Source organism: Photobacterium sp. (genome assembly GCF_057456235.1).
In genome coordinates this window covers 1-115,343 of sequence record NZ_JBVCPH010000014.1, presented here as the reverse complement: position 1 = coordinate 115,343, position 115,343 = coordinate 1, and the positions used below count along the sequence as shown (strand labels likewise).

At 44.8% G+C, this 115,343-nt stretch carries 99 protein-coding genes and 1 tRNA gene (1 of these 100 running past the window's edge); 42 read left to right on the top strand and 58 right to left on the bottom strand.

Annotation, left to right across the window (positions count from 1 at the left end):
• The 3 genes from sppA to AC2204_RS15635 form a co-directional block, all read left to right on the top strand.
• Positions 1-1,337 carry the 3' portion of a signal peptide peptidase SppA gene (gene sppA, locus AC2204_RS15645; RefSeq protein WP_318926609.1) on the top strand. The gene continues 517 nt to the left of window position 1, outside the view, so only the last 1,337 of its 1,854 coding nucleotides appear in the window; the start codon falls outside the window, past its left edge; its stop codon occupies positions 1,335-1,337.
• A gap of 83 nt (positions 1,338-1,420) precedes the next feature.
• Positions 1,421-2,431: an asparaginase gene (gene ansA / locus AC2204_RS15640; RefSeq protein WP_318926608.1), complete on the top strand. Its 1,011-nt coding sequence runs from the start codon at positions 1,421-1,423 to the stop codon at positions 2,429-2,431.
• A gap of 190 nt (positions 2,432-2,621) precedes the next feature.
• Complete coding sequence (locus AC2204_RS15635) at positions 2,622-3,296, top strand: glutathione S-transferase family protein (protein ID WP_318926607.1); 675 nt, start codon at positions 2,622-2,624, stop codon at positions 3,294-3,296.
• A gap of 48 nt (positions 3,297-3,344) precedes the next feature.
• Here AC2204_RS15635 and AC2204_RS15630 read toward each other — a convergent pair whose 3' ends face one another.
• Complete coding sequence (locus AC2204_RS15630) at positions 3,345-3,638, bottom strand: YeaC family protein (protein WP_318926606.1); 294 nt, start codon at positions 3,636-3,638, stop codon at positions 3,345-3,347.
• Between the two features lie 247 nt (positions 3,639-3,885).
• Between AC2204_RS15630 and AC2204_RS15625 the strand changes: the two genes are divergently transcribed.
• On the top strand, positions 3,886-4,728 hold the full coding sequence (locus tag AC2204_RS15625) for a DUF2989 domain-containing protein (protein ID WP_318926605.1): 843 nt from the start codon (positions 3,886-3,888) through the stop codon (positions 4,726-4,728).
• 125 nt (positions 4,729-4,853) lie between these two features.
• On the opposite strand, the gene msrB is transcribed toward AC2204_RS15625, so the two are convergent.
• Positions 4,854-5,243: a peptide-methionine (R)-S-oxide reductase MsrB gene (gene msrB / locus AC2204_RS15620; RefSeq protein WP_318926604.1), complete on the bottom strand. Its 390-nt coding sequence runs from the start codon at positions 5,241-5,243 to the stop codon at positions 4,854-4,856.
• Positions 5,244-5,581: 338 nt separating this feature from the next.
• On the opposite strand from msrB, the gene gap reads away from it, so the two are divergent.
• Positions 5,582-6,577, top strand: coding sequence for a type I glyceraldehyde-3-phosphate dehydrogenase (gap, locus tag AC2204_RS15615; RefSeq protein ID WP_318926603.1), 996 nt, complete (start codon positions 5,582-5,584; stop codon positions 6,575-6,577).
• A gap of 244 nt (positions 6,578-6,821) precedes the next feature.
• Positions 6,822-7,700, top strand: coding sequence for a D-hexose-6-phosphate mutarotase (locus tag AC2204_RS15610; protein WP_318926602.1), 879 nt, complete (start codon positions 6,822-6,824; stop codon positions 7,698-7,700).
• A 110-nt stretch (positions 7,701-7,810) separates the two neighbouring features.
• Here the strand turns inward: AC2204_RS15610 and AC2204_RS15605 are convergent, their stop codons facing one another.
• Positions 7,811-8,191, bottom strand: coding sequence for a VOC family protein (locus AC2204_RS15605; RefSeq protein WP_318926601.1), 381 nt, complete (start codon positions 8,189-8,191; stop codon positions 7,811-7,813).
• Positions 8,192-8,784: 593 nt separating this feature from the next.
• Between AC2204_RS15605 and AC2204_RS15600 the strand changes: the two genes are divergently transcribed.
• The 3 genes from AC2204_RS15600 (at position 8,785) to AC2204_RS15590 (ending at position 13,628) form a co-directional block, all read left to right on the top strand.
• The gene (locus tag AC2204_RS15600) at positions 8,785-10,719 is read left to right on the top strand and encodes a PrkA family serine protein kinase (protein WP_318926600.1); all 1,935 of its coding nucleotides are present in this window, start codon (positions 8,785-8,787) and stop codon (positions 10,717-10,719) included.
• A 48-nt stretch (positions 10,720-10,767) separates the two neighbouring features.
• Positions 10,768-12,039: a YeaH/YhbH family protein gene (locus AC2204_RS15595; RefSeq protein WP_318926599.1), complete on the top strand. Its 1,272-nt coding sequence runs from the start codon at positions 10,768-10,770 to the stop codon at positions 12,037-12,039.
• A 65-nt stretch (positions 12,040-12,104) separates the two neighbouring features.
• On the top strand, positions 12,105-13,628 hold the full coding sequence (locus AC2204_RS15590) for a SpoVR family protein (RefSeq protein WP_318926598.1): 1,524 nt from the start codon (positions 12,105-12,107) through the stop codon (positions 13,626-13,628).
• Positions 13,629-13,773: 145 nt separating this feature from the next.
• On the opposite strand, the gene fadR is transcribed toward AC2204_RS15590, so the two are convergent.
• Complete coding sequence (fadR, locus tag AC2204_RS15585) at positions 13,774-14,625, bottom strand: fatty acid metabolism transcriptional regulator FadR (RefSeq protein WP_318926597.1); 852 nt, start codon at positions 14,623-14,625, stop codon at positions 13,774-13,776.
• A 496-nt stretch (positions 14,626-15,121) separates the two neighbouring features.
• Between fadR and nhaB the strand changes: the two genes are divergently transcribed.
• Together nhaB and dsbB are read left to right on the top strand one after the other, a co-directional pair.
• Positions 15,122-16,714, top strand: coding sequence for a Na(+)/H(+) antiporter NhaB (gene nhaB / locus AC2204_RS15580; RefSeq protein ID WP_318926596.1), 1,593 nt, complete (start codon positions 15,122-15,124; stop codon positions 16,712-16,714).
• A 95-nt stretch (positions 16,715-16,809) separates the two neighbouring features.
• Complete coding sequence (dsbB, locus tag AC2204_RS15575; RefSeq protein WP_318926595.1) at positions 16,810-17,322, top strand: disulfide bond formation protein DsbB; 513 nt, start codon at positions 16,810-16,812, stop codon at positions 17,320-17,322.
• A 52-nt stretch (positions 17,323-17,374) separates the two neighbouring features.
• On the opposite strand, the gene AC2204_RS15570 is transcribed toward dsbB, so the two are convergent.
• Positions 17,375-17,815, bottom strand: coding sequence for a (deoxy)nucleoside triphosphate pyrophosphohydrolase (locus AC2204_RS15570; RefSeq protein WP_318926594.1), 441 nt, complete (start codon positions 17,813-17,815; stop codon positions 17,375-17,377).
• On the bottom strand, positions 17,815-18,462 hold the full coding sequence (locus AC2204_RS15565) for a YecA/YgfB family protein (RefSeq protein WP_318926593.1): 648 nt from the start codon (positions 18,460-18,462) through the stop codon (positions 17,815-17,817). The genes AC2204_RS15570 and AC2204_RS15565 overlap by 1 nt, the downstream gene beginning before the upstream one ends.
• Before the next feature lie 231 nt (positions 18,463-18,693).
• Between AC2204_RS15565 and AC2204_RS15560 the strand changes: the two genes are divergently transcribed.
• The 3 genes from AC2204_RS15560 (at position 18,694) to AC2204_RS15550 (ending at position 21,699) form a co-directional block, all read left to right on the top strand.
• A complete protein-coding gene (locus AC2204_RS15560; RefSeq protein ID WP_318926592.1) occupies positions 18,694-19,386 on the top strand; it encodes an NAD-dependent epimerase/dehydratase family protein in 693 nt (230 codons plus the stop codon).
• 126 nt (positions 19,387-19,512) lie between these two features.
• Positions 19,513-20,463: a tRNA dihydrouridine(16) synthase DusC gene (gene dusC, locus AC2204_RS15555; RefSeq protein ID WP_318926591.1), complete on the top strand. Its 951-nt coding sequence runs from the start codon at positions 19,513-19,515 to the stop codon at positions 20,461-20,463.
• A gap of 63 nt (positions 20,464-20,526) precedes the next feature.
• On the top strand, positions 20,527-21,699 hold the full coding sequence (locus AC2204_RS15550) for an MFS transporter (RefSeq protein ID WP_318926590.1): 1,173 nt from the start codon (positions 20,527-20,529) through the stop codon (positions 21,697-21,699).
• 168 nt (positions 21,700-21,867) lie between these two features.
• On the opposite strand, the gene AC2204_RS15545 is transcribed toward AC2204_RS15550, so the two are convergent.
• A complete protein-coding gene (locus AC2204_RS15545; protein ID WP_318926589.1) occupies positions 21,868-22,311 on the bottom strand; it encodes a YcgN family cysteine cluster protein in 444 nt (147 codons plus the stop codon).
• A gap of 224 nt (positions 22,312-22,535) precedes the next feature.
• Here AC2204_RS15545 and AC2204_RS15540 point away from each other — a divergent pair, with 224 nt between their 5' ends.
• A complete protein-coding gene (locus AC2204_RS15540; RefSeq protein WP_318926588.1) occupies positions 22,536-22,784 on the top strand; it encodes a YkgJ family cysteine cluster protein in 249 nt (82 codons plus the stop codon).
• 61 nt (positions 22,785-22,845) lie between these two features.
• On the opposite strand, the gene AC2204_RS15535 is transcribed toward AC2204_RS15540, so the two are convergent.
• Together AC2204_RS15535 and AC2204_RS15530 are read right to left on the bottom strand one after the other, a co-directional pair.
• Positions 22,846-23,091 carry a TIGR02647 family protein gene (locus AC2204_RS15535; RefSeq protein WP_318926587.1) on the bottom strand — a complete coding sequence of 82 codons (246 nt, stop codon included), beginning with the start codon at positions 23,089-23,091 and terminating at the stop codon, positions 22,846-22,848.
• A gap of 336 nt (positions 23,092-23,427) precedes the next feature.
• Entirely contained in the window at positions 23,428-24,303 is an 876-nt protein-coding gene (locus AC2204_RS15530) for a Tim44 domain-containing protein (RefSeq protein ID WP_318926586.1), read from the bottom strand.
• Positions 24,304-24,528: 225 nt separating this feature from the next.
• On the opposite strand from AC2204_RS15530, the gene AC2204_RS15525 reads away from it, so the two are divergent.
• The 3 genes from AC2204_RS15525 to AC2204_RS15515 all read left to right on the top strand — a co-directional run bounded on the left by AC2204_RS15525 (position 24,529) and on the right by AC2204_RS15515 (position 27,647).
• Positions 24,529-24,927 carry a TM2 domain-containing protein gene (locus AC2204_RS15525; protein ID WP_318926585.1) on the top strand — a complete coding sequence of 133 codons (399 nt, stop codon included), beginning with the start codon at positions 24,529-24,531 and terminating at the stop codon, positions 24,925-24,927.
• Positions 24,928-25,163: 236 nt separating this feature from the next.
• Positions 25,164-25,760 carry a TetR/AcrR family transcriptional regulator gene (locus tag AC2204_RS15520; protein WP_318926584.1) on the top strand — a complete coding sequence of 199 codons (597 nt, stop codon included), beginning with the start codon at positions 25,164-25,166 and terminating at the stop codon, positions 25,758-25,760.
• 12 nt (positions 25,761-25,772) lie between these two features.
• The gene (locus tag AC2204_RS15515; RefSeq protein ID WP_318926583.1) at positions 25,773-27,647 is read left to right on the top strand and encodes an MFS transporter; all 1,875 of its coding nucleotides are present in this window, start codon (positions 25,773-25,775) and stop codon (positions 27,645-27,647) included.
• Positions 27,648-27,824: 177 nt separating this feature from the next.
• Here the strand turns inward: AC2204_RS15515 and menE are convergent, their stop codons facing one another.
• The 5 genes from menE to AC2204_RS15490 form a co-directional block, all read right to left on the bottom strand.
• The gene (gene menE / locus AC2204_RS15510) at positions 27,825-29,231 is read right to left on the bottom strand and encodes an o-succinylbenzoate--CoA ligase (protein ID WP_318926582.1); all 1,407 of its coding nucleotides are present in this window, start codon (positions 29,229-29,231) and stop codon (positions 27,825-27,827) included.
• A complete protein-coding gene (gene menC / locus AC2204_RS15505; protein WP_318926645.1) occupies positions 29,219-30,193 on the bottom strand; it encodes an o-succinylbenzoate synthase in 975 nt (324 codons plus the stop codon). The genes menE and menC overlap by 13 nt, the downstream gene beginning before the upstream one ends.
• 4 nt (positions 30,194-30,197) lie before the next feature.
• Complete coding sequence (gene menH, locus AC2204_RS15500) at positions 30,198-31,016, bottom strand: 2-succinyl-6-hydroxy-2,4-cyclohexadiene-1-carboxylate synthase (protein WP_318926581.1); 819 nt, start codon at positions 31,014-31,016, stop codon at positions 30,198-30,200.
• Positions 31,000-32,706, bottom strand: coding sequence for a 2-succinyl-5-enolpyruvyl-6-hydroxy-3-cyclohexene-1-carboxylic-acid synthase (gene menD, locus AC2204_RS15495; protein ID WP_318926644.1), 1,707 nt, complete (start codon positions 32,704-32,706; stop codon positions 31,000-31,002). The genes menH and menD overlap by 17 nt, the downstream gene beginning before the upstream one ends.
• Positions 32,707-32,789: 83 nt before the next feature.
• Positions 32,790-34,142 (bottom strand): isochorismate synthase, encoded by a 1,353-nt coding sequence (locus tag AC2204_RS15490; RefSeq protein WP_318926643.1) that lies wholly within the window; start codon positions 34,140-34,142, stop codon positions 32,790-32,792.
• A 265-nt stretch (positions 34,143-34,407) separates the two neighbouring features.
• Here AC2204_RS15490 and AC2204_RS15485 point away from each other — a divergent pair, with 265 nt between their 5' ends.
• The 3 genes from AC2204_RS15485 to AC2204_RS15475 all read left to right on the top strand — a co-directional run bounded on the left by AC2204_RS15485 (position 34,408) and on the right by AC2204_RS15475 (position 37,700).
• Positions 34,408-35,622, top strand: a complete 1,215-nt coding sequence (locus AC2204_RS15485) for a pyridoxal phosphate-dependent aminotransferase (protein WP_318926580.1) — start codon at positions 34,408-34,410, stop codon at positions 35,620-35,622.
• Positions 35,623-35,748: 126 nt separating this feature from the next.
• Entirely contained in the window at positions 35,749-36,333 is a 585-nt protein-coding gene (gene yfbR / locus AC2204_RS15480; RefSeq protein ID WP_318926579.1) for a 5'-deoxynucleotidase, read from the top strand.
• Complete coding sequence (locus tag AC2204_RS15475) at positions 36,333-37,700, top strand: anti-phage deoxyguanosine triphosphatase (RefSeq protein ID WP_318926578.1); 1,368 nt, start codon at positions 36,333-36,335, stop codon at positions 37,698-37,700. The genes yfbR and AC2204_RS15475 overlap by 1 nt, the downstream gene beginning before the upstream one ends.
• Before the next feature lie 54 nt (positions 37,701-37,754).
• On the opposite strand, the gene AC2204_RS15470 is transcribed toward AC2204_RS15475, so the two are convergent.
• Entirely contained in the window at positions 37,755-38,372 is a 618-nt protein-coding gene (locus tag AC2204_RS15470; protein WP_318926577.1) for a tRNA-uridine aminocarboxypropyltransferase, read from the bottom strand.
• Between the two features lie 9 nt (positions 38,373-38,381).
• Here AC2204_RS15470 and rrtA point away from each other — a divergent pair, with 9 nt between their 5' ends.
• Positions 38,382-38,921, top strand: coding sequence for a rhombosortase (gene rrtA, locus AC2204_RS15465; protein WP_318926576.1), 540 nt, complete (start codon positions 38,382-38,384; stop codon positions 38,919-38,921).
• Positions 38,922-38,993: 72 nt separating this feature from the next.
• Here the strand turns inward: rrtA and AC2204_RS15460 are convergent, their stop codons facing one another.
• From AC2204_RS15460 to AC2204_RS15425, 8 genes are all read right to left on the bottom strand, one after another.
• The gene (locus tag AC2204_RS15460; RefSeq protein ID WP_318926575.1) at positions 38,994-39,281 is read right to left on the bottom strand and encodes a ComEA family DNA-binding protein; all 288 of its coding nucleotides are present in this window, start codon (positions 39,279-39,281) and stop codon (positions 38,994-38,996) included.
• Between the two features lie 139 nt (positions 39,282-39,420).
• The gene (ppiD, locus tag AC2204_RS15455) at positions 39,421-41,313 is read right to left on the bottom strand and encodes a peptidylprolyl isomerase (protein ID WP_318926574.1); all 1,893 of its coding nucleotides are present in this window, start codon (positions 41,311-41,313) and stop codon (positions 39,421-39,423) included.
• A 228-nt stretch (positions 41,314-41,541) separates the two neighbouring features.
• Positions 41,542-41,814, bottom strand: coding sequence for a nucleoid-associated protein HU-beta (hupB, locus tag AC2204_RS15450; protein ID WP_107284345.1), 273 nt, complete (start codon positions 41,812-41,814; stop codon positions 41,542-41,544).
• A 240-nt stretch (positions 41,815-42,054) separates the two neighbouring features.
• Positions 42,055-44,427 (bottom strand): endopeptidase La, encoded by a 2,373-nt coding sequence (gene lon, locus AC2204_RS15445; RefSeq protein ID WP_318926573.1) that lies wholly within the window; start codon positions 44,425-44,427, stop codon positions 42,055-42,057.
• Positions 44,428-44,564: 137 nt separating this feature from the next.
• Complete coding sequence (clpX, locus tag AC2204_RS15440) at positions 44,565-45,845, bottom strand: ATP-dependent protease ATP-binding subunit ClpX (protein ID WP_107284343.1); 1,281 nt, start codon at positions 45,843-45,845, stop codon at positions 44,565-44,567.
• 116 nt (positions 45,846-45,961) lie between these two features.
• Positions 45,962-46,585, bottom strand: a complete 624-nt coding sequence (gene clpP, locus AC2204_RS15435; protein WP_318926572.1) for an ATP-dependent Clp endopeptidase proteolytic subunit ClpP — start codon at positions 46,583-46,585, stop codon at positions 45,962-45,964.
• 105 nt (positions 46,586-46,690) lie between these two features.
• Entirely contained in the window at positions 46,691-47,992 is a 1,302-nt protein-coding gene (gene tig, locus AC2204_RS15430) for a trigger factor (protein WP_318926571.1), read from the bottom strand.
• Positions 47,993-48,568: 576 nt separating this feature from the next.
• Positions 48,569-48,645, bottom strand: a tRNA-Arg gene (locus AC2204_RS15425).
• Positions 48,646-49,034: 389 nt separating this feature from the next.
• Here AC2204_RS15425 and folD point away from each other — a divergent pair.
• Positions 49,035-49,892, top strand: coding sequence for a bifunctional methylenetetrahydrofolate dehydrogenase/methenyltetrahydrofolate cyclohydrolase FolD (gene folD / locus AC2204_RS15420; protein ID WP_318926570.1), 858 nt, complete (start codon positions 49,035-49,037; stop codon positions 49,890-49,892).
• A 52-nt stretch (positions 49,893-49,944) separates the two neighbouring features.
• Here folD and galU read toward each other — a convergent pair whose 3' ends face one another.
• Together galU and rfaH are read right to left on the bottom strand one after the other, a co-directional pair.
• Positions 49,945-50,853: a UTP--glucose-1-phosphate uridylyltransferase GalU gene (gene galU / locus AC2204_RS15415; protein ID WP_318926569.1), complete on the bottom strand. Its 909-nt coding sequence runs from the start codon at positions 50,851-50,853 to the stop codon at positions 49,945-49,947.
• 368 nt (positions 50,854-51,221) lie between these two features.
• A complete protein-coding gene (gene rfaH, locus AC2204_RS15410; protein WP_318926568.1) occupies positions 51,222-51,719 on the bottom strand; it encodes a transcription/translation regulatory transformer protein RfaH in 498 nt (165 codons plus the stop codon).
• A gap of 423 nt (positions 51,720-52,142) precedes the next feature.
• On the opposite strand from rfaH, the gene AC2204_RS15405 reads away from it, so the two are divergent.
• Positions 52,143-53,534, top strand: coding sequence for a peptide MFS transporter (locus AC2204_RS15405; RefSeq protein WP_318926567.1), 1,392 nt, complete (start codon positions 52,143-52,145; stop codon positions 53,532-53,534).
• Between the two features lie 92 nt (positions 53,535-53,626).
• On the opposite strand, the gene AC2204_RS15400 is transcribed toward AC2204_RS15405, so the two are convergent.
• Positions 53,627-54,679: a response regulator gene (locus tag AC2204_RS15400; RefSeq protein WP_318926642.1), complete on the bottom strand. Its 1,053-nt coding sequence runs from the start codon at positions 54,677-54,679 to the stop codon at positions 53,627-53,629.
• Between the two features lie 349 nt (positions 54,680-55,028).
• Between AC2204_RS15400 and AC2204_RS15395 the strand changes: the two genes are divergently transcribed.
• Complete coding sequence (locus AC2204_RS15395) at positions 55,029-55,907, top strand: LysR family transcriptional regulator (RefSeq protein WP_318926566.1); 879 nt, start codon at positions 55,029-55,031, stop codon at positions 55,905-55,907.
• 328 nt (positions 55,908-56,235) lie between these two features.
• A complete protein-coding gene (locus AC2204_RS15390) occupies positions 56,236-56,835 on the top strand; it encodes a Yip1 family protein (RefSeq protein ID WP_318926565.1) in 600 nt (199 codons plus the stop codon).
• 93 nt (positions 56,836-56,928) lie between these two features.
• Here the strand turns inward: AC2204_RS15390 and purF are convergent, their stop codons facing one another.
• The 10 genes from purF to fabB form a co-directional block, all read right to left on the bottom strand.
• Positions 56,929-58,443 carry an amidophosphoribosyltransferase gene (gene purF / locus AC2204_RS15385; RefSeq protein WP_318926564.1) on the bottom strand — a complete coding sequence of 505 codons (1,515 nt, stop codon included), beginning with the start codon at positions 58,441-58,443 and terminating at the stop codon, positions 56,929-56,931.
• 86 nt (positions 58,444-58,529) lie between these two features.
• Positions 58,530-59,021 (bottom strand): CvpA family protein, encoded by a 492-nt coding sequence (locus AC2204_RS15380; protein WP_318926641.1) that lies wholly within the window; start codon positions 59,019-59,021, stop codon positions 58,530-58,532.
• 63 nt (positions 59,022-59,084) lie between these two features.
• Positions 59,085-59,663 (bottom strand): SPOR domain-containing protein, encoded by a 579-nt coding sequence (locus tag AC2204_RS15375; RefSeq protein WP_318926563.1) that lies wholly within the window; start codon positions 59,661-59,663, stop codon positions 59,085-59,087.
• A gap of 2 nt (positions 59,664-59,665) precedes the next feature.
• Positions 59,666-60,937, bottom strand: coding sequence for a bifunctional tetrahydrofolate synthase/dihydrofolate synthase (gene folC / locus AC2204_RS15370; protein ID WP_318926562.1), 1,272 nt, complete (start codon positions 60,935-60,937; stop codon positions 59,666-59,668).
• A gap of 159 nt (positions 60,938-61,096) precedes the next feature.
• A complete protein-coding gene (accD, locus tag AC2204_RS15365) occupies positions 61,097-62,023 on the bottom strand; it encodes an acetyl-CoA carboxylase, carboxyltransferase subunit beta (RefSeq protein WP_318926561.1) in 927 nt (308 codons plus the stop codon).
• Between the two features lie 141 nt (positions 62,024-62,164).
• Positions 62,165-62,950 (bottom strand): tRNA pseudouridine(38-40) synthase TruA, encoded by a 786-nt coding sequence (truA, locus tag AC2204_RS15360; RefSeq protein WP_318926560.1) that lies wholly within the window; start codon positions 62,948-62,950, stop codon positions 62,165-62,167.
• 120 nt (positions 62,951-63,070) lie between these two features.
• Positions 63,071-67,102: a FimV/HubP family polar landmark protein gene (locus tag AC2204_RS15355; RefSeq protein WP_318926559.1), complete on the bottom strand. Its 4,032-nt coding sequence runs from the start codon at positions 67,100-67,102 to the stop codon at positions 63,071-63,073.
• 330 nt (positions 67,103-67,432) lie between these two features.
• A complete protein-coding gene (locus tag AC2204_RS15350) occupies positions 67,433-68,446 on the bottom strand; it encodes an aspartate-semialdehyde dehydrogenase (RefSeq protein ID WP_318926558.1) in 1,014 nt (337 codons plus the stop codon).
• Positions 68,443-69,618, bottom strand: a complete 1,176-nt coding sequence (locus AC2204_RS15345) for a 4-phosphoerythronate dehydrogenase (RefSeq protein WP_318926557.1) — start codon at positions 69,616-69,618, stop codon at positions 68,443-68,445. Before AC2204_RS15345 ends, AC2204_RS15350 begins: the two co-directional genes overlap by 4 nt.
• Before the next feature lie 493 nt (positions 69,619-70,111).
• Positions 70,112-71,326 carry a beta-ketoacyl-ACP synthase I gene (gene fabB / locus AC2204_RS15340; RefSeq protein ID WP_318926556.1) on the bottom strand — a complete coding sequence of 405 codons (1,215 nt, stop codon included), beginning with the start codon at positions 71,324-71,326 and terminating at the stop codon, positions 70,112-70,114.
• 228 nt (positions 71,327-71,554) lie between these two features.
• On the opposite strand from fabB, the gene mnmC reads away from it, so the two are divergent.
• Positions 71,555-73,576, top strand: coding sequence for a bifunctional tRNA (5-methylaminomethyl-2-thiouridine)(34)-methyltransferase MnmC2/FAD-dependent 5-carboxymethylaminomethyl-2-thiouridine(34) oxidoreductase MnmC1 (gene mnmC, locus AC2204_RS15335; protein WP_318926555.1), 2,022 nt, complete (start codon positions 71,555-71,557; stop codon positions 73,574-73,576).
• Positions 73,577-73,598: 22 nt separating this feature from the next.
• On the opposite strand, the gene AC2204_RS15330 is transcribed toward mnmC, so the two are convergent.
• On the bottom strand, positions 73,599-73,922 hold the full coding sequence (locus AC2204_RS15330; RefSeq protein WP_318926554.1) for a hypothetical protein: 324 nt from the start codon (positions 73,920-73,922) through the stop codon (positions 73,599-73,601).
• A gap of 170 nt (positions 73,923-74,092) precedes the next feature.
• A complete protein-coding gene (locus AC2204_RS15325; RefSeq protein ID WP_318926553.1) occupies positions 74,093-75,454 on the bottom strand; it encodes an MBL fold metallo-hydrolase in 1,362 nt (453 codons plus the stop codon).
• Positions 75,455-75,882: 428 nt separating this feature from the next.
• Between AC2204_RS15325 and wecA the strand changes: the two genes are divergently transcribed.
• From wecA to AC2204_RS15275, 10 genes are all read left to right on the top strand, one after another.
• Positions 75,883-76,941: a UDP-N-acetylglucosamine--undecaprenyl-phosphate N-acetylglucosaminephosphotransferase gene (wecA, locus tag AC2204_RS15320; protein WP_318926552.1), complete on the top strand. Its 1,059-nt coding sequence runs from the start codon at positions 75,883-75,885 to the stop codon at positions 76,939-76,941.
• A gap of 102 nt (positions 76,942-77,043) precedes the next feature.
• Complete coding sequence (locus AC2204_RS15315) at positions 77,044-78,153, top strand: Wzz/FepE/Etk N-terminal domain-containing protein (protein ID WP_318926551.1); 1,110 nt, start codon at positions 77,044-77,046, stop codon at positions 78,151-78,153.
• A gap of 71 nt (positions 78,154-78,224) precedes the next feature.
• Positions 78,225-79,160: a glycosyltransferase gene (locus AC2204_RS15310; RefSeq protein ID WP_318926550.1), complete on the top strand. Its 936-nt coding sequence runs from the start codon at positions 78,225-78,227 to the stop codon at positions 79,158-79,160.
• Complete coding sequence (locus tag AC2204_RS15305) at positions 79,138-80,289, top strand: glycosyltransferase family protein (protein ID WP_318926549.1); 1,152 nt, start codon at positions 79,138-79,140, stop codon at positions 80,287-80,289. Before AC2204_RS15310 ends, AC2204_RS15305 begins: the two co-directional genes overlap by 23 nt.
• 3 nt (positions 80,290-80,292) lie before the next feature.
• The gene (locus tag AC2204_RS15300; protein ID WP_318926548.1) at positions 80,293-81,387 is read left to right on the top strand and encodes an EpsG family protein; all 1,095 of its coding nucleotides are present in this window, start codon (positions 80,293-80,295) and stop codon (positions 81,385-81,387) included.
• 19 nt (positions 81,388-81,406) lie between these two features.
• On the top strand, positions 81,407-82,471 hold the full coding sequence (rfbB, locus tag AC2204_RS15295) for a dTDP-glucose 4,6-dehydratase (RefSeq protein WP_318926547.1): 1,065 nt from the start codon (positions 81,407-81,409) through the stop codon (positions 82,469-82,471).
• A gap of 3 nt (positions 82,472-82,474) precedes the next feature.
• Positions 82,475-83,386 carry a glucose-1-phosphate thymidylyltransferase RfbA gene (gene rfbA / locus AC2204_RS15290; RefSeq protein ID WP_318926546.1) on the top strand — a complete coding sequence of 304 codons (912 nt, stop codon included), beginning with the start codon at positions 82,475-82,477 and terminating at the stop codon, positions 83,384-83,386.
• Positions 83,383-84,255, top strand: a complete 873-nt coding sequence (gene rfbD, locus AC2204_RS15285) for a dTDP-4-dehydrorhamnose reductase (protein ID WP_318926545.1) — start codon at positions 83,383-83,385, stop codon at positions 84,253-84,255. The genes rfbA and rfbD overlap by 4 nt, the downstream gene beginning before the upstream one ends.
• Positions 84,256-84,276: 21 nt before the next feature.
• The gene (rfbC, locus tag AC2204_RS15280) at positions 84,277-84,816 is read left to right on the top strand and encodes a dTDP-4-dehydrorhamnose 3,5-epimerase (RefSeq protein ID WP_318926544.1); all 540 of its coding nucleotides are present in this window, start codon (positions 84,277-84,279) and stop codon (positions 84,814-84,816) included.
• Complete coding sequence (locus AC2204_RS15275) at positions 84,813-85,868, top strand: DUF1972 domain-containing protein (RefSeq protein ID WP_318926543.1); 1,056 nt, start codon at positions 84,813-84,815, stop codon at positions 85,866-85,868. The genes rfbC and AC2204_RS15275 overlap by 4 nt, the downstream gene beginning before the upstream one ends.
• Positions 85,869-85,946: 78 nt before the next feature.
• Here the strand turns inward: AC2204_RS15275 and AC2204_RS15270 are convergent, their stop codons facing one another.
• Both AC2204_RS15270 and AC2204_RS15265 read right to left on the bottom strand, forming a co-directional pair.
• Positions 85,947-87,026 (bottom strand): glycosyltransferase family 4 protein, encoded by a 1,080-nt coding sequence (locus tag AC2204_RS15270; RefSeq protein WP_318926542.1) that lies wholly within the window; start codon positions 87,024-87,026, stop codon positions 85,947-85,949.
• Positions 87,007-88,248, bottom strand: coding sequence for an oligosaccharide flippase family protein (locus AC2204_RS15265; RefSeq protein ID WP_318926541.1), 1,242 nt, complete (start codon positions 88,246-88,248; stop codon positions 87,007-87,009). The genes AC2204_RS15270 and AC2204_RS15265 overlap by 20 nt, the downstream gene beginning before the upstream one ends.
• A 389-nt stretch (positions 88,249-88,637) precedes the next feature.
• On the opposite strand from AC2204_RS15265, the gene AC2204_RS15260 reads away from it, so the two are divergent.
• Positions 88,638-88,793 carry a hypothetical protein gene (locus AC2204_RS15260; protein WP_318926540.1) on the top strand — a complete coding sequence of 52 codons (156 nt, stop codon included), beginning with the start codon at positions 88,638-88,640 and terminating at the stop codon, positions 88,791-88,793.
• Between the two features lie 88 nt (positions 88,794-88,881).
• Here AC2204_RS15260 and galE read toward each other — a convergent pair whose 3' ends face one another.
• From galE to AC2204_RS15170, 18 genes are all read right to left on the bottom strand, one after another.
• The gene (gene galE, locus AC2204_RS15255) at positions 88,882-89,898 is read right to left on the bottom strand and encodes a UDP-glucose 4-epimerase GalE (RefSeq protein ID WP_318926539.1); all 1,017 of its coding nucleotides are present in this window, start codon (positions 89,896-89,898) and stop codon (positions 88,882-88,884) included.
• A 125-nt stretch (positions 89,899-90,023) separates the two neighbouring features.
• On the bottom strand, positions 90,024-91,973 hold the full coding sequence (locus AC2204_RS15250) for a nucleoside-diphosphate sugar epimerase/dehydratase (protein WP_318926538.1): 1,950 nt from the start codon (positions 91,971-91,973) through the stop codon (positions 90,024-90,026).
• Between the two features lie 166 nt (positions 91,974-92,139).
• Positions 92,140-94,119 (bottom strand): nucleoside-diphosphate sugar epimerase/dehydratase, encoded by a 1,980-nt coding sequence (locus AC2204_RS15245; RefSeq protein WP_318926537.1) that lies wholly within the window; start codon positions 94,117-94,119, stop codon positions 92,140-92,142.
• A 192-nt stretch (positions 94,120-94,311) separates the two neighbouring features.
• On the bottom strand, positions 94,312-95,487 hold the full coding sequence (locus AC2204_RS15240; RefSeq protein WP_318926536.1) for a DegT/DnrJ/EryC1/StrS family aminotransferase: 1,176 nt from the start codon (positions 95,485-95,487) through the stop codon (positions 94,312-94,314).
• A 1-nt stretch (position 95,488) separates the two neighbouring features.
• Positions 95,489-96,334, bottom strand: coding sequence for a 3-hydroxyacyl-CoA dehydrogenase family protein (locus AC2204_RS15235; RefSeq protein ID WP_318926535.1), 846 nt, complete (start codon positions 96,332-96,334; stop codon positions 95,489-95,491).
• Complete coding sequence (locus AC2204_RS15230; RefSeq protein WP_318926534.1) at positions 96,331-96,966, bottom strand: acetyltransferase; 636 nt, start codon at positions 96,964-96,966, stop codon at positions 96,331-96,333. Before AC2204_RS15230 ends, AC2204_RS15235 begins: the two co-directional genes overlap by 4 nt.
• Positions 96,966-97,556: a sugar transferase gene (locus AC2204_RS15225; protein WP_318926533.1), complete on the bottom strand. Its 591-nt coding sequence runs from the start codon at positions 97,554-97,556 to the stop codon at positions 96,966-96,968. Before AC2204_RS15225 ends, AC2204_RS15230 begins: the two co-directional genes overlap by 1 nt.
• Entirely contained in the window at positions 97,556-98,713 is a 1,158-nt protein-coding gene (locus AC2204_RS15220) for a glycosyltransferase family 4 protein (RefSeq protein ID WP_318926532.1), read from the bottom strand. Before AC2204_RS15220 ends, AC2204_RS15225 begins: the two co-directional genes overlap by 1 nt.
• Before the next feature lie 3 nt (positions 98,714-98,716).
• Complete coding sequence (locus AC2204_RS15215) at positions 98,717-99,850, bottom strand: glycosyltransferase family 4 protein (protein ID WP_318926531.1); 1,134 nt, start codon at positions 99,848-99,850, stop codon at positions 98,717-98,719.
• Between the two features lie 55 nt (positions 99,851-99,905).
• Positions 99,906-101,057 (bottom strand): hypothetical protein, encoded by a 1,152-nt coding sequence (locus AC2204_RS15210; protein ID WP_318926530.1) that lies wholly within the window; start codon positions 101,055-101,057, stop codon positions 99,906-99,908.
• Positions 101,058-101,142: 85 nt separating this feature from the next.
• Positions 101,143-102,153, bottom strand: coding sequence for an ATP-grasp domain-containing protein (locus AC2204_RS15205; RefSeq protein ID WP_318926529.1), 1,011 nt, complete (start codon positions 102,151-102,153; stop codon positions 101,143-101,145).
• Positions 102,147-103,382 carry an oligosaccharide flippase family protein gene (locus AC2204_RS15200; RefSeq protein ID WP_318926528.1) on the bottom strand — a complete coding sequence of 412 codons (1,236 nt, stop codon included), beginning with the start codon at positions 103,380-103,382 and terminating at the stop codon, positions 102,147-102,149. The genes AC2204_RS15205 and AC2204_RS15200 overlap by 7 nt, the downstream gene beginning before the upstream one ends.
• On the bottom strand, positions 103,372-104,400 hold the full coding sequence (locus AC2204_RS15195) for an NAD-dependent epimerase/dehydratase family protein (protein ID WP_318926640.1): 1,029 nt from the start codon (positions 104,398-104,400) through the stop codon (positions 103,372-103,374). The genes AC2204_RS15200 and AC2204_RS15195 overlap by 11 nt, the downstream gene beginning before the upstream one ends.
• Before the next feature lie 122 nt (positions 104,401-104,522).
• Positions 104,523-105,803, bottom strand: a complete 1,281-nt coding sequence (tviB, locus tag AC2204_RS15190) for a Vi polysaccharide biosynthesis UDP-N-acetylglucosamine C-6 dehydrogenase TviB (protein ID WP_318926527.1) — start codon at positions 105,801-105,803, stop codon at positions 104,523-104,525.
• A gap of 173 nt (positions 105,804-105,976) precedes the next feature.
• Positions 105,977-108,145 (bottom strand): polysaccharide biosynthesis tyrosine autokinase, encoded by a 2,169-nt coding sequence (locus tag AC2204_RS15185; RefSeq protein ID WP_318926526.1) that lies wholly within the window; start codon positions 108,143-108,145, stop codon positions 105,977-105,979.
• Between the two features lie 141 nt (positions 108,146-108,286).
• Positions 108,287-108,715, bottom strand: a complete 429-nt coding sequence (locus AC2204_RS15180; RefSeq protein WP_318926525.1) for an arsenate reductase/protein-tyrosine-phosphatase family protein — start codon at positions 108,713-108,715, stop codon at positions 108,287-108,289.
• 56 nt (positions 108,716-108,771) lie between these two features.
• On the bottom strand, positions 108,772-109,179 hold the full coding sequence (locus AC2204_RS15175; RefSeq protein ID WP_318926524.1) for a four helix bundle protein: 408 nt from the start codon (positions 109,177-109,179) through the stop codon (positions 108,772-108,774).
• A gap of 95 nt (positions 109,180-109,274) precedes the next feature.
• Positions 109,275-110,453: a polysaccharide export protein gene (locus AC2204_RS15170; protein ID WP_318926523.1), complete on the bottom strand. Its 1,179-nt coding sequence runs from the start codon at positions 110,451-110,453 to the stop codon at positions 109,275-109,277.
• 577 nt (positions 110,454-111,030) lie between these two features.
• On the opposite strand from AC2204_RS15170, the gene AC2204_RS15165 reads away from it, so the two are divergent.
• The 4 genes from AC2204_RS15165 to AC2204_RS15150 all read left to right on the top strand — a co-directional run bounded on the left by AC2204_RS15165 (position 111,031) and on the right by AC2204_RS15150 (position 115,190).
• Positions 111,031-111,333, top strand: coding sequence for a hypothetical protein (locus AC2204_RS15165; RefSeq protein WP_318926522.1), 303 nt, complete (start codon positions 111,031-111,033; stop codon positions 111,331-111,333).
• 103 nt (positions 111,334-111,436) lie between these two features.
• Positions 111,437-112,147 (top strand): YjbF family lipoprotein, encoded by a 711-nt coding sequence (locus AC2204_RS15160; protein ID WP_318926521.1) that lies wholly within the window; start codon positions 111,437-111,439, stop codon positions 112,145-112,147.
• A gap of 11 nt (positions 112,148-112,158) precedes the next feature.
• Positions 112,159-112,971, top strand: coding sequence for a capsule biosynthesis GfcC family protein (locus AC2204_RS15155; RefSeq protein WP_318926520.1), 813 nt, complete (start codon positions 112,159-112,161; stop codon positions 112,969-112,971).
• The gene (locus AC2204_RS15150; protein ID WP_318926519.1) at positions 112,971-115,190 is read left to right on the top strand and encodes a YjbH domain-containing protein; all 2,220 of its coding nucleotides are present in this window, start codon (positions 112,971-112,973) and stop codon (positions 115,188-115,190) included. The genes AC2204_RS15155 and AC2204_RS15150 overlap by 1 nt, the downstream gene beginning before the upstream one ends.
• Positions 115,191-115,343: the final 153 nt, after the last annotated feature.

Here is a 115,343-nt window from a genome sequence, read left to right as displayed (position 1 = left end):
TGATGCTAACGGGCTATGGCAGCTACACCCTTTACTACAAAAGCCTGTTAGACAAACTCAATGTTAATACCCATGTATTTCGCGTGGGAACTTACAAGTCTTTTGTTGAACCTTATACCCGTGATGACATGTCATCCGCGGCTCGTGAAGCCAATACCGTCTGGTTAAATCAATTATGGTCAGCTTATACGGCAGATGTGGCACTCAACCGCAATATTGAAGCCGCTTCGTTAACCCCGGACCTCGATAGTTTTGTCGAGCAACTCACAGCCGTTAAAGGTGATTTTGCTCAGCTAACGCTTAATATGGGTTTAGTGGATGAACTCATCTCTCGCCCTCAGCTTCGTCAGAAAATGATTGATAAATTTGGCAGCGACGGTGACAGCAGCTTTAATCAAATCAGCTACTATGACTACCAGCCAACAATCGTCAAAATGGACTTGCCAAGTCCAAACCAGATCGCCGTTGTTGTTGCCAGTGGTGCCATCATTGACGGTACACAGCGCCAAGGTACCGTGGGTGGCGATTCAACCGCACACCTGCTGCGCGAGGCGCGTTTAAATGATGATGTCAAAGCGGTAATTCTACGTGTCGACAGCCCTGGCGGCAGTGCTTTTGCGTCCGAAGTGATCCGCAATGAAGTCGATGCGCTAAAGCTGGCAGGTAAACCTGTCGTCGTTTCCATGTCGAGCCTGGCTGCATCAGGCGGCTACTGGATTTCATCAAGTGCCGATAAGATCATCGCTCAGCCAACAACCATCACCGGTTCTATCGGTATTTTTGCTATCTTGACCACCTTTGAAAAAGGGCTGGAGAAAATGGGGATCTACAGTGACGGAGTTGGGACCACACCATTCTCTGGGGTGGGCGTTACTCGCGAATTACCCGAAGGTGTCGCCCAAGTCTTCCAGCTTGGTATCGAGCATGGCTATCAGCGCTTTATCAGCTTAGTCAGCCAATATCGGAATATGTCGCTTGAGCAAGCAGATGAAATCGCTCAGGGCCGGGTATGGACCGGTCACGATGCACTTAAATTAGGCCTGGTCGATCAGCTGGGGGATTTTGACGATGCCATTATCGCCGCAGCAGAGCTGGCGAAACTTGAGAGTTATGAAATGAACTGGATGGCAGAGCCCCTTAGCCCGGCAGAGCAATTTATCCAGGAATTCGTTGGTGAAGTGAGCGCCGACGTCGCCACTATGGTCGTGGGGCAGCTGCCTGGTGCGTTACAACCTGTCACCCAGCAAGTTGTAACCGATTTGTTCACATTGAATAACTTTAATGATCCAAAAGGGCAGTATGCCTTTTGCCTGAACTGCATCAATAATGAAAAGTGAGATCAGCCCGGCAATGCCGGGCTTTTTTTAACGAGCGTTAACCGTATAATGCGCCCACCAAACCAATAAGTCTGTGCCTAAATATGGAAAGAAAACACATTTACATTGCTTACACCGGCGGAACCATTGGTATGCAGAAATCAGACCATGGTTATGTTCCTGTTGCTGGTTTCATGGAAAACCAGCTGGAAAGCATGCCGGAATTCCATCGTGCAGAAATGCCCAAATTCACTATCCATGAGTACGAACCTCTTATCGACTCTTCGGATATGACGCCAGCGGATTGGCAACGCATTGCTGATGATATTAAAGCAAACTACGACAAGTATGACGGTTTCGTCATTTTACATGGTACGGACACCATGGCTTACACTGCTTCTGCTTTGTCGTTTATGTTTGAAAACCTTGATAAACCAGTGATTGTGACCGGCTCACAAATTCCACTGGCAGAACTGCGTTCAGACGGTCAAAGCAACCTGTTGAACTCACTTCACATTGCGGCAAATTACCCGATAAATGAAGTGACACTATTCTTCAACAACCAGTTGATCCGTGGAAACCGAAGCACTAAAGCTCATGCTGACGGCTTTGGCGCCTTCATTTCACCCAACCTGCCACCGCTGCTGGAAGCAGGTATCAACATCAAGCTGAACAATGTTGAATTAGACAAAAAGCCGGAAGGTAAATTTAAGGTACACACAATCACACCACAACCCATTGGGGTGATTACAATGTACCCGGGAATTTCACCAGAAGTGATCCGGAACACGTTAAAACAACCAGTTAATGCAATGATTTTATTGACTTTTGGCGTGGGTAACGCACCGCAAAATCCAGAGCTGCTTAAACAGCTAAAAGAAGCGACTGATCGCGGGGTTATCGTGATGAACCTGACGCAATGCCTGTCAGGCAGGGTGAATATGGGCGGTTACGCAACGGGCTGTGCACTGGCTGATGCGGGCGTTCTCAGTGGATATGATATGACACCTGAAGCCGCGTTGGCAAAATTACACTTCCTGTTAAGCCAGAATCTGCCACTGGAAACGCTTCGTAGTAAAATGCAGCAAGATCTGCGTGGTGAATTGACCCTCTGATCACACCGTCAGATAATATCTCCACATCATCATAAAAGAGCTGAATTTAATTCGGCTCTTTTTTTACGGCTACACTTATACCAATCATATAAATACCAATCACACTTCTATCTGTCACATCAAGAGCAAACGAATTAGTGTATTGGAATAAATACAGTTTTATCGGTCTGAACCAACCAGAGACACGCTTATGATTTTACACGGTGCACCTATCTCTCCATTTGTCAGAAAGATCATGCTGGCACTTGCCTATAAAGGGATGTCATATGATTTGCAGCCGCTTAACCCCTATTTAGAGAAAGAGTTGGCGCAAAAACGCCATCCTATGGGAAAAGTGCCGGTGTTGGAACACAATGGCCACAGCATTATGGACTCAACGGTCATCGCTCATTATCTGGATGATATCTGTCCGGTTCCCCCTCTTTACCCTGGCACGGCGGAGCATCGGGCCCAAATCCGCTGGTTGGAAGTATATGCGGATACCAGGCTAACGTCGCTGGTCAGCGGGGTGTTGTTTTATCAGAAGATCATGCGGGGTAAAATGCTGAATAAAAGCGTTGATGAGGATGCCATTGCTGAGTGCATGCACCATCACCTGCCTAAAGTACTGCAATACCTGGAAGAACAAATTCCAGAAAAAGGGTATGTTACCGACCATTTTTCCATGGCGGAAATCAGCCTGTGGAGCATTCTTCGAAATGGCTGGATGGCAGGGCTAAGGCTGGCTCCTCATTACCCCAAACTGCATGCCTATATCACAGCAATAGAGCAAGAACCGTGGATCGCTAATTTAATCAGCGAAGAAGATCATGAACTCAGCAGTTTTTATTGCGAACCCATGATCTTTAATAGCTATCATCTTTAATCGCTATCCGCTTTTATCATTATGGTTTTTACTAACAACTAGACGTAACTACATGTCACCATGACCAAAACGGGCGATATCATCCTGAGTGGCGCTTTCGCCCCCAAATTCACGCTTTAGATCCGCTTTAGACTTAAATTTAATTTCACCACCGACCTCGACGGACATATGTTCAGCATTCGTGTTATGACGAGATTGGTATAGCATCACCGCTTGAAGCGCCGAATCTCTTTGCTCTGCCGTTAAAGGGGTACCATCAGGCCACCGACCGATTTCCACTGCCGTTAAGATTCGCTGGTAAACATCAGGCGTCATTGCGGCTAATAATTGTTTTACATCCATTCACAAGCTCCATTGCACACTAAAAAGGCACTGAACTCCGCACCCTGAGGGAGTTTGGGCATACAGTCAAGTGAGAGCAGCAATTTTGCTTTCGGGATCACAGAGCCGTCAGTGATACCCTGGCAGATTACTGAGACCTCTATTCACAAAAAGTTAAAATTATCGCTGTCTTACGTTTTTTTTATTGAGTTCGTATAATATAAAAACCGAACTTTTCCCTACTAACCCGATGAGTTGTCAATATTATATGCGTATTACTAACCGAAACCTTGGTTACTTAAAGCCTGGTCACCTAAAGCTTGGCCTGGTTGCGCTTTGTATTTCCCTGCTCAGCGGCTGTTATGAACGCCACCGCACCACAGACAGTCTGTGTGAAGCTTACCCCTCACTCTGTGCTGAACTGAATGTCAATGATGGCCAGTGCCGGATCCAGCGTTCCAACCTGATATGGCAACGTTATGATGTTTTGAAAAGTCCCACTGACGCAGAAAAATTCAAAGAATTAAAACTCACCTATAACTATCAGGTCTGTCTGGAGTATGCCGCACGCATAGAGCCGACAGAATTGAAAGAACGCAAATCGCGTCGCATGAGTGCACTGCTCCATAGCTACGATTCTATTCGGCGTCTGAATCAGGAGTTGGCCAGTTCTGAAGATCCAAATATCATCTACTATCGCTGGAGCCAGGGCGATAAAAAAGCACTTCGTCAGTTTTTGCTGCTCGAAGGCAGCGCTAAGCTCGAAACCCCGGAACTTCAACTCGCGCTGGCCACCTACTACACTGACAAAGATAAAGAGAAGACATTAGAAATACTGTCTCATGCACTTGAGCTATACGAAGAGGACCAGCCGATAAAGCCGGAAATTATTCTGAGCCTTGCGACAATATCGCATCAGCAGGGTCTGGCACACCATGCTTATATATGGGCAATAGTAGGTGGCGACTTCGATATGCCCGTCGTCAGGCCTGACAGGCTTGCTGGGTTCTATCCTATGGAAGATGCCGAACGCGAAGCGTTGAATGCACAAGCTAAGAAAATCACAAAAGCACTCAAGAACGGTGATTTTACGGCTGATATGGTGAAATAAAACCACAAAAATAAATCACTCTTATTATCTGTATTACCAGATCAATATTTTATGACTGCATATTATTCTGGCGACGGTATGAGACTGAAAAGGTCACTTTCTCCTTTTTAGTCTCAGCCAGAAAATTATTCGTCAGCCTTAAACATAAGAGAAACTGAATTTATACAATATCTTTCGCCGGTTGTTTTTGGCCCGTCCGGAAAAACATGCCCCAGGTGACTATCACAATTTGCACAGCGAATTTCAATGCGATGCATGCCATGGCTATTATCGTCAATATACCTGATAGCCTTATCGTTCAATGGCGCATCAAAACTGGGCCAGCCACAGCCTGAGTCATACTTGTTGTCGGAAAGAAATAAGGGCTGTTCACAACAAGTACAGCGATAAATCCCAGTATCTCGGTTATGAAGTAAGGTGCCAGAGAACGGCGCTTCTGTCCCCTGTTCACGACAAATTTTATACTGTTCTTCTGTTAATTTTTTTCGCCAATAAGCATCTGTTTTGTCTGTCATTTTAGATCCTGCTTTCATTCCTTTCTGTTCAACTTGGCATTTAAGGTTGCCAATTATCACAACTGTAGCACATACTTTCTGCTTTAAAGATTTGTTTACTTACCTAATTCAGTTTTTCTGTTTTGGGTATCCATATTAAAAGTTAACAACTACTTTTGCGGGGAATTGAACAAATCACGTTCAAATTACCGTCGTTGTAGAAGGAATGTAAAAAAAATCCGAACATTTTTTTGACCTTAAGCAATTTAAGTTCGTTTTTTGCTTGCAGGGTCACTAAGTATTCTGTAATTTTACTACCAGTTATCTTTCATTAGAAATTAAGTTGTGGAGCAACTGTAATGACTATCAAAGTAGGTATTAACGGTTTTGGCCGTATTGGACGTTTTGTTTTCCGTGCATCTGTAGAGCGTAACGACATCGAAGTTGTTGGTATCAACGACCTTATCGACGTTGAATACATGGCTTACATGCTAAAATACGATTCAACTCACGGTCGTTTCAACGGTACTGTTGAAGTTGAAGGCGGTAACCTGATCGTTAACGGTAAAACAGTTCGCGTAACTGCAGAACGCAACCCAGAAGACCTTAAGTGGGACGAAATTGGTGTTGACGTTGTTGCTGAAGCAACTGGTATCTTCCTAACAGACGAGACTGCACGTAAGCACATCACTGCTGGTGCTAAGAAAGTTGTTCTTACTGGTCCATCTAAAGACGCAACTCCAATGTTCGTTATGGGTGTTAACCACGAGACTTACGCAGGTCAAGACATCGTTTCTAACGCTTCTTGTACTACTAACTGCCTAGCGCCAATCGCTAAAGTTCTTAACGACAAGTGGGGCATCGAATCTGGTCTTATGACTACTGTTCACGCTACTACTGCAACTCAGAAGACTGTAGATGGTCCTTCTGCTAAAGACTGGCGTGGTGGTCGTGGTGCTTCTCAGAACATCATCCCATCATCAACTGGTGCTGCTAAAGCAGTAGGCGTTGTTCTTCCTGAACTAAACGGCAAACTAACTGGTATGGCTTTCCGCGTACCAACTGCTAACGTTTCTGTTGTTGACCTAACAGTTAACCTTAAAGAAGCTGCTTCATACGCAGAAATCTGTGCTGCTATGAAAGCTGCATCAGAAGGCGAAATGGCTGGCGTTCTTGGTTACACTGAAGATGCAGTTGTTTCTCAAGACTTCATCGGTGAAGTTCAGACTTCAGTATTCGATGCAACAGCTGGTGTAGCGCTGACTGACAAATTCGTTAAAGTTGTATCTTGGTACGACAACGAAATCGGTTACTCAAACAAGGTTCTTGACCTTGTAGCTCACATCTCTAAGTAATTGCTACTTAGTTGAGTGATAAAAGGCGGCTGATAGCCGCCTTTTTTGTGTCTGATTTTCAAGAAACTAAAATAACGTCGATCTCAACGACCAAAGCCACCTTCTATACTCTTCACAAATTTAACAAATTTACTTTCATAAACCTTAATACTTTTAAACACAAAATAAGTTTCTATCCCACTGCTTATCACTGCCGCTTTCTGAGATAATTACTGGAATAGATATTAAAATTAAGGAAGAATTGATGGATTTTAGTAAGCTTCATACGATTAATGTACTTTCAGATGCCGTAACTATCTGTCAATTTCAAGACGTGAAAATAGTTCGCATTATCCACCAAGCAGCAGAGGCTGGCATCTCTCTGCACGGCGGCCACCTCGTATGGTATAAACCTGCGGGCGAACAAGACGTGATCTGGCTCAGTGAAAAAGCCGAATTTGACACACAAAAGGCTATTCGTGGTGGCATTCCGATCTGCTGGCCATGGTTTGGCAAAGCAGGTAGTCCATCTCATGGATTTGCCCGTAACAGCCAATGGACACTCCACGAGCATCGTGAAAGTGAAAAAGGAGTCATTGTCGCTCTCACTCTGGAAGACAGTGAAGAAACACGTGACATCTGGCCGCACAAATTTCATAACCAGATTACGTTTGAGTTTGGCCACGAGCTAAAAGTTCACCTGACGTCGACCAACACTGACAGCCATGAATGGGCTTATAGCGGTGCCCTGCACTCTTACTTTAATATTAGCGATATCAACACTGTGTCTATCACAGGCATGGGTGATAAATATCTCGATAGCGTTCAGGGTAATATTGCGTGCGAAGGGGGTGAAAGACTGGCCATCAGCCAGGAAGTTGATCGCGTTTACACTGAACCGAAAAATCCGATTACGATCGCAGACCCACATAATCAGCGTCAGATCCATATCGCCAATCAGGGCCACAACGCCGCGGTGATCTGGAACCCGTGGCAGGCACTTTCCGTCAGCATGGCTGATATGGCCGATAACAGCTATGAAACCATGGTTTGCGTTGAATCAACCATACATGGTGAGGGAGTTACACTGGCTCCCGGCGAGTCTCATACCCTGAGTACTATCGTGTCTGTCAGCACGTTATAACATTGTTAATGTCTGCAAAAGTGCCGCAGGGTCCTGCGGCACTTCCTCATACCCATCCCCAAATAAAGGCAGGTGGTATGGACACGCCATCTTGACGCCATTTGGGTATACTATGCCAGCATGTGCGAATTCGCTTCAATGAGTACCCAGCCATTGCCATCGGGATCGGCAAACGTTGCAAATCGCCCCCCCATTAAGGTGACTATTTCTGATAATGTCACCCCCCGATCCGTTAATTCGCTATGGGTAGAATAAATATCATCGGTTTGTACCACCAGCCCCTGAACAGATCCCGCGGTCATACCCGCAAAAGGGATAACTAAACTAATCGTCGTTTCCGCCCCTTTCGGTGCCAGCTGAATCCACCGTCTTTGGTTGGCTACACAATGATCACGAATGAGTTCAAAGCCCAATGCATCACGGTAAAACAACAATGCCTGACTCTGATCGGACACAGGGATCGAGACAGTATCAACGCGTGAAATACCCATAAACCAAGCTCCCTCCTCGACTGCTTTTCCCGCGATTACTGATCAAGCTTAAATCAGAGCGATTGATTTCGCTTACAAATAACACCTATTGCTTGGCCTTTTCGCCTCGATTCTCTGAATTAATAAACCCCCCTCACTTCCGGTTCAAGCCGGAAGTGAATAACTAAACGAATCATGGTGGCAAAACTCAAGGCGGTCAAAAAAAGACCAATCCCTCTATGAATTCGGACTGCTTCATGGCAATAATCAGGTTAGTGCTGATCAATTTCAGTTATCAATGCTGCTGGTGAAAGATTATTCGGTCATAACGACTTATTCTAATTTCAACGATCAAACTCGCATCTTTTCCAAAACAATTACCAACATTTTTTTAACTAACTCCCTTGCACAGCCCATTTTTTAGGAGGATAGTAAGACTGTGTTTAAAAAAACACCACATTCATAAGACCAGCGCAAAAAGGAAATTTATTTATAAACCAACAACTCAGTGAACCAAATTGATCAGTTACGTCTAGTCTTAATATGTGAGGGATGTGAAAGTAATTCTTATTCATCCTTTCTAATTGATCAAAGAATGATTCAGGGGGCATACCATGAGTATTTTTGACCACTATCGTCAACGCTATGAAGAAGCCAAGGATGAAGAGCTTTCGTTGCAAGAATTCCTTGAAATTTGTCGTAATGACCGCAGTGCTTACGTCAATGCAGCAGAACGTTTGCTAATGGCAATCGGCGAACCCGAAATGATCGACACCGCTCAGGATCCGCGTTTGAGCCGGCTTTTTTCTAACCGTGTCATCTCTCGTTATAAAACGTTCGAAGATTTCTACGGCATGGAAGATGCTATTGAGCAAATCGTATCTTATCTGAAACATGCAGCACAGGGGCTCGAAGAACGTAAGCAAATCCTGTACTTGCTTGGCCCTGTCGGCGGCGGTAAATCTTCCCTGGCTGAGAAACTAAAAAGCCTGATGCAGAAAGTGCCCATTTATATCCTGACGGCCAATGGTGAACGCAGCCCAGTTAACGATCACCCATTCTGCCTGTTTGATAAAAATGAAGATGGTGAAATCCTCAATAAAGAATATGGCATCCCTGATCGCTACCTGAATTCCATCGTCTCACCCTGGGCCGCTAAACGCTTGCACGAGTTTGGCGGTGATATTAGCAAGTTCAGGGTCGTCAAAGTGCGCCCCTCTATCCTTGACCAAGTCGGTATCGCCAAAACAGAACCCGGAGATGAAAATAACCAGGATATTTCATCACTGGTGGGTAAAGTTGATATTCGTCAGCTGGAACATTTTGCCCAGGATGATCCGGACGCATACAGCTATTCCGGCGCGCTATGTAAAGCCAACCAGGGTATGATGGAATTTGTCGAGATGTTTAAAGCACCATTAAAAGTGCTTCATCCTCTGTTAACGGCAACTCAGGAAGGTAACTACAACGGTACTGAAGGTCTGTCTGCCCTGCCGTTTGAAGGTATTATTCTGGCTCACTCCAACGAATCTGAATGGCTCACCTTCCGCAATAACAAGAACAATGAGGCATTCCTGGATCGGGTGTACATCGTCAAGGTACCTTATTGCTTACGTGTCTCGGAAGAAATTAAAATATACGAAAAACTGTTGCAGAACAGTGAACTGTCAGCGGCACCATGCTCACCAAGCACCTTGGAAATTCTGGCCCGCTTCACCACGCTTTCGCGCCTGAAAGAGCCTGAAAACTCAAGCTTGTACTCGAAAATGCGTGTTTATGATGGTGAAACGCTGAAAGATACCGATCCGAAAGCGAAATCGTACCAGGAATACCGTGACTATGCCGGTGTTGATGAAGGCATGAACGGTCTGTCGACGCGCTTTGCCTTTAAGATCCTTTCCCGTGTATTCAATTTCGATCACTCTGAAGTTGCAGCAAACCCTGTGCACCTGTTCTATGTACTTGAACAGCAAATTGAACGAGAGCAGTTCCCGCAAGATCAGGCTGAGAAATACCTCGAATTCCTGAAAGGTTACCTCATTCCTAAATACGTCGAATTCATTGGTAAAGAGATCCAGACAGCATATCTCGAGTCTTACTCTGAATACGGCCAGAATATCTTCGACCGTTATGTCAGCTATGCGGACTTCTGGATTCAGGATCAGGAATTCCGTGACCCTGAAACCGGTCAGCTGTTTGACCGTTCAGCATTGAATAACGAGCTGGAAAAAATCGAGAAGCCTGCCGGTATCAGTAATCCGAAGGATTTCCGAAACGAGATTGTTAACTTCGTGCTACGTGCCCGAGCAAACAATGCCGGAAAGAATCCGAACTGGACCAGTTATGAAAAACTGCGCACTGTTATCGAAAAGAAAATGTTCTCGAATACCGAAGAGCTGCTTCCTGTCATTTCATTCAATGCCAAAACATCGACTGATGAGCAGAAGAAACATGATGATTTCGTCTCTCGCATGATGGAAAAAGGCTACACCCGCAAGCAAGTGCGTCTGTTATCTGAATGGTACCTGCGCGTACGTAAGTCTTCATAACATTAAGTATGAAGGCGCGGTGGAATAAATATACAGGGGGGAGAGCTTATGGCGAATTTTATAGACCGCAGGCTCAATGGTAAAAATAAAAGCACGGTGAACCGTCAGCGCTTTTTGCGCCGCCACAAACAGCAAATTAAAGAATCCATTGCTGATGCGGTCAACAAGCGCTCCATCACCGATGTTGAGAGCGGGGAAGATATTACCATCCCTTCTCGTGATATCAGAGAGCCCAGCTTTCACCAAGGCCAAGGTGGACAACGTGAAGTTGTCCATCCCGGCAACGACCAATTCAGTCCCGGAGATCGCATTGAACGCCCACCAGGAGGAGCAGGTTCAGGCGGTGCCGGTGAAGGTCAAGCCAGCCAAGATGGTGAAGGTCAGGACGATTTTGTATTTCAGATTTCCAAAGATGAATATCTTGATTTGTTATTTGAAGATCTCGAATTACCAAACCTTGAGAAGAACCAACTAAATAAAATAGTGGAATGGAAAACCTTCCGCTCCGGGTACAAGTCATCTGGCGTACCGTCCAATATTGCAATTATAAAATCGCTGCAAAATTCATTGGCACGCCGGACGGCTATGACGGCTGCAAAACGGCGCCAGCTTCGGGAGTTTGAGCAAGCTTTAGAGTTGCTGCAAAACACCGAACCCGCACAACCGTTCGAGGAAGAAAAAGTTAAGCTGAATATCCAGGACCTGCGGCAAAAAATCAGCAGTGTGCCGTTTATCGATACGTTTGACTTGCGCTACAAAAATTATGAACGTCGACCTCAACCCACCAGCCAGGCGGTGATGTTCTGCCTGATGGATGTATCAGGCTCGATGGATCAGGCGACTAAAGATATAGCCAAACGCTTTTACATTCTGCTGTATCTGTTCTTAAACCGAACGTACAAAAATGTCGATGTGGTGTTTATTCGCCACCATACTCAGGCAAAAGAAGTGGATGAACATGAGTTTTTCTATTCACAGGAAACGGGGGGAACCATAGTGTCAAGTGCGCTTCGACTGATGGATGAGATCATCAAGAAACGCTACTCTCCTGCAGAATGGAACATTTATGCTGCACAAGCATCAGATGGCGATAACTGGGCTGACGATTCCCCGGGATGTCGCGAACTGCTAAACAAGCATATTCTGCCGGTTACCCGCTACTACTCGTACATTGAAATTACACGGCGGGCACACCAGACACTGTGGCGAGAATATGAAGCACTGCAGACAAGCCATGCCAACTTTGCCATGCAGAACATAAGGACTGTGGATGACATCTTCCCTGTGTTCCGGGATCTATTCAAGAAGCAAGTCAGCTAGCGGCAGCTTAGCTTTGCCTGACGCGTAGTCTTAGATGTCAATAAGCCTTAGGGGGAGTGTGTTATATGGTTACAAAGACAAAAACACTCAGTGATGGTCCTGATTGGACATTTGACCTGCTTGAGCAATATCACCGGGAAATTATCCGCGTTGCCAAGCACTATAGGCTGGATGCCTATCCAAATCAGATTGAGATCATCACCGCAGAGCAAATGATGGATGCGTACTCAAGCATCGGTATGCCAATCAATTACCATCACTGGTCATTTGGTAAACGCTTTATTGAAACAGAACGTGGCTACAAGCATGGTCAGATGGGGCTCGCTTATGAAATAGTCATTAACTCCAACCCATGTATCGCTTATTTAATGGAAGAAAATACCATTACAATGCAGGCGCTGGTCATGGCGCATGCTTGCTATGGTCACAACTCCTTCTTTAAAGGCAATTATTTATTCAAAACGTGGACTGATGCCAGCTCAATCATTGACTACTTATTATTTGCCCGGAAGTACATCACCGAATGTGAGGAAAAGCACGGCGTGGAAAACGTCGAAAGACTGCTCGACTCTTGTCATGCCTTGATGAACTACGGCGTCGACCGCTATAAACGTCCACAAAAAATCTCATTAGTGGAAGAAACTGCACGCCAAAAAGCACGTGAAGACTATCTGCAAACTCAGGTTAATGCGCTGTGGCGTACCATTCCCAGCCAGGAAGAGAAACAAAGTCAGTCAGAGGAAATACGTTTCCCCTCAGAGCCACAAGAAAATATTCTCTATTTCTTCGAAAAGCATGCACCTTTGCTGGAGCCCTGGCAGCGCGAGATCATACGTATTGTACGTAAAATCAGCCAATACTTTTACCCACAGAAGCAAACCCAGGTAATGAATGAAGGCTGGGCTACCTTCTGGCACTACACCATTCTCAACCACCTGTATGACGAAGGCTTAGTGACCGATCGTTTCATTATGGAATTTCTTCACAGTCATACCAATGTGGTGGCACAGCCTGAATACAACAGTCCTCATTACAGTGGTATTAACCCGTATGCTCTCGGGTTTGCCATGTTCCAGGATATTCGTCGGATCTGTGAAACCCCCACCGAAGAGGACAAACAGTGGTTTCCTAATATTGCCGGAAAGGATTGGTTAGAAACGGTTCACTTTGCGATGGAAAACTTCAAAGATGAAAGTTTTATCAGTCAGTTTTTATCACCTAAAGTGATACGGGACTTCAAGCTCTTTGCGGTGAATGATGATGATCGGCATAACTACGTCGAAGTAGATGCTATTCATAACGATGAAGGGTATCAGGCCATTCGCGAGAAGCTCTCTTCCCAATATAACCTCAGTAATCACGAACCGAATATTCAGGTCTGGAATGTGGCTTTGAAAGGTGACCGCTCGCTGACCCTGAGGTACATACCACATAATCGCGTGCCACTGGCTGACAGCTACCATGAGGTGATCAAACACTTGCATCGGATATGGGGGTTTGACGTCACGCTAGAAGAAGAGATGCCTGATGGCAGAACCCAAATTCTAGCAACCTGCCCGAAACGTAACCAATACAATACGGAAATATAAGGTTGAGAATTGAGAATTATGACAACAAAATGGAGAGGCAATGCCTCTCCATTTCTATCTGTTTATTAGGGCTTCAATTCTATGAATCGCTTTGACTCGACTCTAGTATCTAGAAATTCGTATCGAGATACTCGCCCCTAATACATCATTGTTCTTCTTCGTACAAATAACGCGCAATATCAACGCGATTACTGTACCAAATCGCACCACTGTCGCGGCCATACTTCTTAATACGATCAGCGACAAGTTCCGGCTGATTATTATCACAGTATGATTTTATATCGCGGTAGAAATCCAGTGCTAACTGGCAAGCTTCTGAACTCATGAAGTAGTAACCACCAACACGGGTATAGATCTTACGCAGACCATTAATGGTTAGCACATATAAGGTATTACCCGACTTTCCGGCCATGCCCTGGAACATCTGGTAGTCAAAGTAATTAAAAGCACGCGCCCTGCAAATTGCTTCACACAATTCAGGTTGATCTTTCGCGTACTTATCATTGATTTTTTTTACTTCTTGCATCAGCTCGATTTTTTCATTTCGGCTTTCGATAAAGTCGATGAAGCTATCAGCCTCGAGAAGTTTTTCACAAGAATCAATAACATAATCAAGTAGCTTACTGGATTCCTCGCTATTACCTTTGATCGCATAGCGCATGTAAACACTACTGATATCGGTACGAGCAGACAGCAGATCTTCAAGAACGCTCTGAACATCCTGACCGTCCAGGGTGATCAAAGTATCAAGAATACTCAGACCTGAGGTCTCCATGTAATTATTTACCCGGGTAGGCTTACCATGCTGAATGGTCAGCCAGCCATCACGTGCCAAGCGCTGCAACACCTCTCGCAATGTGGTACGAGTTACGCCAATCAGTTCTGATAATTCACGTTCAGCAGGAAGAATAGAGCCCTGAGGGAAGTGACCATTCCAGATACTTTCAATGATGTACTTCTCAGCAAATGTTGCTGGGCTATCAGCCTTTATAACCATCTAATTACTTTTCCAATTTGCTTCTTGCTTATATTTTATGAACTCATCATACCACCAGTTCTGCAATAGACGAAACCGCGGTGAAAAATGATCCATATATTGAATTCAAGTTAGGCTGCTAAGTTTGATATTGCGCAACATTTGCTTACAATTTTAACGGTAAATTGCACTACTGGTATTCTGGCACATCATAACTCCCGTTTTGAGATGAAATGTTACTAAAACTAACATTTCATATCTCACGACTTGACTGAGCCAGATCTAACTGTACAGTTAGCACCAAATAAATACTGGGAGCTAAACGGAAGCTGCTACCTGCTTTAAGTTAAACACCATCCTGCCCGTATCTGTTACCCGGTTATGGTTTTTAGCTTAAACGTTCATGAAGGACTCGTTAACCAATACCGCAATTATATGGTTACCCCGATCTCAGACTGTAAAGGCATGACAGCACACAGCTCATACATTAATTTACGCATTACAAGAGATCCAAAGCATGGCTATTTCGTTAGGGAACGCCTTTATAAAGAACTTTTTAGGTAAGGCACCTGATTGGTACAAAATTGCAATCATTGCATTTCTAATTATCAACCCTGTTGTTTTTTTCCTCATCGACCCTTTTGTTGCGGGTTGGTTATTAGTGATAGAATTTATCTTCACTCTGGCCATGGCATTAAAGTGCTACCCATTACAACCCGGTGGTCTGCTGGCGATTGAAGCTGTCGCTATCGGTATGACCAGCCCAGCTCAGGTTAAACATGAGCTGGTTGCAAACATCGAAGTAATACTACTGCTGATCTTTATGGTCGCGGGTATTTACTTTATGAAGCAGTTGCTGCTTTTTATCTTTACCAAAATTCTTATTGGTATTCACTCAAAAACCCTGTTGTCGCTTTCCTTTGTGGTAATGGCTGCTTTTTTGTCGGCTTTTCTTGATGCGCTGACGGTTATTGCTGTTGTAATTAGTGTGACCATTGGTTTCTATAGCATCTACCACAAGGTCGCATCGGGGCAAGAGCCTCATTCAGCCCACGACCACACAACCGATTTACATATTCGCGAAGTGAGCCGTAACGACCTTGAGAACTACCGCTCATTCCTGCGCAGCCTGCTGATGCATGCGGGTATTGGTACTGCGTTGGGTGGGGTTATGACCATGGTCGGTGAACCTCAGAACCTGATCATTGCCGATCAGGCGGGCTGGATGTTTGGTGAATTCATTATCCGCATGGCCCCCGTCACTGTCCCTGTTTTCATCTGCGGTCTACTTACTTGCGTGCTTGTCGAAAAATTCCAGATTTGCGGCTACGGTACTCGCCTGCCGGAAAATGTCCGTAAGATCCTGGTTGACTTTGACAACGAAGAGCGCAGAAACCGTACCAACATTGACTACGCTAAGCTGACTGTTCAGGCGTTAATTGCGGTATGGCTCATCATAGGATTAGCATTGCACTTAGCCGCGGTCGGCCTGATCGGTCTGACGGTCATTATTTTCGCCACCTCTTTTACCGGTATCACCGAAGAGCATGCATTAGGCAAAGCGTTTGAAGAAGCGCTGCCATTCACCGCATTACTCGCGGTCTTCTTCTCGATTGTCGCGGTTATTATCGACCAACACCTATTTGCGCCGATTATCAATATGGTGCTGAGTCTGGAAGGCAGCGCTCAGATGACGATGTTCTATATTGCCAACGGCCTGCTGTCGATGGTGTCAGATAACGTCTTCGTCGGTACGGTTTATATCAACGAAGTGAAAACCGCGCTGGTTAACGGTGTGATCACCCGTGACCAGTTCGATATGCTGGCCGTCGCGATTAACACCGGTACCAACCTGCCGTCAGTGGCGACCCCGAACGGTCAGGCGGCCTTCCTCTTCGCGTTGACCTCCGCTTTGGCTCCGTTAATCCGTCTGTCGTATGGCCGCATGGTGTATATGGCACTGCCTTATACCATTGTTCTGGCACTGGTTGGTCTCGCGGGTATCGAGTTTATGCTGGCACCTATGACCGCATGGTTCTACGACATGGGCTGGCTAGCTCATCATACAGCAGAAGCCGTGTCGGCTATCGCACCTGCTGCTGGACATTAATTGAATCTTTCGCGAAGATAAGAGTCATATATAATACTTCAAAGCCCTGATAAGTCAGGGCTTTGCTTTATTCCAGTTAGCTTAGAGATCATCCTATGCAATTTCTGAATACATTTTCAAAAAATCGGACATCATGGCTGTTACTGCTGCTGTTCATTATCTTCTTTGAAGCTTGTGCCCTGTTCTTCCAGCACGCAATGAAACTTGGACCTTGTGTGATGTGTATTTATGAACGCGTTGCGATGATGGGCATGGGTTTTGCGGCTATTGTCGGTCTTATTGCACCACAGAATGCGATATTTCGCTGGGCAGGGCTGGCTGGCTGGGGCTACAGCGCATTCATCGGATTACAACTAGCCCGTCAGCATGTCGATTATCAGTTCAACCCGTCCCCTTTCGCGACGTGTGATCTGTTTGTTCAGTTTCCGAGCTGGGCACCGCTCAACCAATGGGCTCCATGGATGTTCGAAGCCTATGGCGATTGCAGTGAAGTGGTGTGGAGTTTCCTCGGCCAGTCGATGCCACAGTGGTTAGTGGTGATTTTTGCCGCGAATCTAATCGCACTTGCGTTGATTGTTATTGCGCAGTTTTTTGATAAAAAAGATTAAACTTACTAGTGGCGAGAAAAGAGATCTCGCCTCTATCTCTCGCGCCTTTTACCTAGTCACTCCCCCCTTGAGTGAGCGCCTCGACAATCGGGTAATCCGCCGGACACAGCTCGTACTGCGCTATCGACACTTTATCAACCCAGATTGCATCCTGATGGCTATGAAGCTGCAGCTCGCCAGATTGCCAATGACTGATATAGCCTTTAAGGTGAATGATCTTATCACCATAATCAAAAAGACTATCAGCCAACCACTTTCCGGTGGTTGTCTGTATCGCCAGCTCTTCTGACAGCTCACGCTCTAATGCTTGTTCCGGTGTTTCGCCCGCTTCCACTTTGCCACCGGGAAACTCCCACAGACCGCCTTGGCTTGCATGCTCAAAGCGTTGGGCAAGCAGATAATGGTCCTCTTTTTCAATCACACCCGCGACGACAATAATGACGGGTTTGTCCTGGTGGCGAACGGTACGTACTGTCGCAGAATGCTCAGACATTACTTGCCACAGCAGTGTTTGAATTTTTTGCCGCTGTCACACAGGCAAGGATCATTACGGCTCATCTCTTTATAAGGATTTACCGCCTGCGCTGCTGCGCCTTGCTGAAATTCATCTGCCGCCATCACGACTTCAGTGAGCATCAACGGTAATTGAGAATACAAATCGGACAGTGCCGGCATGCCTGTCACACCAGCCTCTTTCATTTGAGCCCGCGTTTCTTCTTCATCCAGCAACAACATCAACGTCGTAATTAATGCTGACAGCATACGCATGGTACCGTCAGACATCGTCTGCTCAGCCCAATTAGGCTCAATGGTCGGCCAGACAGCCATAAACCCTTCGGCAAAATGACTCAATGCCTCCGTCACGCCTTGTTCCGCATCCCATTCCAGCGCTGTTGGCAGTTCGAACTCACCGGCTTTGATGTAGCAGTACTGCTGTTCAAAATGACCTAATACAGCCTTTTTCTGCTCTGCCGTCACCGCTCTTTGCTCATCTTCAACCACACCACCGTTGATTAACGCCGGCAACCATGTCTCTGGCTCCAGAGGTTTAGGATTCGCATTGGCTGCCAGTAAAGCGCCTTCAATAAACGCTGCAGGCATTCCTTCCCAGTCCGCTGGTAGTGTCATTAAATCTGTCATTTTCTTTTCCGGTTTTCGAACAATTCTGAAGATGGAACGATTATATACCAACTCACCTGACAATATACGTTGCAAAAAATATCGACGGGATCATGTTGTCTTCAACTCAACAACACTCTTCAATGTTTTTTGTTGAAGTTTGATAGCGATACAGGCCAAACTGATGATTGCCACCAAATAGAACGATTAAACTAAACGCATTTATATATGCCGCTATGAGGAATAACGTTGATGAGTCAGGTAAAAGCAAGTGCGATTATTGCCGGAGCCAGCGGTTTAGTCGGAGATGAGCTGCTTCATCTGCTGCTCGCACATGACCACTTTCAGAGAGTCTATTCCCTTTCTCGCCGCGAGCTTCCTTTTCACAGCAAAAAGTTAGTACAAATTATTCATCCTGAGCTGCGGATTACTGCTTGGGATGAAAGCGATATTACCCCGACCTATGGCTTTATCTGCCTGGGAACAACAAAGAAACAGGCCGGGAGTAACGCCGCCCTTGAAGCCGTTGATTTTCAGCTGGTCAAAGACGTTGCCACGACCATGCAATTACTTGGAGTGACCAACTTGGTGGTGATCTCCAGCTTGTTTGCGCACCCATGGTCACCCTCTCATTATTTACGCAGCAAAGGGAAAATGGAAAAAGCGCTCAGCAAACTGGGGTTTTCCCGCTGTACCTTTGTTCGTCCCGGGCCATTGAAAGGAGAGCGATCGAAACCAAGGCACGGTGAGATCATCAGCCAGCGTATTTTTGCGCTAATTAAACCGCTGCTAGTCGGTCCGCTGGCCCACCTCAATCCCATCCCGGCAGAAGATGTTGCTCGCAGCATGCTGGCACTGAGCCTTGAGCACAAGCGCGTTGATAATCACAGCGTGAGAATTGTTGCAGGTAAATCGATACAGCCACACACCCACCACTCATCTTAAATGCCTGCCCTTCTCATGATCAGGTGACAAAACCTCGATTCCGAACTAAAATCTTGCACCCTTTATCCATTCGCTTAACGATGGCCAAATGGTAATGTGAATGGATATTAAACGTTGAGAGGTGTTATGCGAGTCATATTGGGTCCGATGGAAGGCGTGTTGGACCATTTAATGCGAGAGATGCTAACCGATATTAATGACTATGATCTGTGCGTGACTGAATTCATCCGCATCATAGATCGTCTGTTACCGAATAGTGTTTTCTATCGCTTGTGCCCAGAACTGCACAATGGCGGCAAAACAGCTGCCGGCACCCCCGTTCGCGTCCAGCTATTGGGACAAGAACCTCAATGGATGGCTGAAAATGCCTATCGTGCGATTACCTTAGGCTCTGCTGGCATTGATATTAACTTTGGCTGCCCGGCAAAATCGGTTAACAAAAGTCGTGGCGGGGCCGTATTGCTCAAAGATCCAGAGTCGATCTATCAGATAGTCAAAGCAGTGCGCGGTGCTGTTCATCCGACAAAACCGCTCACCGCCAAGGTACGCTTAGGCTGGGATGATCCCAACCATTGTTTTGAGATAGCCGATGCCGTCGCGCAGGCAGGGGCCGACGAAATCGTTATTCATGCCCGTACCAAGGTTGATGGCTATAAAGCCGATGCCATTAAGTGGGATTACATTCGCCAGACCAAAGAAAAAATCACCATTCCGATCATCGCTAATGGTGAAGTCTGGAATTACCAAAATGGTCAAGCCTGCCTGCAAGCCACCAATACAGACTCCCTGATGGTCTGTCGTGGTGCCCTCAATCTGCCTAATCTGTGTAACGTGGTGAAACGCAACGAAGACCATATGACATGGAGTGAAGTGCTCGAGTTACTACTTCGCTACTCTCAATTTGAAATTAAAGGCGATAAGGGGCTTTACTACCCGAATCGGGTGAAACAGTGGTTTGCTTATCTTCGCCATCAATACCCTGAAGCCAAAGTGCTATTTGCCGATATTCGCAGTCTGAACAAAGCCGCGCCAATTATTTCGCTTCTGCAACAGGCTCACCACCATCAAGCGGCTTAATTTTGTTGAATTAACATCTTCAGGTAGGTACCTTCATCCTTTACAATTTTTTATCGGATGTTTATGAAATCCCTACCCTGGAATGCCTGGCTACTGGCTTTAGTCCAACCTTTTGTCTTATCGGTCGGCGCCCTTAATGTGTTTCTCGGTGGGATTATTGGTGCTCAGTTACAACCAAACCCGGAGCTGTCAACTCTGCCGGTAACGGCTCTGATCGTTGGGGTGTCATTAAACATATTTCCATCGGCTAAAATTCAGCACAAGTTCGGACGGAAAAATGCCTTCATTAGCGCCGCCATTATCAGTGGTTTTGTCGCTTTTGCTGCCGCTTTAGCTATTGAAAAAGAGTCGTTCTGGGGCTTTGCCTTATGCTGTTTCCTTCTCGGTACCCAGTTAGCTTATGTCGGTCAGTACCGCTTTGCTGCCATTGAATGCTGTAAAACACCCAGCCAACACCCCAGTGTGATCAGCTTGGTGCTGGTCGGAGGGATTGCGGCCGCCATGATGGGCCCGGAACTACTCAATATCGGTCAATTCATTCCGATTTATTTGTCTCAATACGCCAATGCTTACAACGCACTGGGGATCATCGAATTAATTGGTGCAACCATCTTGCTGATTGCAATGAAGCCCATCAGCATCAGGGACGACCTCAAAACCAACGGCACCGACCGCCCCTTCTCCCAGGTGTTAAAACAACCCCTGTTATGGCTTGCTACCGGCGCCAGTCTGACTGCCTATGCCGTAATGGCCTTTTTAATGACAGCCACCCCACTGGCAATGCAACACCATGGTCATGATATCCAAAGTGCTAAGTGGGTGATCCAGAGCCACGTTATGGCTATGTATTTACCCTCACTCATTACGCCTATTCTCATCAGGCATATCGGTACCTACCGCCTGATCTATGTCGGTTGTCTGATCATGATCAGCTGCATCATCATAGGCCTTCTCGGGAACAGTGTTCATAGCTACTGGTGGGCATTAGTTTTGCTGGGCATTGGCTGGAATTTCTTGTTTATCAGCGGCACCACCTTGCTACCCAGTACCTACCGTGCCAATGAACGCTTTAAGGTCCAGGCGCTCAATGATTTCTCTATCACCGCCTTTCAGGCCACAGGATCCCTAGGAGCCGGCATGGTGCTCTTTACCCAAGGCTGGAACTGGATGCTGATCGCATCAATTTTTCCGGTAGTGACCTTATTGTTGCTCAATATGGTAGTGAAAAAGCGATAACCACTTTGAAGATGCGTTAACTAAAAGCCTCTGAACGCCCGATATAACAATGCCGCCACTGTCGCCATGATAGTGGCGACAAAATGGCGGCATTCGTCGTTTAATACGGTTTCGAACAGTCTTTCTCGTGACAAGAAAGCTGGTTACCCGCAGTTATACGGATTGGTATTAGCCCGGTATTCTATTGGGGTGATTCAAGATGTGGTCTTCCCAATCGATCACCTCGATTTCGTAGACCACTTTATCGCGAACTGACTCGCCAGCTTGGTGCATCGCTTCTTTTGAACCGGAGATCAAAGGATGCCACTCGGGTAGCGCTTTCCCTTCGGCAAGTAAGCGGTAAGCGCAAGTGTCAGGTAACCAGACAAACTCATCAATGCGTTCACGAGTCAATTTCAGACACTCTTCGCCGGATTCAAAACGATTTGGGTAGTCTTTGCATGAGCACGTGTTGTTATCCAGCAAGCTACAGGCTACGTTGGTGAAATAAATCTCGTCAGTATCATCATCTATTAACTTGTGCAGACAACACTTACCACAACCATCACAGAGTGATTCCCACTCCGGATCAGTCATTGCCGTTAAGCCTTTCTCTTCCCAAAAACGTGCCATGATACCAACCTTATCTTTGACCACCCTCAACCTGTATGGCAGAAGGAGGCGGTTTTATAGCTGCCTCGCAGGTAAAGTGCAAGCAATTAATACCGTTCGAAGGTCAGGAGTCACTGTGGGGGATTAATATTTAGGCCGTATTAATCCACGATTTTTTGACCCTGAAGTGTTTGAATGGTAACTTTCGCACCCGTTTCGAGTGGTTAATAAAGTATAGGTGGGTTATGGAATGTCGTTTAGGCTGTGGAGCGTGCTGTATTGCACCTAGTATCTCTTCTGCGATCCCGGGAATGCCAGAGGGAAAGCCCGCGGGGATTCGCTGTATCCAGTTAAATGAAAATAACCTGTGTAAGCTTTTCGGTAAACCAGAACGTCCGCCGGTATGCCATCATTTCAAACCTTGCCCGGATGTCTGCGGATCATCGAACGAGGAGGCACTACAGGTTATCTCAGAACTTGAAAGCATGACCTGAGGCCATGCTTCCTATCGGTTAGAACAGAATTTTGAAATACGTTTAAATCTCTGTTCACATATTAAACAGTGACAGTTCCCGTCAGAATACGCAGGGTAGCTTTGGCACTTTCAACTGCCTGATGGCCAGAAAATGTCAGATAACCTCCGTCCTCTTGAGTGACCAGCCCTTTCTCAAATAAACGTTTTGCTGCTGCTACCATTTCAGGCGCTGCGTCACCGCGGACTTTGATCCCTTCTAAATCGCTGTGCATTGGAAATTTCACGAGAAGGTTCATTTCATCAACAAGTTCTGCAGTATACGGCATAGTTACCTCTTTTATAAATTACGACCAATTAAATCTTGGTTTGTTTCCGATGTTTTAATACTAGCGGCTGATAAGAATAAAAGTAGGTGATGAGATCAATCTCTTCCAATCTTTGCGGCCAAGAAAGCGACCCAGTTCAAATATTCGGATATTTATACCTGCTGTATGCAACAACAGAGTATTCAACTGATATTCCAAGTGCTTAGCCATGCCGAACTTTAGTCAGAGCACATGACTTCTCGAAGTCTTTTTCAATAAGAGTCGTCACGACAGATCATAAAAAACCGCTCATTTCGAGCGGTTTTAAAGCTATATCGACATAGGTACTTTGATTTCTTACGCCTGAATACCGACGATTAACCAAGGCGCATCAGGTGCCCGTAGATCTCGTTCCAGATGCCAGATATCAGTGATATCTTCCTCGACACCTTCAGCGCGATCTTTATAACGGCCAGAGAACTTGATACTTAGCTGCGCCAGGCTTGCATCGTAATCTGCTCGAACAAGCTCTGCGTCGACATACATCACTTCAGTCTGTTGCTCGCCATCAAGCTTGGCACGTTCAGCGCAAAGATCTGCAAACAGGGCTGGTGATACGTATTCGCGAACTTTCTCAAGCTCGTTATGATTCCATGCGCCTTGCAGAACACGGTAATGATCACGCGAGCCATTTAAAAATGCATTCATATTGAAGTTTGGCGGCAGATTAAACGGCACATCGCTATCTGTCGAACCATAGTCGGCCGCAGTATCTGCTTGCTGTGATGCCGCACTCACTTCAGGTGCCTGGCGATACTGCTGCTGGCTTCGTTGTGATGAATTACCCGCATAAGCTTCGCGGTGCCCCATAGGGGTACTTTTCGCGCCACGCATAGTCTGGAACAGTTTGAAGATAACAAATGCAATCAATCCAAAGATCAACATATCCATAAATTGAATGCCTTCAAAAGCTCCACCGAAGAAAGCGGCAAGCAAACCACCGGCAAGAAGCCCACCCAGCAGCCCTCCCATCAGGCCTTTTTTGCTCGATTGAGCAGCTGTTGGGCTTTGTTTGCCAACCGTATCAGTTTGCTGTGGCTGTTTTTTTTGTACTGGAGCCGTTTTGAAACTTTTACCAAACGACTTACCGCCACCGAATTTTTTTGCCTCAGCATGCGGAGTCATAAACGACACTGCAATAATCAGAGTAAATAGAGTAAAAAAACGTTTCATTAGTTTATATACCTTTGCCATATTCTCCGAGCATCCTATCGGGCTACCTTAGAAAGTCAATCAAACAGACGTCTCAAATTGTTACGAAAATTAATGAAGATCGACAAAACTGGAAAATACTAGGCCCTTGGCGCTCGGGCACTTTACAGAGATTTGATTGTCCAATCGTCTAGTCTTTGATAAAAAGCGACTTAGACAAACTAATACAGACTCACAGGTGGAAACATGCAAGATACACATAGCAAACTGATCGGCTATTTACTGTGGATTTTTGGCTTTACCGGTGCGCATCGCTTCTACTATGGAAAACCGGTCACGGGAACAATCTGGTTTCTGACTTTAGGCCTTTGCGGTATTGGCTGGCTGATTGACCTGTTCCTAATTCCGTCAATGGATCGCGAAGCGGATTTACGCTTTCAGGCTGGCGAAGTGGATTATAACGTTTCCTGGCTGCTTCTGACTTTTCTCGGTGTATTCGGTGTGCATCGTATGTACATGGGAAAATGGCTAACGGGTATCCTCTACCTCTGCACTTTCGGTTTTTTCCTGATTGGTATTCTGGTTGATTTCTGGACCCTAAATGAACAGATATCTATTAGAAATTCAGAGAAAAACGCCAGATAATTGAATAAATTAAAACTTTTCACTTGGCATATTCCAACTATGATTAACAAGTGAGAGAATTATCACAAGTAAGCCTGTAATTTAGCACACCGCAGGCTTTTCCCTTGACCATCTTGGTTGTGAACAACTACAGTATCGAACGTTTTTCTATAACAATTTATAAAAATCTGAGCCAGTATCCCTTGGTTTGGCATCGGATTAGCAACAAGAATATAACCCATTAAGAGTATTTTTCGATGGCAAGACGAAATGACCATACTCGTGAAGAGTTGGTAAGTATGACACTGGAGCAGGTGAAAAATTTTCTAAGTGAGCATCCGCACCACGAGCTCAGCCTGCGTAAAGTCGCAGCAATGATTGGCTATGTACCTAGCACCCTGGTAAACGTTTTTGGTAACTACAATCTGCTATTACTTCATGCTGTCGCTCAGACATTAGATGAATTGTTTGCTGAAGCCGCAAACGAAATGAAAAACGCAACATCACCTGAAGACGCACTGCGCAGACTGGCGTATTGTTATCAGGAATTTGCGGCATCTCATCCCTACCGTTGGCAGCTAATTTTTCAACATACCATGAGCGGCGATGATCTGCCTGAGTGGCAATCTGAACGTATCGATAAAATGACCGGAATGCTGGAAGCACTGATCCGTCAAATCACACCGGAAAAATCTGAAAAAGAGATCATGGAAGCGAGCCGCGTACTTTGGGCTGGCGTTCACGGTATCACACTGCTTAGCGTTGACGATAAACTCTTCACCTCAACCCCTGTTGACGGCAAAGTACTCATCGATAACTTATTGGATACCTATCTCAACTCCTGGCGCGTATAAACGGAGCTTTCAATGCGCACACAGCCCCAATCCCGACTGTTAACTAAACAGCGTTTTTTACCGTATTTTCTCACTCAGGCGCTTGGGGCTTTTAATGACAATGTCTATAAGAATGTGTTACTCATTCTTATCGCTTTTGCCGCTCCCGGCACCCTGCCCCTCGATTCAGATTTAATCATTAATCTGGCGGCGGGGGTATTTATACTGCCTTTCTTCCTTTTTTCAGCTTCTGCCGGAGTACTGGCGGATAAATACGATAAAGCGCTGATCATGCGTATCGTTAAGATGGCCGAAATCATCATTATGGCGCTGGCCGCTGTCGCTTTTCTCGCTGAAAGCTACATGATGCTGCTGGTTTTGCTATTTCTTATGGGAAGCCAGTCTGCCTTTTTCGGGCCGGCTAAATATGCCCTGCTGCCCCAGCATCTGAAAAAAGAAGAATTAGTCTCAGGGAACGCGCTGGTTGAAACCGGAACGTTTCTGGCGATTTTACTCGGCACCCTGCTGGCAGGCGTTATCGCGAATCAGAAGGATGCTCCCATCATCGCTGCGATCAGTGTGGTCAGTTTTGCGGTCTTAGGCTATCTGACATCGCGCTGGATACCAGAAGCGAAGCCAAGCAACCCGAATCTTGTTTTTAAATGGCAACCTGCCCGCCAGACCCGTCATACTTTAGCCATTGCCAGAAACGATAAGACCATCTTCCTGTGCGTGTTAGGCATCAGCTGGTTTTGGTTCCTCGGAGCCTGTTACCTGACCCAGTTTCCAAATTTCGCGAAAATGCATTTAGGGGGGGGCGCCGCTTCTGTTTCTTTCCTGTTGGCCCTGTTTTCAATCGGTATTGCGGTCGGATCTCTGCTCTGTGATCGCCTCTCTAGTCACCGCATTGAGCCCGGAATTGTTCCTTTGGGCAGTTTGGGCATTACATTGTTTGGCGCCGATCTGCTGTTTGCTGCACCTGAAATTATTCCTGTTTCCCGAAGTATTGCTGAATTTATCTCTCAGCCAGAATTATTCCGGGTCTTCATTTCTTTAACTATGCTTGGCGTGTCTGGCGGTATTTTCATCGTCCCGCTTTACGCTATGATGCAACACCGTGCTAAAGCAGGTGAGCGTGCGCAAATCATTGCAGCCAACAATATCTTAAATGCGTTGTTTATGGTTGCCAGTGCAATTATTTCGATCCTCTTTTTGTCGGTCCTTGACCTCAGTATTCCGCAGTTTTTCTTTGTCCTCTCGGTAATGAACCTGTGTGTTGTTCTCTATCTCTACATACAGGTTCCTGACTTCTTCTGGCGCTTTCTGGTATGGATGGTGACCCATACTATGTATCGAGTCACCCATACCAACCTGGCAAGTATCCCTAAACAAGGCGGCGCATTGCTTGTCTGCAATCATGTCAGTTATATGGATGCCTTGTTGCTGGCTGGTGCCTGCCCCCGTCCAATCCGTTTCCTGATGGATCAGGATATTTATAACCTTCCACTGATCCGTGCTTTCTGCCGTGCCTGTAAGGTGATTCCGGTCAATGCCTCTGATGGCAAGTCAATCCGCACCGCCTTCAGTCAGGTTTCAGAGTATTTAGACAATGGCGATCTTGTTTGCGTCTTTCCGGAAGGTCAATTGACCCATGACGGTGAAATCGGCCCTTTCCTACGCGGTATCGATATCATTATCAAGCACTCAGCGGTGCCGGTTATTCCTGTCGCCCTGCAAGGCCTGTGGGGGAGTTTATTCAGCCGTGAAGGCGGCCGTGCTCTGCTGAAAAAGCCCAAGCGTTTCTGGTCCAGAGTCAATATTGTTGCCGGATCCGCTCTCACGTCAAGTGAAGCGAACAGTACGACACTGCGGGAGCGAGTAATGGCACTTAGAGGAAAGAATCGGTAAAGAAGTGACGAGTATCGAGTATCGAGTATCGAGTATCGAGTATCGAGTATCGAGTATCGAGTATCGAGTATCGAGTATCGAGTATCGAGTATCGAGTATCGAGTATCGAGTATCGAGTATCTAGAGCCTAGTCTCTCGCCACTCGATACTCCAATACTCGCTTGTATCTCTTAAATCTCAAAGCTGGCAAATCAACCAGTGTTTCAGTTTTTCCCGTGATACTTTTATGCCTGATTTGGCAAAACCTTCGGGTAACGGGTAATAACAAATTGGCCGCTTGAACGTCACAACCTGCTCTGCCATATAAGCTTGCAGGTTATTGACCAGCTCATCGGTTAATACCGATCCGGGCTCGACAATGGCCACCGGGCGCTGGCCAAATTCCGAGTCTTCAACCGGCAACACAAATGCCTGCCTGATATCAGGGTGAGCCAGTAAAACCCGTTCCACGTCTTCAGGCTGAATATTCTCGCCTCCGGAGATAAACATATTGTCGGCACGCCCGATAATATGCAGTTCTTCATTTCGCCATTCGCCTAAATCACGGGTTGCAAACCATTCACCTTCGCAGGCCGGAAATATTGTTTTATTCCGGTAATAGCCCAAGCCCAAGGTTGCACCGCGCACGAAAATCTCGCCATTTTTCAACGTCAGTTCACGGTTGGGTATGACCGCACCGACTCCGCCGCTGGCATCAGCCCTTTTCGCGGTCACAGTCGATCCCATCTCCGTCATACCGTAGCCACACCAGCAATTGATGCCGGAAAGCTCGGCCTGTTCAGTCAGGCTTATCGGGATAACAGTACCACCTAGCAGTACCTTTTTTAACCTAAAAGTTACCGAGGGGTCGCGTTCCTGATATGCCAGAAAACGCTGTAACTGGGTCGGCACCAGAGAGGCGTGAGTCACCTGAGTTAATGCCCTGTCAAAGTCGACAGGCCGTGCCACAACCAACCTGCCACCACGGTATAACCAGCGCCAGACTATCGCCAAACCTGAAATATGGAATAACGGCAGTGAAAGTAACCAGCTATCATCCTGGGCGAAATCCATCCACGCCAGCAGGCCGGCAGCACTGGCTAAATGATTGCCTGCACTATGGACCGCCACTTTCGGTGTTCCTGTCGAGCCCGAGGTAAAAGTCATTGTCGCCGGCCGTGTTGGCTGCCAGGTTACAGGAACCAATCGGGGATTCTGCGGCGGCAGTAAATACAATCGCTGGCCCGAGATAAGCGGATGTACTGTTTTTGCCGGATACCAGATAAAATCATGCTGTAACTGATCAAGCTGGGCATTTAACTCAACCTCGGTATGACGAGGATTCAACCCGACATACCGTGCCCCTACCCGCAAGGTTGCCAGCAGCAGCCATAAAACCTGAATCGAATTGGGGGCGACAACCGCAATCAACTGATCACGCTTGACCCCCTGCTCAAGCAGGCATTGTGCATACTCGTCAACCCGTGCCGTAACTTCAGCCCAGCTGAAGTGTTGTTCGCCAAACGAAAGAGCGGTCGCTGACGACCGCTCTGATGCCCAATGTTGCCAGGGCCATGTGGCGAAGTCGTAACTTACTTCTGCCATACCGCCTCAAGTGTTGCTAAAGACGTCACCGGCAAATTACTGTCCGGCCACGGTGTTTCCAGCTGAGCCGCAAACAGCTGCATAGTATCCAGTCCCGGGATCACCCCCGGCGTTTGCCATGCTGCCAGCCGTGCCAGCTGGTTTAAACCCAGGCTGGATTCTATGCTGGAGCTAATCACCGCGGTTAAGCCTGCGGCATGCGCCTGGCTGACCAGCTCAATACAGCGTTGTACGGAGCCCACCAGCGTCGGCTTTATAATGATTGCCACCACGCCGGGTTCAGCCTTTACCTCAAAGCCTTCATCACGTACGGTTTCATCCCATGCGATGTTAATACCCGTTTCCTGGGAAAAAGCCAGACTGTCAGCCGGTGTCTTACAAGGCTCTTCCAGGAAGGCAATACCTGCTCGGTGCTCAGGTTTCACGTATTTAGCAAACTGCCGAGCCTTAACCGGTGTCCACTGGCGATTTGCATCTAAGCGCAATCTTATTTCCGGAATAGCTTCAATGAACATGTTAGCCACGATCCCATCACGGACCGCTTCATACATACCCACTTTTATTTTTGCCACTTTCTCGCCGGGCATCTCATTCAGTCGGACAATCAGATCATCGGGATCGCCAGAACACAGCGGGGCCACCAGATAGTTGCCTTCAGCAGGCAACCCGCCAGCGAGTTCAAGTTGTGCCATGCTCAGACCAAATGCAACGGATGGAAATGCCTGAGAGAGATCAAGGTTGTCCCCCTCGATCCAGGCTTCCAGCAGTTGCTGAGCTTGTTCTCCGGCTTGCTGGACTGTTTCCCGGCTAAACTCTGGCAATGGTGCAATTTCACCATAACCGACTGCTTCGCCATCACGTAATTCGACAACCCAGCCGTCACGAGTGACTAAACGCTGATGGCGTAAGATAACGCCTGAATCCATGGGTAACTGGTATTGATACAACTTAACACTACGCATAGTTTCAGCCTGCCTTATGACTCTCGCCATGTTTAATTCCAATCTGTTTTACAAAATTATTAATTACCGTGCTGAACTCATGAGGCCGTTCAACATGCACATTATGTCCCGCCGACGGGATCACCCGATAATCGAATGCGGTGCCCTCGACCAGACGTCTGAATTTGCTGTCCTGCTCGCCACAGACATAGAGTACGGGCAGGGATAGTGCTGCTAATTTTTCTTGCAGCGGGGGCTGCTTTGCTAAGGATGTAGCAAGCAGCATACGTGCAACACCGGAACCAAGGTTATCACTCCGTTTCAGTATCAAACTTTGTCTTTGGTCATGATTCAGTGACGAAAAGACAGGTTGTTGATACCAATCAGGTAAAACCTTGCCAAGTGATTCACGGGTAAAACGCTGCGCCCATTTTTCATCATTTGCAAATCTTGCGGCACATTCTATTGGCGGCAGCCCGAAATGACCACCTTCCAGGATCATACCGGCCAATCGGGCTGAGCTTTCAAGATAAGGGTGAGTGGCATGATACATCGCCAGCCGTGCGCCCATTGAATAGCCGATCAACACATAAGAGGTGATATGGCGGTGAGCCAGCGTTTGGTGTATCAGCTGATTAACCTGAACAAAATCAGCCGCCGATAACATCTGGCTGTTACCATGTCCGGGTAAATCAATGGTCAGGCAGAAATAATGCGGGGACAGCGCATTGATGACATGGCGCCAGTCCCGCCCGGATCCCAGTAATCCGTGCAGAAACACCAGGGTGGGTTGCGGCCAGCGAAGATCATGCCTGACACCATAGCTTTCAGAGTAAAGAGGCATCTCTGATCTCGGCAAATAACGCTTTTAACAACTGTCCGGCCTGACCCGGAGGGGTCTTAACTTCAATCAGCGTCGGGCCGCTCTGGCTCAATGCCTGACGACACATTTGCTCCGCCTGTTCCAGCGAATCCGGACAATAATACCCTAACCCGAACATCGCCGCCGCATGACTGAACTCCAGCCCATGCGGCATTCGGTAGAAATCCTCCCGCTGCTGCTCCGGTACCGGCAGCAAATCAAAGATCCCGCCACCATCGTTGTTCGTCACCAGAACCACGACAGGATGTGAAACCTCGCGAAGTAACGCCAATGAATTCAGATCATACAAGAGTGACGTATCCCCCAGCAGGCATAACAGCGGCGCTTTCCTGGCTTTGTATACCCCGGCAGCTGTCGCAATCAAACCATCAATACCCGAGGCGCCGCGGTTGGAAAATGTCGCGGTCTGCGGCAATTTTCCACACATATCAAGCAGGCGAACGATCAGGCTGTTGCCGAGAAATAACTCGGTACTCTCCGGTAGCCACCGGGGCAAATTCGCCGCAAGAGTGATCTCGGTAAGCTCTGAACAGTGCACCGCTAGCATGTCGAAGTAGCGGCTGGAAGCGAGCTGTAGCGGCTCAGCCCAACCAGAATGAGTACTGGCTAGTGACTGCTCAGCCGCGAACGTCGCCCACTGCTTAATATTTGCCTGAATACGATGACTACGCCGATGAGTGGGGTCTAGCCGCCCGGCTAACGGATCCACCAGCCAGTATTGTTCCCAATCAGAATTGTCGATTAACTGCAGCAGGCGCTTAGAAACCAGGCGGGCACCAAATTGCACGATGGTGTCGGCTTGCTTGAGAAAATTATGACATTCAGCATTTTGCATCCAGACATCAAACCCCGCCCAGTCGCTGCTGCCCCCGCCTTGAGGATCAACCAATAATGGCCAGCCCAATTTTTCGGCCAATGCTTGGACCGCTGGCAACGCCTCGGGCTCTAACCGGCCCGCAATCACAATGCCTTTGCGCTCGGTCAGCGACTGCCATTTATACGCATCAATCGAAATGTGATGGCCGGCGGCCTGACTGTGCATGGTATAAGGCTGAACATCACCCTGCCAGGTTCCTAACGGGCTAAGATATTCAGTAAAATCAGCGTCATCGCCATAGAGTGGTTCAGGATAGTGACAGTTAAAGTGGACAGCACTGCCCTGCAGCTTTTGTTGCTGCATGGCTTCGTCAATGGTCGTTAACAGCCAGGCTGGAGACACCGCTAATGTCGGCGACGGGATATCATGAAAGGCGGTCACATGCTGTGAAAAAATACCTGACTGGCGGATCGCCTGATTCGCCCCGCACTGAATGAGCTCCAATGGTCGGTCAGATGTCAGCAACACCAGTTTCTCACCGGTCAAACCGGCCTCTGCGACCGCGGGCAGTAAATTTGCGACGGCCGTTCCCGACGTCACCACAACGGCGACCGGTTCCTGGGTCGCCTTGGCTAAGCCTAAAGCCAGAAAGCCAAGTCCACGTTCATCAAAATGAGGATGGATCGTCAGCTGGCGGTTATCGACTGCCGCCAGCGTTAACGGCGTCGAGCGAGAGCCGGGTGCGATGCAGATATGTTTAACGCCCAGCCGGGCCAACTCTTCTAACATCAAGCCAGCCCACAGCTTATTCAGTGCCGCTTGCTGTTGTTTCATATCCAAGCGCTCAGCTTCCAAGGCCGGTGTTTCCAAGGTCGATGTTTCCAAGGTCAAAGCGTGCGAGGTCAATAGCCCTTCAGTCATGCAGATACTCGCTCCAGTTCCGGCTCATCCGATTCGAGCAAGCTGCATAATGTGGCGGTTTTACGATCCAGTTCCATCCACTCGCTATCAGCGGTTGATCCCGGAACAATACCGGCTCCGGCAAAAACGTGCACTTCTTCGCCCATGATCAATGCACTGCGAATGGCAACACAGAATTCACTGCGTTGACGGCTGATAAACCCCACCGCACCGCTATACCAGCCGCGTGCGAACGGTTCATGCTCGGTAATGAAGCTCAGCGCCTGATCGCGAGGCAATCCGGCAATCGCCGCCGTAGGCTGCAGGTTATCGAGTAGGTCGGCACTGGAGACGTGCTCGTTTAATTGCACCTCAATACCGCGTTTTATGTGCTGCACTTTACGTAACCGTACCAGCTCCGGTGCTTTCGCAACATCCATAGATTCGCAGCAAGGAACCAGACGGCCGACAATGTCGTCCACCACTAAGCGGTTCTCGTAACGGTTCTTCGTGTCGGCCATCAGCCACTGGGCTAACTGGTTATCTTCCACCGCATTCAGACCGCGACCTACCGTTCCCGCCAATGCCTCGGTTTTTAGTTCGCGATCATGGCGTAAAAACAAACGCTCCGGCGTCGAACCGATAAAACTGTGTTTCTCATCCAGCGCCATCATAAAGTGGAAGCTGTTGCTATTGCTGGCTCGGCTGGCTTTCAGTAATTGTGCTGGTGCGACGGGCGTGTCCAGCTGAAGCGTCGTACGACGGGCCAGCACCACTTTGTCTAAGACTTGTTGCGAAATGGCTTCAAGCGCCTGACTGATCATCGTCGACCAGCCGGAAAAATCAGGCGTATCGGTGCGGCCAATGATCGTGCTGCGGATACCCGGCATCTTTTTCGCTGTGGTAGTAACTTGCGCTAAAGCCAGCAACAATTTCTCTTTCTCAGCAGGCAGGTTAACAGCTAGGTGCCTGCTGCCATCGATACGGATAACTTCAAGCAGTGGCAGGAAGAAAAAAGAAGACAGGCAGCGACGATTTCGACGGGTTCGTCCGTCAAACGAACGCCCGCCCCAAATTCGCTGATCATCAGACAGCACTTTCTCAGCGACCATCGGGTCGGTAAACGTTTTGACCTGACCTAATGCAACAACCTCTTCACGGCTATCACGGGACTGCCAGTAGAATTTCGGGAAGAGCGGCTGGGATTCCATCCAATCAATCAGGTCGGTATTTGCTGGTAAATCCAGTGATACCGTCAAACGTTGGGTTGTATCTGACGCTTGTTGAATTTTATCGATTAAAACTTCAATGGCAGTTTGTAGCGCAATCAAGGTAACCTCACTCAGCTCTGTAGCACCATAAAGGCTCATCCCTGGCTGATTGTAGATGTGCCGTTCACTGGGCACGCAGTTCTACCTTCATGTTAGTTAAATAGCATAACCACATAGTGAATCGACTATTCTACCCTACTTATTACCCGCATGGAAAACTGTTCTGTAGCAGATCACACTCCCTGAAAAAGTATTTAATTACATATAATATCGTTTCACCTGATTTTTTACTGCAGGGGCTTTCTTTTGCACGGTTTTATAGTGTAATTTGTTGGTATTACATAATAATTCTCAGGTTAACCAAATGCACAATATCGGGATGTCCTCCAAGCTGAATAATGTTTGTTATGACATACGTGGCCCCGTTCTTAAACATGCCAAGCGCATGGAAGAAGAAGGCCATAAAATTTTAAAGCTAAATATCGGCAATCCCGCCCCGTTCGGCTTTGATGCACCCGATGAGATCCTGGTCGATGTGATCCGAAACCTGCCGACCTCACAAGGTTATTGTGACTCAAAAGGCATTTATCCTGCTCGTAAAGCCATTGTGCAGCATTATCAAAAACGCGGGCTGCTTGATATCGATGTAGAAGATGTTTACGTCGGTAACGGCGTTTCAGAGCTGATTGTAATGACAATGCAAGCGCTGTTAGATAACCACGATGAAATCCTTATCCCCTCCCCCGACTATCCGCTATGGACCGCTGCGGTATCGCTGTCAGGCGGTAATCCGGTTCATTACATTTGTGATGAGTCGTCGGATTGGTATCCGGATCTGGACGATATTAAAAAGAAAATCACCCCCAATACCCGCGGGATAGTACTGATCAACCCGAACAACCCGACCGGTGCCGTGTATAGCCGTGATTTTCTGCTTGAAGTGGTCGAAATTGCCCGCAAGCATAATTTGATCATTTTTGCCGATGAAATCTACGACAAAATCTTATACGAAGGGGCACAACATACCTCTATTGCCCCGCTGGCAGAAGATGTGTTCTGTGTCACCTTTAACGGGCTGTCAAAGTCATATCGCGTCTGCGGCTTCCGCGCAGGCTGGATGGTGCTGTCCGGCCCTAAGCATCTCGCGAAAGAGTATATTGAAGGGCTGGATATGCTCGCATCCATGCGCTTGTGCGCCAATGTTCCAATGCAGCATGCAATTCAGACCGCGCTTGGGGGCTATCAAAGTATTAACGAGCTGATCCTGCCCGGTGGCCGTCTGCTTGAACAGCGAAACAAAGCCTATGAAATGATCACTCAGATACCGGGAGTTTCATGCGTCAAACCCAAGGGAGCCTTATACCTTTTCCCTAAGCTTGATCCTAAGAAATTCAATATTGTGAACGATGAGCGCATGGCGCTGGATTTTCTGCAGCAGGAAAAAGTACTGATCGTGCACGGGACCGGTTTTAACTGGAAAAAGCCGGACCATTTCCGCATTGTCACCCTGCCGCGGGTTGATGATCTTGAGATTGCCATCGGCCGCCTGGAGCGCTTCTTACACAGCTATCGCCAGTAATTACCGTCAAGCTTCCAACTCAAGCCTCAGTTTTTACTGGGGCTTTTGTTTACCTCATCGATAATTCTGTTACCTTTATGACTGAACCAAGTCATTCTTTCCCCCTAGCAGCGAAGAAGTATCGATATGGAAAAAAGTCATTTTTTTGCTCACCTTGCTCGCATGAACCTTATTCAGCGCTGGCCTTTGATGCGGTGTGTCGCAACAGAGAATATTTCTGAGCATAGCCTGCAAGTTGCCTTTGTCGCCCACGCCCTGGCTTTGATTAAAAACCGTAAGTTCGGCGGTCATGTTAACCCTGAGCGTATTGCACTGCTCGGCATGTTTCACGATACCAGTGAGGTCTTAACCGGCGACATGCCGACCCCGATAAAATACTACAACCCGGCGATTGCTGAAGAGTACAAAAAGATAGAACTTGCCGCAGAGCAGAAGCTGGTTTCGATGCTGCCAGAAGAGTTCCGTGAAGATTATGCCCCGCTATTAGACAGCCAGGCTATCGATCAGGGTGACTATGCTATCGTCAAACAGGCTGATTCCCTGTGTGCTTACCTGAAATGCCTCGAAGAGCTCAATGCGGGTAACCATGAGTTTACCCAGGCAAAAAAACGGTTAGAAAAAACATTAGCCGACCGCTCTAGCCCTGAGATGGAATACTTTCTAGCGACTTTTGTCGATAGTTTCAATCTAACCCTGGATGACATCAGTTAATGACTAAATTTGCCCTGAAGCCCGAGTGGGAACAGCGAAAAAGTAACGAGCAGAAAATGCGTCGCAATGATCACCGTTCGGTCTATCAGCGGGATCGGGCTCGTATTCTTCACTCCGCGGCCTTTCGGCGTCTGCAGGCAAAAACACAGGTGCACGGGGCCGGCCACCATGACTTTTACCGTACCCGGCTGACCCATTCACTGGAAGCGTCACAAATCGGCACCGGCATTGTTGCTCAGCTCAAAATTAAACAGCCGCAGTTTCGGGATTTGCTGCCGACGAGCAGCTTAATGGAAAGCCTGTGTCTGGCCCATGACATCGGCCATCCGCCCTTTGGTCATGGCGGCGAAGTCGCCCTGAATTACATGATGCGCCATCACGGCGGGTTTGAAGGTAATGCCCAGACATTTCGTATTGTGAGCTTACTGGAACCTTATACCGAGCACTTTGGCATGAACCTCGCTCGCCGCAGTCTGCTCGGTTTACTCAAGTATCCGGCCTTTATCAGCCAGACCCGCGCTATTGAACAGCCAGCCGAAGTCAGTAACTTCCGCCATCTCAAGGCCAAAGACTGGCATCCGGCAAAAGGGGTTTATAACGATGATAGCGGTGTATTCAACTGGGTCTTAGCCCCGCTATCCGAGCATGATAGAACTCTGTTCGGCCAGATGCGCAGTGAGCGGACCGACCCCGGTGAACACCAGAAAACGCACTTTAAATCGCTCGATTGTTCGATCATGGAGCTGGCAGATGACATCGCCTATGGTGTCCACGATCTGGAAGATGCCATTGTGATGGGCATTGTCAGTCGTGAACAGTGGCACGATGCCGTTGCGAGCAAGCTCGCTGATTGCGGTGAACCCTGGCTTGAGGAGCGAACCACAGAAATCAGTGAACAGCTGTTTGGCACCCATTACCAACGAAAAGATGCAATCGGTGCAATGGTGAACGCCCTGCTGACATCGATTCAGATCGGTCCGACCATTCAAGACGGTCTCCATAGTTTTGAAGAGCCTTTGCTGAAATGGAATGCTTATTTGACTGAACCGATGGAGCGCGTGCTCGCAGTATTGAAACACTTTGTCAGCGAATACGTGGTGAAGAAGCCTGAAATCCAGCTGCTGGAATACAAAGGCCAGCAATTAGTCATGGAGCTGTTTGATGCCTTTGCCTCCGACCCGGAACGACTGCTGCCAGCCAGTACCCGCGAGCGCTGGCTGCACGTTGTCAGCCAGGGAGATAACGAGTACCGGATCATTGCAGACTACATTTCCGGGATGACCGACGGCTTTTCCCAACGGCTATACAGCACCCTTTTCCTGCCGACCACCGCGGTGTCGCTCGGAAGCGAGGGGCATGGGCTTTGAGGTTGAGTCACGAGGTTCTAGATAACCAGAGATGAGAAGCTCGAGCTCTTGCCCCTACTTTTCACCGTAGTGCTTCTCGTAGATCCCCGCCGGCATCTGCCGGATCTGAAAATCAATCATCTGATTAAATACACCGAGCAGTGGCGCAAACGTCTCGGACTGGCCCTCCAGTGCAGTCAATGCCAGGTAACCGGCTTCAACCGTTGATACGCCTTGTTCTTTCGGGGATTTACGTATCCGGTAGTTGCCGGATTCGACATTATCCAGGTTTACGGTTGGCAAATGGTGCAAGTTCGTTGAAAGCTGCCACATTTTATAGGCTTTCTTCCAGGTACCGTCCAGCAGGATCAGCGTCCGGATGGCCCCTTTTGCCGGACGCGTCGATGCCAGTCGGGAAATCGGCACCGAGTCCTCGCCGGGATAAACCAGCCAGACTTCTCGGCCAGATTCAGCAAGCAACGCATTTAACTCATCATGCTGAGAAAAGTCCTCACCGACCCATAGCCGGGCTGTGGGTAATGACAGGGTGAGTATCCGCGCAGTACCAATCGCCCGATTAAGTTCAGAAGGGTGTTGTAAAATCCACAGTTCAGTTTTAGCATCAATAACTTGGATCCAGCGACAAATGCAGGCTTTTTTCGCCTTTCCGCACTGTTCACAATATCGGCTCATGAGGTTGCCTTGTCTATTCGTACTTATTTAGTTATCGCCATCAGTCTCAGTTTTCTTGCACAATGGCCCGTCATCCAATCCTGGATCGCCTGGGATCGCGAGACTATTGCTCACGGCGAAATATGGCGGATCCTAACAGGAAATCTCACCCATACCAATTGGCCTCACATGGTAATGAACAGCCTGGCACTGATCGTTATCACTTTTATTTTCCGCGCCCATTTCTGTGCAAAACATTATACCGTCCTTATTCTGTTAATTTCTCTTGTCATTGGGATCGGTCTCTTTGCGACGGATATTCAATGGTATGCGGGTCTGTCAGGCGTCCTTCATGGCTTATTTGCATGGGGAGCAGTAAGAGATCTTCGTACTCAAACCAAAGGAGGATGGCTGCTATTAGCTGGCCTGACTTTCAAAATAGGCTGGGAGCAATACTATGGCGGGGCGGCTAGCTCAGCGGCATTAATCGGGGCGCGAGTGGCAATTGAAGCTCATTTGATTGGGGCGGTTACCGGTCTGATTGCTGGCTATACTCAGCGTCAGAAGTAATACCTGTCGGGGGCAACTGAAGAAGTACCTCAAACTACGCTCCTCCATGCTCATACCGATTAGTATTGCCTACTACAGCTTGATACGCTGACGGTTTTTTTCAACGGTTGAAACACCAATCCCTTTGACCTTTTGCAAATCTTCCGCTGTTTTGAAATTGCCATTGGTCTCACGGTACGCAATGATCTTTTCGGCTTTGTCCGGTCCGATACCTATCAGTAACTTATCCAGCTCTTCAGCATTAGCCTGATTGATGTTAATGGTGATTTCAATGCCTTCATGAGCATCGCCTGCAGCCAACCCCACCGGGGCAAACACCACTGCGGCGCAAAACACGACGGCTTTCATTACCTGGTTCATCTTCTTCCTCTTATTACACTTTATGATGTCCATGCAGCATAGCGATTAAAGAATAACGGGAAAGTATAAAATACTATTAATGTCCAGAAAAAAGACGGGCCGCACAAAGGCGGCCCGTTAACAGAAATATAAATTTCAATTAGTTGGCAGGCGTTTCCAATAATGGGTAACTAACCTCTGCAGTAGCGCGAAGCACTTGCAGTGTTGCCTCTGTATCTTGCTGGGCGTTCATCTGCTCTACCTGAGTGGCAAACTGGCTATCGACAGCGACCGGTTCGACATCAGAGTTAATCACGCTATCCAGTGCAATGATCATCACGTTACCGGACATATCACGCGTCATGCCATAGACAGGTTGGCCTTCCGCTGGTTTAGGTAAACCAAATGCAACCTGAGACACCATGCGATCTGGACCTGAGCGGCTAATGGTTTGCTCTTCAGCGAAACGTAAACCCTCAGTTGCAAGAACCGCGTCGTCGCCCGCGCGAAGTGCCGCGATGATTTCATCCGCTTTCGCTTGCGCATTGAGCTCACCTTTCTGGCTGGCCAGCTGAGCTTTCACGGCAGCAGAAACCTCTGCAAACGGCAGTACCGCTTCGTCGCGTGAATCTTCAACGCGTACCACCACAACATGCTCAGGACCAATTTCGATCACATCTGAATTCAGGCCATCTTCACGCACTTCAGCACTGAATATCGCCTGCAATACAGCCGGGTTAGCCAGCACACCTTGTGCATCATTCTGAGAGAAGAATTCAGTATGCTGAACGTCTACATTTACCGCGGCTGCAGCGTCATCCAGAGAGTCCGGCATTTCAAAGGCAGTCTCGGCAAGCTGAGTCTGCATATCATAGAAATATTCAGCAGCACGCTGTTCGCGAAGTGACACAAGGATCTCATCACGAACATCGGCAAATGGCTTCACATCTGATGCTTTTACTGCGTTCAATTTGATGATGTGGTAACCAAACGATGATTTCACGACTTCAGAAATATCGCCGTCGTTTTCCAATGCAAATGCTGCATCTTCGAACGCAGGATCCATCACTCCACGTTCAAACCAATCCAGCTTACCGCCGTCTTTAGCACTGAACGTATCATCAGAAGAGGATTGCGCCAGCTGAGTGAAATCAGCACCGGCTTTCAGCTGAGCCATGACATCATCAGCCTTCGCTTTCGCTTCGCTGCTATCCCCCTGAACCAGAATGTGACTTACCTGGCGTTGTTCCGCTGTACTGTACTTTTCTTTATGATCAGCGTAGTCAGCTTTAGCATCATCATCTGATACTTCAATGCTGTCTTTCAGACCCTCACCAGAAAGCTCAATGTATGCCACCTTTACTTGCTCTGGACGGGTGAACATCTGCGGGTTCTGCTCATAAAATGCGGTGACTTCTTGTTCAGAAATGTCTGCATTTTTGGTGAACTCAGCAAGATCCAATGTCAGGCTACGAATAACACGCTGCTGCGCTTCTAGCTTACGCAGAGCCGTCAGTTCGCTGCTTAGTGCAAAGTCGCTGCCCTGAATCGCCGTAAGGAACTGCTGGCGAAGCATATCACTACGAATGTATTCAGCGAATTGCTCCGGTGAAAAACCCGAGCGGCGCAGTAGCGTTGTGTACATGTCGTTATCAAACTGACCATTACGCTGGAATTCAGGCATGGAAACAATCGCGTTACGAATTTGCTCGTCGCTGATGCGTAAACCTAATTCATTCGCGCGCTGCTCAATTAAAACGTCATTGACCATGCGATCAAGCACGCTTTGACGGAATTGTTTAACGTATTCAGGATCGCCCAGAAGCGTCGCAAAATAGTCACCTAACTGTGACTGCATACGATTTCGCTCGTTCTGATAAGCCTGTTCAAATTGGCTTTGGCTGATTTCCTGACCATCAATCTTTGCTGCAGCTTGTTGGCTGCCACCGGCAAGGTAGCTACCAACGCCAGCAAAGACAAAAGAGAAAATAATCAGGCTAAGAATAATCTTAACCCAAATGCTGTTAACGCCTTCGCGCAGTCGCTCCATCATGATTTGCCGTATCTCCTACTGTTCGAGCTGGCATGGCTGTATGAAGATGCCTCCGGCGGGCAGTAACAGCCACCGAAACGTCACCTTGATACAAAATAATACAAGTAAAAGAAAAAAAGCGCATCAACTTGATGCGCCCTCATCAGTTCTGCTTAGTTATAAAAACAACCAGCATTGATATTTGAACTGTACGAATTACAGCACAAACACAGGGCTAACCCCTATTGTTTAGTTTACAGAGTCTTTAAGCGCTTTGCCTGGTTTAAAACCAGGTACTTTTGCAGCAGCAATTTGGATCTCTTCACCGGTTTGCGGATTACGGCCCGTACGTGCCGCACGCTCACGTACTGAGAAAGTACCAAAACCAACAAGCGCAACCTGATCACCGGTTTTCAACGTGTCAGAAACAGCGTCAATAAATGCATCCAAAGCACGACCAGCAGACGCTTTAGAGATATCAGCACTTTCAGCAATTTTATCCACTAACTGAGTTTTATTCACAATTTCATCCCCTCAATGAAGATTGTCCGTAAGAGACATTATCGACGAAAAATGCCTGCAAGAACGAAGTCTTGCCACGAACAATTAAATTTGAATCAGGCCCTAATAATACCAGAACGCAACACCAATAATGCGTGTAAGCCTTGATATTATTGAGCTTACAGAAAATTAGACCTAACTTATAGCGACACAAAAAAACGCTGACAAGGCTTTTTGTACCTGAAAGCGTTTTTTCTTTACTTAACTTTGCTGCATGTCACTGTTTTGCGCGTTTACCAGCTCAATGCCGGTGGGATTGTTCTGCAATGCTATTGTCAGCACTTCATCAATCCAACGTACCGGACAGACTTCCAAATCAGCGATTACGTTATCTGGGATCTCCTCCAAATCACGTTCGTTTTCTTTTGGAATGAGTACCGTTTTAATGCCGCCGCGGTGTGCCGCGAGTAGTTTTTCTTTCAAGCCACCAATCGGCAGTACTTCACCACGCAGGGTGATTTCACCGGTCATCGCAACATCAGCACGTACCGGATTACCGGTCAGGCTCGAAACCAGAGCGGTACACATCGCAATACCCGCACTTGGGCCGTCTTTAGGCGTAGCGCCTTCCGGAACGTGAACGTGGATGTCACGCTTCTCGTAGAAGTCAGGATTAACCCCTAACCGCTCGGCACGAGTACGGACAACAGTCATCGCCGCCTGGATCGACTCCTGCATCACGTCACCCAATGAACCGGTATAAGTCAGCTTACCTTTACCCGGCATCGATTCCGTTTCAATGGTCAGTAAATCGCCACCGACTTCTGTCCATGCCAGGCCGGTGACCTGACCGATCCGATTACTTTCATCGGCTTTGCCATAGTCGCAACGCTGGACACCGAGATAATCCTTCAGATTATCCTGGTTAATAGACACCTTCTTGACATCTTTGTTCAGCAGAATTTCTTTAACCGCTTTACGGCATAGTTTTGAAATTTCACGCTCAAGATTACGCACACCCGCTTCACGCGTATAGTAACGGATAATCCCAATCAACGCAGAGTCTTCGACTTCGATTTCACCCTCTTTCAAGCCATTACGCTGGATTTGCTTATTCAGCAGGTGACGCTTGGCAATGTTGAGTTTTTCATCTTCGGTATATCCCGACAGACGGATCACTTCCATACGGTCAAGCAGCGGCCCAGGGATGTTCATTGAGTTCGAGGTCGCCACGAACATCACGTCAGACAGGTCGTAATCCACTTCCAGATAGTGATCGTTAAAGGCATTGTTTTGCTCTGGATCAAGCACTTCAAGCAGTGCAGATGCAGGATCACCCCGCATATCAGAAGACATCTTATCGATCTCATCTAACAGGAACAGTGGGTTTTTCACTTCCACCTTGGCCATCTTCTGGATCAGCTTGCCCGGCATAGAGCCGATATAAGTACGACGGTGGCCTCGAATTTCAGCTTCATCACGCACGCCGCCCAATGCCATTCGTACGTATTTACGCCCTGTCGCGGCGGCAATTGACTGCCCCAGCGAGGTCTTACCTACACCCGGAGGACCGACAAGACAAAGGATTGGGCCTTTTAGCTTATTGATCCGGGTCTGTACCGCCAGATACTCAAGAATACGCTCTTTTACGCGCTCCAGACCATAATGGTCGGCATTAAGAACTTCCTCGGCTTTTGCCAGGTTTCTCTTTACTTTTGAACGCTTATGCCAAGGAACACTGAGCATCCAGTCGATATAGCCACGTACAACGGTCGCTTCGGCCGACATCGGTGACATCATCTTAAGCTTCTGCAACTCTTGCTCTGTCTTTGTACGGGCTTCTGCAGGCATCTTCGACTCTTCGATTTTCGCCTTGAGCGATTCGAATTCGTCTGGTGCGTCATCAAGCTCACCCAGTTCTTTCTGGATCGCTTTCATCTGTTCGTTTAAGTAGTACTCGCGCTGGCTTTTTTCCATCTGCTTTTTAACGCGACCACGAATGCGCTTTTCGACCTGAAGCAGATCGATTTCAGATTCCATCATTGCCATTAAGAACTCTAAACGTTCTGTAATATCAATAATTTCGAGTACTTTTTGCTTGTCTGCCAGTTTCAGAGGCATATGCGCGGCAATCGTATCAGCCAGGCGTGCCGCTTCGTCGATGCCGTTTAGCGACGTTAAGACTTCTGGCGGAATTTTTTTATTGAGCTTGATGAAGCCTTCAAACTGGTTAATAGCAGTGCGAACCAAAACTTCCTGCTCGCGCTCATCCATTTCCGGTGTGATCTGAAACACAGCTTCAGCACAGAAGAAGTCATCATCGGTTAAGTTTTCAACTTTTGCTCGCTGTTGACCTTCAACCAGTACTTTCACCGTGCCATCAGGCAGCTTCAGCAACTGAAGGATCGTCGCAACCGTGCCGACATCATACAATTCGTCAATCGAAGGTTCATCAGTGGCCGCTTCTTTCTGGGCGACCAGCAGAACTTGTTTATTATTATCCATTGCCGATTCAAGGCAACGAATTGATTTTTCCCGGCCCACAAACAATGGAATCACCATATGAGGGTATACCACCACATCACGCAGTGGCAGAACCGGGATTTCAAGGCGTTCAGAACGCTCCAGGTTCATATTATTCTCTCTTCCTTTTAGACTCTTTATTGAGTATATGGGGGTAAAGCATCAAGATTCAACGGGAGATGCAACAGAAAATAAAAAAGGAGGCAAAAGCCTCCTTTTTTTTAGACATCTGAGTAGTTATTAAACAATTACTCTGCGCCAGCTGCTTGATTTCCGGTATTTTCGTAGATCAGCAATGGATCTGACTCACCGTTAATCACTGACTCGTCAATTACAACTTTACTGACGCCTTCCGCTGATGGCAATTCGTACATCGTATCGAGCAGAACCGCCTCAACAATTGAACGCAAACCACGGGCTCCCGCTTTGCGCTCCATCGCTTTACGAGCAATGGCAACCAGTGCATCATCGCGGAATTCAAGCTCAACGTTTTCAAGTTCAAGCAATGCCGCATATTGCTTAGTCAATGCATTCTTAGGTTCACGCAGGATTTGAACCAACGCCGCTTCATCAAGCTCGTTCAGCGTTGCCGTAACGGGCAGACGACCGATGAACTCAGGGATCAAGCCGTATTTAACCAGATCCTGTGGCTCAACTTGCGCAAACAGATCGCTCAGAGTGCTCTTTTCGTCTTTCGAACGAACGTCAGCACCAAAACCAATACCAGTACCGGTTGATATGCGCTGTTCAACCACTTTATCCAGGCCGGCAAATGCACCGCCACAGATAAATAGGATCTTAGACGTATCAACTTGCAGGAATTCCTGCTGCGGATGCTTACGGCCACCTTGAGGTGGTACCGAAGCAACAGTACCTTCAATCAATTTCAGTAGTGCTTGCTGAACACCCTCACCCGATACGTCACGCGTAATCGACGGGTTATCAGACTTACGTGAAATCTTATCAATTTCATCGATGTAAACAATTCCGCGCTCAGCTTTCGCTACGTCGTAATCACACTTCTGCAGCAGCTTCTGGATGATATTTTCAACATCTTCACCAACATAACCCGCTTCAGTCAGCGTGGTTGCATCAGCCATCGTAAATGGTACATCCAGCATACGTGCCAGTGTTTCAGCCAGCAGCGTCTTACCGCTACCGGTCGGACCGATCAGCAGAATATTACTTTTACCCAGCTCAACACCCTCACTCGTGGTGTCGCCATTACGAAGACGTTTGTAATGGTTATAAACCGCTACCGCCAACACCTTCTTAGCATGCGGCTGACCAATAACGTAATCATCCAGGTTTGAACGAATTTCTTGCGGAGTCGGAAGCTCATTGCCGTCGCGCTTAGGCATCACTTCTTTAATTTCTTCGCGAATAATGTCGTTACAAAGATCAACACATTCATCGCAAATATACACAGAAGGGCCAGCAATCAGCTTACGAACTTCATGTTGGCTTTTGCCGCAGAAAGAGCAATACAGCAGTTTTCCACTACCATTCTCTTTTCGCTTATCTGTCATTCGCTAACCTCTTTTCGGGTTTAAACCCATCATTGCCTTGTTTTGAGTGTATAACAACTCTTGCTATTTTGCTCCGCCACACGACTAAAGTCGCGCAACCGAGAAAATAATCAGAATTAGTCACGTTGCGTCAAAACAGCATCTACCAAACCATACTCAACAGCCTGCTCAGCAGACATAAAGTTATCACGGTCAGTATCTCTCTCGACAACTTCAAGAGGTTGACCTGTGTGATTAGCAAGTAAGGTGTTAAGTTTATGTTTGATAGTCAGAATTTCTTGCGCATGGATCTGAATATCCGATGCCTGTCCCTGGAAACCACCTAACGGCTGGTGGATCATAACACGAGCGCTCGGCAGGCAGTAACGCTTACCCGCAGCGCCGCCCGCTAGCAGAAATGCGCCCATAGAACACGCTTGGCCCATACATACTGTACTGACGTTTGGTTTAATAAACTGCATGGTGTCATAAATAGACATACCAGCCGTTACCGAACCTCCCGGTGAGTTGATGTAAAGGAAAATATCTTTATCTGGATTTTCCGATTCTAGGAATAGAAGCTGTGCAACTACTAGGTTGGCCATATGATCTTCAACCGGACCGGTCAGGAAAATCACACGCTCTTTCAGTAGTCGGGAATAAATGTCGTAGGAACGCTCACCACGAGAAGTCTGCTCGACCACCATAGGAACCAGCGCATCCATAATCGGAGACATGGCGTTTTTTTCTTGGTAGCTCATAACGTTATTTCCCTAAAATAAATGGCCCGAATGAAAATACTCACACGGACCATTGTTAGCAGAAAATTTGAAACAAAGTCAAATCTCTACAGTAATTTCAGCAAATTAAGCCGCTGGCTGGTTCATAAGATCGTTGAAGCCAACTTCTTTTTCAGTCACCTGAGCTTTTGCTAATAGTGCGTCAATCGCTTGCTCTTCAAGAGCAACATTGCGCATGTTGTTCATTAGCTGCTCGTTTTGCTCATAGTAAGCAACAACTTCAGTTGGATCTTCGTAAGCAGAAGCCATTTCTGCGATTAGCGCTTTAACACGCTCGTCGTCAGCTTTTAGTCCTTCAGCTTTGATCACTTCACCGATTAGCAGGCCAACAACAACGCGACGTTGAGCTTGCTCTTCAAATAGCTCACGTGGTAGTTCAGGGGTGTTCTTCGCATCGCCACCAAAACGCTGTGCAGCTTGTTGACGAAGTACATTGATTTCCTGATCAATCAACGCTGATGGCACAGAGATATTGTTCTGCTCAACCAGACCGTTAAGAACCTGCTCTTTGATGCGCCCTTTAACGGCTTGCTTCAGTTCACGTTCCATGTTCTTGCGAACTTCCGCTTTAAGACCGTCAACAGAACCATCGACAACACCGAATTTAGCTACAAATTCTTCCGTTAGCTCTGGTAGTTCTTTCGCTTCAACTTTATGCAGTTTGATTGCGAAAGATGCTGCTTTACCTTTTAGGTTTTCAGCGTGGTAATCTTCAGGGAAAGTCACTTCCAAAGTGAACTCATCTCCCGCTTTCTTACCCACGATGCCATCTTCAAAACCAGGGATCATGCGGTTTTCGCCCATTGCTAGTGCGAAACCTTCAGCTTTACCGCCTTCGAATTCTTCACCATCAATAGACCCTGTGAAATCGATAGTCACACGGCTGTCTGCAACAGCTGGTGTTTCAACTTCAGACCACGTTGCTTGCTGCTTACGTAGCGTATCAAGCATGTTCGCAACATCTTCGTCTTTTACTTCAACGGCTGGTTTTTCAACAGTAATCTTCTCAAGACCCGCTAACTCGATCTCAGGATATACTTCGAAAGACGCTTTAAAGACAAGATCTTTACCTTCAGCAATCTCAACTGGCGTAAAAGTCGGCGCGCCTGCTGGATTAATTTTCTCTTTAACAATTGCTTCGATAAAGTGACGCTGCATCACTTCACCTAGAATGTCCTGGCGAACAGAAGCGCCAAACATACGAGCAACCATTTTAATAGGGGCTTTACCCGGACGGAAACCATCGAAACGACGATTTTTAGCAATTTTTTTCAGCTCTGCAGTTACTGCATCTTCAATGTTAGCGGCAGGAACTGTGATAGTTAGATGGCGCTCTAGGCCTTCAGTGGTTTCAACGGTAACTTGCATTTTATTTAACCTCAAATCTTACTCAGCTTTTCTGAGTGATGTTGCCGATCAGTCATTTACTGACGGTGGCATCCTTTCGTGTTACGGCAAAAAAACCATAACGCCTTTAATTCTGATAATTCCTAGCACTTCTGGAAAAAACCACAGGGCTAGAAACCAAACGCGCATTATAGCGACCTGTTCACCTGTCGTCGAGACAGAAGGCTTAAACAGCGATCAAAATACAACTGTTCCACAACATAGGGGCAAAAAAACCATTTTCAAGGGTAAAAAGTGAAAATAAACGACTCAATCATGATTTTTTTAATCAATAGCCCGAAAAACCATCGAATCGCGCCATGACCAATCACTGAGTTATGTTGAAGCTATTGACTCATTGAACAATTATCAAGCAATACGTTTAGCGCTTTTCTCATTACGTTGTGGTAACTGACATTGCTACATACCCAGTAATCTGAACAGGTACTAAAGCGATTTACGTAAATGAATAAAGGGATCAGACAAAAGCCAAGAAGTATGAAGCGACGGACTCATCGGAATGGGGAACTTAGTGAATCAAGGAGTGCAAAAGGAAGATGGTACGCCCTGCAGGATTCGAACCTGCGACCACATCCTTAGAAGGGACGTGCTCTATCCAGCTGAGCTAAGGGCGCATAATTTAACGTAACACTGTGTTACGGGGCAAAATTATACGTCGCTCAATCTTAACGTCAACGCTTTTTAGTCTATTTCCTTCATCTAAAACACCAACCGCTCAAACTTCCAACAAACCAACTTTAATTTAAGCAGTTAGCGCTGCTGTTTTATTCGCTCCCCGCTTTATAACAGCCAAAACAGATCGTGAGCACCCAGCGCGCAATCGTTTGCGCGGTGGATCTGAATCACATTATCTGCGACAATGTATTGCACTAACCAGCGCTATATAGCCATATTCGAAGTACGCTCTTAGCCTTATCGATAGTTGGTTTACGCTCAAGCAATTAATGACATATTAAGACGCCCTAGTTTGCAAATAAGCCGGGAATTACCCAAAAGGATAATCATGACCGCTCAAATTATTGATGGAAAACTTATTTCCCAGACGGTTCGACAAGAAGTTGCTGCGCGAGTAAAGGCGCGAATTACAGCTGGATTACGAGCTCCAGGTTTAGCCGTGATACTGGTAGGGCAAGATCCGGCCTCACAGATTTATGTCGGCAGTAAACGTAAAGCGTGTGAAGAAGTTGGTTTTGTTTCACAATCGTTCGATCTTCCGGCAACAACCAAAGAAACTGAGCTTCTGGCATTAATCGATGAACTGAATGCAGATAACAATATTGACGGCATCTTGGTTCAGTTGCCACTACCGGCTGGTATTGATACCACAAAAATACTTGAGCAGATTGACCCGGAAAAAGACGTTGACGGATTTCATCCATACAATGTTGGCCGTTTATGTCAGCGCATCCCTAAATTACGCTCATGCACTCCCAAAGGCATCATGACGTTATTAGAGCGCTATAATATCCCGGTTCGTGGTCAGCATGCTGTTATTGTTGGCGCCTCTAATATTGTCGGTCGTCCAATGACATTAGAGCTTTTGTTAGGCGGCGCGACAACGACTACCTGTCATCGCTTTACTCAGGATCTTGAGCACCACGTTCGCCAGGCCGATATTCTGATCATTGCGGTCGGTAAACCTAACTTTATTCCTGGTGATTGGATCAAGGAAGGTGCGGCGATTATTGATGTTGGCATCAACCGATTAGACAACGGTAAGCTTGTCGGAGATGTTGAGTATGATGTTGCTCGCGAGAAGGCGAAATACATCACCCCAGTTCCCGGCGGTGTTGGCCCGATGACGGTCGCGACTCTGATTGAAAACACCCTACTGGCTTGCGAGCAGTATCATTCGGACTGATTAGAAACGAGATTAAAGAAGGGAAGCTTAAGCTTCCCTTTTAATCTTCACCTTACAGCGTTTTACCTAATTCTTTCAGGTACGCTTTAAAATCATCACCCAAGCTGCTATGGCGTAGGCCGTATTCTACGAAGGCCTGCATATAACCCAACTTACTGCCACAGTCATGGCTTTTACCCGACATGTGGAACGCATTCACTTGCTGAGATTCCATCAGCATATCAATCGCATCCGTCAGCTGAATTTCATCACCGGCACCAACCGGTGTTCTCGCCAGTAGATCCCAAATCTCAGCGGGTAATATATACCGCCCCACAATAGCAAGATTTGACGGCGCCTCTTCAACCGCAGGTTTTTCGACCACTTTAGTCATCGCCGTCGTTTCACCCGGCTTGAGTTCAGTACCATTGATGTCTGCCACACCGTAATTGGCAACCTCTGCCATCGGGACAGGCTCCACGAGTACCTGACTGATCTTGGTGGTGTTAAAGGCATGAATCATCGCCGCCATATTTTCTTTGCTCAGATCACAGGCCAAATCATCAAGAATGACATCCGGCAGCACAACCGCAAAAGGCACATCACCCACTAATGGACGGGCAGCGAGGACAGCATGACCTAGACCTTTAGCCTGACCTTGTCGCACATGCATAATCGTCACATCTTTCGGGCAGATACTCTTCACTTCATCAAGCAGTTGACGTTTAACACGCTTCTCTAATGTCGCTTCCAATTCAAACGAAGTATCAAAATGGTTCTCGATAGAGTTTTTTGATGAATGCGTGACCAGTACTATCTCTTTAATACCAGCCGCGACGCACTCGTTAACCACATACTGAATCAATGGCTTATCGACTATGGGTAACATTTCCTTTGGAATTGCTTTGGTTGCCGGAAGCATACGGGTTCCAAGGCCTGCGACAGGAATAACGGCTTTACGAACCGGAGAGGTATTCGACATTCTATTTTCCATTAGTATTTAACGAGACGAAGCAACTATAACAAATAACTATACCCAAGCCACTTCAATATGCGTGATTCAGAGCTTCCTCTGGGAATTCAATTCAAGCAAAATGTGTGCAGGAAGGGTCGTTTCCTTTCAAGAACATTTTTCGCTGAAGTGCGTTTCCAGAGGAGCTCCCAAAGGGCGAGTTTCAGTGGCTTTTATACTGCGTTAGCCATACTCCAAATAGACGCCTATTCGCTCATATGGCTGCCTTGCCTAAAAGTCACTGAATTCTCGCTGAACTCTGCATCTTGAAGTGGTTTGGGTATATTACCCCACCACGTCACAGAGAATAACCTGCGAGGGAACCGAATAAACGGCGGCTATTTTTTCACGATATCTTTATTTTCGACGCTCACTTTAACAGGCTTACCCAGCAAGTTGATCAGCATAAATGAACGTTTTTCCCCATCCGCTTCCTGGTAAATAGCTTCGATCCCTTTGAACTGTCCTTGCTCCAGCTTTAGGGTTTCTCCCGGTTTCGGGAAACTGGAAAGTTGCTTCTGATGTTCTTCGCTATCCTCGTTCATCATCAAGCCATAAACAATTTCTTGTTGCACACGTTGCGGTTTTGCCCCCTGGCGAATAAAGTCCGCGACACCTCGAGTCGAGCGCACTGTGGTAAAGCTCAGGGTTTCCGGATCAAAATAGACAAAAATATAACTCGGGAACAGAGGTTCCGGTGCTTCCACCCGTTTGCTTCGGACAATTTTTTGCACTGTCACTTGCGGGTAGTAACATTCAACCCCTTGACGATCAAGATTAAGCACCGCACGCTCTTGTTCACTACGTTTACAATAAAGAAGGTACCAACCTTTCATAACATTCCCGACCAACAGGCAATAAATCAACTGGATTAAATTATAAGTACTCGTAAATAAAGAACAACTTATAAAACTAATTGCCTTTCAAATTGCGATCCCTACTTCTCCGAAGCCCTTCCCATTATGTTACATTTGTAAAAACCATTAAAAATTAAAAATATCGAGATTTAAACCCAAACAGAAAGAAATAGATAAGATATACGACCAACAATACCAGTATGTAAGGTGTATTTAACCAAAACCCACAATGAAAAGTTATTTTCCATTTTTGCCTGCAATATGCACACTTACTTATAATTCAACAACTTACAATGTTAGCGCTTTGTTCTGCTAATGTGAACGCTTGCAGAGTAATATTTTGTGCATTATAAAATGGGCAGCATTAGCAAACACACAAATAATATTACATAGAGAATAATCATGAGCAATCAAAGTAGTGGTACCTTATTGGGCCACCCGAAAGGTTTGTTCTTACTGTTTGGTACCGAACTGTGGGAACGCTTCTCCTATTACGCTATGCGTGCGATTCTGGTTCTTTATCTGACAGATAAGACAATCAATGGCGGCCTCGGCTGGTCAACTCAAGACGCACTGAGTCTTTACGGCATCTACACCGGCCTGGTTTATATTACCCCTTTAATTGGTGGATGGATTGCCGACAACGTCTTGGGCCAGCGCCGCTCAATTATGATCGGCGGTGTGCTGATGGCCTTGGGTCAATTTACACTTGCTCTGCCTAACAGTATTATTGACCCGCACGCAGCCACCGCTTTTTATGCGGGCCTTGGCCTGCTCATCGTCGGTAATGGTATGTTCAAGCCGAATATTTCAACCATGGTCGGCGATCTTTATAAAGATGGCGATAACCGACGTGACGGTGCCTTTACCATTTTCTATATGGGTATCAACCTTGGTGCTCTAATGGCGGGGATCATTGCTGGCTCAGCATCTACCGCATACGGCTGGAAAGCTGGCTTCCTGACTGCCGGTATCGGTATGCTGATCAGTCTGGTGATGCAGTTTATTTTTGCCGAGCGCTTATTGGGCGATATCGGTAAAGAGCCTGCCGCAAAGCGTGCTGCAGCAATGAATAAATCCGGTAAAAAAGAGCCACTGACCGCACAAGAGCGCGATCGTCTGAAAGTTATCATGATCATGGGTCTGTTCGTGGTCATCTTTTGGGCAGGCTTCGAGCAAGCCGGCGGCCTGATGAACATCTTCTCTCAGCACTACACTGATCGTATGATTGGCAGTTTTGAAGTACCTGCAGCCTGGTTCCAGTCACTTAACCCGTTCTTTGTCATTACGCTTGCCCCTGTGATTGCGGCATTGTGGGTAAAAATGGGGCCTAAAGAGCCAAACTCTCCGGCTAAATTTGCCATGGCTCTGTTCTTCCTTGCCATCGGCTTCCTGTGCATGATCGGTGCAGTAACTCAGCAAGGTGGTGATATTACGGTGAAAACCTCAATGTTCTGGCTGGTTGGTGCATACTTCTTCCACACCTTGGGCGAGCTGTGTCTGTCTCCTATCGGCCTGTCAATGGTCACTAAGCTGGCACCGCTTCGCTTGGCTTCACTGATGATGGGTGCATGGTTCGGTTTCAATGCGGTTGCTAACTATGTCGCCGGTATTATTGGTGCAAATGTTGGTGAAGCAGGTCCGATGGCTATTTTCAGCGGTATTGCCATCGCGGCAACCGTTGCTGGTGCTTTACTGCTACTGTGTTCAAACCAGTTAATTCACTGGATGCATGGTGCAGAAGGTCAGGTTATTGAAGATGACGTGATCGAAGGGAACGCAGTAGAAGCTTAATCTAACGAAGCTTCAACACAGAGTAGCCAGCACATTCGCTGCTGGCTATTTTTTATATCAACAGGCTCTTTTTGAGCAAATTCTTGCATCTTTTACGCCGACTCCAGTCTCTTTAACGTCACACTGAAACTAGCCGAACCAATTTCACTTAATGACAAACGTCCACCCGACTCTGATAACTGCAATTGAATAATGTCGTTGCTCTGAGCGCACTCTCCGAGCCACGATTGCGCCATGACAGAATGCATCCCTTCACTGGTTTGTAAAACAGCCCCCAGCCCGGCGGAAACAACGGTCAGGCTTCGGTCACACGCATCAAAAATACCAAACAATCCCTTAATCGGTGACGCATACCCTGAATGCTGCATCCCCTTTTCAATTAGGTTGATTAAATGCGCCAGGTCATTTTCTTCCGCCATCCGGGTACGCAGATAATCATTAAAAAAGGCGCGGAGCAGCAATGTGGTGGCAGTGCCTTTGTTCCCACCGGCGGCAGAATCAACCAGATAAAATGCCAGTCGACCATCCATCAACCAAGTATAATCCAGGAGAACAGGCGGCACATCGGCAGATTGCAAGACACAGTAATTCAGCTGCCAGTCTCCCTGCTTAGATTCTGTATCCGGCATTAAGCCGACCAGCAATTCCCGAGCAGCTTTAGGGTTAGACTGGAGTTCCTGAATATGCCATTCGAGCTCTTCATCGACAACGCTGCTGTCTTCACCTACACCAAACCATTGGCTGGAAAAGTCACGGCTTTCGGTACAACAGTCCTGAGACTTTAATACCGATAAAAGTGCAGACTGCAGCACCATTATATTATCCAGCGGCTTGATGAGAAAATCCTTTACCCCGTGACGCAATGCTGTTGCCACGTCAGCCATATCACCGGTCCCCGAAATCACGATGACAGGAACCATCGGATACTGAACCGATATCTCTTCGACAAATTCCATTCCCGATAGCACCGGCATTGCCAAATCACACAGTAAAACATCAGGGATCGCCACCCTCAAGGCTTGCAATCCTTTCAGGCCATCATCAGCTTCTCGCACCGCACACCCCTGGCTTTGCAAAAAACCACATATCATCCGACGAAAAACAGGATCGTCCTCTACAACAAGAATATCTTTACCTTCTAGCAACGATTGTGTTCTCCATGAGTTATGGTTTGCGACACCCTGACTTTTTTCGGGGGAGTTGATACTATTTTCTCTATAACTGCGCATGAAAACCTAATCGTTAATCAGCCTATCAAAAGCATAGGTGTAAAATCGTCATTCGTCAGGGCTGACAATCTATTCGGGGAGGAAATTAGGTGTTTAATGCTATCCACTTCAAATAAATACACTTTTTATCGCTTTAATAGATATGATAACGCATGCTTAAAAAAGGGTTATTATTGATTTATAGCAAGAGTTGTTATGTTAAAGACATACTTTGACTCATTGTATTATACAATTCCCCATTATGAGTTTTCAGCAATGACTTTTTATGAAACTTGACGATCTAAATTTGTTCCGAATGGTTGTTGAAAATGGCAGCTATACCGGGGCCTCCCGCAAAACCCAAGTGCCAGTAGCAACACTCACACGCCGAATTCAAGCTTTGGAAGAATGCCTGAATATTCGCCTGTTGAATCGTCATGCTCGTAAATTATCGCTTACGGAAGCCGGACAGAAATTTTACGATGATTGTGCACCTCTACTACAGCAATTAGTTGATAAAACGGTGCACATCAGTGAAGAATGCAAGGGAGCTGCCGGTAAGCTAAAAATTGCCGCCCCTTCTAACCTGACGAAAGTCCTGCTTCAACCGATGCTGAGTGCATTTATGCTGCAACATCCGGCCATCGATATCACACTGCATATGAGCAGCGAGCCGGAGCAACTCGATCCGACCGATTGGGATGTCATGTTCCGAGTCGGCCCTCAGCGCGATTCAACCCTCATTGCTCGCCGTATCAGCGCGGTTAAAGATATTCTTGTCGCCAGCCCTGATTACTTAAAGAGCCACCCAGAGCCAAGGCACGCTCAGGAGCTGCACAATCACACGTTATTAAAAGGCAACCCGCTACTTCGCTGGCGCTTAACTGACAGCAACGGAGAAACCGTTACGATCAATGAACGAGGTCGCTTTGAAGCCAATCAGTTAAATGTGGTGAGAAAAGCATGTATTGCCGGGTTGGGGATCACCCTGATGCCTGATGTTATGCTGGAAAAATACATCTCTTCGGGTGAGTTAGTCCGTATTCTTGAAAACTGGTCAGCGAACCCCCGAGAAGTCTTTTTACTGTACAACCACCGAGACTACCAGCCAGAAAAGTTACGGTTATTCATTGAGTTCGCCAGCCAATACTTTGAGCTGAATTAAGGCCTTCGAAATATACGTCAGGCTTTGAGCCAAACCAAACGCAGTTGATTAACCCGAATGCTATATACACCATTCCCAGCATTGCAGAAGCAATGTGTCGGGAGTGATGTTTTGCCCGTGATTCCCAGTAAGCTGATTCCTTTCCTTTATCTTCTTTCCTTTTTATTACTCTCATATCACTTTCCACGCTAGCCGAAGCAATTTCTTGCCAACGCCCCGAACCCCGACTACATGTTATTAGTATGTAAACGCATTTCACCCTTTTACAATTGTGAAATGTACCATCTGTTACGTGCAGCTACTTGGCATTTATAGACGAGGAAACGTTATGATTCTGGGACATTTATTTGGAATATACACTCACCCTAAACAAGAGTGGCGCAGCATTGATAAGGAACATGATGGAATAAACAGCAGTCTCAGCCACATCCTGTTAATTGCTCTGCTGCCACCTATTTTCGCATTTATTTCCAGTGTCTTTATTGGCTGGAAAATTGGCGCGGGGGATCCTATCTATCTCACTCAATCCAGTGCCCTCGGTATGTCAATTGCTATGTATTTTGCTCTGGTTGGAGGTGTCTTTGCCCTTGCTTATGTTTCCTACTGGATGAGCCAGACCTTTGGTTCAACCCCGACCTACACACAAGCCCTTGAACTGGCAGCTTATACCGCGACACCACTCTTTATGAGCAGTATTGCCGCCCTCTATCCGCACCTCTGGTTCCTGATGATTGCCGGATTAATCGGGGTAGCCTACTCCGTTTACCTGCTGTATACCGGCGTCCCTATCCTGATGCATATACCGGAAGAACGCGGATTTATCTATGCCAGCTCCATTGTCACCTCAGGCTTAGTGCTGCTGGTAGCGATTTTGGCGGGATCGGTTATTTTGTGGAATCTTGGATTAGGGCCAGTATTTATGAGTTAATCGAAAAACAGATCAAAAAGAGCGAGAATCACCTCGCTCTTTGTTATCTTGGCTCTTTCAAGCACCAGAACTTTTCCTTAGCGGACAGTCCTTTTACCCTTCGTTATGAATTTCAAGATTGACAAGATCCTGCTGGATTTCTCGTTTGGTCTTAGACTCTTCATTACGGAGCGAGTCGAGAAAATCCAGATATTGCTGGTTAATATCCCCCGTCACATAACTGCCATTAAACACTGAAGTCTCAAACAGCTGGATATTAGGATTACCTTCAGCCACCGCTGAAACCAGGTCTTCCAGATCCTGGAAAATCAAGCCATCAGCACCAATCATCTTGCAAATTTCATCGACTTCACGCCCATGGGCGATTAACTCATTCGCGCTTGGCATATCGATACCGTACACATTCGGGAAGCGAACCTCTGGTGCTGCAGAGGCCAGGTACACTTTACGCGCACCGGCTTCACGAGCCATCTCAATGATCTGCTCTGATGTGGTACCGCGGACAATCGAATCATCAATTAGCAGTACGTTCTTACCTTTAAATTCAGAGCGAATTGCGTTGAGCTTACGGCGAACAGACTTACGGCGCATTTGCTGCCCGGGCATAATAAAAGTACGGCCAACATAACGGTTTTTCACAAAACCCTGGCGGTATGGCTTATCAAGCGTTCGGGCTATTTCTAACGCACTGTCACAAGAGGTTTCCGGTATCGGGATAACAACATCAATATCCAAGTCATCCCATTCTCGTTTGATTTTTTCACCCAGCTTCTGTCCCATGCAAACGCGCGCCGCATACACAGAGATTTTATCAATGAACGAATCAGGACGAGCAAAATAAACAAACTCAAAAATACATGGGTTCAGTTGGGGATTATCAGCACACTGTTCAGTGAACAATTGTCCCTCAAACGTAATATAAATGGCTTCGCCGGGAGCCACATCACGCACAAAATCAAACCCGACAGCATCAAGTGCGACCGACTCTGACGCCACCATGTATTCGATCCGGCCTTCAATTTCACGCCTGCCCAGACATAGCGGACGAATACCGTGCGGATCACGAAAAGCAATCAGACCGTGGCCAATCACCATGGCAACCACAGCATAAGCTCCTTTAACCGCGCGATGTACTTCGCGAACCGCAGTAAAAATATCGGCAGGAGTCAGCGGGTGAGCTTGGGCAACTTCAAGCTGATTCGCTAATACATTCAACAGAACTTCAGAATCAGAGGTTGTATTAACATGGCGCCGGGCTTGCTTAAACAAAGACTCCCTGATCTCTGAGGCATTGGTTAAATTACCATTGTGTGCCAGAGAAATACCATAAGGAGAATTCACATAAAACGGTTGAGCTTCTGAAGCGCTTGAACTGCCTGCTGTTGGGTAACGAACATGGCCAATTCCAACATCTCCCTGAAGACGTTGCATGTGCTTAGCTTCAAACACATCACGAACAAGCCCATTCGCCTTACGCAGACGGAAACGATTGCTTTCCAGGGTAACAATACCGGCAGCATCCTGGCCGCGATGCTGTAGCACGGTCAGTGCGTCATAAATAGACTGGTTTACCGGGGTTGAGCCCACGATTCCGACGATACCACACATATCCTAAATCCTCGTCACGCAAAAATTACCAATGGATGGAGTAACAGCACGCTCTGTTACTCTCCATCGTTGCCATAAGGCCGACGCTAGAGCGCGCCGGGTAAAAAGCTGGAAGTATTTTTCAGGTATGAGAAGAACCATTCAATAACCACCCCGAACTGAGGGATCAACTGCGACTGTTTCCACCAGTCCGCACTCGAAAATCCAGTAAAGGCATCAATAAAGAACAATACCGCAGAGACGATTAACACGCCCCTCACACCACCAAAAACAACTCCGAGTACCCGATCTGTCCCAGACAAACCGGTTTTCTGAACTAATTGTCCGATAACATAGTTCACCACCGCGCCGACTATCAGCGTTGAGATGAACAAAACAGCGATGGCGCTACCATTACGTAACGTCGCATCTTGAATATTGCTAAAGTAAGCTGCCAGCTGAGGGTAAAACTGACTTGCAACAAAAAAGGCAGTAAACCAAATCACGAGTGACAGCGCTTCTTTAACAAATCCGCGGATTAAACTGACCAATGCAGAGAAGCCAATCACGCCTAAAATTACGTAATCTATCCAGATCATCATTTATAGTTTCGTCTTGTTGATGCGTATTCTAACAGAAAAAATGAGAACGCAAACGTTTACCTAAGGGTTTAGTGGGTTAAATCTGAGCAATTGACCTTTTAACCCCGTTAATTTTTCCAAGTCTTTAATCTGGCCTGTCAGTTTATCTTTCGCGACATTCGGGCCGACCACCACTCGTGCCAAATCACCCGGCATAGGTTGTTTCGGAAAAACATGAGCCTGAAAACCAGCCTTACGGATCTTCGCCACTAACTGATGTGCATTGTCAAAATTCCGGAAAACACCCAGTTGTATAACCCAGCCGCTCTTTTGATAACCGGCTTTCGGCGGCTCAACAGCTTGAGGGGCAACGGCTAACGGTACCTCTTCTTGGGCAATGTCTGAATCACCGGAAACCTCATACCCACTCTCATCGATAACAGCGGAAACCGGCTCTTGCGGCAGCTCGATATCGGCAAATTCAGGTTCAGGGATCGTCGTAAAGCCTTCCTGAGCATTCACTTCGGGCTGTAACGGAATGCTGGCAAACTGCTCCTGGTAATGTTGTTTCTTGCCATCAAACAAATCGGGCAGAAAAATCACCCCGATTGCGACCAGAATGATGGTCCCGACCAGACGGCTTTGGAATTTACTCGCCACGTTTACTCCTGAATTGATCCAATATGGCTGGAAATCTGACCAACAGTGTAAAACGAGCCAAAGACGATTACCACATCGTCCTCTTCAGCTTGTGTTAGCGCTGCGTCAAAAGCTTGCTCTGGTGTTGAAAAACCGGCTGTAGCATGAGGTAAGTGCTCAATGATCTCTTCGGCTTTGGCCGCTCGCGGGCCTTTTAAGGACGCAGGATACCAGACATCAACCATCCCTTTCATCTCAGCAACAGTGGATGCGATATCTTTATCATGCAGCATCGCAACGACCGCATGAATACGGGCTTTGTTTTCCCGCTTTTTCAGCAGCTCCAGCTGAGTGGCAAAATAATTGGCAGAATGGGGGTTATGTGCAACGTCCATAATCACTAACGGTTTTTCAGCCACTCGCTCCATTCTGCCGGGCAGTGAGGCCTTCGCCAAACCCGCTGCAATATTTTCATCGCTGATATTCAGCTCGGCCGCGCCTAGTGCCATCAATGCTGTCGCGGCATTAGGCAAAGGCAGCGACGGCAGCGGGAGCTGCTGTAAATCAAATGCGCCACAATTCCAGCTCCAGCTCTCACCGTGGTGTTCATAACTGAACTGATAGCCAACCTGGTACAAGTGCGCTCCGATATCGTCGGCATGCGCCGGTACGGTGGAAGGCGGATTAGGCTGGCCACAAATTGCCGGCTTATCAGAGCGGAAGATACCAGCCTTCTCGTACCCAATGACTTCAATATCATCACCTAACCAATCAACGTGATCGACGGCAAGGCTGGTGATCACCGCGACATCATGTTCGACAATGTTCGTCGCATCCAGCCGCCCGCCCAGCCCGACTTCCAGAATCGCCACATCCACCTGATGCTGCTTAAGCAGGTGCAACGCCGCCAAAGTGCCAAATTCAAACAGGCTTAGACTGGTTCCACCCCGGCATTGTTCTATATCAGCAAAAGCCTGGCTATGTTGATGATCAGCCAGCTCCTGACCGTTAATGCGAACACGTTCGTTGTAACGAACCAGATGAGGAGAACTATAGACACCCACTTTATATCCGGCATCAAGCAAAATGGCTTCAAGAATGGCACAGGTAGAGCCCTTGCCGTTGGTTCCCGCGACGGTGATCACCCGCTCTGCGGGCTTGGTAAGCTGAGCATGTTGGGCGACGGCGAGCGCGCGATCCAAACCAAGATCAATGGCGCTGGTATGAAGTTGTTCTAAATAGGTCAGCCAGGAGGAAAGGGAGGCTGTGGCTTGTGGTGCGGTCAATCCAGACATTGGGATGTATTCACTTATTAATACCCATCAAAGGTACTAATTTAACACTGAACCGAGCCTGAGTTCACGTAAACAAGAAAGAAATTCTACTTAGCACCCGCTAGGTGTTTTTTTCTTGTTTAAACCCGTTGCCCGGTTCAGTGGCAACATCAAAAAGGCTTATGCCTCTTCGTTATTTTCTTTTTCAGCTTCTATCTGCAGTTGCTGAGGTTGATCAACCGGCACGACTAAAGGTGATGTGTTATTCGTCATTTTAGCCACCAGGCCGCCAATGCGCTGACGCATTTCGCGACGATCAACGATCATATCAATCGCACCGTGCTCAAGCAGGAATTCACTACGCTGAAAACCTTCAGGGAGTTTTTCACGCACTGTCTGCTCGATAACACGCTGACCCGCAAAACCGATCAACGCTTTTGGCTCACCAATGTTGATATCACCCAGCATGGCCAGACTTGCCGATACACCGCCCATTGTTGGATCAGTCAGCACAGAAATAAATGGCAGCCCTTTCGCCGACAGGCGTTCTAATGCCGCGCTGGTTTTTGCCATTTGCATCAGAGACATCAGTGCCTCCTGCATGCGCGCTCCGCCACTGGCAGAGAAACAAACCAGTGCACAGTTGCTGGCAATGGCTTCGTCAACAGCACGAACAAATTTAGCACCGACAACTGAGCCCATTGAACCGCCCATGAAAGAAAACTCAAACGCACAGGCAACAATTGTCTGCTCCAGCAGAGTGCCCTTCATTACGATTAATGCGTCTTTTTCGCCACTGTTTTTTTGGGCAGCAGAAAGGCGATCTTTATATTTTTTTGAATCACGGAACTTCAGTTTATCTTTCGGCTCCATATCAGCAGCCAGCTCTACCGGGCTTTCTGTATCAAGAAAAGTCTCAAGACGACGGCGCGCCTTCATACGCATGTGATGGTCGCACTTTGGACACACTTCGAGGTTACGTTCCAGGTCGGCGTGATAAAGTACTTGTTCACATGACGTACACTTTGTCCAGACCCCTTCAGGGATCGACACTTTTCGAGAAGAGACAATATTGCTTTTGGTTAGTATCTTTTCAAGCCAGCTCATGAATGACCTTTAGTCTATATTCCCCCGCTAATTTAAGCTGAGGATGAAAATTCGTTAACTATCGGGGGTGAATTAAAGCACAAAGTTGCCAATCTGTAGATAAAAAACTGGTTGTACCTTATGGTTTATACGCTAATCACCTCAATCTGCCAGGAAAAGAGGCCCTAGCGGTGCTGTTGGTAAACCAAATTCTTCAGGGTAATCGACGGCGACTAAGTATAGTCCCGCGGCCTTTGCTGTTTCACCTGCGACACGGCGATCTTTTTGTTCAAGTACCCACTTCATCCACTCCGGAGTTTCCTGGCCGCGACCGACCCGGATCAGGCTCCCCGCAATGTTGCGTACCATGTGGTGTACAAATGCATTGGCTTTGATGTCGATGATCACAAAGTCGCCCTGACGGCTCACATTGACATGCTTCATATCGCGCCATGGGCTTCGTGATTGACATTGAGTCGCACGCACTGACGAAAAGTCATGCTCTCCAACCAAATATTGCGCCGCTTCATGCATTTTTTCCTCGTCTAGGTGGCCGTGATAATGGCTAACACCAATACCAAATATAGCCGGACGTAATGCATTATTATAAATAATGTAGCGATAACGACGTGCAGTGGCACTAAAACGGGCATGAAAATCATCGCTCACTTCTGTTGCCCAACGTACTGCGATATCTTTTGGCAGGTGCGCATTGACACCAATTGTCCACGCAACCATTTTGCGTTCAACATCAACGTCAAAATGCACAACCTGACCCGTTCCATGAACCCCAGTATCTGTCCGTCCGGCACAAAATACGGTAATCGGTTTATTCGCCACATGTGATAACGCCTTTTCCAAACGTTCCTGAACACTATCTACATCACGTTGACGTTGCCAACCGCAGTACTTTGCACCGTCGTACTCAATACCTAAAGCTATTCGCATAATTTAATTCGTTCTCAGAGCGGCGCATGGCCAATATCAAAAGGGGGATTATAAGGAATAGAGTGTGGGAAAAGAACCCCCCAGACGCTTGATACGCCGTCTAAGGGGATATTCGTGGGATTATCTCATGTATTGCGTCAGTAAGCTCTTCGCTTCACGTTGGCTGCCTGCATCGCCACCGGCAGTGACTTCTTCCAGCAGAGCAATCGCACCATCGGCATCATTCATCTCGATATAAGCCTTGGCTAAATCTAACTTGCTGGCGAATTCACCTTGGTTATCAACATCAAAAGATTTAATGTCAGTCAGTACATCCGGAAACTCGTCTAAGCCGACCTCTAAGTTCAACGGTGCGGTATCCAAATCGAGCGAATTATTCAGCTCATCGTCCTTCATCAGCTCTTCAATACTGATATAGGGAGAACTAGCTGACTCCTCTTCTTGCAGTAATTCACTGGCACCTTCATCGAGCAGTAAAGACGATTCTTCCGCTTCTGCAAGTAGAGCTTCAGGATCAAACGCATCGACGTCTTCAACCTGCATATATGGCTGTTCAGACCAATTTTCACTTTCGAGTTCAGGTTCCGGTGTTGACGCCGCCCAAATTGCACTATCTTCTTCTGACATAACAAGATCGGTATCGGCCTCGTCATTATAATCAGCAGGTTCTTGAGACAATAAACGCTCACGCTCGTCCACATCTAAACCTTGCTCACCGGGCAGATGTAAGTCTTGTTCAACGTCGGGTTCCGATACTCGTACGCCGGTTGGCTCAGCTTGCTCGTCTAAGTCAGATGGTTCGTCTAAATCAGGTTGCTCAGCTGAACTTGGCTGCTCTGATACCGACGTCATATTCTGCGCCGGCTCTGCTGGAGCTTCAGGCTCTGCTTCAACTTCAAACATTGAATCAGGCTCAGTCAGCAACGCCGCCATGTCCAGCCCTGCGGACTCAACCAGAGCCTCATCAAACATATCAGCCGGTGCTGGCTGTGCTTGAGCGGGTAACGGGCGGGGGGTGTACTGTTCTTTCAGTCCTTGTTCAAGCTCATACTGTTCCAGTTCATGCTGCTCTTCAAAGGAGGCTTGCAACGCTTCATTTTCACTGAACTCAGGCAAGGTTGCTGGATCGATAGCTGCAAACTCAAATTTCTCAGCACTTAACTCTTCAGGTTGTAACGCCGGAGCCTGCGGTGCCTCTTCAATAAGCTCACTCGCTTGCTGAGGCTTATCGGTAGCCTCAACCGCTTGCTGCAGCTGCTTAACCATATTATCTAAAGCCGCTTGCTCTTCGTCTTCAGAAAGCGGAGATAACGCTTCTTCTGCGGCATCAGCCTCCGGATCGTTGAACGCTGCTTCTTCATCAAACTCAGGAAGGTCATCTAAAGACAGAGATTCCCCAATATCAGAGCCTATCGGCGGTAAATCCTGGAGCTGACTGGGATCCAATCCAACTTCTGCCAGAGCCGTATCTTCATCGAAGACCGGAAACTCGTCTAAATCAAGAGTTGTCGGCTCGGGGTCGATAACGGGCTTATCGAAGGCCGGATTATTAACGGTTTCAAACAGCTCATCAACACTGCGCTCTAAATCCTGAATATCATCGTTCTCAGGCTCATCAAGCAAGCTTTCAACATCAGTCACCAGCGAATCGATACTGTCTTGGTCTTCTGCCATTAAGCCAGGCTCAGGGGCCGGTGTTAATGCCGGTTGCAAAGCCGGTTCATCGCCATCCGTGGGTTCTATATTCTCTGGTTGCGGTGTCAACTCATCATGAGGCTGAGTCTCTAGCGCTTCATTGAGGATGGCGTCGAAAGCTGCCGCCGGATCCTCTTGCGAAGGAAAGTCAGCATCCATTTCATCGGCAACGCTTCCTGGCTCACCAACCGAGGCTTCAACCCGATTGGCTGAGCTGTCGCTATCAACAGATTCAAATTCAGGATCTGTCTGTTTTGCAAGGCCAGGAGCCTCAGTACCATCGGCTACGGCAGAACTGACCACATCCGAAATCAGGTGATCGTCCAGAATATCATCCAGCAAATCAGTACTGTTTTCTTCAATAACCAGATTATCAATGTCTACCAGCTCATCATCCGGTTCTGGCGCAACATTGAGCTCCGGCGGGTCACTTTCAAACTCATCGTCTGCCTCATCAAGCAGCTCATCAAGTAATGCCGTGCTGTTTTCGTCTATCGATATAGCCGAGTTCAGAATGCTGTCGTCTTCAGCTTCAAGCAACTCATCCAGCAAGGCTGTGCTGTTTTCTTCGAGATCTATGTCACTCGATAGCTCATCAGCGTCAATGATTTCATCAAGTAATTCGACACTGCCTTCTTTAAAAACCGTGTCTTGCTCCGGGAGCTCTGCCTCTTTTTGCTCAGCGAAATAAACAGCTTCATCGACAACCGTTGGATTTGCCAGTTCAGCCGCTTCTGCAAGAGCTTGATCTACCGCAGCCTGTTGAACGATATCGTCAGCTGAGTTTGTATTTTCAAGGGCGCGGTCTTGAGGGGTATCGGTAGTGTCAGGCGCTTTGGCAAAAGAGTCAGCCCCTGTTAACTCCGGCGACTCTGAACTCAACGAGTCGAACAACGTATCAAGCTCATCTTGTCCTGCGACTTCATTTTCAACTTCTGACAACAGATCATCAAGAATCGACTGATCAAGCAGCCCCTCGTCAATGCCGCCATTGGTCAGGAGTTCATCATCAAAAGTACTGTTCGCTTCATCTGAAGAGAGATCAAAATTCTGCTCATTGGCATCTTGTTCTTGCAACGACTGCTCCCACATGGCAGCCAAGGCTTCATCTGAATTTTGATCGGATGATTGCTCCATCAAATCTAACGCCCGCTCCATATCTTGCAGGCCAATCGCTTCCTCATTACCTTTAACAGAGATACTGCTCAATGAAAGATCGCTATGGATATCAAAGTCATCATCGCTATTGAATGAAAGATCCAGACTTTGAGCATCACCTGCTGCATGCCCTATCTCCACTCCTGAATCCGGAGCAAATAAACTGTCTTCCGGATCATCAAACAACGCGCTCTCATCACTGGCGAATAAATCGTCGATATCGTTATCATCGCTCAGCGTCAAATCCGGAGTCTCATCATCCTCGCCAGTCGGCGGTGCCACCATAACCGGCCCATTAGCCTCCGGAGCATCGAGTGACTTAACATCATCCAAAGCCGGCTCTGTTTTCTTACGGCCAAACAAAAGAAACGCGATGGCACCGGCAATCAGGGTGCCGGGTATTAGCGCCAGTGCCGCTAAAATCCATGGGTTAGCGATTGCGCCGTCGACCCAAGAAGGCTCTTCAACCACAGGTTGTTGCGGCTGGGTTTTCTGCTGTTCCAGGAAACCAATGATTTCACCACGCAACTCTTCATCATCGGTGATCTGATCTTTAAGCGCGGCAACCTCATGGCGCATTTCTGCCAGGCGAACCCGTAGCAAGTGATTGCTTTCCAGTAGCTTCGTCATCTGAACGTCAGATGCATCTAATTGCTCTTGCAGCTCTGGAGAGGCTTTCAACGGTTTAGCCGGAATTCCCCCTCCAGCCGCACTCTTGCTCGGCGTGACCGTTTCTTCGCTCGCTGTTTCGGGCTTAGCTAACGGAGTGACAACAACCGGGGGTTTCGCCTTGGCCACTTTTTGGGGTGACGAATTTGCTGAAGCCTTGGGTGCAGGCTTGGACGTTGAGGGGACGGCAGTACTGCGGGCCTGTCGCCGCTGGTCGATCTCTAAGCGACGCTTAACACTCTCGATATCTTCACGCTGAATTTGAGCCATTGTCGGCATTCTCAGCTGGCTTCCCGGGATCAAGCCATGGACATTATTATTCTCAAACGCTCGCGGGTTAGCTCGATGGATCGCACCGATAACCTGATAAACAGAGACTGACGGACTGGGACGATAACGAGATGAAATCGACCACAAGGTTTCATTATCCCTTGTTGGTCCATATTGATTAACGGACCCCGTATTGGATACAGCCCCGGTCTGGTTAGTGTTTCGGTAGCGGTCAGAAACGGCAACAGGCTGATCATCATCAGCCGGGCCAAGAATGCGGACAGTATTAGCATGAACCTGCATCGGTACTAAGAAGGCTGCAGTTGCAAAAATGACCGGTAAAATTAAACGTTTCATCATATTAGATTGATTAGACACTGCCCGGGGCCCTCTCTGGCAGGATATGGAATGACATAAAATCGATTGGATAAATATCAACAAGGCTGTAAACACCGCAAAGGCTTATCCAATCGTATTTACTATATCGAACTGGTATGCAGAAGCTGTAGTCTGTTCACGAAAAACTGTGGTTTTATTAGCAAATAAGGGACAAGTATCAAAGTTCAGGCACCGAGATTATAAATCTCGATGCTAGAACCGGGAGACTAGGTACTAGAAACTCGAACCTCGATACTAGAAACTAGAAACTAGAAACTAGAAACTAGAAACTAGGCACTCGAATCTCGAACCTTACAAATACTCTGCGATCAGTTTTTCTGCAATCTGAACACTGTTAGTTGCTGCGCCTTTACGAACATTATCGGCAACAACCCACATATTCAGGCCGCAAGGATGGCTGATGTCTTCACGAATCCGAGCAACCATAACGTGATCTTTCCCCGTCGCATTATCTACCTGAGTTGGATAATCGCTACCGTGGAAGACTTCAATACCTTCGGCATTGTCAAGCAGGCCTATCGCCTCTTCGATATTGACAGGCTGACGGGTTTCAACATGCACGGCTTCAGCATGGCCATAAAAGACAGGAACCCGTACACAGGTCGGATTAACACGGATACTGTCGTCCCCGAAAATCTTCTGGGTTTCCCACACCATTTTCATTTCTTCTTTGGTGTAGCCGTTATCCATGAAGTCATCAATGTGCGGTAAGCAGTTGAACGCAATTTGCTTATCGTAAGCCTTGTTTTCAGCCGGCATTCCGTTAAGCAGCTTCGCGGTTTGTCCCGCCAGCTCGTCGATGCCTTTTTTGCCTGAACCGGATACTGACTGATACGTTGCCACATTAATGCGCTCAATACCGTAGGCGTCATGAATTGGCTTCAGTGCCACCAGCATCTGAATCGTTGAACAGTTAGGGTTAGCAATAATATTACGGTTACGATAATCAGCGATGGCATGCGGGTTTACCTCTGGCACTACCAGAGGAATATCGTGGTCATAACGGAAATGGGATGTGTTATCGATCACGATGACCCCAGCGTCAGCGGCTATCGGTGCCCAGTGTTCAGATGCTTCAGCTCCAGCAGAGAAGAATGCAATCTGTACCTGGCTCCAGTCAAAGTCTTCAACATCTGTGATACGTTTCGATTTACCGTGGAAGCGCAATACTTTACCAGCGCCACGCTCGGTCGCCAGTAAATAAAGATTACGAACAGGAAAATTGCGTTCCTCCAGTATCTCTACTATCGTTCCACCTACAACGCCTGACGCGCCGAGTACTGCAATATCAAATTCCTGACTCATTGAGTTTCCTCTACTACTGTAAAACCTAATTTAGCCAGCGACTCTACCCCAAAGTTGGCCTTTCCTGCTACTGTAATCGCACTATATTCGCGTCGATCCCAGTAATTTTTTCTCATCTGATCAAAAGCCGCAGCCATTTGGCTATCATCGCCTGCTGTCAGGGTCATTTTTCGTCTAAACAGAGCATCATCTTTGCGGATGTCATAAATCAGCTGGATCAACATAAACAGATCCGCTTCATCCCAGGGTTTGCTCAAGCGAACATAGGGCACGGGGGCTACCGGCAACAGGCTTGAAGCTGCAACCTGCCGCGTAAGATTGAGCGATTGACAAAAACAGTTGTACACCATGGTGGTGCCGCGCGCTTTACCTTCCAAACCGTAGCCTGCAATATGAGGCGTCGCAAAAGCCAGTAATGGCAACAACTCCAAATCGACTAACGGCTCTTTCTCAAACACGTCCAGCACCGCTGTCAGTACTTTATTCTGGCCAGATTGCGCTTGCTGCAACGCAACTTTCAACGCCTGATTATCAACAACGGGGCCGCGGGCCGCGTTAATAAGAATGGCATCGGGTGCAAGCTTGGCCAAAAAGGCTTCATCGACTAAATGATACGTCGGGAAATCACCGTCACGGGTGATCGGAGTATGCAAGGAGATCACATCACACTGGGCCAGGAGTGTTTCCAGGGAATGAAAAGTACGGCTATCCCCTTGCTGCTTTTTCAATGGATCATTTAACAAATAACGAATACCCAGCGCATCAAGACATTGTGCTAAATAGCTGCCGACATTGCCGGCCCCGATAATACCGATCGTTTTATCGAAAATAGAAAAGCCCTGCTGCTGACCTAATACCATCAAGCAGCTTAACACGTACTCAGCGACCCCGACTTTGTTGCAACCGGGCGCTGCCGTGAAGGCAATACCACGTTCAGCCAGTAATTGTTGATCAACATGATCGTACCCAGCCGTTGCGGTACCTATAAATTTCAACTTATCGGCTTTTGCCAGTAATGCTTCATTAACGGCGGTTACCGAACGGATCATCAGGGCGTCAATACCGACTAAATCGCCAGCCGATAAAGTACGGCCAGGCTTGGCAATCACTTCCCCAAGCTGGCCGAACAATTCTGGCGCATAGGGCATGTTTTCATCGACAAGAATTTTCATTTTTTCTCCGGGGGAAAGGAAAGCGCTCAGAAGCCAAAGGAACTAAATACTAGGTACTCGAAACTCGAAACTCGAAACTAGTATCTTATGTCTAACGCCTTACGTCTAGCACCTAGCACCTAGCGTCTAGCACCTTTCTTCAGACATAAAAAAACCCGGCACAGGGCCGGGTAAAAAATCCAGGTAAAAAGCATCAGCATCTGGGTATAGACACCTTCTATAAAAGAAAATACTATTCACAAAAGCTGATGTTGCGTCTGTTTACTGGCACTGGCAACAGAAAACCAATCATTAAGATGCCTCCGCTAAAAGTCGTCCATTTGATTGGATCTCCTAGCCAGTGCCGTTCCTGGAAAAAGACAAAAGAAGTTTTCAGGAGCGAGTGTAAAGTGTCAAGTTACTCACGAGAGTTTCGAGTAGCGCGTTGCTAGAATTCCGAAACGCACTCCTCGCTTCTCCTTACCCACTTATCGTCACTCGCTCCTGATGGTTTTTAACCTTCGTATTTCTTAATCACGAGTGTCGCATTGGTGCCACCGAAACCGAAGCTGTTAGACATAACCGTCTTCAGTTCTTGCTCACGCGTTTCAGTTACGATATCCAGACCTTCTGCTGCCGGATCTAGATTGTCGATGTTAATACTTGGCGCAACAAAGTTATTATTCAGCATCAAGGTTGAATAGATGGCTTCGTGTACACCGGCAGCACCCAGCGCATGACCGGTCATTGCTTTGGTCGCAGAGATTGCCGGGCTGTTCTTTCCGAACAACTCCTGAATGGCACCTAATTCTTTAACATCGCCAACTGGCGTAGACGTGCCGTGGGTATTGATATAATCCACTGGCGCATCAAGATCTTTCATCGCCATCTTCATACAACGGACGGCACCTTCGCCTGATGGCGCAACCATATCGTAGCCATCAGAGGTTGCACCATAACCTACGATTTCACCGTAAATTTTCGCACCACGTGCTAGCGCATGTTCCAACTCTTCAACCACCAGCATGCCGCCGCCGCCAGAAATCACAAAACCGTCACGATCGGCATCATAAGTACGAGATGCTTTTGTCGGATCATCATTATATTTGGTTGATAGTGCGCCCATCGCATCGAACATCATTGTCAGTGTCCAATCGAGCTCTTCACCGCCACCAGCAAAGACAACGTCTTGCTTGCCAAGCTGGATCAATTCAACAGCATGGCCGATACAGTGTGCCGATGTCGCACATGCTGAACTCATGGTGTAGTTCACGCCACGAATTTTAAATGGCGTAGCAAGGCAGGCTGAAACGGTTGATGACATAGTACGAGGTACCATGTAAGGGCCAACACGCTTGACCCCTTTTTCGCGCAGAATATCAACGGCTGCCGCTTGGTTATGCGATGACGCACCACCCGAACCTGCCACCAGGCCAGTCCGGTCATTAGATACCTGATCGTCGGTTAAACCCGAATCTTCAATGGCTTGTTCCATCGACAAATATGCAAATGCGGCGGCATCACCCATGAAACGCATCTTTTTACGATCGATGTGCTCAGCCGGATTCATTTTCAAATCACCCCAAACATTGCTACGCAATTTCTTTTCTGCGAACTGTTCAGAGAAGCTAATCCCAGACTTACCACTTTTTAGAGAGGCCAACACCTCTTTAACGTCGTTACCAATGCTGGATACGATACCCATGCCTGTAATTACGGCTCGTTTCATGATGAATTCCTACTGTCATTTAACGTTGTCAATATTAACGGGTTTACTAACAGAAAGTGGTCAGCTTTCCCTACAATCGGGTACAATCGCCACCAATTATTGATTAAGTATATCTCTAGAGCTGTTTAATTCGCCGCTATTTCTTTTAAGAACAATGAGAAAGTACCCTATTGAATAATAACCAGGCGCTACCTGGCGAAATAGCAATGAGATGAAATTATACCATTTATGAGGTTTCCCTTGTCTGACAAGCGTATCGAGCACGCCATTCTTGATTGGAATGAGGCCGGCACTCCAGTATCTAATAACTTTGACGATGTCTATTTTTCTAACACTAACGGGCTGGAAGAAACACGTTACGTCTTCTTGCAACAAAATGGACTGCCTGAACGCTGGGAAACACTTAATCGCCGCCGTTTTGTGATTGCCGAAACGGGCTTTGGGACTGGGCTGAATTTTCTCGCCGCATGGCAATGGTTCAAAGCCTTTCGCCAGGCAAACCCAAGCGCAACAACCAAAGAGCTGCATTTCATCAGCTTTGAGAAATTCCCGGTTACCCGAGATGACTTAATCAAGGCCCATCAGGCCTGGCCAGAGCTGGCTGATTTAGCAGAGCAACTGCATCCCCACTACCCGCCAGCTGTTGCCGACTGCCATCGAATTGTGCTGGAAGATGGGATGATCACCCTCGATCTGTGGTTTGGCGATATCAAAGACTGTCTACCGCAAGTCTGGACCAGTGATGACGGTATTGTTGATGCGTGGTTCTTGGATGGTTTCGCCCCCAGCAAAAATCCGGAAATGTGGAATCAGGAGCTTTTCAGCGGTATGGCAAAAATGGCGCGCCAAGATTGCACCACCGCAACCTTCACCGCTGCCGGTTTTGTTCGACGGGGTTTAGTTGAAGCCGGTTTTGAGATGGCTAAAGTGAAAGGTTTTGGCCATAAGCGAGAAATGCTGGCAGGAAAAATCACCAAACGCCAACACAAGGCAAACTTCAAGCCCTGGTACGCCCGTTCGGCCGCGACGAATCCGACAGATGTCGCGATCATTGGTGGCGGCATTGCATCGGCGGCCACGGCACTGGCTCTGGTTCGCCGAGGCATGAAGGTTACACTTTATTGTGCTGACTCGTTACCGGCAGAAGGTGCATCGGGGAACCGCCAGGGCGCAGTCTACCCATTATTGAATGGCTCAAACGATACCCTTTCCCGCTTCTTTGCACCGGCATTTTTTTATGCGCGTCAGTTTGTTGAACAGGCCGCGGTAAAAAGTGAATTTTCCCACGACTGGTGTGGGGTCACGCAACTGGCCTGGGATGAGAAAGCCGCTAAAAAATTAGATAAAATGCTGACAGGTGCCTTCCCGCCAGAGCTTGTTCATGGATTGAACACCGAGCAAACCGAGCAAAAGACCGGGGTTAAATCAGGCCATTCGAGTGTTCACTACCCGAAGGGGGGCTGGCTGTGTCCGCAAGAACTGACCCGCGCGTTGGTTACCCAGGCACAAGAAACCGGGCTGCTTATGATCCAAGTCGAAACAGATATTAGTCAACTGGGATCGGTAAACGATAAATGGCAACTCACCGATATCTCGGGTAACACCTTTAGCCATGACAGTGTCATTATTGCAAACGGTCATCGTTTTTCTGAATTTGAACAAGCGAAAGCGATCCCTGCCTATTCGGTGCGCGGACAGGTTAGCCATCTTCCAACCAACAGCACGTTATCAGAACTGAAAACGGTACTGTGTTATGACGGCTATCTCACACCGGAAAATAAAGCTACGCAGACCCATTGTATTGGTGCCAGCTATCGCCGCAACAGCGTTGACTTGGCGTTTAGCGAACAAGAGCATGATGATAACAAGCAGCGATTAGTCAACTGCCTGCCAAGTGTCGGGTGGCCGACCGAAGTCGACATTTCAGATAATGAGTTTCGGGCCGGTGTTCGCTGTGCCAGCCGCGATCATTTACCCTTTGTCGGCGATGTTTGCCGTTACCAGGCATTGATTGAGCAGTATGCCGACCTCAGAGATCAGCAAGACACCGCAGAGGCGGTGCCTGTTTATCAAAATTTATACTCGATCGTCGGTTTAGGCTCTCGGGGGTTAAGCTCCGCCCCGCTGCTGGGTGAACTGCTAGCTTCGCAGATCTGTGGTGATCCGCTCCCCTTGCCCCATGCCGTATTAGATGCTCTGCATCCCGGCCGTATGTGGGTTCGCCGCTTAGTGAGAGGCAAGCAGCTTTAACAGTTACGAGAAACTATATCCCCTATTCAACAGCCGCTGTAACCGGAGGGGCGGTATCATTTCCGCCACCGGAATCTGATACTGCAACCCCAATCACTACAGCCGCGACCCCCACCGCAAGCACTGTCGCCGTCAGGCCTCCCGCAGATGCCGCCAACGCGGTATCAATCCCTGCGGCAGCGCCTGTCGAACTGCTGGCAGCGGTTGTCACAGCATCAGTTGATGTCGTTGTGGATCCCGCCGAGGCAGATGAAGATGTGGACGGTTGAGTTGCTTGATCTTCCGCGGCAAAAACAGTACTAGAAAGCATCCCAGCCAAAAGCAACGTAATCGCAAAATTCTTCATAGCTTTTCTTTATTCCCCTAACTTATAACAACAATCTTCTATTATTGATATACAGATAAGTATAGGACAAGAATGACTATTTGGTGAAAAATGACAGTGGTTCTATGGTTCTTTTTTGCCCCTTTACCACAGGGCCGCGGCTCGCCCATCAAATGTTGAAGACACACCTTCTATTTCATCTCTGTTCCTGTTACTACCTCTGCTTCAGGCTTCACGGCTTTCAGCTTTTCCGCAAGAGCCCTTTGCGCCTCGCAATCACCGTGAATCACATGGATTTTTTTAGGCCCCAACTCGATACCATCGACAAATTTAAGCAAATCAGCTTGATCAGCATGAGCCGAATACCCCTCCATTTGATGGATCTTTGCTTTTACCTCAATGTCATTACCGTTGATCTTTACTTTTTCACGGCCTTGAATAAGTTCTCGCCCCAACGTTCCTCGGGCCTGATAGCCGACCAAAATCACATCCGTTCTGGCATCAGCTAACAAAGCTTCCAGATAATTAAGAATACGTCCGCCAGTGCACATTCCACTTGCGGCCACCACAATGGCGGGCTCTCCCGTTGTCTTTAAGCGATTAACCAAGGCTTGATGGTCAGCATGAGAATTGATGGTAATACATTGGGAAAATGAAAGCGGATGGCGACCTTGCTGATAGCGATCTTTCGCCTCTCTTGCCCAAAGCTGCTTAAATTCTCGATACTGTTGTGTGATTTCACCCGCCAAAGGAGAGTCGAGGATAATAGGAATTGATTCCCAGTTTACTACCTGATTACCGGGTACTGCTGTCGCAATAATATTTTCAATATCAAACAGCAGTTCTTGCGTTCGCCCTACACTAAAGGCCGGGATTAAAATGGTGCCACCGTCAGTGAACGAACGCTGAACAATTTCCTTTAGCTGTTGTTCACGAACGGACACCGAATTGTGTGCTGTATCCCCATAAGTACTTTCAATGATCAGGGTATCGACCTGTTGGGGAGATTGGGGATCCACTAACAACGGTGTATTACAGGGGCCTAAGTCTCCGGAAAAAACTACAACTTGGTTATCAGGCATTTTCATTTCGATATAGGCGGAGCCTAAAATATGACCAGCCGGCTGAAAGCGAATACTGACCACCTCACCGGATGGCAGTACCAGTTGCGCCCAGCAGTCATAAGGGATGGGGATAAGTTTCTTTTTTACCACACTGGTGAAATGTTCGCACTGTGACCGATTCAGACCTAATTGTATTTTCAGGCCATCTTCCAGCATTAAAGGCAGCAAGGCAGCCGTTGCTTCCGTCGCATAAATCGGGCCTTTATAACCTGCCGCCAGTAACCAGGGAATACGACCAACATGATCAATATGGCAATGCGTCAGTAACAACCCACGAATGTGACCGATAGAAAATTCGATATCAAAAGAACCGGTGTTTTCCGAACCTTGAAATAACCCACAATCGATAAGCAACCCATGCTCACCGACTAATACTTCATGACATGAGCCAGTAACACCTGTTCTGGCCCCATGATGAGTAATTTTCACCCTCGTACTCCCCCTGATTGTATCGATAGCGGGATGATGACAAAGCTTAGAAGATCGGTGGAAAAGTGAGCAGAAATGCTCGAGACATATCACGAAAATATCTGTGAGGTTTAACTTATAGGTACAGCCAATCAAAGAGATCCGCACCATTGGGAAAACAGAACAGCCAACGATAAATGAGCTAGTTCAATATGGCACTATGAAAGAAAAAGCTGACACAACCGAGATGAAAAGAAAATCAAGAATAACGACCAAAAACACAAAAAATAAAACATTAAATATCAGTAGATTGTGGATATATCAAGCAAACCGCAACCCCCGATAGCTGATTAAAGAAAATATTAAGCCCTATAATCTGAACTCAACTTTTTGAAAGCCGAAAAAATTGTTATACTTGCGCGCTGAATCCAAACTTTATGTACTGTCTGATGTTTTTTGACCTTTTCTTCGTTTTCTTTTCATCGTTTACAGCCTTATTTTTACTTCGTAAATTCGCCAGAAGAATTGGACTGGTAGATAAACCAAACGAGCGTAAGCATCATTCAGGGTCTGTCCCGCTCGTGGGTGGAATAGCTATATGTATTACATTAGCACAGTACCTCTATTACAACCCGACACTCCTCGCTGATTCAGGCCTCTATGCTTTCTGTATCATTGTCTTAACGACTGTCGGCGCACTTGATGATAAATTCGATGTGAGCTTTAAGCTAAGGTTTTTGATTCAGGGTGCTCTGTCGATTTGTATGATCTACTTTGCCGGTTTGGAATTGCAAACCCTCGGTAACATGATCGGATTTGGTGCAATCGACCTTGGAGTGTTTGGCTATTTTATAACAGTGCTTGCAGTCATTGGTGCCATCAACGCATTCAATATGGTTGATGGCATCGATGGATTGTTAGGCGGGCTTTCCATCGTGACCTTCGGAGGGTTGGCTTTAATGCTGACTTATGATGGTCAATCTGAACTTGCCTATATTTGTTTGGTCATCATTATCGCAATTGTGCCGTACATCCTTTTAAACCTTGGCGCTTTTGGGCGCAGGCGCAAGGTGTTCATGGGCGATGCCGGAAGCATGTTAATAGGCTTCACGGTCATCTGGATGCTGCTGCTTGCCAGTCAAAATGGTACAAAACCACCTCTACGGCCAGTCACGGCGCTATGGCTCATAGCAGTCCCTCTAATGGATATGGCGGCAATTATGATCCGCCGGGTTCGTCGAGGTGATTCACCGTTCAAGCCCGACCGTGAGCATTTACACCATATATTTCAACGATTAGGATTAAACTCTGTCCAGACATTGATTGCTATCTGTTCTATCGCAGCACTTTACGCGGGCTTTGGTATTTATGGTGAGATTAACAACATTCCAGAATATGCTATGTTCTGGCTGTTTATTGGATTTTTTGTGATTTACTTTGCACTACTTTCAAATGTTTGGCGAATTACGGCAGCATTAAAAAAACACGGCATATTGTTACAAAAATAATCAAAACGTATTGATCACAAAATAAGCTACTTGCGTGATAGGGGCACGCGAAACCCTAGGGCGGTAGCATTCACCATTATTAATAAATTAAGGACACCATAAGTGGATAAACCAGAAACCATCCCACCAACAGATATTAAAGGCCAAAATGTTATCGATAACCAGGTAAGCTTAAATGAACTAATATCATACATTTGGAAGCATAAAATTCTACTCGTAGTTACTACCTTTATCGTTACTTTGTTATCTGTTGTATATGCCTTCATGGCTGAAGAAACTTGGTCATCAAATGCTGTGATAATTGAACCACAGATTAGTAACTTCTCCAGTTATAGAAATCAAGTCAAAAAATATCAACCAATTTTTGACATATCTCAGGAAGATGGAACCATCCTAATCAGTAAAGAATTAGATGATTTAGTCAATCCGAGTCTATTATTCCAATCATTCCTATCTCAGTTTAATTCTAGTTCAAATAAGCAAAAATACCTTAATGGAAACAATGATTTTCTCAAAGTAAAGAATACCATTGAAAAAAATGATTTATATGAGGATAACGTAAGAAGGCTTTATACTTTATGGTATAAGAAATTGAATGCTGAACAACTCACTCAGAAAAACTTACATCAGCCTCTAACTATTAATGCTAGCGCAAATAATAGAGATAGTAGCTTTAACATGCTAAATGAATATATCAACTTTGTTACAAAAAAAAGTAATGCTATCGCATTCAATAACTTACACTCAGTTGTATCAAACAAAAAAAATGAACTTGAACAGCAAAAGTTAATCTTGCTTACTCAAGCAGGTAATCGCCTTGAGGTAGAAAAAGCCCGTACTAAGTACTCATTAAATATAGCCAGATCAGCAGGCGCAGTAAAACCTCTCTCTAACTTTGGCTCAGACGAATTGTTTTCAATTAACCTAGGCTCAGATGCTCTATCTGAAAAACTCAATTCACTAGAAAACATAAAAAACCTAAGCATTATTGAGCCTAAATTACAACAAGTAAATGCAAGACTTACTTTAATTACTCAGATGCCTATTGCTAATAAAGTAGAGTTTAAGCCATTTAGTTTTCTTCAAGACGTTGAAAAACCGTTAAATCGAAGCAACCCTAAACGCCCATTAATCGTTCTATTAGGCTTGATTTTTGGTTTTATCATTAGTGTCTTGGTTATTACGACAAAACATGCAATTAAAAATAAATAATTACAACTATGGCATAAACAAATAACCCATATATTTCTACTCCAAAAACAGATAAATACGCAGCTATAATTATGATTAAAACAATAGCATTAACCGTTACATACTCAAATAGACTAGAATATTTAATTCCTGTAATTGAAGAGCTCAATAAACAAAATTTTTCTGATATTATAATCATTTTTAATGGTTGCGAAAGCGCTGTTATCGATGAAATTAGAGTAATATCAAAAAACCTCAGCTCTGATTTTCATTTATTGCAAACCCCAACTAATGAAGGTTCTGCTGGTGGATTTCACAAAGGAATTAGATACGCAATCGAGTCAAATATTGATTATGAACGCTTGTTAATATTAGATGACGATAACTTAATTCCATCCAATTTAAGAAATGAACTTGAAGATATTTCACTAAATCAAGACGAAATATTATTTATTTCACGCAAAGATAGAAGAAACCTTGTTCAGGCAAGAGATGATGGAAATCCCTGTTTAAATATATCTACCCGTAATTCTTTTTTAGGGCATGATTTATTTAAGCGATTTATTCCATCATATGAAAATACTGAGAGTGACATCATTTGCGCTCCGTATAGCGGGTTAGTAATCTCAAAAGAAATTCTAAATAATGGTGTTTTACCTGACAAGAGCTACTATCTCTACGGAGATGACTATGAGTTTAGCTATCGGCTAGTCATCGATAATGGACTAAAAATAAGAGTCTACAACAAATCAGAAATAACAGATATGGAAACTAGCTTCCATATATCAAATAAAAAAAACAGTAAGTTAAGTAACAGGTACTTAGATGCAAATGATACAAGAATATATCATTCAGTAAAAAACCAAATTGTTTTTTCAAAGAAAAGAATAAATAATTACTTCATATTTTTAATAAATCTACTACTACTTACTCCACTATACTTAGTCACTTTTATTGCTAATAAAAAATATAAAAGTTCAATTGTCTTCATGAAAGGATTAAGAGATGGCTTACTTAAAAAACAATAGCATGAAATTGAATATTGTTGTAGCACCTTATCGTGACGCTTATTTTTACCATAACTACGGCCCAGCAGTCAGAGATCTTCAGTTTATTTTTGAGTTGGAAAAATTAGAACAAGTCAGCAAAATAACAATTATTAATAGACCAGTTTCAATACTAGAAAAAATTCTATTGAAAAAACCAATCAAGAAATTAATTACTACAGGTAAAATCAGTACTGTACACAATGTATCTAAAGATATTTTTGGTGCTATTAAAGGAAGAGCTTGGGCTCAAGATATATACTCAAGCGCCATCGAAAAGACACTCAAAGAGAATTATAACCAAAACAAAATTAATGTATTTCTAGATTTTTTACCAATCGGCACATTTGAAGCTAACTGTTTAAATGGTTGGTATTATTGGTACGATCTCATTGATAATTTTAAAAAACATAATCGATTTTCAGTCAATGAAAAAAAACTTGTGGACAGGAAGTATCAATTCGCTTCTAAATATTCGGATCTAATTACAGGTGTAACAGAAGCAAGTTTAGCTAGCTTTAATATTCAAGCAAAACAAGTGATATCGAATAAAGTATTCATTGACTCTACTCAAACTGATACTGACTTCACTACTAGTAATGATAAATATGATTTTGGCTTTATTGGATTTGTAACCGATAAGTTTGATTATGATATTGTATATAAGCTATCTCAGAACTATAAAATAGTAATTTATGGATCAATACTTGATAAAACAATGAAGAAGAAACTTAGCAATACTAATAATGTCACCTTAAAAGGCAAGTTTAAATACAGTGAAATTAGGCAATTGTGTACAACTTTTGACATTGGGTTGTTGCCTTATTTAATTAAAAAAAGTCATGATGGTTCACCTCTTAAACTTTATGAGTATATCAAATACAATAAGCCATGTATAACTTCAATAGACTATGAGATTAAAAATGATGACTTAATAGTTAACTACAACAAACAATCAGTCGATGTAAAGCTAATTGAAAAACTATTAAATATCACTGGCAATCCAAAGATATCCGAACAAATAAAGCCAGAATGGCTTCTGAAAAATAATTTGCACCATATTATTATGAATAATATTCAACACACCAATAAAACACAAAGTGTAGAATAAAAAATGGATAACATATTTTTTATTCTAATACTAATTTTAGGATTAATGTCCAGCTTGTACCGCGTCGAACATTCCTCCAGAATAATAACTCCGTTACTATTCGTTATTACTATTTCTTTTTTTATCGGTTTTCGATCGGAGTTTTCAGGTGTAGATACTCAAACATATATAAAAATATTCTATCAAGCAGTTGAGAGTAATGAGCTTGTTTTAAACTATGAACTGTTTTTCTCTTTAATTATTTACTTATCATCTCAATTTTTAAGCGTTGAGATGTATTTATTTTTCATTGCGTTTTTTTCATTTTTAGGATTATTAATAGCAGCCAGAATGTTAAACTTATCAAATGCTACTGTTTTTATAGTCGTGTTTTTAGCATTTCTTCCTGGGTTGGATTTAGTGACCAATGGCATAAGAAATGGTTTATCCTTAACTCTTGGATTACCATTTTTTGTCTATGCTATGATAGTAAATAAGTCGAAAAGACTTATTCCAAAATTAATTAATATTACACCCGTTTTTTTCCATTACTCTTACATCCCTATTTTTTTTATGGGATTTATTAGTAGGAAGTTAATTAATTATAAACTATCCATAATTCTAATACTTATTTCCATTGTATTTTTCACTACATGGATAATTATACCTGCTGATTTAATTCAGGGCATAGCAAGACCGTATACATCTCTACCAGATCCATTTGGTAAATTAGCTAGATACATTATATTAGAAAAACAAATAATGTCTGAAGGTGTAAAAGCTTATTTTTATGTTGTATCACTACTCTTGACACTAATCACAGCGATCCCTTTGTTGTCTCAACCTCATACGGCAAAAAAAGACGATAGATATAATAGATTGTTTTTTATATCTTCATTAGGTATAATGGTATATTCGTCTGTTTATTTTATGGGCTTTTCATACCGATTTATGTTTCTGTTCTATCCTATACAAATACTAGCTTTCACATATGTGTGGGATAAGTACGTAACAAATCAACTCACTCGTATTATAATAGTAGCGTTTATCATTCTCAATTTCTTGGTGACATATTCAACATCAACGTTTACAGAAATGGATCTACTATTCGTTTATTAAGTCAACTGGTTTTTTAACTATGAAAATTCTTGTAACTGGTGGGGCGGGATTTATTGGTTCTGCAGTCATTCGTCATATTATCAACAATACTAAAGACAGCGTAGTTAACATTGACAATCTAACTTATGCAGGCAACCTAGAATCTTTAGAAGAAGTTAGCCGTAATGCTCGTTATACTTTCGAACATGCTGATATCTGTAATGCTTCAGAAATGGCCAGAATCTTCTACGAACATAAACCAGATGTTGCAATGCATTTAGCTGCTGAAAGTCATGTTGACCGTTCTATCGATGGCCCAGCGGCATTTATCGAGACAAATATTCTTGGTACTTACACTTTGCTAGAAGTTGCTCGACAATACTGGAACGAACTTGAAAGCGAAGCTAAATCAGCATTCCGTTTTCACCATATCTCAACAGATGAAGTATACGGTGATCTCGAAGGTACTGATGATTTATTTACTGAACAGACACCTTATGCACCAAGCAGCCCTTATTCAGCCTCTAAAGCATCAAGTGATCATTTAGTTCGAGCTTGGCAACGTACTTATGGTTTTCCAACTATCGTAACTAACTGCTCGAACAATTATGGTCCTTACCACTTTCCCGAGAAGCTAATACCGCTAATGATTCTCAATGCTTTGGAGGGCAAATCCTTGCCGGTGTATGGTGACGGTATGCAAATCCGTGACTGGCTGTTTGTTGAAGATCATGCCAGAGCACTGTACACAGTTGTTACCAAAGGCGAAGTTGGCGAAACTTACAATATAGGTGGTCATAATGAGAAAGCCAATATAGAGGTCGTAAAAACCATTTGTAACCTACTTGAAGAACTAGCGCCAAATAAACCAAATGGTGTCACTTCATATCAAGACCTAATAACCTATGTAAAAGATCGTCCTGGCCATGATGTTCGCTATGCTATTGATGCTTCAAAAATTGATGCCGAACTGGGATGGAAACCAAAAGAGACTTTTGACTCAGGGATCAGAAAAACTGTTGAGTGGTACTTAAACAATGAAACATGGTGGAGCCGTGTACAAGATGGGTCATACAGTCGCGAACGTTTGGGAATGGAAGGGTAATAAATGAAAGGAATTATTCTTGCAGGAGGGTCAGGTACAAGACTTTACCCAATTACACGCGGTGTTTCTAAGCAACTATTGCCTGTATATGATAAACCGATGATCTATTATCCACTGTCTACACTCATGTTGGCAGGAATTCGTGACATTTTGATTATTACAACTCCTGAAGATAACGAAGCGTTCAAACGTTTACTTGGTGATGGTTCAGACTTCGGAATTAATCTTCAGTATGCTATTCAGCCAAAACCCGAAGGCCTTGCTCAAGCCTTTCTGATTGGTGAAGAATTCATCGGCAAGGATAGCTGTTGCTTGATCCTAGGAGATAATATTTTCTACGGACAATCTTTCTCTCGAACTTTACGTAATGCTGCAATGCGTGAACACGGAGCATCTGTTTTTGGTTATCACGTCAAAGATCCTGAACGTTTTGGTGTAGTTGAATTTGATGATGATTTCAGCGCCATTTCAATTGAAGAAAAACCAGTAACACCTAAATCAAATTGGGCTGTTACGGGACTCTATTTTTATGACAACCGAGTAATAGATTTGGCTAAAAAAGTGAAGCCATCAGCTCGCGGTGAACTAGAAATTACGACATTAAACCAAATGTACCTGGAAGCCGGTACACTCAATGTTGAACTATTGGGACGAGGTTTTGCTTGGCTGGATACTGGCACACATGAGAGCTTACATGAGGCATCTTCGTTTGTGCAAACCATTGAAAATGTTCAGGGATTAAAAGTAGCCTGCCTAGAGGAAGTTGCATGGCGAAATGGTTGGCTAACAGACAAACAAGTTCTAGAAGTAGCTCGGCCGATGTTAAAAAATGACTATGGCCAATATTTACAGTCGCTTGTTACGGAACAAAATTTACAGCTGACACTTAAAGTATCGGATGAGTCTCGAAAATGAAAGTTTTAATCACAGGCAGTTTAGGTCAGGTTGGCCAAAGCCTAGTGCAACAACTCAATGGTAAAGCTAATCTATTGGCAGTAGATCGCTCAGAACTTGATATCACAGATGAATTGGCAGTGAATGCAACTGTACTAGCCTTTTCTCCTGATGTAATAATTAATGCCGCAGCTCATACTGCAGTAGATCGTGCAGAAGAAGAAGTCGAGTTATCATATAAAATTAACCGCGATGGCCCTTCTTACCTCGCTCAAGCCGCTAACAAAGTTGGGGCCGCCATCTTACATATTTCTACTGATTATGTCTTTGCCGGCAATCGAGAAGGCCTCTACTGCGAAGAAGATGCAACCAACCCGCAAAGTGTTTACGGCCAAAGCAAACTTGCCGGAGAAGAAGCTGTAACTAAACACTGTTGCCGACATATTATCTTGCGTACTTCTTGGGTCTTTGGCGAACATGGGAATAATTTTGTAAAAACCATGCTCCGCTTAGGTCAAGAGCGAGATACTTTGGGTATTGTAGGTGATCAACTTGGTGGTCCTACATATGCATGTGACATTGCAGATGCATTGATCGTAATTGCAGAAAAGATTTGTCAAGGAGACACTGTTCGGTGGGGCGTTTACCACTACTCAGGACTACCAAACGTTAGCTGGTATGAGTTTGCCATAAAAATTTTCGAACAGGCAAAAGGAAAATCTGTCGTGGCTAACGTGCCATTGCTAAGCAGTATTTCGACAAGTCAATATCCAACGCCAGCCAAACGTCCGGAAAACTCTAAACTTAACACACAAAAAATAACCAATGAGTTTGGAATTCCTGCATCAGATTGGCAGAAAGCATTACAAAACATTCATCTATACGCTTAATTGTTTCAATTTGAGGCAAACATGAAAATATTAGATACCCGAATTCCTGACGTAAAAATTATCGAACCAACTGTTTTTGGTGATGAACGTGGTTTCTTTATAGAAACCTGGCAGCAACAAAAATTTAATGAATTAGTAGCTCCACGAACCTTTGTGCAAGATAACCATTCAAAATCAAAGCAAGGAATCTTGAGAGGATTGCACTATCAGACGGAAAACACTCAGGGAAAGTTAGTTCGTGTTGTTTCTGGTGAGGTGTATGATGTTGCAGTAGATATTCGTAAAAATTCTCCAACATATGGCCAGTGGGTTGGTGTCATTCTATCGGCTGAGAACAAACGTCAACTATGGGTACCTGAAGGCTTTGCTCATGGTTTTTATGTGACCAGCAAGGAAGCAGAGTTTGTTTATAAATGTACCGATTACTACAATCCGACAGCAGAGCATACGATCCTTTGGAAGGATAAATCGTTAGCAATTGAATGGCCGCTACTTGGAGAACCCTTACTATCAGCCAAGGATGAAGCCGGTGTCGCTTTTAAGGACACGGTAACACTGTGAAAAGAGTTACAATTGTAGGGATCGTTGGAATTCCTGCCTGTTACGGTGGCTTTGAATCATTAGTGGAAAACTTGACACAATTTGCTTCTGATGAAGTTACATATCAGGTTTTTTGCTCCACTAATGCATATCCAGAGAAAAAAAATAGTCATAATAACGCTGAGCTTATTTACTTACCTCTCAAGGCTAATGGTATACAAAGTATTCTTTATGATATCTTATCATTAGTAAGAAGCTGTTTTCTAAAGCCTGACGTAACCGTTATTTTAGGCGTCTCTGGTTGTATATTCTTGCCAATTTACCGTTTATTTTCTAAGTCCAAAGTTGTTACCAACATAGATGGGCTAGAGTGGAAAAGGGATAAATGGGGAAGTACGGCAAAAAAATTTCTTAAGTTCTCTGAAGCATTGGCTATAAAACACTCAGATGTCATTATTGCTGACAACCAAGCAATTGGAGACTATGTTACAAAAGAGTATGGCAAGAACAACCTGATCATTGCATATGGTGGTGATCATGTAATCCCTGCGACACCACCAGTAATAAAGCAAGATGATTACTTCTTATCTATATGCCGTATAGAGCCAGAAAATAATACTGCTATGATATTAGATGCTTTTGCTAAATTAGACCAAAAACTTAAGTTTGTGGGCAACTGGAATAGTAGTGAATATGGCCGACAATTAAAAGTCGAATATAGCAAATATCAAAATATAGAAATCATTGATCCTATCTATGATATTGAAAAGCTTTACCGTTTAAGAATGGGCTGTAAAGGCTATATCCATGGGCATTCGGCTGGCGGTACTAATCCCTCACTTGTTGAAGCAATGCATTTCTCTAAGCCGATATTTGCTTTTGATTGTAACTTCAACCGTCACAGTACAGAAAATGAAGCCATTTATTTTTCTAACTCATGGCAACTGACAAAACAAGTTGAAGAATGTGATAACACTGAAAAATCAACAATCAGTGCAGATAAAATGAAAGAAATTGCGATGCGGCGGTATACATGGAAAACCATAACTAAAGAATACGAATCAACCTATTAAAACATTTAGAAAGGTTAGAAAGGGTTCCCATGTTGGTAACCCTCTTCCATCTAATTGTAAAATCATCTTATCTCTGCACTATAGCATCCTAATATAGGATGCTAGTTTAGCATTACACTTATCTATAACCAACTCGCTTTTAATATATGAGATCGCGTTATCAGAAACTTGCTGTAAATTTCTCTTCTCACTAACCTCGCCAATCAATTTCAAAAATGATTCTGGTGTCTTATCATCAAAATAAAATCCAGAGTGATCTTTCACAATATATTGATTTACTCCACCATTATCTGTGGTAAGAATAACACAACCAGAAAGCGCGGCTTCTGCAGGGGTAAGGCCAAAACCTTCGACACGACTAGAACAAATGAAAAACTTATTATTATTATATATTTCATTAAGGTTATTTCGTGTCGGTTTGTGATTGTATTTTATATAATCAGGAAAATCAGTTGGCTTTTCGTACACACTAAAGCACTCAAAGCTATAGTTTTCTTTATCCGGTATTAACGCGATTGCATCTAATAGAATATCACATCCTTTCCTAATGTTTGGATGATACATAAATAAAAAACTTGTTTCTTTTCGGTTCTCAGGCCTATTTAACAGCTTAAAAATATCACTTTCAATTCCATTTGGTAGTAACAAATCAACCTGTCCTCCAACGTATTTTATCTTATCCTTTAAATAGTTACTTATTGTGATTATCTTAAAGTCTTTATTTGTATATGTACCATATACATCTTGGTCAGAAAAACTCCAATTTTCAAAATCTTGAACAAAGTAAATCTTTTTACAATACACCTTGTTTTTTTTACTTAAATATAAGTAAGTTTCTATTGATGTACATATCAACACATCAAAAGTTGACAAATAATCATAATCAAAGTCATCACTTACCATATGGTTAACTTTACAAGAAAACCCATACCAACGATGAAAGTTCAGATATTTCAGAATCAGTTTTTTTAAAAAGCCCAAACCAGAGTTAAATCTATCAAGTGTTACATCATTATTTGTAGGATACAATACTGATACATCAAAGCCTTCTGATGACAAATAATCAGCATATTGATAAACAATTTTATACCCTCCTACAGACTCCCTCCTCGGCCCAGGTAATATAAAACCGACTTTATTATTTGACTGAAAACTCATAACCGCCCTTTTTAGCTACCCAATACATACCAATAAGAATAATAACTTGTGAACTCACGGCTGCTGAAATAGTACCATAATCACTATAATAATAGGTAAGCATTGTTATCAAGGAAACATTTGAAATACCTCCAACTAAAATCACACGCGAAAAGTATTTATCTTGCCCCATATTCAGACCAATCTGAGTACCCAATAAATTATTTAAAAAAATCATTAAAGGGATAATTAGCATGAATTTCAAATAAAACATCAACTCATTTGCAACACTAGGAAATATCAAATTAATAAAATAATCACCAAACAATAAAAATATTCCATAGCCAGATGAATAAACAAAAACTGATAAGATCGATATCATGCTAATCAGTCTATTTATATCCTTACCTTCATGTACACGACGAGATACTTGTGGAAACAATACATTTGTAAATGGAGTTGTCAGCATTGCCGTTACTCTTACCAATCTTTCAGCTGTATTGAAAACAATAAAACTAGTTGGAGACAAAATTAGAGGCAATATAAAAACATTTGCATTACTAATTAGGGATGTGCTCAACTGAGAAATAAAGACACTATAGCCATCTTTAAGTATTGCTTTTATTTCATTAAGCTGTATTTCTTTTGATGGTTCACCATCAAAACTTCCTAATTCACTATACATTTCCCTGCACATAAGGAAATTTGAAATAAACACAGCAAGGGCATTGAGAATCAAATAATAATACGCAGTTTCATCGCCGTTAACCACAATAAAAACAAAACTCAAAACCGCAACCTTAGGTATAAGTCCCAGTCTTGTTATTGTTGAAAAGTTACCTTTCCCTTGAAAATACCAATTGAATTGAAAAACATAAGCGAACAACCATAATATTGATGAGAGTACAAACTCAATTTGAACATTAAAAATAGCAATTTCAATTATAAATAAAAATAGGCTAGAAAAAACAAATATGAAAAACTTTGTATATAATGCAGTCTTAACATAAGAATAACAATTACTTCTATTTTCAATAATCCTCGATATTTCTTTCGTTCCTTTTAAATCAAAACCATAATTGATAAACAACGCGAAAAACAAAACAGCTGATTGTAATATTATTAGTAATTGATATTGCTCTGGTGAAAGTAAATCAATCAAAAAAGGTATCAACAATAAAGGAAGTATAAAGTTACCAACTTGATATATAAACTGACTTGTGATTTTTTTAAGCTGTCCCAAATTTGCCTCATAAATTTTTATCGTAGTACCAAAATGATAATTTCAGGTTATCAATAATTGTTCAATTTATTGTTTGACGTAGTCAATGATATCAACATTAAATCAGATGCAACGAAAAATCACATACCATGCAAGATGATCATCTCATATTGCCAGATATTTTTACAGATAAATTTAAAACACCAATTGCCAAATGTGAGTAAGTAACAGTCCAAAATGAGCATTCTTACTTCTCAATCACTTGTGATAAGAATGTCTCCTCAAGTAACAACACTAATCTTTTTCGCTTAATGTCACCTTACAGCTCCATTTTTCAAAAATTTAAAGTTAGACGCCCATTTCACCACGCATTCTCTTTAAGACAAAATCTTGATATGGATCCTCTATAAGTGGACCTAAATCATATTGCTCAATCGCAGTTTTATTACTGGCAGATGAAAGTGACGCAAGTGCAGCAAAATACTGAGGGTGACATCGAGACACGCAGTGGTTACCTGATCTCCGCCATGAAGTTGCTGCCAAGTATCATCAAGGTCTTATCATGATCTGTATGTGTCCTGGTCATATACCGACTAATTTTTGGCAAAAAAAAGCGACGCCATAACAGCATCGCTTCTTCTTGATACGCATTGATTATTCTGATGGATAACCATTAGGATTCTGTGATTGCCAGCGCCATGTATCGGTGGTCATATCATCCAAGGTGCGAGTTGCTTGCCACTGTAACTCCGATTGTGCTTTTGATGGATCAGCCCAGCACTCGGCAATATCCCCCTCACGACGAGGGGCAATCTGATAAGCAACGTCAACACCGGAGGATTTAGAAAACGCCTCTACCATCTGCAAGACGCTGTATCCGTTACCTGTACCCAAATTATAAGTATGCAGGCCTGGTGCCTTACCTTTATGATTCAGGGCTGCCAGGTGGCCGTCAGCCAAGTCAACGACATGAATATAATCGCGTACACCGGTGCCATCGACGGTTGAATAATCGTTGCCGAACACTGCCAGAAACTCACGACGTCCAACGGCAACCTGTGAGATAAACGGCATCAGGTTATTCGGAATGCCTTGCGGATCTTCCCCCAACTCACCAGATTGATGCGAACCAACAGGGTTAAAGTAGCGTAATAGCGTCACACTCATTTCTGGGTGAGCTTTCTGAATGTCCGTCAAACACTCCTCAACCATCAGCTTACTCCGTCCATAGGGGTTCGTTGCACTGGTTGGAAAATCTTCTCGAATTGGCACAGAAGCCGGATCGCCATATACGGTAGCCGACGAACTGAAAATCAGGCTTTGCACACCCGCCGCAAGCATCGCCTCGACCAGTACCAGAGTACCGTGAACGTTATTGTCATAATACTTAAGTGGCATCGCGACCGACTCACCGACCGCCTTCAGGCCGGCAAAGTGGATAACAGCATCAAGACTATGCTCATTGAAAATCTTATCCAGTATTGCGCGATCTCGTATATCACCTTCATAAAAGGCGGGTTGAACACCCGTGAGTTTTTCTATACGTCCTAAAACAGATTTCTTACTGTTATAGAGGTTATCGAGAATAATGGGTATCATACCTGCTTCTATCATTTGTACGCATGTATGGCTACCTATGTAGCCCATCCCGCCTGTTACAAGTACTTTCATTATCAATTCTCTCTAATATTCAATAATCAGCCAGCGAACCGTCTTACCATCTCTTGCAAGAATTTACTCTCGAAAAAGTGCCATGAACAGGAATACTGTTTCAATCCAATGATATATCATTACATTTACATTTTAGTTGCAGCGTGGTTATGTACACTGGCGTTCGACTGCACCACTTCATCACAATGCTTAGCGTGCCAAACTAAATCACCAATGCCATCAGAGGGATTAAAACCGGTTGGCGCGTCTAATAATATTTCGCGAATTTTTTCATGATCAAAGTTATGGCAGGCATCATCTAACCGTAGCAAAATCTTGTTCAATTCATGCCATGGCAGATAACTTTCATCAGCCGTCATAATCCGTTCATGGCTGGTTTTAGCGACATTGTCACCAATCAGCAGTTCTTCGTAGAGTTTTTCTCCCGGACGCAACCCCGTGTACTCGACCGCAATATCGCCATACGGATGTTCGTCATCTTTGACTTCAAGCCCGGAAAGGCGGATCAAGTTTTTCGCTAAGTCCGCAATTTTTACGGGTTCACCCATATCCAGTACAAACACATCCCCACCTTTACCCAGAGCCCCCGCCTGGATCACCAATTGAGACGCTTCAGGTATGGTCATAAAGTAACGAATAATATCCGGGTGGGTGATCGTGACCGGGCCACCCTGACGGATCTGGCGCTTAAACAGTGGAATAACTGAACCGGACGAGCCCAGTACATTACCAAAACGCACCATGCAAAAACACGTAACCGTATTTTTTTCGGCCAGCGATTGCAGTAATAACTCGGTCATACGCTTTGTTGCGCCCATCACATTAGTGGGACGTACTGCTTTATCGGTCGAAATTAGCACAAAGGTTTCGACTCCGGCATTAATCGCGGCTTGTGCGGTATACAGGGTTCCAAAGACGTTATTACGCACCCCCTCAACCACATTATATTCAACTAGAGGGACGTGCTTATAGGCTGCCGCATGGTATAAAGTTTGCACCTTAAACGCTTCCATCACCGCCTGAAGACGGTTTTCACGTTGTACCGAGCCTAATAGCGGAATGATCTCAACATCCAGGTTCAGGCTGGCAGCGAGTTCAGATAGCTCTTTTTCAATCGCATACAAGCCATATTCAGACAGCTCAAACAGTACCAACTTGGTCGGGTCTTGTTGTAATATCTGGCGACAAAGTTCAGAGCCGATTGATCCCCCCGCCCCTGTCACCATCACCACCTTACCGGTAATATTAGCCCCCATTAATATTGCCTGAGGTTCAACCGGATCACGGCCCAACAAGTCTTCAATCGGCACATCTCGCAGTTCATCGACTTTCGCGGCACCACTGACAATGTCTTCCATGTTCGGCACCGTTAAAACTTCGACTGGAAGTTCAGCTAAATTACAGATAACCGACTGACGTTCAGTACGGCTGGCAGACGGCAGCGCAAGCAACACTTTTACAACGTTACCATTTGCAACCATACCGTCTAAATCTTCCGGCGCATGGACATGCAACCCTAAAATCATGTTACGGTGCAAGGTTTTATCGCTATCAATAAATGCCAGAACGCAATAATCGGGACTTTGTCGTAAAGTAATACACAGCTGACGCCCGGTAGAGCCGGCACCATAGATAATTACCGGTATTTTCCTCGAATTGAGTCGTTTAGAAACCAGATTACGCATGACTAAACGTGAACCACCCGCTAGCAACGCCAGAAATGCGCCATAAATAATGGGTACAGTACGTGGAATTTCGGCCTGCAAATAAAAGCCTAAGCCTGAAAATGCAATAGCAGAAATAGCCGCGCCAATACTGATGACTAACAAGGCGTGAAAACTAAGATAACGGAGGATCGCGCGGTATAAACCTAACTTAACAAAAGTCAGTAGTGTTAATCCAGTCAGAATAAAAAAACACGACCATAGTTGTTTATTGGTAATTGTGTGTAAATCACCATATCTGACAAAGAAAGCGCCCCAGAAAGCGATCGCAATAAATACGCTGTCGCAGAGTAAACTCACAATACGTTTTTTGGTGCGCGACAGCGAAATAATCATCTCGTCTAATTTCATAAAGCCATCCCGGGCGTGAAGCTGCAATCATTGCAGCCAATGCTAAATTCATTATAGTTATTGATTAGTGACAAAAAATGCTGCCAGGCTTCATCGGACTGCATAAGAAAATTTTGGGGGCGAGGGGCAAGATACTAGGTACTTGCTACTCGATACTAGAAACTCGCTACTCGCTACTCGCTACTAGATACTCGACACTGGCTGTTGCCTCTTGCCCCGGTTCTTGCTCTGCGCCTTGGTTTATGTTTTGCTCTTTGGCATGCCAAACTAAGTCGCCAATACCATCTGACGGATTAAAGCCGGTAGGTGCTTCCAGCAAAATGTCACGAATGGTTTCATGATCGAAGTTATGGCAGGCATCATCTAACCGCAGCAGAATGTTATTCAGCTCATGCCATGGCAGATAACTTTCATCGGCCGTCATGATCCGCTCATGGCTGGTTTTACCCACGTTATCGCCAATGAGCAGTTCTTCGAAGAGTTTTTCACCAGGGCGCAGACCGGTATATTCCAGTGCAATGTCACCATGCGGATTTTCGTCATCTTTGACTTCAAGGCCTGAAAGACGGATCAGGTTCTTGGCTAAATCGGCAATCCGGACCGGCTCGCCCATATCCAGCACAAACACATCGCCACCTTTCCCCATTGCACCAGCCTGGATCACCAACTGCGCGGCTTCGGGAATGGTCATGAAGTAGCGAATAATATCAAAATGAGTAATGGTCACCGGCCCCCCCTCACTGATCTGACGTTTGAATAGCGGGATCACCGAGCCCGACGAGCCCAGTACATTACCAAAGCGCACCATGCAAAAACGGGTCGCATGATTTTTCTCGGCCAACGCCTGAAGCGAAAGTTCAGCCATCCGTTTGGTGGTTCCCATTATATTGGTTGGTCGCACCGCTTTATCGGTCGAAATAAGGACAAAGGTTTCGACTCCGGCATTGATTGCCGCTTGCGCGGTATACAGGGTTCCAAAGACGTTATTGCGTACCCCCTCAACCACATTATATTCAACTAGAGGAACGTGCTTATAGGCAGCCGCATGGTATAAAGTTTGCACTTTAAACGCTTCCATCACCGCCTGAAGACGGTTTTCACGCTGTACCGAGCCTAATAGCGGAATGATATCAACATCCAGATTCAGGCTGGCAGCGAGTTCAGATAGCTCTTTTTCAATCGCATACAAGCCATATTCAGACAGCTCAAACAGTACCAACTTGGTCGGGTTTTGTTGTAATATCTGGCGACAAAGCTCCGAGCCAATCGACCCACCGGCCCCAGTCACCATCACCACTTTGCCCGTAATGTTTGCCCCCATCAGTTGCGGCTGTGGCGCAACCGGATCGCGGCCAAGCAGATCTTCAATGGGCACATCACGCAACTCGTCGATTCTAGCCACACCGCTCACGATGTCTTCCATACTCGGTACGGTTAACACTTCAACCGGAAAGGGAGAAAGCATCTCAATCACTTGTTTACGTTCCGCGCGACTGGCACGCGGCAGCGCCATCAGTACTTTTTTAACACCGCCGTGAGCAATTAAGAATTCAAGCTCATCCGGTGCATGCACATGCAGCCCTAGAATAATAGTCCGATCTAGGCTGCTATCACCATCTACAAACGCCAGCGCCCGATAATCCCGGCTGTGACGTAGTGACTTCGCTAACTGCCGGCCAGTTGAACCCGCACCATAGATAAGTACAGGTGTTTGCGATGCGTTTTTACGCGTCGATACCATGCTGCGCATCATTAAACGTGAACCACCCGCTAACAACGCCAGAAATGCGCCATAAATAATTGGCACAGTACGTGGAATTTCTGCCTGAAAATAAAAGCCCAAACCTGAAAATACAATCGCAGAAATAACCGCACCAATACTGATAACTAACAACGCATGGAAGCTAAGATAACGGAGGATCGCGCGATATAAACCTAACTTAACAAAAGTAAGTACTGTTAATATCGTCAGAATAAAGAAACACGACCATAATTGATCGTCGGTAATTGAGCGAAGATCACCATATCTAACAAAGAAAGCGCCCCAGAAAGCGAACGCCACAAATACGCTGTCGCAAAGCAAACTGACCACACGCTTATTGGTGCGCGATAGTGACAATATCCTTTCGTTTAATTTCAATTTCATAAAGCCATACCAACGTTATGTAGCGAACTTTACCGCTAAACAGGAAGTTCATTAGAGTTATTATTTTATAATGTATAAATTTTCGAAGCACTGATCGACACTGGCAACAAATGCAACGTGCAGCATTATATGTGAAATAATCACCTACGATTCAATGAACCATAGGCGATAATTTCGGTAAAATTGAGAAAATCACTTCGTCGCAGCAGTTAACACATCACGTATAACTGAACATGTTTTGCTCATATCAGCTTCAGTTAATGTTGGATGCACAAGGAACATCAGACTGGTTTCTCCAAGTTCTACCGCATTCTTCAATCGCTCAGTTGGGTGCCATGGCGTGTTGTCAAAAGCTTTTTCTAAATACACTTCAGAGCAGCTTCCCTGAAAACAGGGTACCCCTTGTTCAACAATCGCTTCAACAATACGATCACGAGTCCAGTCTTCTTTAAGGTTTTCAGGCCTGATAAATAAGTAATGTTTATATTCAGCATGCTCTATATATTCTGGTACATCAACGGTTCGCACGACGTTAATCGCGCTAACCGCGTCATCAATTGCCTTGCCATTAGATTGGCGCCTTGTTGTCCACTCTTTCATGCATTTAAGCTGAATACGCCCAATCGCCGCCTGCATTTCAGTCATGCGCCAATTGGTGCCAAAGCTTTCATGCAACCAACGGAAGCCCGGCGGATGCTGGCGCTCATAAATCGCCTCAAAGCTTTTACCGTGATCTTTATAACTCCACATTGTCGACCACAAAGTTTTATCGTTAGTGGTGACCATGCCGCCTTCACCACCTGTGGTCATGATTTTATCCTGGCAAAATGACCAGGCACCGATATGACCAATAGTACCAACAGAACGGCCTTTGTATTTAGCACCATGTGACTGAGCACAATCTTCAATAACATAAAAGCCATATTTTTCAGCCAGCTCCATGATTGGCCCCATGTCTGCTGGCATACCCGCTAAATGGACAACAATAACGGCTTTCGTCTTTGGAGTAAGAACTGCTTCAATCGTTTCAGCCGTAATGTTTTGACTATTTAAATCAACATCGGCAAATACTGGCGCAGCACCCGCGGTCACAATAGATGAAGCTGATGCCAAAAAAGTTCTAGGCGTCGTGATGACTTCATCACCCGCACCAATATTTAACGCTTTAAGCGCAATATCAAGGGCAAGTGTACCGTTACCTAAAGCGACGGCATATTCACAACCCGCCCAGGCGGCGAACTCTTTTTCAAATTCACGGCCTTCTTGGCCAGTCCAGTAATTCACTTTGTTTGATAACAGAACATCACGAACAATATTGGCTTCTTCTTCTGAAAATGAAGGCCATGGGGAAAAATTAGTATTTAGCATATTAATATCCAAAAAAGCCTTTTTTAGTTTTACGACCGAGATGATCAGCTCTTACCATTTTTCTCAATAATGGATGAGCCCGGTATTTAGGATCGCCTGTTTCGGAATAAAGCGTTTCCATAATTGATAACACAACATCGTTGCCAATCAAATCAGCAAGCTTCAAAGGCCCCATCGGATGATGAGCTCCTAGCTTCATCGCTTTATCAATATCATCTTCATTTGCTACACCTTCAGCAAGAATACTTACCGCTTCATTAATCATCGGGATAAGCATTCGATTAACAACAAAGCCAGGCCCTTCATTAACAACTACAGGAGACTTCCCAAGCTTAGTAGTGAATTCAACCAATTCATCGACAATTGAACGATCAGTAACATGACCCACGACTACCTCAACAAGCTCCATTACTGGTGCCGGATTGAAGAAATGAAGACCAACCACACGCTCAGGGTATGGAAGCAATGACGCAAAATCGGTTATTGATAATGACGACGTATTAGTCGCAACAATCGACTTCTCAGTGACCAAATTGGCAATTTTTTTGAAAATCTCACATTTAATGGCATAATTTTCCGCCACTGCCTCGATAATTAAATCAGCACCTTCAACATCCTGAATAGAGGTTGTGAAAGAGATCTTAGAAAGGCCATGATCAAGTTGTACACCCGTAATGATGCTCTTTCTCTTGAGCTTAGAAAGATATTTATTACAAGATGATATTACAGCTTCACCTTTTTCATCTGAACGAGACACTACTATAATTTTACGAACGGTTTCTGATGAACAAAGTACTTGAGCAATTCCAGCCCCCATGGTTCCGGATCCAATTAGCGCAACGTTCATAACTCTGGCATCTCCTTTAGTTTCTTTGCAGGATTTCCCGCGAATATTAAATTTGGTGCAATATTCTTTGTAAGAACACCACCCATTCCAAGCATTGCACCACTCGAAAGCGTCAAACCTTGCTTGATAGACGCACCAGTTCCAACTTCAACACCAGTTTCAAGTATTACATTTCCTGACACAGCAGCCATAGGCGCCACAGTCACGAAATCTAAAAAAGTTGTTTCATGTCCAACCGTTACATTCAAATTTAAGATACAATGCTGACCAATCTCAACATCAACAGTCAGAATTGATCCAGCACAAACCATAGTTCCTTCACCAATTGATACATGCTTCGAGTTAATAACACTTGGATGAATTAATGTTGCGAAAGTGGGGTTCCCAACTGTTAGCATTTTTTTTGCAACTAGTATTCTTGTACGCGGAGAACCAATAGCAATAACGAACTTGCAATTTCGATGTTGGCACCATGAAGAAATCGTCCCCAACACAGGCACACCCAATACAGTTTGCCCTTCCATGTCTGGTGAGTCATCTAAAACACCGACAACATCAAAGTTACAATCTTTAGCTAGCCAAATGATTTCCTTAGCAAAACCACCGCCACCAACAACAATTAACTTATCCATTATTTACTACCTTCAAACTTAGGTGCCGTTGCTTCACCTTCAGCACTAATACCATCACGAAGAAAAACCTTTTTTACAGTTAAAAAAAGAATTTTTATATCTAGCCAAAATGATTGATTTTCTACATACCAAACATCCAGTTTAAACTTCTCTTCCCAACTAATAGCATTACGTCCATTAACCTGAGCCCAACCAGTGATACCAGGGCGAACAGTATGACGCTTAGATTGTTCATCACTATATAACGGTAAATATTCAATCAGCAATGGACGTGGACCAACCAAACTCATATCACCTTTAAGTACATTCCAAAGTCCGGGAAGTTCATCTAAACTGGTTGAACGCAGCATAGCTCCAAACGGTGTCATTCGCTGTTCATCCGGTAATGGATCGCTGTTTTTGTCAATGCCATCTAACATAGTCCGGAATTTCATCATTTTAAATACACTACCATCAAGGCCAGGACGGTTCTGCATAAACAAAATCGGCGCACCAAGTTTGAGGCGGACTAATAAAGCAACAACAATAATTACTGGTAGTAAAGTTAATAAAACGAATAACGCAACTAAAAAATCTAATACTCTTTTCATCAGAAATCACTCTTCTCTTTATAAAAAGTAGTCATGCGTAGCCAATGTTCATACCGTTCAAACTTAGCTGTAATATTATCTCTAGCCTTCGTGCCCATTAACGCCAAGCAATCTGATAACATCGCCTTCTCCATTACATCGAATAAAGGGGCGTATTCTCCAGCTTTAACAAGCCAGCCATTAACTCCCGGCTCAATAATTTCGTTACAACCATTAATATCCGAAGCTATTACTGGCAAAGACATCGCTCCAGCCTGTAATAATACATTAGGAAAACCTTCTCTATAACTTGGCAATACCAAAATTTTAGATAGCGCTAACGCAGGTCTGATATCTTTCTGAAATCCAAGCAAATGGATTCTAGGATGCAGTTTTAATTTACCGAGTACGAGTTCATTAAGCGGTGCAGTTTTATCCATTTCCCCCAATACCAGTAAATGAGCATTATCTGGCAGTAAATAAAATGCTTCGACTAGCTCAAGCAAGCCCTTATCTTTATTTAATCTACCAACAAAACAAAAAATGAATGCTTCAGAAGCTAACCTAAGGTTATCTCTTAATGATATGAATTCGGGGGTTTCAATGACTTGTTCTCGATTGAAATGTGCAGAATCCACACCTGCGATATTACCAGACCCGATAACACTGAGCTCCTTACAAGTTATTTTACTCGATAACAAGTCATTTTTTACACCTATCCCCTCGGGTACAATTGTGGTCGCGCATAGACAAATCAAACGATCGATAGACATTAATAATTTTCTTTTTATTCCCGTCGATGTGGGGAAAATCAATCCAGTAAATGAATGAATACGCACAGGGACTCGGCATATCCATGATGAAAGCATCGAAATAAGACCCGCTTTTGGAGTGTATGAATGAATAATATCCGGCTTAATACACCATAATAATTTAACCATTTTATAAATGGAGTAAAGGTCATAAAACGGATTTATACCTCTCACCATAGGAACAACATTGACCCTAATACATTCATTACTCTCAACACTAAAGATACGATCACCATCAGACGTGGCAAGATAAACATCAAAATGCTGATTAAGATATTTGGGTTGTTTGCTTAAAATAGTATCAAGTGTTTCAGGTACCGTTGTTACAATTAATAATCTTTTCATACATTTTTTAGCCAACCGCATGATTTAACACCCTGGAAACCAATTTTTTCTATAGCCTTCAATCATTCTATCTAGGCTAAATTTTTCGATAATTCTGTCTGAGCAACCTTGACTTCGTTTAAGCCAAGTAGAATCATGTTGCATTTCATTCAGTGCTAAATCTATCGCACTTGCTAGTTTAGCTGAGTTTTTTGCTGGGACTACCCACCCTAAATCTCCAACAATTAATGCTGCGTCCCCAACATCAGTAACAACACAAGGGGTACCCGAAGCCATAGCCTCGGCAACAACATTTGGAAAAGCTTCTCCACATGACGCTAGAACATGTAAATCTAATGAATTCATTACGGCAGGTATATCATTTCGACGCCCCAATAGAATAACGTTGTCACATAAACCCAATTTCTTAATAATGGATACTAGCTCGAGATTATACACATCACAATCGGTACCGATTAAAGCACAACAGATATCTGGGTGATTACCTCTAACCTCTTGAATTGCAATAAGTAAATTCTCATGATCTTTTTGTGGATCCCACCTAGCAACAAATCCAACTAGCTCAGTATTTTCAGCTAAATTTAGCTCTTCTCTAATATTCTTCCCTGCAATTAAATCGGGGCGAAATCGATTTGTATCATAACCATTTGGCACAACTGAAAAGACACCTTTATACCCAAAGGATCTATGAACATGAACAGACTCTTCCGCACAACTAATTATTTTTTTCGGTATCCAAGGTGAAAGCCAAGAACACAATTTTGCAAAAATAAATGTCGAGCGGCTATTGACTTCTGGAGATAAATTAGAATGTCTAATCCCCCAGAAAATATTTTCACACCCACTTAAACGTGCCATTATTCCGCCAAAGAAATCTGCATGATACATCCAGGTCTGGACCACATCTGGTTTTTCTTTTTTCAATACAATATAAATCCGCCGAAGAGCATTGAGTTTAACCTTACCTCGAGGCATATTTAAGGTAATGACTTTAATACCCGATGCTGTCAGGTGTTCTCCATACTTGCCATTACCCATCAAAGAAATAACTATATGCTCAAATTCATTACAGCTAGAAGTGACCAGGCGAAATAATGCGCCTTCTGCGCCACCATCACTTAATCCAGTGATAATATGAATAACTTTCATTTTTTCCATTGATAATTCACACATTCTATTAGCGGGAGGTTAGATAATATATTTAGAAATCAATTCACATTGATTTTTCCGTTTTTCTGCTTGAAATATACGATATTAATAAGAAGATAAGGATAGGGGCAAACATCCATTTTTGGCGTACAGAAATACCTAAATTTGCAGTTGTACTCGCCAGAATAAACCACGACATAACTACATATGACCACATAAAAATTCGGTTACCAATTAAACTATGACGACTTTTTACTCGACTAGAACGAACTTTTGAAAAAAAATAATAAACAATTATAGCTAACAAAACTAAATTATCGAGCGATGCTGCCAGAGCCGTGATACTGCGCGCTTCAAAAGGAAGAGGTCTTAATAAATAGGTAAAAAGCTGCATTGGCAATGACATTGACGCGATATCAATACTAGCCCCACCAGATTGATTATAACCCTGCCGTTTGTCAATATATGTATGAATATCACTAGCACTACTTACTTGCTCCAAACCTGCATATTTGAGTGCAAATGGCACCATAATAACAGCAGCTCCTATAGCAAGTATACCGACTAGCATTCGTTGTGTTATTGAAACTTTCCGATGAACAAATATGGCAACCCCTATCGCTATAACGAGCATACCAGCCATATGCGGCCGCACAAACAACATTATAAAAATGGATACAATCATAAGCAACGTTCTCCTCTCTAGTGCCAAAGCAGCCCATAGAGCAAGCCCAATAGCTAAGAATGATAACGAATCCTTTCCTATCGCCGATGACCAGAAACTAACAGAAGGTAATAGAACCACAAGTAAAGCAACTCGACGCAAAAATAGCGAACTCGAGATAACAACTTGGTTTAAGCTAGCGTAAAAGGCCAGCAAACCAATACTTCCAAAGATATTAAAAACTAAAAAAACACCAAGATATGAAAAATCCATAAGTCGAAAAACATAAACTAAATATTCAACAGCTCGAGTACCTAAAGAAAATGAAGAAGGCCCAAACTCACCATTAATATAATATAATGTAGAATCAGCCACATTATTTATCGAGTAAAACATATACCCAATACAGAATAACGAATGCCAACAATATAAAAACAAAGAACGGTACTTTTTAACTTTAAAATATTTCGAAACCATTAATGTAAAAAACACACCGAGCAAAAAAACTAAAAATGCGCTAATTATGTGCCAAACATTACTAATTACTTCCATTAAATTGCATCCTCTCTAATAGTAAAGCTCCCTATTAAACAATCAAATAAAGACAGAGACCGTCCTATCATTTATATTTATTTAATTATGCTTGCCTCCGTTTTTTTTCGAAAACTTTTTTCTCTACATATTGATATAGAGCTTCAGAAAAACACTCATCTAAATTACTTTTCTCATTCACATATAACCACTCATCTCTGTACTCATAATGGCCAGGTGAGTTATTAAGTGTGTATGGACCAAAATTTAAAATTTGGTACTCTATTAGGTACGCTTCATTTTCTGAAATTGCAATATCTAATGAGGCATAGGGTTCATTTAAAGTTTCAAAGATCTGCTTTGCAAAAGCTAACACTATAGAGGGAACTTCATCAAATTTAAATTTGCCACTGCCACTTGCTCGAAAATCATTTTTTCTAACATCGCGACGCAAGACAAAAAATTTACTTCCAAAAGCCAGAACTTTATAATCACATGTTAAGCCTTTTATAAAGTCCTGCGTAACTGCTAAAGAAAAACCTTTATAACGGTAATTATATATATCAAACTCGTTAGTCGTTAATTTTAACGCTCTCTGCTTTTTTATTAGCTTTCTTTTAAAACCCACTTCAAACTGTTTTGATTTAATTACTTTTTCATCTTTATTTGACTTTACAAGAGTCACTCCTGAGCTGCCTGCTCCCGTTACCTTCTTGAATACATAAGGTTTTTCTCGTTTAAGCTCATCAAAATCAAACGCATAGTCACCTGCTAAGTTACCAAATGACATATCTTCTCGCATTAACTGTTGAAATCCTTTATTTTCATGAGCTAACAGAGCAGTGTAACTTGGAATCAAAGTGCATTTTTTATCAATGAAAAACATTAAGTCCTTGAGATAGGCCCTCATATTCAACTCATCAGAAGAACAATAAATAACAATATCCTTTTGGCTTAGCTGAACGTTAAGTAAATCCCTGTAAGTTATTACTTCGACCTTGCGGCCTAATATTGATAATTGCTCAACAATCTTTTCAACATCAATACTGAGCCAACTTTGTCCTGCACTTCCAAAAAAACCATTACTCCAAGTTGTTATATAAATAGTGCTCAACATTTTTTTACCCTTAGTACAAAAGCCCATGAAACACCTCCTAATAAAAGCCGCGCAATGACTATTGCTATTACAGCGCCAATAGCACCAAAGTTGTAAATTAATAATAAACTTATAATAAATGATAATACAGAACAAAATATTGTAATGTTTCGAGCAATTATCTCATGCCCCGCAATCATCAAATACCCTGAATTATAAGACAAAAACATAAAAACACCAAAAACACTGACAGCTCCAATAAATAGTAGCTCTGTCGCTAAAGTATTTCTCTGATTAAAGTAGATGTTTATTATTTCATCACAAAAAAACATTAAAAACATTGAAAGAAAAGCACCAATAGCTAACATGGCTTGACTATATAACCGATGATAAGCTATATCTTTTGATAATAAAGATATAAATGCGCTAAATACTACCCTTCCAATTGAAATCATTGCTTCTAATAACCCCATAACAGCGCTATAAACACCAACAACCTTATCTGCTGAAAATAATCCCAGAATAAATACTGCTGAATTATTGTATAGAGAGGGAGCTAACTGAGAAAGAAATGCATCCGTAGATCCCTTCATACAAATGAAAATTGACCTATATGAGGGCATGAAAATTTTAACCTTGTAAATATTAACTATAATAAAAATGCTTGTAATAAATGCCCCTCCCATAGCCAACGCATTCAAAATCACTACCCATAGATAATCATCAGGGGACTTTACAAAAGATATAACCCCAAAGATATAAATTAATTTAAAAATTCCATTTAAAATAGCAACTGTCTTTATTTTTTCTATCGCCTGAAAGAACCAAACAGGGAGCAATGCTTGAAAGGCAATATATAAAAATGATGAGAAAAACAAAATACCTTCATATTTAAACAAACCAAAATTAAATATGGCAATAAAAAAAACAAGACAACCTATTGTGAGAAACAAGCTCGTAAATAGAGTTTTATTAAACTGTTCATCTACCTCATCTTTATTTATAAGTACACGACTAATATCTCTAACGGCTGTTATCTCAAAGCCAAATCGGATTACGATTCCTGCATATCCAGCAACAGCAATAGAGAAGGCTATCATTCCCATTTTATCTAGCTCTATTACTCTGATTAAATAAGGGGTAATAATAAGGGGCACAAACAAGTCTACGCCCCTAGCTAAAAATAGGTATATGATATTTTTTAATGACTGTCCTAGTGAACTTCCTTTCAATGTCAATTTAATTTTCACTCAAAAATTTTTTATACCAAGGTATGGATTTTGAAATTCCATCCAATATACGACATTCTGAAATATAACCTAAATTATTAGATGCTTTTGAAATATCGGCTTGAGAATGTCTTACATCTCCAGCTCTAAAGTTTTGATAAATAGGTGCTGAAGTTACTTCAACATTATTTTTCTGTAAACCAATCCGAATTGCTTCATATAAATCATTCAACGTTGTTCTATCACCAACAGCGACGTTATAAATCTCATTCTTAGCTTCATCTGGTGCTGATGCTGCTAGAATATTCATTTGAACTGTATTATCGATAAAACAAAAGTCGCGGCTTGTTTCGCCATCACCATTAATGAAAACATCTTCTTGCTTTATCATAGCTATGGTCCATTTAGGGATTACTGCGGCATAAGCTCCATTTGGATCTTGGCGAGGTCCAAAAACATTAAAATAACGTAAACCAATTGTTTTAAATCCATAAGTACGCGCGAATACTCCAGCATATAACTCATTCACATACTTTGTCACAGCATACGGTGACAATGGATTACCTATATTTTCTTCAACTTTTGGCAATGCTGGATGATCACCATAAGTAGAACTCGAAGCCGCATAAGTAAAGCTTTTTACTTGCTCATCTTTTGCAGCCGTTAGCATGTTAAGAAAGCCAGTAATATTACTCGAATTAGTCGTGATAGGATCGTTTATTGAGCGAGGAACAGAGCCTAAAGCCGCCTGATGAAGAACATAATCCACTCCCTTTACAGCGTCTCGGCAAGTTTGTTCATCTCGAATATCTCCTTCGATAAAACTAAAGCGATCCCACTGTTCCACTTCAACAAGTGATTTTACTTCATCCAGGTTATGTTGATGGCCTGTAGCAAAATTATCCAAACCTACAACTGTTTGGTTCAGTTTTAATAGCTTTTCTAAAAGGTTTGAGCCAATGAAACCTGCAACGCCTGTGACTAGCCATACTTTAGGTGCATCTAAAAGATCTTGTTGTATTTGTTCGTATTTAGTCATATCTAAGTCTTTATTTACCATAACAGCAGTTCATTACTAAATATGCTGTTAACATAGATTCCCGCTTTCGCGGGAATGACGTATTGGTTACTTTCTATTAACCAGTATTTATAATCCAATCATTACAAACGAAGATCAGAAAAGTCAGTTGCTAATATGTACTTCAAGTCATAAATAATCGATTCAGGCTTAGTCAGCGCTTTAATATCATCTTGTGACATTGCTTTAAACTCATCATGAGCAACGGCCATTATCACGCCATCATATTGTTCAGATGGTTTCTCTGTTAACACACAAATGCCGTATTCTTCTTGTGCTTCTTTCGCGCTTACCCAAGGGTCATACACATCAACTTTGACGTTGTATTCTTGCAGCTCGGCAATGATGTCGACTACTTTGGTATTACGTAAATCAGGGCAATTTTCTTTAAAGGTTAAGCCCATAAGAAGTACGCTTGCCCCTTCTACATGAATGCGCTTTTTCAGCATCGATTTTATAAGCTGTGATGCAACATAACGACTCATGCCATCGTTGATACGACGACCTGCAAGAATCACCTCTGGGTGATAACCGATTGACTGCGCTTTGTGAGTTAGGTAATACGGATCAACGCCGATGCAGTGACCACCGACCAGACCTGGACGAAATGGTAAAAAGTTCCACTTGGTTCCAGCTGCTTTCAATACTTCTTCAGTATCGATGTCTAGTTTATTGAAAATCACAGCCAGTTCATTAATCAATGCAATGTTTAAATCACGTTGGGTGTTTTCAATCACTTTAGCCGCTTCTGCAACTTTAATTGAAGAGGCTTTATGTGTGCCAGCCACAATAATTGAACCATAAATGCTATCAACAAAATCAGCGATTTCAGGTGTTGATCCTGCAGTTACTTTCTTTATTGTTGTCACACGGTGCTCTTTATCACCTGGATTAATACGCTCAGGGCTATAACCTGCAAAGAAATCTTTATTGAAGGTAAGGCCTGATACCCGCTCAAGTACCGGTATACAGTCTTCTTCCGTAGCACCTGGGTATACCGTTGATTCATAAATTACGATATCGCCTTGGCTAATCACTTTACCCAGGCTTTCTGATGCCTTTACCAGTGGCGTTAAATCCGGACGCTTGTGCTCATCGATTGGCGTTGGTACTGTCACAATGTAAACATTACACTGTTTCAGATCTTCTAAGCTTGCAGAGTACGTCAGTTGCGTTGCTTCCACTAATTCTTCAGTGGAACACTCTAATGTTGAATCTTTGGCATCACGTAGTTCTGCAACACGGCCTTCATTTATATCAAAGCCGATAGTGTCAAATTTTTTGCCAAACTCAACAGCCAATGGCAGACCAACATAACCTAAACCAACAATACCAATTTTTAAATTATCGAGAGAATAATCCATGGTTTTACCTTATATTTGAATAATTCAAGGTTGAAATAATTCAACATTACAGCTAAATGTATTAAAACACTGAGACAAAAACTATTTTAGTTGAGATACTAAAATTATTTTTACGAAAAAAGTAAAGGCGCTAATGACAGCGCCTTTTCCTTTTTAACTAATAGCGATATACCCTATTTATTCGACTCGTAACTATAGTTGTAATATCCATAGTTACCGCCGTAATAACTGCTCGCTTTGCGCACCACAGCATTAAGAATAAAGCCTTTCACTTCAATGCCATTCTGTTCGAAGCGCTGCTTGGTCACTTCAATTTCTTTCACTGCATTCTGACCGAAACGACCTACCAGCAAGGTGGTACCAGCATGGGCACCGACAATGGCCGGATCGGTCACTGCAAGAATTGGTGGGGTATCGATAATGACAAGTTCATAGTTTTCAGATGCCCATTCCATCAGCGCCTTAAAGCGTGGGTGCATTAACAGCTCAGAGGGGTTAGGTGGCACGGTACCACGTCCGATATAATGTAAGTTCTCGACACCTGGCTCTTTAATTAGTGCTTCAATATTTTCCTGACCACTCAAGTAAGCTGACAAACCTGGGGTATGGGTGACCGCCATCTGGCGTTCCATCTGACCTTTACGCATATCCGCATCGATTATCAGCACTCGCTGACCTGCTTTCGCGACTACTGCTGCCATGTTGGCCGAGATAAACGACTTACCAATACCCGGACTTGGCCCGGAAATCATCACGATGTTGTTTTTGGCTTCCATCATCGCAAAGTGGAGGCTGGTACGCAGGCTACGCAAAGCTTCAATCGATAAATCTGCCGGGTTAGAGACCGCCAGCAGTGTCTCTTGAACAGAAAGCTGTTTCTTACTTTTTTGCTTTTTCTCCAGCTCAATCTGCCAGTCAGACATAGGTACACTGGCATAAACCGGCAAGCCAATGGCTTCAATTTCATCCGGGCTTTCAACACCACGGTGGAAAGCCGCCCTGAGCAGCGCTATCGCCACCGCCAGCATCCCCCCCAGCAACGTCGCCAACACTACAATTAGCGATTTCTTTGGTTTAACCGCACGCGTATATGACTGAGCTGCATCCAGAATACGGACATTCCCTACCGTACTGGCCTTAACAATGTTCAGTTCTTGTACTTTATTCAGTAGTTGCACATAGATCTGCTGGTTGACTTCTACATCACGCGTCATACGCAGTACTTCACGTTGAGTTTTCGGCAACTTCTGTACCTGACGGTTTAAGCGCTCACGTTCACTCAATAAGGTCTTGCGCTTATCAAGCAGAGAAAGATATGCCGGGTGTTCTTTGGTAAAACGCTGAGATATTTCACTTTCTTTAAAGGTTAGCTCATTTAATTGAGCTTCCAGCGTCACCATCACATCAAGGGTAGACTTTGCTTCTAGGCCTAAATCGATAGAATCATTGTCTTGGCGAAACTGGTTCAGTCTATTTTCAGCCGCTGTTAGCTCGGTTTTAATGTCCGGCAAATGAGTGCGTAAAAATATCAGACTGTTTTCTGCTTCCGCTGAGTTACGCTCAACATTCTGCAGGAAGTAATACTGGCTGATATCGTTAAGGATCTTCTCGATATCGGCACGGTTTTCACCGGTTAGCGACAACTGCAAAATACCGGTTTGCTTGCCACGTTCACTCACTGCCAAATTTTGCTGCAGCTCCTGAATCGCATCTAAGCGAGAGCGCTTTGAAATAGTAAAGCTTGCGCCATTATCGGCTTTGAGCGAAGAGACAAACAGGCGGTAGTCACCTTGCAAAGCTAACTGTCCCACTTTGCCGCTCAGCACTTCACGTTCATCTTTATCAGTCAGAACATAGTTGCCGGTCTCACTATCAGTCACCGTAAGGGTAAACACCGACAGGCTAATATAGTCCGGCACTTCAAAACGACCAATATCGATATCGACCTGTTCCCCTTGAAGACGCGCAAGTCCTTTGCCAACAACTGGTAGGTAATTTTGGCTCACTACCGTCGTCAGATTTAACTTATCCACGGTTTTGCCGATCACCATGCGAGACTTGATGATCTCAACTTCAGTGGTCGCTGATGACTCGCTGGCAAACAGCTCGCCCATATCACCCAGAGCTGGCATGCCGCTGCTTTTTTGCTCAACCTGAATTAAGGCGTCAGCTTTATAAATGGGTGTGGCTAGCAAAGCGTACGCAACACCGACTACAGCAAAAATGAAAGTAATTAAAATGATGTTCCAGCGATTATCGATCAGGATGCCAAACAGCTTACCTAGGTCGATTTCGTCGGAGGCTTCGGTTTGTTTAACCGGATTGTTTTGCGTGGCGCTCATGGTTGATTCCAGTAACGAGGTAATGAGTAACGAGTAACGAGTAACGAGTAACGAGTATCGAGTATCGAGTATCGAGTATCGAGTATCGAGGGTAAATCAATCTCTCGTCACTCGTTACTTAAAACTCGCCTCTATTGTTCTTTACAACTTCTTTGCCCATGCATCAGCCGCTTGTTCAATCAATCCGTATGCATGATCGAACGCTTCTTTGCTCTGGCGGTATGGATCGGGGATGTCTTGCTGACCGATCCATTGGCCGAATAGCATAGTTTTTCCACGGGCTTCAGGGGCGATATTAGTGACCGCTTCAATGTGGCCTTTTTCCATGACTAAAATCAGATCATAGTCGCGGCACAAGTCACTGTTTAGCTGTTGAGCTACATGACCTTCGAGGCTAACGCCATGTTCTGATGCTACCATAGACGCCATCTTATCAGCAGGTTTGCCGACTAAGGCACCAACACCGGCAGAAGCAATTTCTTTGTTAGGTAGAGCTTTTTTTAACAAATATTCGCCTGACGGAGAGCGGCATATATTGCCGACGCAGACGACGAGAATCTTATTGAACATGGTTCACCAGGGTCTAGGGGAGAGTATCGAGTTTCGAGTATATCAGTTACGAGTTTCTAGGGTCTAAGTCCTAGGTCCTCGCGACTCGAATCTAACAAATACTCTCCGCAATCTTCTTTAATTTGTGATGAGCGGTACTTTATCAGCCCACCAATCATGCGACTAACTTCTATTGATTCATTAATCAATTGGTCAGCTCGTTGCTCAGGGATGTAGTTAAGATCTCTTGCCAGCGTTAACTGTGTTAATAGCTCACCACAAGATCCCTTTGCGAAGTATAGAAAGCGAATATTATCTTTAGCCGTTTGACGTTCTGCACCTTCCGCGATATTAGACGGAACAGAAACCGATGAACGCGAGATCTGATCTTTTAAGCCATAGTCTTTGCAAAATTTGATTTCTTTGCAAACACTCAAAGCCAACTGATAGCTTCTCTGCCAAACATCTAACTTTCTGAAATGCATGTTCATCCTTGAAAGATAACAGATACGAGTATCGAGTTTCTAGGTTCTAGAAACTCGTACCTAGAATACTCTCTACTGAAGTAGAAACTTCGTTTCTATGGCCAATTCCTTACCCGTAACACACCTTCAGTCAATTCATTAAAGCCAGTGATTGTTGGTAGTAGCTGACTAATCACACGATTCCAGCGCGTGATAGGTGCGGCGGTAACGTAAACAATATCGTATGGCTGAAGTTCAAATTCGGTGCCAATGACTAAGGCCGCGGCATCTTTAATGTTGAGCTGGTAGATGTCAGCAATGGTATCTGATTGGCTGTCACTTTGGTTACCTGACAACGTTTGATTTCCTGATAAAGCTTGATTTCGGCTACCGCGGATAACGAATATGCCGGTTGCATCGGCGTCCAGTTCATTGATACCGCCAACGTTGCTCAATGCTTCCGTCAGGCTCATACCAGCACGGTCGATTTTAAGCAATTTTGGCTCGTTCACTTCACCCATAACAAACACCTTTTGAGCATCGTTACGTGGTACGTGAACAATATCACCCTGACGGAGTAGCCTGTTTTGGGTTAAATCACCACGTTGCATCAAGGCATATAACGAAATGTTTTGCTCTTCACCGTTACGGGTCAGTGTCACATTACGCCAGTCAGCATCAACGGCCAGCCCTTCTGCACGGTTAATGGCATCTAATAATGTGAGCGGTACATTGGTAATAGCCTGCTGGCCTGGCTTATTCACCTCACCGGTGATGTAAGTTTTTTGCGCTCTGAATGAGGCAACATTAACATCCACTTGCGGACTTTCAATGAAAGCTGCCAAGCGCTTAGTCATTTCAGTTCGAATTTCAGTAACCGTCTGACCTTCTACTTTGACCAAACCGATGTAGGGATAGAAGATAGTACCGTCGGCGTGAACCCAGTTACCAGATTCACTGGAGCTACGATAAGAGCCAGCAGGAATCGTCAGTTCCGGGTGATCCCATATGGTGACGTTTAAGATATCGCCCGGCCCGACACGGTATTGATAACGCGCAATTTCGGCATCCAGACCTGCATTGGTTTTCGAATAGGTTCGTGGTGCTTTAAACCGCGATACCGCATCAGCCGTTAACGAATAGACATTTACACGCTCTGATATATCAGTGCCTTGTTCTTCGTTAGTGGTAATAACGTTTTTATTATCAAGGCTTAAATGCGAACCAGGTAGCGTGCAACCTACCAGCATGACGGATGCCATAGCGGTAATAAGAAACTTCTTAGTAAAATCCATGTTTTTATTAATGTTTTAAATTGGGATGAGAAGGAAAGCCAGTGAATAGTGGCGAGTGGCGAGTAGCGAGTAGCGAAAAACCAGAACAGAGAAACCTAGGCTCTCAACACTCGGGCCTCGATTCTCGAGCCTCATTCAGACATGCTACCGCCCTTGGGTTTCAGCCCCCAATGCGCTTTCAATGTCAACTGTAATTGTAAATTGTCGTTGTTTCATACAAAGAGATTAAAGTCCTACTCTCTGTCAGAAAAATAGCTTTTGGATAGTACAAAAATTTGACGAACAAATAAACCCATTCGCATGATTTTATAATATGATTGCATATAAGTGAATCATCGCAGCCTTATTCAAAAAATCATAAACATAATAAGCACATACTGACCATTTATTTAACGTACAAAAGGGAGCTAACATTCAGAAGTGACGTGTTTCCCTCTCATTTTCAACTCTTTCTCCCAAATTTATAAGAATCCATGCCATATGCAGGAGACTCATTGCTATTAAATTGATATCAAAATATTATAAATGTGAGGGTTTACCTTCTTTTTACATTTTTATACAAGAATAAGGGAATAGGATGAAGAAAACGGCAATTGCTCTAGTGGCAGCTCTTACTATGGCTAGCTCTGCGTTCGCGGCAACTGAAACTGGTACGGCTGCAGCAACGACAGGTTCTACAACGTCAGCAACTACTGCTGGCACAACTACTGCAGCAACATCAACTGGCGCTGCTGCTGGTACAGCAGGTGCAACCGCTGCGGCTGCGGGTGGTATTACAGCAACTGCAGTCGCAGTTGGTGCAGCAGCCGCTGTTGCCGCTGTTGCTGTCGCTGATTCAACAAGCAACGATACTGCAACGACAGTGACTTCCCAGGGTTAATGGATTAGTTATTGACCGTCACGAGGTTCGGGGCTCTTGAGCCTCCAACCTCGTTTTTATTACTTTGTACCTCGATTTTAATATCTTTAACCTCGGAACTCAGATGCGCCTGAAGAAGAAAACAATCACGCTGCTCTCAAGCCTTTTGCTGGCAATGGGATTAACAGGATGCAGCCAGAAATTTAATGATGTCAACGACACAGTCAAGCTGGCACTTTTGGGGGAAAAGGATATTCAGCTCAGCGCCTATGACGTGGAGCAGCTGCCTTATGCCAGTATTTATGCTCAAATTGATAATGGCCCTCTGGCATTTATGGTGTTAGCTTTTGCTGAGTCAAAACATATTATTGATATACCCTCTGCAGATTATCGCTCTGACGTCCAACTGAAATGGTTGTCGGCTGACCGCGGTATGTTGGTTACGGAACATGGTCGCGTGGTTAAAACCCATAATTTACCGCAGGGTAATATTGTGGCGAGTCATAGCAATCAGCCAGATCCCCTTGCTTTAGGCTTGCATCTCAATTCTACCCCAACATCATGGCAACACACTCTTGACTGGCAACCGGGGTATCACTTTGGTTATCAGCTGAACTCTCAGTTTGAACAACAAGGTGCAGCCGTTATCATGATTAAAGAAAAACCGGTTGAAGTTTTGCATTATATTGAACGTGTTTCTGTCAGCAGCCTTGGCCTGAGTTATGACAATGATTTCTGGGTTCACCCATACACAGGAAAAGTGTTGAAAAGCCGTCAAAAAATGGCCCCTGATCTTCCCTACGTAGATATCACATTACTGAAGCCATACTCATAAATGGAATTATGATGAAAACACTCTCTCTTTTATTTCGCTCCGTAGTTTTTTGCTGCGCGGCACTGAGTCATCTTTTTTCTGTTGCACCCGTTTATGCGCAGACTCAAGTATCCGTGGCCACATCGATTAATGTTGATCAGGTTATCCCGCTTACTTACCCTGCCCCGGTCAGATTAGAACAAGTATTAGCCGATAGCCTGGCGAATATTAAAACTTTATCAGATCAGGTTACGCTTTCCACACCTCAACCTGTATTCTGGTCTGGCGCTGCATTATTCGACCTGCAACACTTCGAATCATTCAATCAGCAGCGACAAACGGTGTTAAATCAACTTGAACAGCTGGCTGAGGAATGGAATGATGATGCTGAACAATTCCATACTGTCACGAACTTAATCAGTGATATTTCTGGCCTCAAGTTGTCTAATCGGATTTTTATCCCTCTCGATCTGGATCTAATCAGAATCAACACTTCTCATAATCCGCTATTGGATGGTGACTATCAGTTAATTCTGCCAATACGTCCCAAACATGTTTGGGTTTTAGGTACGGTCAAGAGACAACAAAATGTTCCATGGCAACAGCGAGCCGATGCGAATTATTATCTGAATCAAATCACGGTATCTGAAAATACTGATAATAGTGTTGTTTGGGTTATTCAACCCGATGGCGTTACTGAAATACACTCCATTGCGTACTGGAATAAAAAACATAAAGATATTGCACCCGGCGCTACTGTGTTTGTCGGTTTCAATTCACTGCCATCAAAATTTTCTTCCCTTAACCAGGATATTGTAGAATTGCTAAGGAATAGAGCGCTGTAATGAATACTCGTTTATTTACATTATTCTCATTGTGTGGCTCATTTAATCCACGTTGTTCATTATCGGCAATCGCCTTAGCCTTGCTACCTGTTTTTCATGCGCAGGCTGACAGCTTCAGTTACCCTGAATTTACGCCATCACAATCAGATTTTGGTGGTGTGGGGCTAATGCAGATGCCGACAGGCCGAATGGCACCTGAAGGAGAATTTAATGTTTCTGTAACCTTCAATGAAAATTATCATCACTATACGGCAACGCTACAGCTTTTCCCCTGGCTAGAAAGTACGGTTCGCTATACTCAGCTGCAAGATCTGCTTTACTGTGATGATCCCAGCTTCTGTGGTACCAGTACTCTCACCGATAAAGGTATGGACTTTAAGTTTCGTTTATGGGAAGAAAGCTACTGGCTGCCTGAAACCTCTGTCGGAGTCAGGGATTTTGCCGGTACGGGTTTATTCGACGGTGAATTTATCGCAGCCAATAAACACGTTGGACCGCTTGATGTCACGTTAGGTGTTGGCTGGGGCTATATTGGTAACAGCGGTAATATTACCAACCCGTTTTGTAAAGCCTCTGATAGCTTTTGTGAACGCCCAGCGGGTACTTCCGGCCGTGGTGGCATGACTGAGTTTGATAGCTTTTTCAAAGGTTCCGCCTCTGTTTATGGCGGTTTAGAATACCAGTCACCCTGGCAGCCACTACGGTTTAAAGTTGAGTATGATGGCAATGACTATACCGGTGACAGACCGGCGACATCCGGTTCAACCGGCATGCCACAAGACAGTAAGTTCAACTACGGCGTACTTTATCGCTTAGGTGGCTGGGGCGATCTGCGTGCCAGCTATGAACGCGGCAATACCTGGACCTTTGGTTTTAATTTACGCACTAACTTTAATGACCTTAAAGCCAGCTGGCAAGATGAACCCGCCCCAGTTTATGCACCGAAAACCACTAACCGTGAGATCAGCGATGCGGAATGGCTGGTTGTTGCTGATGAATTGCATAAAATTGCCGGCTATGAAAACCCAACGATTTATGCCAGTGATGATACGGTTACGATTATCGCTTCGCAAACTAAATACCGGGATCGTCGTGAAGCGCATTCGCGGGCAGCAACAGTGCTTGCCAACCACAACCCTGATGTCTCTGAATACCGGTTAGTTGAAACGGCCAATCATCAGCCAACAACCGAAACACGTATTGATTCAGAACAATTTACCCGAGTAGCCAATCAAGCCTATATTCATGCCAAGGTTGAAGACAGTAGCCAGGTTATAAACCCGACAGAACCAGAAGGCGAGCGCATTGCAGAGCCTGGTAAAAACTGGGATGTGAGCATAGCGCCGACCCTGCAGCAGTCTATTGGCAGCTCTGAAGATTTCTATTTGTTTAACATCGGAATCAATGCTGGTGCCAGCTACAGGCTTGGTAACCATATTGAAGTCGGCGGGTCGGTCTATCTCAACCTGTATGATAACTACGACAAGTTCTTATACGAAGTACCGCCTGATGGCACAGACTTAAAACGAGTTCGTACTCTGGTTCGTCAGTATATTAATGACAACCCGGTGCGTTTAAATAACCTGCAGTTAACCTGGATGGATAACTTCGGCGATAATGTTTATGCTCAGGCATATGGCGGTTATCTGGAAATGATGTTTGGTGGTGTGGGTAGTGAACTTCTCTACCGCCCGCTTGGCAGCAACTGGGCATTTGGTATTGATGCCAACTATGTGATCCAGCGCGATCCGGATTCACAATTTGATTTCTTTACCGATGAAGTGCAAACCGACCCGCAAGACGGACGCCCATACCGAGTTCAGACAGGTACAATCACTGGCCATGCATCTGCCTATTATCAACCGCAGTGGAGCTGGTTACCAAATACCTTGTTTAAGGTAAGTGCGGGGAAATACCTAGCCGAGGATAAAGGCGTCACTATCGACTTTTCGAAGCAGTTTGACAGTGGGGTGATTGCCGGTGTATTTGCCACTTTCACAGACCTTTCATCTGAAGAGTATGGTGAAGGCAGCTATACCAAAGGCTTCTACATTTCGGTCCCGTTCGACATCATGACGGTGAAACCAAGTAATAACCGGGCAACGATTTCGTGGTTACCTCTTACCCGAGATGGCGGACAGATGGTTAACCGTAAATACCAGCTGTATAGCGTGACGGATGCGCGCAGCCCATGGTATGGGCGAAAGGCAGTGAACTAAAGTTCAAAAGCGAGTGTCGAGGAGCTAGTTTCTAGGATCTCGGCACAATTTCTGGGGTTCTGGGGTTCTGGGGTTCTGGGGTTCTGGGGTTCTGGGGTTCTGGGGTTCTGGGGTTCTGGGGTTCTGGGGTTCTGGGGTTCTGGGGTTCTGGGG

Bases quoted from the DNA above. Each gene is read 5' to 3' on its own strand.
- AC2204_RS15350 (WP_318926558.1), bottom strand. From the start codon at position 68,446: ATGAGTCAGGAATTTGATATTGCAGTACTCGGCGCGTCAGGCGTTGTA.
- AC2204_RS15630 (WP_318926606.1), bottom strand. From the start codon at position 3,638: ATGGATGTAAAACAATTATTAGCCGCAATGACGCCTGATGTTTACCAG.
- folC (WP_318926562.1), bottom strand. From the start codon at position 60,937: ATGTCTGGATTGACCGCACCACAAGCCACAGCCTCCCTTTCCTCCTGG.
- AC2204_RS15590 (WP_318926598.1), top strand. From the start codon at position 12,105: ATGGTTACAAAGACAAAAACACTCAGTGATGGTCCTGATTGGACATTT.
- AC2204_RS15550 (WP_318926590.1), top strand. From the start codon at position 20,527: ATGAAATCCCTACCCTGGAATGCCTGGCTACTGGCTTTAGTCCAACCT.
- AC2204_RS15535 (WP_318926587.1), bottom strand. From the start codon at position 23,091: ATGCCGTATACTGCAGAACTTGTTGATGAAATGAACCTTCTCGTGAAA.
- AC2204_RS15250 (WP_318926538.1), bottom strand. From the start codon at position 91,973: ATGAAATTAGACGAGATGATTATTTCGCTGTCGCGCACCAAAAAACGT.
- AC2204_RS15305 (WP_318926549.1), top strand. From the start codon at position 79,138: ATGGCTTACTTAAAAAACAATAGCATGAAATTGAATATTGTTGTAGCA.
- mnmC (WP_318926555.1), top strand. From the start codon at position 71,555: ATGAGGTTTCCCTTGTCTGACAAGCGTATCGAGCACGCCATTCTTGAT.
- galU (WP_318926569.1), bottom strand. From the start codon at position 50,853: ATGTCGAATACCTCTCCGGTTCGTAAAGCCGTTATTCCTGTCGCAGGC.
- AC2204_RS15395 (WP_318926566.1), top strand. From the start codon at position 55,029: ATGAAACTTGACGATCTAAATTTGTTCCGAATGGTTGTTGAAAATGGC.
- ansA (WP_318926608.1), top strand. From the start codon at position 1,421: ATGGAAAGAAAACACATTTACATTGCTTACACCGGCGGAACCATTGGT.
- truA (WP_318926560.1), bottom strand. From the start codon at position 62,950: ATGCGAATAGCTTTAGGTATTGAGTACGACGGTGCAAAGTACTGCGGT.
- wecA (WP_318926552.1), top strand. From the start codon at position 75,883: ATGTTTTTTGACCTTTTCTTCGTTTTCTTTTCATCGTTTACAGCCTTA.
- AC2204_RS15345 (WP_318926557.1), bottom strand. From the start codon at position 69,618: ATGAAAATTCTTGTCGATGAAAACATGCCCTATGCGCCAGAATTGTTC.
- ppiD (WP_318926574.1), bottom strand. From the start codon at position 41,313: ATGATGGAGCGACTGCGCGAAGGCGTTAACAGCATTTGGGTTAAGATT.
- dusC (WP_318926591.1), top strand. From the start codon at position 19,513: ATGCGAGTCATATTGGGTCCGATGGAAGGCGTGTTGGACCATTTAATG.
- folD (WP_318926570.1), top strand. From the start codon at position 49,035: ATGACCGCTCAAATTATTGATGGAAAACTTATTTCCCAGACGGTTCGA.
- fadR (WP_318926597.1), bottom strand. From the start codon at position 14,625: ATGGTTATAAAGGCTGATAGCCCAGCAACATTTGCTGAGAAGTACATC.
- AC2204_RS15405 (WP_318926567.1), top strand. From the start codon at position 52,143: ATGAGCAATCAAAGTAGTGGTACCTTATTGGGCCACCCGAAAGGTTTG.
- AC2204_RS15180 (WP_318926525.1), bottom strand. From the start codon at position 108,715: ATGTTCAATAAGATTCTCGTCGTCTGCGTCGGCAATATATGCCGCTCT.
- AC2204_RS15220 (WP_318926532.1), bottom strand. From the start codon at position 98,713: ATGCGGTTGGCTAAAAAATGTATGAAAAGATTATTAATTGTAACAACG.
- AC2204_RS15205 (WP_318926529.1), bottom strand. From the start codon at position 102,153: ATGTTGAGCACTATTTATATAACAACTTGGAGTAATGGTTTTTTTGGA.
- rfbC (WP_318926544.1), top strand. From the start codon at position 84,277: ATGAAAATATTAGATACCCGAATTCCTGACGTAAAAATTATCGAACCA.
- dsbB (WP_318926595.1), top strand. From the start codon at position 16,810: ATGCAATTTCTGAATACATTTTCAAAAAATCGGACATCATGGCTGTTA.
- menD (WP_318926644.1), bottom strand. From the start codon at position 32,706: ATGAAACAACAGCAAGCGGCACTGAATAAGCTGTGGGCTGGCTTGATG.
- AC2204_RS15195 (WP_318926640.1), bottom strand. From the start codon at position 104,400: ATGACTAAATACGAACAAATACAACAAGATCTTTTAGATGCACCTAAA.
- AC2204_RS15270 (WP_318926542.1), bottom strand. From the start codon at position 87,026: ATGAGTTTTCAGTCAAATAATAAAGTCGGTTTTATATTACCTGGGCCG.
- AC2204_RS15210 (WP_318926530.1), bottom strand. From the start codon at position 101,057: ATGGAAGTAATTAGTAATGTTTGGCACATAATTAGCGCATTTTTAGTT.
- AC2204_RS15565 (WP_318926593.1), bottom strand. From the start codon at position 18,462: ATGACAGATTTAATGACACTACCAGCGGACTGGGAAGGAATGCCTGCA.
- purF (WP_318926564.1), bottom strand. From the start codon at position 58,443: ATGTGTGGTATCGTCGGAATCGTGGGCTCAACCCCGGTAAACCAGTCT.
- clpP (WP_318926572.1), bottom strand. From the start codon at position 46,585: ATGAGCTACCAAGAAAAAAACGCCATGTCTCCGATTATGGATGCGCTG.
- menE (WP_318926582.1), bottom strand. From the start codon at position 29,231: ATGGCAGAAGTAAGTTACGACTTCGCCACATGGCCCTGGCAACATTGG.
- AC2204_RS15355 (WP_318926559.1), bottom strand. From the start codon at position 67,102: ATGATGAAACGTTTAATTTTACCGGTCATTTTTGCAACTGCAGCCTTC.
- tig (WP_318926571.1), bottom strand. From the start codon at position 47,992: ATGCAAGTTACCGTTGAAACCACTGAAGGCCTAGAGCGCCATCTAACT.
- msrB (WP_318926604.1), bottom strand. From the start codon at position 5,243: ATGACAGACAAAACAGATGCTTATTGGCGAAAAAAATTAACAGAAGAA.
- AC2204_RS15330 (WP_318926554.1), bottom strand. From the start codon at position 73,922: ATGAAGAATTTTGCGATTACGTTGCTTTTGGCTGGGATGCTTTCTAGT.
- clpX (WP_107284343.1), bottom strand. From the start codon at position 45,845: ATGACAGATAAGCGAAAAGAGAATGGTAGTGGAAAACTGCTGTATTGC.
- AC2204_RS15245 (WP_318926537.1), bottom strand. From the start codon at position 94,119: ATGAAATTGAAATTAAACGAAAGGATATTGTCACTATCGCGCACCAAT.
- gap (WP_318926603.1), top strand. From the start codon at position 5,582: ATGACTATCAAAGTAGGTATTAACGGTTTTGGCCGTATTGGACGTTTT.
- AC2204_RS15520 (WP_318926584.1), top strand. From the start codon at position 25,164: ATGGCAAGACGAAATGACCATACTCGTGAAGAGTTGGTAAGTATGACA.
- lon (WP_318926573.1), bottom strand. From the start codon at position 44,427: ATGAACCTGGAGCGTTCTGAACGCCTTGAAATCCCGGTTCTGCCACTG.
- menC (WP_318926645.1), bottom strand. From the start codon at position 30,193: ATGCGTAGTGTTAAGTTGTATCAATACCAGTTACCCATGGATTCAGGC.
- yfbR (WP_318926579.1), top strand. From the start codon at position 35,749: ATGGAAAAAAGTCATTTTTTTGCTCACCTTGCTCGCATGAACCTTATT.
- accD (WP_318926561.1), bottom strand. From the start codon at position 62,023: ATGAGCTGGCTTGAAAAGATACTAACCAAAAGCAATATTGTCTCTTCT.
- AC2204_RS15475 (WP_318926578.1), top strand. From the start codon at position 36,333: ATGACTAAATTTGCCCTGAAGCCCGAGTGGGAACAGCGAAAAAGTAAC.
- rfbA (WP_318926546.1), top strand. From the start codon at position 82,475: ATGAAAGGAATTATTCTTGCAGGAGGGTCAGGTACAAGACTTTACCCA.
- AC2204_RS15625 (WP_318926605.1), top strand. From the start codon at position 3,886: ATGCGTATTACTAACCGAAACCTTGGTTACTTAAAGCCTGGTCACCTA.
- rfbB (WP_318926547.1), top strand. From the start codon at position 81,407: ATGAAAATTCTTGTAACTGGTGGGGCGGGATTTATTGGTTCTGCAGTC.
- AC2204_RS15605 (WP_318926601.1), bottom strand. From the start codon at position 8,191: ATGGGTATTTCACGCGTTGATACTGTCTCGATCCCTGTGTCCGATCAG.
- AC2204_RS15540 (WP_318926588.1), top strand. From the start codon at position 22,536: ATGGAATGTCGTTTAGGCTGTGGAGCGTGCTGTATTGCACCTAGTATC.
- AC2204_RS15570 (WP_318926594.1), bottom strand. From the start codon at position 17,815: ATGTCTGAGCATTCTGCGACAGTACGTACCGTTCGCCACCAGGACAAA.
- AC2204_RS15150 (WP_318926519.1), top strand. From the start codon at position 112,971: ATGAATACTCGTTTATTTACATTATTCTCATTGTGTGGCTCATTTAAT.
- AC2204_RS15175 (WP_318926524.1), bottom strand. From the start codon at position 109,179: ATGCATTTCAGAAAGTTAGATGTTTGGCAGAGAAGCTATCAGTTGGCT.
- AC2204_RS15515 (WP_318926583.1), top strand. From the start codon at position 25,773: ATGCGCACACAGCCCCAATCCCGACTGTTAACTAAACAGCGTTTTTTA.
- AC2204_RS15470 (WP_318926577.1), bottom strand. From the start codon at position 38,372: ATGAGCCGATATTGTGAACAGTGCGGAAAGGCGAAAAAAGCCTGCATT.
- AC2204_RS15155 (WP_318926520.1), top strand. From the start codon at position 112,159: ATGAAAACACTCTCTCTTTTATTTCGCTCCGTAGTTTTTTGCTGCGCG.
- AC2204_RS15165 (WP_318926522.1), top strand. From the start codon at position 111,031: ATGAAGAAAACGGCAATTGCTCTAGTGGCAGCTCTTACTATGGCTAGC.
- AC2204_RS15530 (WP_318926586.1), bottom strand. From the start codon at position 24,303: ATGAAACGTTTTTTTACTCTATTTACTCTGATTATTGCAGTGTCGTTT.
- AC2204_RS15160 (WP_318926521.1), top strand. From the start codon at position 111,437: ATGCGCCTGAAGAAGAAAACAATCACGCTGCTCTCAAGCCTTTTGCTG.
- AC2204_RS15600 (WP_318926600.1), top strand. From the start codon at position 8,785: ATGAGTATTTTTGACCACTATCGTCAACGCTATGAAGAAGCCAAGGAT.
- rfaH (WP_318926568.1), bottom strand. From the start codon at position 51,719: ATGAAAGGTTGGTACCTTCTTTATTGTAAACGTAGTGAACAAGAGCGT.
- nhaB (WP_318926596.1), top strand. From the start codon at position 15,122: ATGGCTATTTCGTTAGGGAACGCCTTTATAAAGAACTTTTTAGGTAAG.
- AC2204_RS15380 (WP_318926641.1), bottom strand. From the start codon at position 59,021: ATGATCTGGATAGATTACGTAATTTTAGGCGTGATTGGCTTCTCTGCA.
- AC2204_RS15595 (WP_318926599.1), top strand. From the start codon at position 10,768: ATGGCGAATTTTATAGACCGCAGGCTCAATGGTAAAAATAAAAGCACG.
- AC2204_RS15545 (WP_318926589.1), bottom strand. From the start codon at position 22,311: ATGGCACGTTTTTGGGAAGAGAAAGGCTTAACGGCAATGACTGATCCG.
- AC2204_RS15170 (WP_318926523.1), bottom strand. From the start codon at position 110,453: ATGGATTTTACTAAGAAGTTTCTTATTACCGCTATGGCATCCGTCATG.
- AC2204_RS15490 (WP_318926643.1), bottom strand. From the start codon at position 34,142: ATGAGCCTTTATGGTGCTACAGAGCTGAGTGAGGTTACCTTGATTGCG.
- rfbD (WP_318926545.1), top strand. From the start codon at position 83,383: ATGAAAGTTTTAATCACAGGCAGTTTAGGTCAGGTTGGCCAAAGCCTA.
- fabB (WP_318926556.1), bottom strand. From the start codon at position 71,326: ATGAAACGAGCCGTAATTACAGGCATGGGTATCGTATCCAGCATTGGT.
- AC2204_RS15460 (WP_318926575.1), bottom strand. From the start codon at position 39,281: ATGAACCAGGTAATGAAAGCCGTCGTGTTTTGCGCCGCAGTGGTGTTT.
- tviB (WP_318926527.1), bottom strand. From the start codon at position 105,803: ATGGATTATTCTCTCGATAATTTAAAAATTGGTATTGTTGGTTTAGGT.
- AC2204_RS15610 (WP_318926602.1), top strand. From the start codon at position 6,822: ATGGATTTTAGTAAGCTTCATACGATTAATGTACTTTCAGATGCCGTA.
- AC2204_RS15310 (WP_318926550.1), top strand. From the start codon at position 78,225: ATGATTAAAACAATAGCATTAACCGTTACATACTCAAATAGACTAGAA.
- AC2204_RS15635 (WP_318926607.1), top strand. From the start codon at position 2,622: ATGATTTTACACGGTGCACCTATCTCTCCATTTGTCAGAAAGATCATG.
- AC2204_RS15225 (WP_318926533.1), bottom strand. From the start codon at position 97,556: ATGAAAAGAGTATTAGATTTTTTAGTTGCGTTATTCGTTTTATTAACT.
- AC2204_RS15240 (WP_318926536.1), bottom strand. From the start codon at position 95,487: ATGCTAAATACTAATTTTTCCCCATGGCCTTCATTTTCAGAAGAAGAA.
- AC2204_RS15215 (WP_318926531.1), bottom strand. From the start codon at position 99,850: ATGGAAAAAATGAAAGTTATTCATATTATCACTGGATTAAGTGATGGT.
- AC2204_RS15185 (WP_318926526.1), bottom strand. From the start codon at position 108,145: ATGAGCGCCACGCAAAACAATCCGGTTAAACAAACCGAAGCCTCCGAC.
- AC2204_RS15560 (WP_318926592.1), top strand. From the start codon at position 18,694: ATGAGTCAGGTAAAAGCAAGTGCGATTATTGCCGGAGCCAGCGGTTTA.
- AC2204_RS15300 (WP_318926548.1), top strand. From the start codon at position 80,293: ATGGATAACATATTTTTTATTCTAATACTAATTTTAGGATTAATGTCC.
- AC2204_RS15230 (WP_318926534.1), bottom strand. From the start codon at position 96,966: ATGGATAAGTTAATTGTTGTTGGTGGCGGTGGTTTTGCTAAGGAAATC.
- AC2204_RS15390 (WP_318926565.1), top strand. From the start codon at position 56,236: ATGATTCTGGGACATTTATTTGGAATATACACTCACCCTAAACAAGAG.
- menH (WP_318926581.1), bottom strand. From the start codon at position 31,016: ATGCCTCTTTACTCTGAAAGCTATGGTGTCAGGCATGATCTTCGCTGG.
- AC2204_RS15485 (WP_318926580.1), top strand. From the start codon at position 34,408: ATGCACAATATCGGGATGTCCTCCAAGCTGAATAATGTTTGTTATGAC.
- galE (WP_318926539.1), bottom strand. From the start codon at position 89,898: ATGAAAGTACTTGTAACAGGCGGGATGGGCTACATAGGTAGCCATACA.
- AC2204_RS15525 (WP_318926585.1), top strand. From the start codon at position 24,529: ATGCAAGATACACATAGCAAACTGATCGGCTATTTACTGTGGATTTTT.
- AC2204_RS15235 (WP_318926535.1), bottom strand. From the start codon at position 96,334: ATGAACGTTGCGCTAATTGGATCCGGAACCATGGGGGCTGGAATTGCT.